Raw genomic sequence first — 115,343 nt, forward strand, 5'->3', positions numbered from 1 at the left:
CATCGCAACCATGACAGGGATCGAACTTACCCCTTGTATTAGAAGTATGTGGAATTTATATTTAGATGGCTTTTTGCTCTTCAGAAGGTAAAAAACAAGCAGTATATGCCTATAGTCACTACGTGGTTATTCCCAGCCTAAATAGAATCATTCGTAACGTATATGACATGGCATAACGACGCAATATTTTCAACTAAAGAGTAACGATAGCTCAATAAAAGCAAGAAGCAGCCGATTAACTTGGATCGGCTGCTCTTGTTCAACTAATGGGCAGTTATGCGTAACAAACTTTAACTCATCTGCACCTGTACTGGAACTTGTAACTGGTAAACTCGTATTCAGAAATATGTAATTTCAGTTTGCCGACTGATGCATAAGCAAGGAGGTACTTGAAAGTGAAAATAGGCGAGTTATCCCGATTGACCAACGTTAGCATTCGTTCCATCCGGCAATACGAAGAAAATGGTCTGCTCAAGCAGATAGACTGGAGAACGATTATCGGAGTTTCGCCGAGTCCGCAGTCGATCGAGTCGTGGCGATCCAGTTATATTTAAGCTAGGGATGACGGCAGATGAAATTGGTGAGCTGTTCAAGAGTAAAATCGCAAATCCTGACGATTACAAGTATTGCGAAGCGATGCATGTACGAAGAGAAGCTGGCCCAAGTTGATCGTCAAATCGCGGCGCTTCAACAATTGAAGAGATTATTGAAACGTCAAATTTCTCTGAGGTTGTCAAAAAAACAACACTTATTTGCGCCTAGGCCATGGAGCATCGTCATTTGCTCTGTGGTCATTTTGTTATTCCTGTGGCACTTCTTGACCTTAACACTAGTGTAATACTTTAGAATGGGTTTCGAACACGCAGAGAAGAGCGTTTTGCGGTTCAAATTAACTAATTATTGAGGGAGGTTTTTCAATTGGAGAGGAAAGATCCAAGTAAGATAGGGGAAAATTTGAATAACAACTCTGCCGTTACTGGAGATAGGATGATGGGAAGGGATCGCTTATCAGTATCAGTCATCGGCTTGGGGAATATGGGGTCGGCGCTGGCAGAGGCATTCGTCAAGTCGGGACATAAGACAACCGTTTGGAACCGCAGTGCCGCGAAAGCTTCTCCTCTCGTTGCCAAGGGTGCGGTACACGTGAATACGATCGATGACGCAATCTCGGCAAGCTCATTAATTATTACTTGCCTTACCACTTATGATGCAACGATTCAGGTAATGGAACCTGCTGGAGTTAGATTGACTGGCCGAACCCTAGTCTCTTTGAACTCCGGTACACCTGCAGGTGCTCGTAAGATGGCCGCTTGGGCAACTGGATACGGTGCGAGGTTCCTCGACGGAGCTGTCAAAAATGTACCTTCAGCCGTAGGGAAACCAGACACCCTTCTGTACTACAGCGGTGACAAGGCTGCTTTCGACGAGCACGAGACGACGCTGAAGGTGCTAGGCGGCGATACCGACTACCTTGGCGGAGAACCGGACCTCGCTAAACTTTATGAATTTGCTGTCGGAGGCACGCTGCTGCCGGCCCTTCTTGGTTTCTTCCAGGGTGCCGCCCTTGTCACGGCACGCGGTCTGCAGGCAAGTTCGCTGGTACCCTATTCCATTAAATGGCTAGAGATGATCGGATCGGTCCTGCCTATTTTTGCGAAGGAGATCGATGCAGGTGACTATAGCAAGCCAGCCTCCTCTGTCGGCATTTTCCATGAGACGATCGCATACGACCTTGAAATCGGTGAGGAGGCAAACATGGATGTCACTTGGCACGCCCCTATGCATGATCTCCTTCGACGGGCGGTAGCGACAGGTCACCGGGACCATAGCATCTCATCGCTGGTTGAGCTGCTCAGGAAATCGGAACATGTGGAATAAAGAATTATTATATGCTATTTGACGCCATACCGAATTTTGATACTGAAAGGAGTTACTCCATTGAATAGTAGTAACTCAAGTGAGAAAATAAACAACGATTCAATTGATGATATTGGAAACCGCTCGTCGGTCACGATCATTGGGTTGGGTCCCATGGGCAAGGCGATGGTTAGCGCTTTCTTGAATCGCGGCTACGAGGTTACCGTGTGGAACCGAACTTCAAGCAAAGCAATCGAGCTTGTGACAAAGGGGGCCATAAGGGCATCTAGTGTCAACGAGGCGCTTGCCTCTAACGAATTGGTCATCCTCAGCCTAACGGACTATGATGCAATGTACGCCATATTCGAATCGGTCTCGGATGAACTATCCGGCAAAGTTATTGTCAACCTGAGTTCGGATACCCCGGAAAAAGTTCGCGAAGCAGCGAAGTGGTTAAGCGAACGCGGAGCCTGGCAGCTCACCGGTGGCGTGTTGGCCTCACCTTCAGAAATCGGCAATAGGGAGTCTATTACACTCTACAGTGGTCCAAGTGACATCTTCGATGCTCATAGGAAGACACTTGAGGTGCTAACAGGCACTGATTATAAAGGCAAAGACCCGGGACTTGCCATGTTGTATTACCAGATTCAGATGGATGTCTTCTGGACCGCAATGCTCAGCTACCTTCACGCCGTTTCGGTGGCGCAAGCGAATGGCATCACAGCTAAACAGTTCCTGCCATACGTCTCGGAAATCCTATACACTATGCCTAAGTTACTTGAGTTCTACTCCCCCCGTATCGACACAGGAACATACCATGGTGACGTTGAAAAACTTGCTATGGGCTTGGCGAGCATCGAGCATGTAGTTCATACCTCCAAAGAAGCTGGTGTCGATAGTTCTCTACCCGCCGCCGTTCAAGATGTCTTCAAGCGTGGTATTGCGCTTGGTCGTGCCGATGAAAGCTTCATTAGCCTTATTGAAATCTTCAAGCAGTCCGGTGCTCAACCATAAAAAATAGTTGTGGGATGGCCTAAACATTTCCCAATACAGACTTCGTAGAGAAACGTAGCATTAGTAATAGTGTTGATCATTACGCTAACGGGAAAAGATAGTTGAATAAAGCCAAGAAGGTAGCCGGTCAGATTGATCAGCTGCCTTCCTTAAGGGATAATGGGCAGGATAGCGTGGTGCAATGGTTCATTTGTTTAGATAATGTGCAAAGTCAAGAAAACGGGCCCAAAGGCTACCTTTTTGCTCCCTACAGAAAAGCCCGACCGCTGGGATTGAAATGCGTCATCAAAATTTGTATGTTGGATTCATACCATTTTTTAAGCAAAAGGAGCCATGGCCGGTGAGATTGGCAGAGGATTATCTTAGGCTGCGAAGCGCTTATTCCGACGAAAAAGAAGGGGAGCCGTTCCGGGTGACGATCGACGGGCTGGCCGAGGCCCTGTACTGCACGCCCCGTAACGCCAGGCTGATCCTGCGCAAAATGACGGACGCCGGCCTGGTCCGGTATGCGGCCGGGCAGGGCAGGGGCCATCGGTCGGAGCTGACGTTTCTGGCGGACAAGCGGGAGCTCGTGATCCTGGAAGCACAGCAATACGTGATGCAAGAGGACGTGCAAGGCGCGCTGCTCTGGGTAAAGGAGCAGGCGGGCGAACCTGAAGTGAAGCAGCGGTTCATGGACTGGCTGACCGGGTATTTCGGATACCGCATGGAAACGATTGGGGAGGGCCGTATTGTGGAGACGCTTCGCCTGCCGATATACCGGCCGATCGTGACGCTGGACCCGGCGGACGCGATGTATGCTTTCGACACCCATATGATCCGCCAGATCCATGCGACCCTGGTCGAGCTGGATAGGGCGACCGGCAAGGTTATTCCGGGCGTCGCACTTCATTGGGAGCCCAGTACGGATGCCTGCTGTTGGACATTCTATTTGCGGAAAGGCGTGACGTTTCACGACGGCACGGAGCTTACGGCCGATGACGTCAAATACAGCCTGTTCCGCGTTCAGCAGGAATCCAAAAATCATTCCTGGCTGTGCAGGGACATCGTTGAGATCTACGCTGAATCGCGCTATATAGTCCGCATGGAGCTGCGTCAGCCCAATGTTCTGTTCGCGGTGTTTATGTCTCACACGGCGGCAGCGGTCCTTTCCCGCGACACCGGGGAGTCCGTGGCAGGAAGTGTTCCCGGCAGCCTGCCCGTCGGGGCCGGGCCTTACCGGATCGCTAAGTTTACGCCGGGGATATGCGTTCTCGAGGTATTCCCAAATTATTATGCGGCCCGTGGCCAGATCGATCGTATCGAAGTGATGATCATCCCGGACACCGGTGGAGAATGGACGGTAGAGACCAACAAGGGGGTACTGGTCGTAGAGACGGGAGAAGCCCGCCGTCAGGAGCTGAAGACATGGCGGTGCAGCCGTCTTATTACCGGATGCAGCATGCTGACCATAAACCTCGCAAAGCCGGGAATCCTGCAAACTGCTTCCTTCCGCAATGCACTTGGACTTGCGGTTGACCGGAGCCGCATGGTTCGGGAGCTGGGGTACCCGTACTCCTTTCCATGCCCCGGTTTTCATCTTGAGCCGAAGCCGGCTTCCGCTGATCCAATGTATAATCTGGAAGAGGCAACCAGGGAATTGACACGGTCCGGATACGGCGGAGAGGGGCTGAAGCTGTACGCTTACCGGCGTCATGAGCAAGCGGCTTACTGGCTTCAGCAGCAATATGGTCAGGCCGGGGTCCGGCTGGACGTGCATATTGTACCCTGGGAGGACATGATGAAGGAAGAGCGGATCCGGGAGGCGGACCTGATCCTGTTTGAGGCGTTGCTGAGCGAGGGGCTGCTTCGGCAGATCGAATATTTGCTGTCCCGGTACAGCTTCATTCGCAGCATGCTGGATCCCGGAGCGCAGGCGGAGGTAGATGGGCTTGTGGGGCAGCTGCTTCAGAAGGCGGAACCGGAAGGCCGGGACGAGGCGTTTCAGCGATTGGAGACCTGGCTGATGGAACGCGGCACGGCCGTCTATTTGACCTACAATGAAGCCCGGGTGCTGTCCCATCCGGCGCAGCAGGGTGTAAGGCTGAATGCTGCCGGTTGGGTAGATTTTAAGGACATCTGGTTTAAAGGGGAAGGGTAATGGCGGGAGAGCTATAGCGGATACGGTACGGGATAACATGACACGTGACGAAAGGGGAAATGTTTCCCGGAAAGATTGCCTTTTTCTTAAACCTGTACGGCAGTACAATGATCACAGCAGATGAGATGAAAATTTACCAACGAAGCGAAGGTGAACGGTATGGAAATTATGCTGGATGATTTAAGAGGGCCGGAAATTGCCGCGTTGATCTGCGAGCATCTTCAAGGCATGGCGGAGGAGTCGCCTCCGGAGAGCGTGCACGCCCTTGATCTGGACGGGCTCCGCCGGCCGGACGTGACGTTCTGGAGCGCATGGGAGCAGGGTGAGCTGCTTGGCTGCGGGGCACTCAAGGAGCTCGATCCTGGCCACGGCGAGATCAAATCGATGCGGACCGCATCCGCCCACCTGCGTAAAGGCGTGGCCCGATCCATTTTGGCCCACATGATAGAGGAGGCCCGGCGGCGGGGATACCGGCGGCTGAGCCTGGAGACAGGCTCGATGGCGTCGTTCGAGCCGGCCAGACGGCTGTACGCGGCCTTCGGGTTTGAGGAGTGTGGGCCATTTGCGGACTATACGCTCGATCCTTACAGTACCTTTATGACCCGAGAGCTGTAATCTAAACTTGCGGAGCTAGATGTAAAAAAAAAGGACATGCTTCTTGCCATCGACAGGGAGCTATTTCATTAAGCTAACGGACAGAATAGGGCCCTTTTTATTCCATCAAAATTAAATTTGTCAGGAATCTGTGTCAGAAATCATGGGTATCGTGAATGAGGTAGACATGGCCAAAGAGTAGGAGACTTGGTTGTTAAAGCACAAAGTCAAAAGGATATCCAATTGGGATATCCTTTTATGCCACTTGTTAAATTAAAACTACTAGTTGGCCTAATAAGATTGTATTTCAGACATTACTGCTTTTAATCTGCCTAGACTATCAATTTTAAATAGTTTTTCTCTAAAAGAAATAAACTCATTAGCCGCCTTAAGAATTTCAGATAAAAATTCTTCTTCAACAACAATGTTTTTCGTCTCTTTGTATGCTTCGTAAAGGTTTGTACCTTCAAAAATCAACGGATTTCTTTTTACTCTAAATAATATCTTGTTCTCTGGTTTTGTAATGATTCTTTTGACACTCCACTCATGGCTATTCATGGCCATAATGTGCTCTCCAAAACCTGTTTTTTTATATTCCAAAGTCATTTCTAAAACACCGATCCACATCAAGTCAATATCATCCCAATCCATAAAGTTGGTGATTGTAGTATCAGACGTTTTAATATTTACTACACCATCTAACTTATGGCCTTTATGCTTGTTTAATTGTCTGTTAGCCACCTGGATTGATAAACTATCTTTCAATGAAATAAAATAGTCCTCAATATTATCTTGACTAAAGTAAAAAGAATCTATAGTCTTCTTTTCAATGTATGTGGTTATATTTAGCATAAACTACTCCAATAACTAAAGGTATGTTGTAAATTAATCAATAAGGGTAAAATGTATTTATTCTATAATTACTTACAACCAACCTGTACATTTGTCCATCTATACTAACATTTATTGTAGCATAACCGTTACCGCTAATAATTGTACTTCTATTCGCATTAACAATTGAAATAATTCTTGCTCCCGACATCATTTATAGCATGGATCAAGCGGATAAAACCTTTGTGAACTTGATAAAATAGTAGGAGGACAAGTATTACATGATTGATTAACGACAACAAAGGTGTCGGGGGACAAGAACATATTCCCATTGAAAGTCGCTATTTTAGCGGCTTTTTTATTTTATCGGTACAAGTTCTTGTCCCAAGCCAAGGACAAGAACTTGTACCGATTGCCGAAAAGGACAAGAACATGGTCCGATTACCGATTAGATGAATATCTAAATATGAAGCACATGTAGTTTAATCCACGATAAATACAATGATAGCGTTAAGTTATCCGGCAGCTTAGTTAACAAAAAAATAAAACCGGCACAATTATATGCCGATTAGCCAATTGCCAATATGAAATAAGGGTATCCCTAAAAAGTCATGGATACAAAATAGTATATAAAAAAAATTCAACATAAGTCTATTAATTTTTTGGTGAAAACTGTATGTTACTTATGCGACCGCGACGCAAAACGAAAGGCATAAAGTGAGAAGACCTGCATGATTACACTCAGAAAAATTATGTTGGAAATCTACGCTCCATATTTAACAAAAAAACAACGGCGCCTCGTTGCATCCCAGAAGGGTAACGATGATTATGACACAAAAAGAAATGCTGTTCATTGTGCAATCACAACTTGCTATTGACCTGAATTGCACTATCGATGACCTGAACGGCGAAAAGGATAGCATTATATTTGTTGAAGCTAAAGAAAATCCTGGATGCAGACCGTTTCCAAGGAAGGCACGTTATTTCGAGATCCTTTCTATGGGAAATTCAATTGTAGTGTCGGCTACACCTGAACGGTTGTTAATTGCCAAAACACAGATGCAGGGCAAAACCAGGGATACCGTATTCTCCTTACCATTTATCAGAGGTCTTTACTTGCATTTTCTGCCTGATGTAAAAAGAATCAAGCCAGTGTCACAGCCAAATTTTTTTCATTTGAACTGATTAAGTGAGAAGAAGTGGTCAGCTTATTTGATGTTACAAGATTCAATGAAGCTATTATATATGATACGAATCTTCCCTGGCAGACTGATCTAGCAGTTCTTGCAAAGCAAGATGGGGAAATTGTTGGTGTGGCAGGAGCAAGCAAAACCTGTACAAAACTGTGGCAAATTGGCACAGAAGTATTACCCAAATATCGTAATTTGGGATTGGCTAGTTATCTTGTAAACAGGTTAACTTTTAAATATTGGAACGTGGAGTAATACCGAGTTATGACGTAATTGCAAGTAACATTGCTTCACAGAGAGTAGCTCACCGATTAGATTATTTTCCCGCATGGGTGTCTGATTGGCGATGCAATTTTGAAGGACTTGAACAATAATCGTATCACAAGAAATGTCCCCTATAGCATATCATGGAGCCACCATTCAAGCTCGTCGTTTCAAACAGCTCCCGGTCCGATCATGGAACATTATGATATGCGTCGTGCTACCCATCTCGGCATACCACCTGAAAAGCACGAAATGGATATTTACATCCCTATCGAACCCGTCAAAAACAGAAATAAAAGAAATTATTGAACTTCAACCTTACCGAGCAGCATATTACAAGGCTGTCGGCATGAAGGGAAGGAAATGCTACCTGTCGAGGGACAAGAACATGGTCCCATAGAAAGTCGCTTTTTTAGCGGCTTTTTTGATTTAACGGTACAAGTTCTGTCCCGAGCCGAGGAAAAGAACTTGTACCGTTTGCCGTAAAGGACAAGAACATGAGCCGATTCCCGATTAGATAAGTATCTAACTGAAGTTTAAAGTTTAATAAATGTCTAAGGACCACAACATGTCCTTCTCGATATTTTTGATAATGTTCACCCTGTTTCCCATAACAAACAGCGCCGAGGAGCGCATCACACCACCAACTCGGTATCCCCAGAAGCATCGATCCCATGTGCTAACAGATCGAGACCAGCCGTGATCATAGCGGAGAGACCAGCATGAATCTCCTCGGAAGATTCGCCTTTTAATCGCCGCCTCGCGTATTCCGCAAAGATTTTCGAATAAAGGGTCAGAATCAGATGCGCAACGAGGCGAGGCACGATATCATCCGATTCTGTACCCATGTCTTCGGCAAGGGCATGGGCCAGATCCTCTTCAATAGACGCAGTCATTTGCAGACTCCTAGCTTGCAGGGCAGGGCTTTCCCGAATCACCCGAAAGACCTGCTGCCGCGTAGAATCCTGCTCTGGGGACGGCATCGCTTTTATAGGTTCGAGACTGCCGAGCAGCAATTGGCGTAGAAAGGTGAGCAATGATTCGCCTTTCTCACGCTGCCGAACGATTCCGGCCAGGGAAGCCTCCATAGGTTGATTGAGTCCAAAAAAGAGGTCCTCTTTAGTTGGGAAATAATTATAGACGGTATTTACCGAAACATCAGCCGCTTCAGCCACTTCAGTCACTGTCACCTGCTCAAAGCCACGCTCAATAAAGAGTTCTAAAGCCACTCTTGCGATCTTTTCCCGTGTCTGCTGCTTTTTTCGTTCACGTCGTCCTAATGTATTTGTCATAAACACAGTGTAGCTCTTTTTGCAGTGGATCGCAAGATTGGTGTTGACTTTATTTATGCATCACGTTTATATTTGGTGCAACTTAAAAATTAAAGTTAATCCAAAAATGTGAAGTGCAGAAAGGAAGAACATTAATGGCAGATGTTTCTGTTCCGGTTTTGATTGTTGGTGCCGGACCAACCGGCCTCTCGACCGCGCTCTTTCTGGCGCAGCACCAGATCCCGTATATTCTCATTGAGCGACATCCAGGCACAGCGATCCATCCCCGACCGATTGGCCTGGGAGCGCGGACGATGGAGATATTTCGGGCGCTAGGGCTGGAAGAGAGAGTCAGGAAAGCCGCCGAGCCGCTCAGCAGGAGCCGGGGGGAAATTTTTGTCGAGACCCTTGCCTCCGCCAACATGGTACAGGTCAAACGCCTGAACCTGGATGGGAAAGATCTTGAGACGTTCGACCAGATGAAAGAAGCAGAGAGGGCTATCAGTCCTGCCACAGGCTGTCTGATTAATCAAGCTGCTCTGGAGCCCGTGTTGTTTGAAGCGGCGAGGGAACGAGGCGGGGATCTGCGCCTTCAGACTGAATTGGTGTCTTTTGAGCAAGATGAGACGGGTGTGACTGCTCTCGTTGTGGATCGCAAGACGGGAGTGCAACAGCGTATCCGTGCTGACTATCTGGTTGCCGCGGATGGGGCTAATAGCCTTGCACTACGCACTCTTGCAATCCCGACGAAAAGCTTTACGTTGTCCGATATGCATACACTTGCAATTGACTTTCGTGCAGACATGAGCGAGCTGGTACGAGGCCACGAATTTATACTCTGTACGATAGAGACCCCTGAAGCTCAGGGCCTGCTCATGGCAGTCAATAATAGTGATCGCTGGCTTTTTCAGATGCCCGGGAATCTCGAAAATGGAGAGTTGAAGGCCCCATCTGTAAAACGCTGCCAGGATCTGGTGCGCAAGGCTATCGGGATACCTGACCTCGCGGTAGAAATCATGGATATTCGCCACTGGAAGCCGCAGGAGAGGCTGGCTGAGCGCTACCAGGTTGGGCGAGTTTTCCTGGCTGGCGACGCGGCTCATGTTATCCTGCCCACAGGCGGCGTGGGTGCGAATCTGGGCATCCAGGATGGACAGAACCTTGCCTGGAAGCTGGGCGCCGTCCTCCAGGGTTACGCTGATTCCACCTTGCTCTCGACCTACGAGACGGAAAGGCGTCACGTGGCCGGCTTTGCTGCAGAGCAGGAAGAGGCCACCGACCGAGAAAAAACGACGGATAACGAACTACAGGCCCTCTTTGGATTCTACGCCTCGTCAGCTGTGCTCTCAAATGAAGAAGGAAACACACCAGACTATACGGAGCTGAAAGGGCAGTCCGGCTCACGTGTACCTCACCTGTGGGTAGAGTATCAGGGCCAATGCATCTCAACTCTTGATATTACCAGTCGTCATTTCGTCCTACTGACAGGTCCAGAAGGGAGAAGATGGCAACAGGCTGCACGGGAATGTGCTGCTCACTTTGGCATCGAACTGCCCGTCTATAGTGTTGGTTCTGAAGGAGAGCTTTTAGCAAGCAAGGCGAGCTGGCAACGGGCGACCGGCCTGCCTGATTCTGGCATGCTCCTGGTTCGGCCTGACGGCTTTGTGGCGGCTCGTGTGAGCGCCCCTGATGAGGATAGGGGTCGGCAGCTTATGGGGATACTCTCGGCGTTGCATTTGTGTTCGAAGGCTCACACTTAAAGAGGGATTGGAGAGCAACAAGGGAAGATGGAAGTCCACCTTAATATTTTGGTTTTTTAATCAGTTCTTTCACATGTTGATATCCTGGAAAGCAATTCGTGAGCTTCAGCGGAACAGTTTAAAATTATCGCCGCTGTCGATTCGACACCGACTTAATGAAAATGCTTATCAAAAGGCCGCTGATCTGAATGGGGTTGGCGGCCGATATAACCAAAACCTAAACTTTTTATTTTACAGTGAAAAAAAGGGTGCATATAATGGGGGGACAAGAACATAGTCTCATTGAAAGTCGCTAAAATAGCGGCTTTTTTGTTTTATCGGTACAAGTTCGTGTCCCGAGTCGAGGACAAGAACTTGTACCGATTACCGATTAGATAAGCATCTAACTATATTTCCATGCCGTTTCATTCAGCTAACGTGCAGGATAAGGTGAATTAATTATGTTCCTTTAAGTTTAAATCAAATTACTTATTCAAATAACAATCCTGTAATGTATACTGATCCAAGTGGATCTTCTGTAAGTGGTGTATTTGGGACAGCTGGTGTAGCTGCGGCCGCAGACGGACCTTTGCCAATTGGAGATATAGTAGCTTGTAGAATTCTACTTGGATATGGGATATATAAGGGATTCCAGTGGGCCACTAAACCCAGAGCATCTTTAAGTGATGGGATCCCAAAAAAACTATTAAAAGATAAAGATCATGTAGATCTAGGCCAGTTTACTGAGCCTGCAAAAGGAAAGAAAAAGTATACAAACAAGAAAACCGGTTGATCCATTGAAAAAGATACGGCCGGACACACAGGTAAAAAATTGAAATATGCGAAGGATAAACGACAAAGATCATTAGATGGGAATGGGAAAATGATAGGCAAATAACTTATATAAGAAAGCCATGGTTGGTATAAAACAAAACTTACCATGCCTAGGTATAAAAAAAGAATTAACTATTAGGAGGAATATATGTCTACTCAGAACTATTTAAATGAAAGGTTTCCTGGACTAAGCCTTCGCACAGGTTTATTTAACTCCTGGTCGTACGGAATTCGTTTTGAATTAGGTGACCCAACTATGAATGATGTAGAATTTCTAAAAAATTGTCGGGGGACAAGAACATGGCCCATCAGAGTAAACCAGCTATTCATCAGTACGTAATCTGCACGGAAACCAGCCTTCAGCGCGCGTCCAATCAAGCCAAGGGCAGCATCTGGCTTACGTGTAAGCGCCTCGACACGGCGCTTGTACCCATGACAACGTTTCGTAATCGTTGTCGTCATCTCCGTTAGATGATTCATAAGTTTGGCAGACGAGAGCATGACAAAGTCAATCGGGGTGAAGCTGAAACCGTCGGACCAGTTAAGCGTTAGCAAGGTGTATCCTTTAGTAAACCGGCCTGTTGTATGATCGAACACTCGAGCAAGCAGTTCCGCCTTCTTGTTGCGATTGCGCTGAAGAGTGGAATCGTCCCAAATGAACACTTTTACACGCTTGGCTGACGTAAGCGAGGCAAACTGCCGAACCACCGTCAAACTGAGTGAATGAAGAAAAGCTCGCCACGCAAAGCCTGGATGATTCAAGGAACGGTAGACCACATCTTTGCCTGGCAACGAAGCGCCGCGGTTGCTCTCTAGCAGTCGAAACCAATTCTTCCCCTCAAAAACAAGCGAGAAGAGCAGTTGAAAGACAGCGAGTGCAGAAAGACCAAAAGACTTGCGAATTTCCGCCTGACGAAGCAGATTACCGATTTTCAGTGCATGAAAAACAGAATAAAAACGAGACTGGTCAGACAGGGAACGATGGTGTACCATAGATTTACACACCTTTCTTTGTTTGCATGGTTGCTAGTCACTTCCATGATACCAAACTAAGAAGGTGTTTTTTTGTCAAGTCAAGAAAAAAAGAGGCTCGACGCTTACAGCCGCAAGGTATTCAAGCTAATTTGTTGCTGCGAAAGTTGAATTAGTAAAATCGACTTCGAAAACGAAAAAAATAATTATTATAAAATTACCAAGAGCACGTTGCACCGCCTCTTATAAGATGCCGTTCGCGAACTCAGCACGAATGGGGCAAAGCGTAAAGAGCAAAATCTTTTAACTATTAAGCAATATCCGCTAGAGTTTCTCAATTGTGAAGTCCGTATAATATGAGAAGAATAGAGCGCTTACAAGAAAAGATCTTCAAATTTTTGTCTGTGACGACAAACGACTTCTAGAGGGGGGATAAAGGAGGGCCAATCCTTGTTGATGAGGACTACGCCGGGACCGTAAGAGGTTCGTGGATGCTAGAGGACAAAAGCTTGGTAATCGGAATGAGGAATGAATGAATATAGTCTCTCGGAATTAAAGGACATCATTGGAGGTGAAATTGGAGGAAGAAGACAGTTGGAGCTGGAAAGTATGGAAATTGAAAACCAGTTTCAAGAATGGGCAGACTTCGACAATTTAGGAGAAACGCTTTTTGAAAAACTTAAGCGACAGTAGGGCAAATGGTAGCTTTCAGCTTGTCCCATTCATCTTTCTGGCTTACATACCAGGCATCCATGTGCTGGCAGGTCATAATGCCGTAGATGCGAATGTACCACATCATCGTCGAGCGGTGCCTACCGGATTCGAACTTGTAATCGATCTTCTCCTGCTTGTTGGAACGCTCAATGGACGTGCGGCGTTTGTAAATCAACTTCCACTTCTCCGACCCGCGAGCGGTTCTGGGAAACAGGCGAAGATTATCGCTGCTGTGTGTATGGTATGTCCGCCCGTATTTGGCATCGGAGCACCCGCAGGTCAAAGAGCATCTCCACTTGCGGCGATCCTGTGATATGTCAAACCCGTTTGGCTTCATTTCGTTGCCTTTCGGACAGATCGGAATACCCGTTGGAGAAATGTAAATGTCACTTTCCGTCGTCGTATTCTTCTTGCTGCGGTTGTAAAGATCGATGAAGGGCTCGATGTTCTGATGATCCAGAAGCATGTAAATCGCCTCAGCATCATGAGCGGCATCGAGCAACATCTTATCGATGACGCCAAGGTTGAAACGTTGCTTGCATTCCATCATACTCATAACTAGACTGACAGCGTCATGCCTGGAAGCAGGCTGCAGTCTAAGGTACAAAGGCAAGTCGTATTTACTATCAGCCGCAGAAATCATGTAGAGATGGTATCCGTTATAACACTTCTCTCTAGAGCTATCCCAGCCCGATTTGCAATCGGGCTGGGAGTAAATACGAGGATGGTTGCACCCCGTCATACCTTCGGCATGACAATCAGCCTAAATTCGCCAACACGGCGAGGATTTGTGACTGGAAGAAATCGAACAAGGGATCCGTTGGCAAAGCTGTTTTCTTATTCGCGTGACGCATCATCCATGTGACAAGACGGTTCACTCTGCCCGGTGTAGCCGTAGGCGCTTTCTCTCCTTTCTTCGCTTTCTTCGGTTTGCTCTTGCGTTTGGGTTGCTTCATCGGTTTAAGGTTTTTGTCTACCGCAGGCCAAAAGCGTCTGAAGAATTCATAGAAGGTCCCGACGACAGGAAGATCGTCATAGTCGAAGCCGTAAAGAATGGCATAGATAGGTGTCCGCTTCAAGACATTCACACATTCGGTTAATCCCTTTTCAGGGTTGGTCAAAAGGAACAAGAGAAAGGATCGAAACATAGATGCTGGATCTCGAGGTTCAGGGCCCCGATCCGAGTAAGTGTCTCGAAGAAACGTTGTGAGGGGAGAAAGGTCAGTCATCCATAATTTTGCTAGAAGCGGCCAGTCTTTATTGATGATGACGATACCGGGCCCAATCTGAGTAAGAAGTTGCTTAAGAACAAAGCCTTGGTAGTCTGCATGCGGAACAAAAATAGGTTTCAAGAGAAGCACTCTAATCGCGATTTATGGGTTGAAAAAGGAACCCTTACAACGCATTTTTGGAAAAATGGAGGATTTGTCAAGGCTTTTTCGAAGAAAATGACCAAATATTCTAGAATATTTCCCATAATGAAAAAAGGAAATTAATGAAAAAATCCCCCTACGAAGTAGGAGGAGAGTAAGTTTGGTGGTACAAGAAACCCCTTGTCCCATCTGCCTCGGCGAATGCCGAGAGGCTATGAATGAATGAGGAGGGATTGTTCATGAAGGCATCAAAAAAAGTTTCGGTTCTGATACTGGCACTCTTACTTCCATTGATTGTGATTTTCTCTACGGCAGTTCCGGCTGCGGAATCCTACGAAATCGTCCCGCTCACAGATCCGGTTACGAATCCGGATACAACCGATGAGGTCAAAATCGACTTCCAGACCAAAGGCTCTCAAACGGCGGAAGGTTATCTGCCCGACAACGGGGATGCGTACGGCGAACGCGGGAATGGCTTTACGTATGGATGGACCCCTGGCATTGTTGGTGCCGCCAGAGATTACAGCTTGATTGAACCGGATCTTAAGCTAGCAACCTTGAACCAATTTGGTCAAGGCATTATTTGGGAAATCGCCGTTCCGAACGGCAAGTATGAAGTGACGGTCAGCATAGGCGATATTCGATATCCGGACCAAATCAAAGGAAAATTGTTGCTCTTGGCTGAAGAGACCGTCATCTTCGAGAACCAACAAGTTGACGGCAAATGGGTACACGTCAAACCGATTGGACAAACTTACGTTTCCAAAACGGTACAAGCGGATGTGACCGACGGCAAACTGACTCTCGATCCGAAAGATAGCGCCACGGAAAACATTAAGATCAATTACATTGAAATCAAGTCGCTTGACGTTCCGATTCCTATTGATCCCGTAGACCCTGTAATTGAAGAACCACGAGACATTGATAGGACTCCCGTAACCATTGTTGTCAATGGAGAAGAGGCGGAGTCGGATGTTCCGCCGGTTAGAGCGAACGGCCAAGTCATGGTACCTGTAGATATGATAGCTGAAGAATTTGGCGCTGATGTTGGTTGGAATGAGGAAAAGAATGCTGTTCTGATTAATTCAATGCCGAGTCAAGCAAGGCTCAAACAGCAGTCGACTCAGCTGATCGTGAACGGTTTGGAAATCGAAGCGGAGGTTACTCCATTTGTTCTGGATGGCAATTGGATGCTTCCTATTCGGGAAATATCCGAAGCCATGGCCTTGGACGTCTCCTGGGATGAGGCAACCCTGACGCTTCAAAGTAGTTTAAGGCCGCATACGGAACCTGCCATGGAGCTTCATGGGTGGGCCTCCGTGGAGGCTGATGGACAGGGCGGGACGACAGGCGGCGGCGATGCCGAACCTCGGACGGTGACAACGCTGGAAGAACTGGAACAACTGGCTGGAGACGACGAACCAAGAGTCATCGTCATTTCCGGAACGATCACATCCGGGGTTCAGCCTATCAGCGTAGGCAGCAACAAGACGATATTGGGGGAGGACCAGTACGCGACCATCCGCGGCGGCATCACCATAGACGATAGCAGCAACATCATCATTCGCAACTTGAACTTCCAAGGTATTTGGCCCATTTTCGGCCCTGCCGACGCGATCGCCGTGAGAAATTCGCATCATCTTTGGTTCGATCACTTGAACATCTGGGATGCCAGTGACGGCTTATTGGACCTCACCCAAGGCACTAACTACGTCACCGTTTCATGGAACAAGTTCTTTTACACCGATCCGGATAATCCTCACCGACTGGTCAGCTTGAATGGCGGAGGCGCGGAACATGATGCTACCGACTTAGGTAAGAACAAGGTAACCTATCATCACAACTGGTTCGCCAACAATACCGATCAGCGGATGCCTCGCGTCTTGTTCGGACAAGCGCATGCCTACAACAACTACTACACGGCCAGTAACAACAACTACGCCATTGGCGTAGGCGTCTTCGCGTCGATGCTGGTGGAAAACAACTACTTCAAGAACGTGAAAAATCCGCACCAATTTATGTACCCCGACCGTCGTCCGGCGTACATCACGGCTACGGGCAATATTTATGACAACACAAGCGGATTAATGGATACGGGTGCCGTTACACCAGAGGGCTACGACAGCGTGGCGCCTTTTACCAATCCGCCCTACGCCTACGATCTGGATGATGCCGAGGATATTCCTTTTCTTGTTACTCGATATGCGGGTCTAATGGTCAACGAGGACATTACAGCGCCAGAAGCACCTGTTATTATAGCTCCGGCAGAGTCGGCGGTAATTCGGATGCGTACTCCGAGCATAAGCGGAACGGCAGAACCGAGCAGCATCGTGACGATAACAATAACAGGCACTTCACCAGGATCGACAAAAAACACAACGTTGACGACAACGGCTGACTCGAACAGTTCATTTAGTGTCGATTCAACAAGACTGAACAACGGAACGTATACCGTCACCGCAACGGCAGCCGATGCTGCAGGCAATGTAAGCCACGCTTCGATCAGCCGCTCAATTAGAATAACAGGACAGGCTGACAAGAAGTAAATCAATAGAGGGTTTGAACGAGCAACTCCGCTTCCGACCTGTTCCGAATTTTATCAGCGCTTAAGAAGACTATAGCTCAATAAACCATGCGGCAGCCGGTCTCGCGACCGGCTGTCTTTTTTAGTTGAAAAAGGGGAAGGGGGAGAAAAGTTGGTAAATAAGGTTTTTGAAATTGAATGTCGTACATTACCATTGTTGGAGGGAGAAGCCGTTTTTAAAAGAGTGAGAGATAAATATGCAGGAAAATGTTTACGGCTTGATCATCCACTAGTAGAAGATCTCAATGGACCAACGACTACGGTACATCTCACTAATTACATCGCAGGTTAAATCAAAGCAGTTGGTCACAAGGGGGAGCAGATTGCCCTCTATCGCCATAGTTGTATGGATGGCGATAGGAAACCCCCGACCAATATTTGAGGTGCACCCCTTAGAATAGACATTGGAAAAACCCCTGGTTATTCCGATGAATTCTAGGGGGTGCATTTTTTATGGCAATGAAGGGACAGAAGTTTAAATCATATACAGAAGAAGACAAGAAGGAGGCGATCCGTCTACATATTGAGGAAAAGTGGACATACAGACAAATAACCGAACACTTGGGGATTCAGGATAAGGATCGAGTCAAAAAGTGGATGCGTAAGTACAGGGAGCTTGGCGAGTTTGGGCTCCTGGATCAAAGAGGACGTCGCGAGCAGTACTTAGACCAAGACCGACATGTAAAGCAGCTCAAACGGGAGAACGAAGCCCTAAAAAAGTGTTTGAAAATCTGGAGACAGGAGGTGCTGGGGGAAAGTATCGCATCATTCAAGTAGCTGCAGAACTGTATGCTGTAACGGAACTTTGCAAGCTCTTAGGCGTGCCTAGAAGCGGATATTACCGCTATCTAAGTAGGTTAGAACATGACAAGGACTACGAGACGAAAGAGCGAATCAAGGCTATATATGAGCAGAGAAACGGGACATATGGATACCGGAGAATTGAGGACGAGCTTGAACGACAATATGATGAAAAGGTGAACCATAAGAGGGTACTGCGTCTTATGCAAGAGCTCGGGTTGAAGGCCGTTATCCGGAGGAAACGCAACTATCGCTACTCACATCAAGTAGCAGTAGCGGACGGCCGCGTTGCAGATAATTTGCTGAAGCGTGACTTTACTGCGGATAAACCGAATCAAAAGTGGGTTACCGATGTTACGCAGTATCGTGTAGGGGATGAGCGGCTGTACCTGTCGGCTATTAAGGATCTGTGCAACTCAGAGATCGTCGCGTACCACATTAGTAATCGCAATGACAACGAATTGGTTCTAGAGACGTTTAAAGGCGCATTTGAAGCGCAAAAGGACGCGACTGGGCAAATAGCCGGATTGATCGTTCACAGCGATCAAGGCTTCCAGTACACGTCCCATGCATACCACGACATGCTGCCTACGGTTGGCGCCCAAATCAGCATGTCCAGACGCGGCAATTGTTTAGACAATGCCGCAATGGAGAGCTTCTTCTCGCATCTCAAAGCGGAAGCGCTCTACCCATATCATATCCCCTCGTTGGACGAGGCACAACGGAGAATAGAGGGATTTATACATTTTTATAACCATGAACGGATTCAAAGAAAATTAAATAAGCTGACGCCGGTAGAGTACCGACGCCAGCTTTCAGCCTAGGGCTTTTTTCAATGTCTACAAAAATGGGGCTTGACCAATTGGAGTCGGGGGTTTTCCCGTTACTTCAATTTTTCCATTTCCTGATCAACCGTTTGTTGCCCCAGTTCTTGTACCTCCCTTAGGATTGTATTGACATCTTTTTGCCCTGTTACAAGTTCAGTTACTTTATCATTCATTAAGTCAACGATGTGATCTTCTAATGGATGTAATTGACGCATTGGAGCATTTCCGTTCACATACACTGCGTCGAAGTTTTTATCTTGGTCTGGATGGTTTTCAAATGCAAGATCTTTAACCTGCTGTGATTTCAATGGAGAAATCTTTCCTTTTTTTGACACTTCCATTTGGAACTCTTCAGACGTTAAATATTTTAAAATTTGCATTGCCGCATCTTTATTTTCGGAAATGGAAGTAATACCTGCATAGTTGGCGTAAGGTTGAGTGCCATTATCCGGAAGATCTTTGAAGACCGGCATCGAAACCATGTCCCAGTTCAGCGGAAGTTGATCTTGCGAAACCGCGATCCATTCGGTTAAAAAAACATACATGGCGGAAACGCCTGCTGCTCCTCTAAAGTGATCATGACTTGGGAAATTTGCTTTAGCCATATTCTGCACGCCAGGATTTCTGCTCAATTCAGTGAAGAGGTTGAGAATCCTCTTCCAATTATCGTTGTCTACCGTCACCTTGTTCGTTTCCGGATCAATGAAACCTTGCGATAAGGAATTCATGCGGAAGTAGTGCTTCGGAGACATCCAAAGTCCCATATACTGCGTTCCGTTTTCATTCCGATCGAATTGATGGGCGAGTGCAAACGTCTCCTCCCACGTCATGCCATCTTTCGGATATGGGATCCCGAATTTGTCGAATAAATCTCGGTTATAGAATAAAACAAGAGAATCGTTAAAAATAGGAAGGCCGTAAAGTTGGTTATCAAACGTGGCAGATTCAATAAACCCAGGGGCAAACGAAGCTAAGTCAACTCCATGTTTTTTAGCTAGCTCCGTCATATCGTAAGTCAACTTCATCGGTTCGTATGCATTCAAAAATCCACCGGCTCTTGTGAAGTAAATATCAAACTTCGTTTGAGCGGCTACTAGTTGTTCCAATGAAAGTCCTCTATTCGAAATATGGTTAATCGTGTATGTAGGGAACTTATTCTTCACGTAACTCCCTACATTTGCTTCAAATTCTTCATCGGAAAATATTGTGGAAAATGTGACTTCGGCATTTTCCGGCGCCGGAGGTTCTGCTGTCGGATCATTACCGCCCGACGGCGTAACAGTACCCTCAGTATTAACAGTACCCCCAGTATTAACAGTACCTTCAGTATTACCGTTAGTACAAGCTGCAATTATACTTAAAATCAAAATAATAACCAACAGCAGTCCCATTCTTCTTTTCAACATTTCGTTTTCCCTCCCTTAGTTTGAAACGGATAATCCTAAAACCCGAATCCAGACCACCCCCTCTCAAAGTCTGTGCCGTTGCCTGTAAGCGCATACAAGTTTTGCGTTCGCGTTTGCAAGTATTTGACACTATTGTATAGGAGTGTTTCCATCAAAAATATACGGCTATAATCGTAAATATAGGGCGATCGAATCTATTGTAGATTCTCGGAACCGGGTATTGGACGGTGCTGCTCTTGATCGACAGCCCATCAAGAGGGACGATACGAGGGGTTCACTCAGGGCAAGATGACGGAGAACCGGATGCTCCGCGAGCAGCCGACTTGCTTAATCCGGATGCGGCGGGTTGGAAAATGTGAATGATATCATCCCTTCCGGCGCAATTCTGAAGTTCGGAGAACGCTGTGGATTATGATATCAAAAGGAAATGCAAAAAAAAAACAGGACCGCTTCCCTGAAACTGGAACGCGTTCCGAGTCTTTACTTGCTATCCACGTTGGACAATGCCGTTAAGCTAGGCAAGTTTCGGATTGATTAAGTCGGCCAGTTTTGGAGCAATTCCTCTAAGAAAGGGTAAGAAGGTTTTCTTCCTTATGTTGAAGTGAAGTAAGAACAGAATATTAATCTGCTCGGAATGGCTTGTTTTAAAGACGCAAAGATGGTAGAGACAACAAAGCCGTTTGAAATTGCAGGGTATATGGGAATTAAAGGGCTGCGAGTTTCTTGAGGGGATAAGGAGATCGGGTCTAAGGAGCGCTGACAAGAGGCTTGCAAAAATTTGGAGTGAGCGTATATACAAAGGTCCGGCGAGTCGGCCGAGATCGTCTTCGAGCTGGATCGGCGGGCGTTCTCCATCTGGAGCACACCCGCCAATCGATGTGCGGTTTATTAGAGTCCCCGCGCATACCGCTTCCGGCATTGCGAAGGGGAATGCCTCTTGTACTGCCTGAACATTTGACTGAAATAATTAACGCTGCCGAAGCCGACTTTAAACGCGATTTCCGTGATCGGATCGGAGGAATGGATTAATAATTGCTCGGCGGCGTTGATGCGGAGCAAATTGACGTACTCCACGAACGTCTTGCCGGTTACCTTCTTAAAGGTTCTGCAAAAGTGGTATTCGCTCAAATTGACGATGCCGGCTGCTTGCTGTACGGTGAGCTTCTCCGGATAATGCCGCTCCACAAACGCGATAAGCTCTTTGAATCTATCGGTTAATTCCGCGCCTACCGTATCTGCGGAACCGGTTGGTCCATGCAGATGGTGATGGCGGGATAAATGTACGAGCAGCAGATGCAGCATGGACTGGATCGCAACCTGATAGCCTATAGCCTGCTGCTCGTATTCGGCGATCATCTGCTTGACAATACCGGCGATGAGCGAATTATACGTATCTGTTACCGGCAGAAGGATGGGAAAAAAACGTTTTCCGGAAGCATAAGGATTTGTGATTTGCACATGACTGGAGCTCGCCACCCGGCTTTCGGCTAGCACAGGATGAAAGACCAACGCGTAATATTCCACCTGATGCTCGTCATCCGCAAACCCCGTATGGATCATGCCCTTGTTCACGAACATCAAATCGCCAGGTTCCGGCTTAACCGTCTCGGAGCCGATATAGAAGGTCGCGTTTCCCCTGATAAAATAGATGAGTTCCAAGTCATCATGCCAATGCAGGTGCAGCACTTCCTTGCCGGGCGGAATGATGTGGAAGACGTCAAACGGAAAGTCCAGATCGCGATGCGGGACGTCTTGCTTGATTTGATAAGGATTTGTCATGCCGCAGTCCCTCCGAAAAGCAATATCCCTTAACTTTACAGCAATATCAGCTAGAGAACTCTTAATAGGAAGCAGCTATAATTATAGACTATCAACCGCTGGAATGAAAGTAATGAAAGCGATATCCAAAACAAGAACAGCCAATCAACGGTTACGGGAGGATTATCGAATGGGATTTGAAATTGAGCAGACAACAGGGGATTCAAGCTGGTATACGCATGATCGTTTCGGCATGTTCATTCATTGGGGCTTGTACTCGCTGGGCGCCAGGCACGAGTGGATGAAGGGCCGGGAATTTATGACGAATGAGCAGTACAACAAATATTTCAAGCGCTTTGACCCGGATTTGTACGATCCCGAGCTATGGGCTACTCTTGCCTCGGACGCCGGCATGAAATATTTCGTAGTCACCACGAAGCATCATGAAGGCTTTTGCTTATGGGATTCGGCTCTGACTGATTACAAAGCGACCAACACGCCGGCAGGCCGAGACCTGCTGACGCCGATGATAGAAGCATTCAAGTCAAAGAACATCAGGCCGGGACTGTATTACTCCCTGTTGGATTGGCATCATCGGCATTATACACTCGATGTCAAACATCCGCTTCGATATAATAAGGAGTTTCTGGAAGACCAGAAGCACCGCGAATGGCAGAAGTATGTCGACTACATGCATGAGCAGACGAGGGAGCTGCTGACTAAATTCGGCAAGATCGATTTGATGTTTTTCGATTTCTCTATCCCGTCGGAACAAGGCTTCCCTGGCAAAGGCAAGGAAGAGTGGCAAAGTGAGAAGCTGGTGAAGCTTATTCGCGAGCTGCAGCCGCATATTTTGCTGAATGATCGCCTGCAGGTGAAAGGGGACATCACGACGCCGGAGCAATATCAACCGCGCGAGTGGATTCAAACGAACGGCAAGCGCGTTGTCTGGGAGGCGTGTCATACCTTCAGCGGCTCATGGGGGTATTACCGCGACGAAGAAACGTGGAAGAGCGTCGACACCCTTGTGAAAATGTTAATAGACACGGTAAGCAAGGGAGGCAATCTGCTTCTTAACGTCGGACCGACAGGTCGAGGTGAATTCGATGAACGTGCCATCGATCGTTTGAAGGGCATTGGCGAATGGATGAAACGCCACAGCAAGTCGATTTATGGCTGTACGGCCGCGCCGGAGGAGCTTCAATGTCCGGAAGATTGCCGTTTTACCTACAATCCGGAGAACAACCGTCTTTATCTGCACGTTTACAGCTGGCCTTTCAAGCATATTCATCTGCGCGGTTTGACGGGCATGGTGGAATATGCGCAACTGCTGAACGATGCTTCGGAAATTAAAATGAAGCAAGGCGAAGAGGAAATGACGATGGAAGCGGGCGCTTTCAACGAGGGAAGGCCGCGCGATATCCTGACGCTGCTGCTGCCGGTCAAGAAGCCGAACGTAACCGTCCCTGTCATCGAGCTTTTCTTGAAAAGCCGATGAGTAGACCGAAGCTTGGGTTGCAGGGGCCGGTCATCGCCTGGCAGGACTCATGAGCCGGGGGAGCGTCCGATTGAAATCATGCGTACGGGTCTATGCCGGCATTCAGGTGTCGGTTCAGGAATGGTTGGAGCCATCGCTAGCGGAAGAGTCGAGACATTATTTTAGAACTAGCTGGTAGACGAATATGGCAATCTGTTATAGCAATTTTGTTACTGCAACCTGTCTAAGCAACCTACCAAAGTAACCTACCAAAGTAACCTATCAAAGTGACCAGTCCTAGCAAACCTGTCTTAGCAACCTACCCTCAACAGAGCGGAGGTTGCTTTTGTTTTTTTAAAATATATGGCTCATGGAGGCTTTCAGACTCTAACGGTCACCACGGAGCCTAATCGCCTTTAAATGGCCTCCTTCCGGATGTCACGTTTGCAGTGGAGCTTATTCGCCTGAAAGAAGGGCATTTCTGCGGATTTTGGTCATATAGCGTTCCTCATACAGGATGAAAAGCGCTCATACAGGCCATTTAAGCGCTGTGGTAACCGTTGCATGCTGGAGAATCACTCCAACATTGGTCTGCACATCGAGTGGGGCATTGTAGTCGAAATTAATGCTACATTCGGTGGTCTGGACGTCCAGCGGGGGCATTGTGGTCGAAATTTATGCTGCATTCAGTGGTTTGCACGTCCAGTGGGCGCATTATGATCAAAGATTTCGGCGGTCTAGTCGCTGCGTAGACGTGGATAGCATCGGCCGTTTCACCTTCGTGAAAACCCCCTATAAACACGGTTGAATTAGCCTATAAACGAAGTCTTGAAACCGTGTAAAGTGGTCTTCAAACAACAGAAGCATTTTACCCGTAAAAGGCTGTCATAAAGAAGGCATACAATGCCCGCTTGGCCTCGACGTCCGCAGACCGGCGCAAAGCTGGTCGTTCGGCAGGCCGAGCGGACCCGGCGGCGCACACGCCTCCGTCCCCTACTCGGGAGCGGCGCTGCTGTCGAGGCGGCGGTATTACAGGAACGTGACGGCTTGGGACGAACAAGGACAGCCCGCCAGCAAGAAGAGCACGGATCCGGGCGCCTATCTCTTTCACGCAGCGATAGATGCCACGAAATTAGAAGTCAAGGAGCTGTAGAGACATGAGATTGCGATTCAATCAGGAGTCGCCGGATTATGAGAACCCGGACGTTTTGCAGATCCATGCCGAGCCGGCGGATGCGCGGGGCATTCCTTATCAAGACAGGGAGACGGCGCTGGCGGCAGCCGCAACCTGTGACAAGAACGCCTCCTCGTACGTCCAAATGCTTAACGGCGAATGGAAGTTCCATTACGCGGCATGTCCCCTGGATGCGCCGGAGCGGTTCTATGACGAATCGTTCAAGGGTGAGGATTGGGACGCCATTCCGGTGCCGTCGAACTGGCAGCTTCTCGGCTATGGAACGCCGTTGTACAGCAGCAGCAAATATCCGTTTCCGGTCGATCCGCCATTCATACCGAAGCAGAACCCGACAGGCTCTTACCTGCGAACGTTCGAGCTGCCGGAGCAAAGGGCGGGCGGCGACGTTTTTCTTGTATTTGAAGGCGTAGACTCCTCCTTTCACGTGTGGGTCAACGGCGAGGAAGCGGGCTTTGGTCAAGGCAGCCATAACCGGATGACGTTCAAGGTGACGGACTTGATCCGCCCAGGCGTCAACAAGCTGGCCGTTCGCGTCTACCAATGGTCGACCGGCAGTTACTTGGAGGATCAGGACAAATGGCGGCTAAGCGGCATATTCCGCGAAGTTTACTTGCTGAGCGCGCCGTCGGCGGTCCGTCTGCGCGACGCCCGTATCCGGACCCGGCTGTCCGCGTCGTACGACAGCGGCGTGCTCGAGCTTGGCTTAAGACTTGCGGCGTCTTCCGGCAGCAATGGGGAGGGCTATCAGATCCGGTCCGAGCTGCTGGATGCCCACGAATCGACGGTCGCGGCCAGCGTTGCCGGCGTTCCCTGCCAGATCGGGAGCTCACCCGAAGCAGACATCGCCGTAGAGCTTCCTGTTAGCGCTCCCAAGCTGTGGTCGGCGGAAGAGCCGAATCTGTATACGCTGCTCGTCACCTTATCCGGCGCGGACGGACAAGCGGAGGAGGTATACCGGTACGCGGTCGGCTTCCGGGATATCCGGGTGCGGGACGGACGGCTCCTGGTCAATGGCAGGCCGGTCATCATCCGCGGGGTGAACCGGAACGAATTCGATCCCGAGCTCGGCCGCGTCATGACGATGGAAGCGATGATCGAGGACATCGAGCTGATGAAGCGCCACAACATCAATACGGTGCGATGCTCGCATTATCCGAACGACGAGCGCTGGCTCGACCTGTGCGACCGCTACGGCCTGTTCGTCGTCGACGAAGCGGACCTGGAGACGCACGGCTGCGTCTTTCTCGGCGAAATCAGCCGCTGGATCGACAATCCCGACGAGAAAACGGCCTACGAAAGCCGCCTGGCGAACGACCCGGCATGGAAAGAGGCGTTCATGGACCGGATCGTCCGGCTTGTCGAGAGGAACAAGAACCACCCGTCTGTCATCATCTGGTCGCTCGGCAACGAATCGGGCTACGGAGCGAATCACGATGCGATGGCGGCTTGGGTACGGGAGAACGATCCAACGCGGCCGGTCCATTACGAGCGGGCTTACGATGCGCCCGTCGTAGACATTGTGAGCAGCATGTACCCTTCCGTGGATATGCTGATTGCGGAAGGCGAGAAATCGGACGAGACCCGGCCCTATCTGATGGTTGAATTCGGGCATGCGATGGGCAACGCGCTCGGCAACCAGAAGGAGTATTGGGATGCTGTTTTCCGTTATCCGCGTCTGTGCGGAGGCTTGATCTGGGAATGGGCGGATCTGTCCTTGCTCCGGTGGAAGCCGGGCGGCGGCTTCGAATACGCCTACGGAGGCGACTTTGGCGACAGCCCGAACAGCGGCCACTTCTGCGTCGACGGCTTGTTGTTTCCAGACCGTACCGTCAAGCCGGCGCTTCTGGAGTTCAAGAAGGCCATCGAGCCGGTCAATGTGCTGCCGACCGATACGGATCGTCTGCTTCGGATCCGCAACCGGTACGATGTTGTCACGCTGGAGCATTTGGCGGTCAAATGGATCGTTTACCGGGAGGGAGTGGCGGTAGAGGAAGGAGAGCTGCAGCCGCTTGCGATTGCCGCGGGAGAAGAAGCGTTCGTCGCCGTTCCTTACCGGACGAATCCGGAGCTGAATCAGGAGCAGGAGCGAAGCGGCGGCGGAGAATATTGGCTTCATCTGAGCTTCACGCTCCGCGAGGAGACATGCTGGGCGCCTGCCGGGCATGAAGTGGCGTGGGCGGATATTCCTTTGACTTCATCGGCGGCAACAGGAGCTTCCTTGCAGCCTGTATCGCAATCGGCGATGAGCGCCGTCGCCTTAGAGGATGGAAGCCGGTACGTCAAGGCAAGCGGAGCAGGGTTTTCGTTAACGTTCGACAAAGTAACCGGCGCACTGGACCGTTGGGAGCATGACGGCATGCCCCTGCTGGAGTCGGGGCCCCGCATCCAGCTGTGGAGGGCGCCGGTCGACAACGATGTTCATCTGGCGAAAAAGTGGCGGGAGGCCGGCTATCATGAGCTGGAGACCCACGTCAGAATGATGGAAGCCCGCCATGCCGTGGGCGGGCGGGCCGTCCAGGTGCGGACGGAGACGGTCCTTGGCGTGAACGGCTTGCGGCCGACGTTCGCGGCCGTTCAGCTCTACACCGTCTTCGGCAGCGGCGACGTGACGATCGAAACGAAGCTCGAGCCGCTGAAGGAAGGGCTTCCGCCGCTGCCCAGAATCGGACTCCGGTTCGCGATGCCTTCACGGTTCGGGCATATGTCCTGGCTTGGCCTCGGTCCACACGAATGTTATGCGGACCGCAAGGAAAGCGGCAAGCTGGGCTTGTACGAAGGTACCGTCGGCGAACAGGTTGTTCCGTACATTAAACCCCAGGAGAACGGCAGCAAGGCCGAAGTCCGCTGGGCGAGCCTGACCGATGCCGGCGGAGCCGGGCTATTGATCACGGGAACCGATGCCCCGCTCGGCCAGTTCGGCGCACGGCCGTATTCGACCGAGGCTTTGGGCGCCGCCCGGCATCATTCGGATTTGAAGCTTCTCGGCGCGACGGAAGTAAGCGTCGACTGGCGCCAGTCCGGGCTCGGCAATCACAGCTGCGGCTATGCGCCGACCCTGCCGGATTATTTGATCCCGGCAGAGCCGGTCTCGTTCACGATTCGATTGAAGCCGCTCGTTGCGGCTCCGGGGCGAGACGGCAGCGCTAGGCTGCCATTGCCGGATCGGATCGAGTGGGAAACAAAGGAGAAGGAGCGGGTGTAATGAACGGTTTGCCTAATAAGATTCTGTACGGCGGAGACTACAATCCGGAGCAATGGCCTCGCGGCGTGTGGGAAGAGGATATGCGGCTGTTCAAGCTCGCCGGAATCGATATCGCCACGGTCAACGTCTTCTCCTGGGCGCGCAATCAGCCGGACGAGGAGACGTACCGCTTCGAGTGGCTGGACGACGTCCTCGATATGCTGCACGCGAACGGGGTTCGCGCTTGTCTCGGGACCGGCACCGCGGCCCATCCCGCCTGGATGGCGCGCGCGTATCCGGACGTGCTGACCGTAGACTCGCAGGGCCGCAAAAAAAAGTACGGCCGGCGTCATAATTCCTGCCCGAACAGCCCGACCTTCCGCCTTTATTCGGAGCGGATGGCGCGGAAGCTGGCGGAACGGTACAAGGATCACCCTGCTTTGCTGCTGTGGCATGTCAACAACGAGATGGGCTGGCGGTGCTATTGCGACAACTGCGAGCAGGCGTTCCGCGTCTGGCTGCAGGAGCGCTACGGAACGCTGGATGCCTTAAACGCCGCTTGGTACACCTCGTTCTGGGGCCATACGTTTTACGACTGGGAGGAGATTGTGCTGCCGAGTCAGCAGAGCGAGCATTTCAGCGCGTTCGGCCATGAAGCGACGGCTTTCCCGGCGATGTCGATCGATTACGACCGATTCAACTCCGACAGCTTTCTGGCCTGCTACCAATTGGAGCGCGACGCGATTAAAGCCGTCATGCCGGATGCGGTCGTGACGACCAATTTCCAGAGCAACGGCACCTATAAGCCGCTAGATTATTTCAAGTGGGCCAAGGAGCTGGACGTCGTCGCGCTGGACAGCTATCCGGAGAGCGGCACGCCGATGAGCCAAATCGCGATGCGGCACGATCTGATGCGGGGGCTCAAACAGGGCAAGCCGTTCCTGCTGATGGAACAGAGCCCCAGCCAATTGAACTGGAGGGAAGTCAATCCGCTTAAGCGGCCCGGCGTCATGCGGCTGTGGAGCTACCAGGCGGTCGCGCGCGGCGCGGAAGCGGTCATGTTTTTCCAGCTTAGACGATCCGCGGGCGCCTTCGAGAAGTTTCACGGGGCAGTCATCGACCATGCCGGCCATGAGCATACGCGCGTCTACCAAGAATGCGCCGAGCTCGGACTGGAGCTGCAGCGATTGGGCGATGCGCTGATCGGAGCGAGAACGTCTTCGAAGGTTGCCATCGTGTTCGATTGGGACAATTGGTGGGCGCTCGAACATTCCAGCGGGCCAACGACGCGGCTCAAATATTTGCAGCAAATTCAGCGCTATTACGATGCCTTCTACAGTCTTAACGTGCAAGTCGATATGATCGGAACGGAGACTAGGCTTGACGAATACGCGCTGGTCGTTGCGCCCGTGCTGTACATGGTCAAACCGGACTTCGCCGAGAAGCTGGAGACGTACGCGGCAAGCGGCGGCACGTTCGTGACGACGTTCTTCAGCGGCATCGTTCAGGAAACCGATCTGGTGACGCTCGGCGGTTATCCCGGCGAGCTTCGGAAGCTGCTCGGCATCTGGGTGGAAGAAATCGATCCGCTGTTTCCGGGCCAGTCGAACTTTCTCGTCATGCAAGGAAAGGCAAGTCTGCCGGATGCCACGTATAGCTGCTCATTAATGTGCGAGCGGCTGCATACGGAGGGGGCGGAAACGGTCGCCGTCTATGGCGCGGACTTCTATGCAGGCATGCCAGCGATTACGCGCAATACATTCGGCAAGGGCGAAGCCTGGTATATTTCGTCGGATCCGGAGGAACGGTTTTTGAGGGATTTATTCTCCAAGCTGACGGACTTGAACAACATCGTTCCGGTTGCCGAGACGCCTCCCGGCGTGGAAGCGAGCGCCAGGGCGAAGGACGGCAAGCGGTACGTGTTTCTGCTAAACCACAACGACCAGCCGGCGAAGGTCAATGTTGGCCCGGTGCCGCTGCGCGAGCTGCTTGGTGGCTCGGACGTAAGCGGGGAAGCCTCGCTCCCCGCCCACGGCGTCTGGATTCTGGAAGAGCGAACGGAGTGATGGGAATGAAGGCGGTTGACGGTTCGAGAACAAACGAAGGAATGCTGTGGTACCGACATCCCGCGGCGGAATGGGTGGACGCGCTCGCCGTAGGAAACGGCCGGCTGGGCGGCATGGTGTACGGCGGGATTTTTCAGGAACGCATCTCGCTGAACGAGGATACGTTATGGTCGGGACATCCGTACGATCCGAATAACCGGGAGGCGGCAGCCTATCTGGAGACGGCGCGGAAGCTCGTATTCGAAGGGAAATACCCGGAAGCCCAACAGACGATCGAAGAGCATATGCTGGGGCCGTGGTCCGAGTCCTATCAGCCGCTAGGCGACTTGTATCTCGAGCTGGAGGAGACCGGCAATGCGGAGAATTACAGGCGCGAGCTTGACCTGAACGATGCGGTCTGCCGGACGCGTTTTACGCTGAACGGGGTTCAATATGCGCGCGAAACGTTCGTTTCCGCGGTCGATCAGGTCATGGTCGTGCGTTTTACCGCCGATCAGCCCGGCCGGATAGCCGTTCGTGCATCGCTTGACAGCCAGCTGCGGCATCAGGCGCTCCGGGTCTCCGCCGATAAGCTTGCGATGAAGGGACGAAGCCCGTCGCATGTGGAGCCGCTTCATGCCCGGAGCGACGATCCGGTCATCTATGAGGAAGGACGGGGCATCCGCTTCGAGGCGCAGCTGCTCGCCCTGCCGGAAGGCGGAGCGACGACGGAGGACGGGGAAGGACGGATCCGGATCAAAGGCGCGGACGCCGTAACCTTCCTCCTGACGGCGTCGACCAGCTTCAACGGGTTCGACAAGAATCCCGTCCTGGAGGGCCGTAACCCCGCCGAGCTATGCCGCTCCTGTCTAGACGCGGCTGCCAAGCTTTCCTACGGCGAGCTGCTGGACCGGCACGTCCAGGATTACAGGGCGCTGTACGGACGGGTGGAGCTTGAGCTTGATGCGCCCGGTCTGCAGCATCTGCCGACTGACGAACGAATTCGGGCGCTTCGCGAAGACAAGACAGACGAGCAGCTAGCCGTTCTATTTTTTCAATTCGGAAGGTATTTGCTTCTATCGTCGTCCCGGCCGGGAACGCAAGCGGCGAACTTGCAAGGGATCTGGAATCAGTCGATGAGACCGCCGTGGTCGTGCAACTATACGGTCAACATTAATACGCAAATGAATTATTGGCCAGCCGAGGTATGCAATCTTGCGGAATGTCACGAGCCGCTCTTCCGTCTATTGGAGGACTTGCGGATTGCCGGCAGGGAAACGGCGTTTGCCCATTATAAGGCAAGAGGCTGGGTCAGCCATCATGCCGTTGACCTTTGGCGAATCACGACGCCGTCCGGCGGCCCGTCGGGCGGCCCCGCAAGCTGGGCGTACTGGCCGATGGGGGGAGCTTGGCTCAGCCAGCATGTATGGGAGCATTACCGGTTCGGGGGAGACCGGACGTTTCTGAGCCAGGTCGGCTATCCGATCATGAAAGAAGCCGCGTTGTTTTTCCTGGACTACCTCGTCGAGGATGCGGACGGCTACTTGGTTTCCAATCCGTCCACCTCGCCGGAGAATACATTCACCTTGCCGGACGGACGTAAAGCGGCCGTCAGCATGGACGCCACGATGGATATTGCCTTGCTCCGCGAGCTCTTTGGAAACTGCATGGAAGCGTCCGACCACCTGGGGATCGATCGGGAGCTGCGCCTTGAACTGGCCGCTGCAAGGGCGCGCCTTCGCCCATTCCAGATCGGCCGCCGCGGACAACTGCAAGAGTGGTTCTCGGATTTCGAAGAAGCGGAGCCCGGGCACCGGCATATGGCCCATCTCTATCCGCTGCATCCGGGCGGCGAGCTCGACCATCGCCGCACCCCCGAGCTTGCTAACGCTTGCCGGGTATCGATCGACCTTCGGCTGCAGCACGAAGGGGAAGACGCGGTGGGCTGGTGCTTCGCCTGGTTGATCAGCCTGTTCGCGAGGCTGGATGACGGAGAGATGGCGCATCGTTATTTGACCAAATTGCTTAAAAATCCGTTTGACAATTTGTTCAACGCCCACCGGCATCCGAAGCTGACCTTTTATCCGCTTACGATCGAAGCCAATCTCGGGGCGACGGCGGGGATTGCCGAGATGCTGCTGCAGAGCCATGCCGGCGAGCTCAACCTACTGCCCGCGCTGCCGGAGGCGTGGAAGGGAGGCCGCGTATCCGGATTGCGGGCGCGCGGCGGCTTTACGGTATCGCTGGCATGGACGGATCGCGCCCTTATCGAAGCCGTCATTGCATCGGCAAATGGCGAGCATTGCCGAATTCGAACCGATGGCAATGTGCAGGTAACCGCCGGAACGGAAGCGGTCGCGGTTCGCGAGATCGCTCCTTGCGTCGTGGAGTTTCGAACGGAGCCGGGCGTGACCTATACGATTACGCGGTGCTAGACAGGCGCCAGAGACTATCATTCTTTCATGGAGAAGGAGGCATTTCATTGAAATCAACGCAGGAGAATCGTTCACAGACGGTGGATCCTTTCGCGGAAATCGCGCTTCGCGAGCATCCGCTTGCAAAGGAAGGCATGACCGAAATTCGGCCGCGCGAATGGACGAAGAGGTTGTTCGGGAGGGGGGAGACTACTGCCGAGCGTATGATCGAGCCGAGCTTCGAGGAACGGCTGAGCCGATTCGGGCAGGAATTGGCCGAGCTTCGCGAGCGATATCGCCCCTATCTAAGGCAGCTATCGCCGCCACCAGGCTATTCCCGTCCCAGCGGGAAGCTGACCAGCTTCGATTTCCGTTACGAGGAGGGAGGAAGCGGGGAATTCGCTCGCGTGCTGCGGGGCGAAGGCGAGTGGGAACAGGTTTCGATCCCCGACTTCCGCGGGCCGACGAAGGAGAAGGGACGCTGGACCGGCTATTATCGGACGACATTCGGCTATCCGAAGCCGCAAGCAGGAAGGAGAACGTTTCTTGTCTTTAAGGCTGTCGATTATGAAGCGGCCGTTTACGTGAACGGCAAATGCGTTGGTCAGCATGAAGGATTGTTTGCTCCCTTCGAGTTCGACATCACTTCTTTGCTTGAGGAGACCAACGTGCTCGTTGTCGAAGTGAAAAACGATTATCCGATGATGGGCGTCGGCGGCACGCGGCTCGATGGAGACAAGATGTACGCCGCCACGGGTCCGGGCTGGGACGAGCCGGTGTACGGCTGGCATCATTGCCCGCCCGGCGCGGGCATTTATAACCATGTGATTCTGGAGGAACGGGCGGAGCTGTTCGTAGACGACATCTTTATTAGACCCAATCCCGAGGACGGATCGTTTGAGGCGTGGATCGACGTCATGAACATGACGGCGGGTCTCATCGAAGGAGCCGAGCTGACGGTCGACGTTTTTGCGGACAATTTCGAGGGAGAAGGGCTCTCCGGCATTCGCTTCCCGATTGCTTACGCGGGTCCGGGCATGAACAATTACCGTTATAAAATCGCCTTCCCGGCATTCCGCAGTTGGGAACCGGACGCGCCGCGATTATACCGGCTTAGGGCGAGTCTGGACCTCGAAGGGGAGCTGCAGGATGCCCAAGACCGTTGCTTCGGCATGAGATCCTTCAAGATGGACGAAGCGGCGACGCCGAAAGGAACGCTGTATTTGAACGGCCGGCCGATATTGCTGCGGGGCGCGAACGAGATGGGGCATCTCCAGCAATGCGTCATGCAAGGCGACGAAGAGCAGCTCATTGACGATATTTTGATCGCGAAGCTGGCCAATCTGAACTTTTACCGAATTACGCAGCGCCCGGTGCAAGAAGAAATTTACGATTACATGGACCGTCTCGGCATGATGAACCAATGCGATTTGCCGGCGTTCGGCTATATCCGTCGAAACAAGTTCTGCGAGGCAGTGAGGCAATCTGCAGAGATGGAGCGGCTCGTACGCAGCCATCCGAGCGTCATTATGGTATCTCTGATCAACGAGCCCTCCCGTCCCGCAAAGCGGGGCAAAGGACATCGGCATCTGTATCGGGACGAAATGGAAGCGTTCTTCGCATCGGCAAGGCATGCCATTTATATCGAGAATCCGGACCGCGTCGTGAAAAACGCCGACGGCGATTATGATCCGCCGACGGAAACGGGGCTGTCCGATTATCACTGCTATACGATGTGGTATACGAATCATATGATCTCGTTCGGTGAGCTCTATAAGGGCGGGCTTCCACCGCTCAAGAAGGACTGGAAGACCGGATGCGGGGAATACGGCTCGGAGGCGCTCGATCATCTTGCCTTAATGCAGAAACGCTATCCGCTTGAATGGCTGCCGAACAATCCGGACGACCCTTGGATGCCGGATGCGATCGTCGACAGTCAGACGTATTCGCATCATGGCGATTGGTATCCGGAAGCCGACCGCATCGGAGACTGGATCGAGCGGAGCCAGCGATACCAGGCATCCGTCACAAGGCTGATGACCGACGCGATCCGCCGGCGCTCCGATCTGATCGTGCAGTCCGCCATCCATCTGCTCATCGACGCTTGGCCGTCGGGGTGGATGAAATCGCTTGTCGGAGCAGACCGGGTGCCGAAACCGGCCTATTTTGCCTACAAAGACGCTCTGGAGCCGCTGCGGGTACATTGGCGGAGCGACCGATGGCGCGCTTATGCAGGCGAACTTCTCGAGCTGGAAGCCTGGCTGCTTAATGATACGCCCGATGATTATCAAGGCATGAAGCTAGTCGCGACGCTTCGGAACGAGACCGAGGATTATGCTTCCTTCGAGCTTGAAGCAGACATCGGCGGCGCCGATTCCGCTTATGTCGGCTCCGTGCCGTTTGTCATGCCGGCGGTGGATAGACGCCGCACGCTTCAAGCGGACATATCCGCATATAATCGTGCCGGAGAACTGGTCAACAGCGAGCGGTTCGATATCGAGGTATTCCCGAACAACGTTACGCTCGTAGATGGCGAACCTACAGCCGCGGTAAATGCGGCAGCGATCGGAACCGCAGCGGAAGCGCTGCTCGCCGCGATGGGCTTGCCTTGCCGGACTTATGAAGCCGGCCTCCCTTTCGACGTGATCTTCTTATCTTCTGCGGAGGCATTCCGTCTCCACGAAACCGAGATCGCGGGAAGGATCGAAGCTGGGGCAAAGGCGATCATCGTCCCGGACGAGGGAGGCGAAGCCGAATGGCGAATCGGAGATATCGCCGTGCGGCAGGAGAAAACGGGCAGCCTGTATACGCTGGCCTTCGACGAAGCCGATAAGCGGCTCGAGCGATTCGAGGCTTCCGATTTCCAATTCTTCTATAACCAAACCTTGGACCGAATAGACGCTCTGACCGGATGCGGTTGGTACGCGGAGTCTATGTCGCCGCTGCTTTATGCGTACGCGAAGCCGAAGGGCGGGACCCCATCGGGCGGAGCGCGCAAACGCAGAGTGCCTGTCGTCGGCTCGGTCCGGCACGGGCGCGGCGAGTTGATCTTTGTGGGACTTCGCCTCGAAGGACGGCTGGGCTGCAACCCGGCGCTTGACCAGCTCTTGCAAGAGTTGGTTGTCGGCTGCAGGCAAGGAAGAGGAGAGTTAACGATTCGAGAAGGAGGCGGAGGATTATGAAAGCCATTGAGATAAGTCCGTCCTATGATGTGCCGTGGACGCTGGACACCGGTTATTGTCATGACGGGATTCCGTTGTCGAACGGCGTGTTCGGCGCGCTGATCTGGTTCCAGGACCAGACCGTTATGCTGACGATTAATCGTGCCGATTATTGGGATCATCGCGGCGGAACGATCTGGCGGGACGATTGTACGTACGGCCAACTGAAATCGCTGCTGGAGAGCGGCGATTTCCAAGGCGCACGGGAGCTCTTCCCGACTAGGCTGATGAACGGCAAGGAGAAACGGCCGACGCGGCTGGCGATGGGACGGATCGAAGCGAGGCTGAAGCCGGATGTGCAATTGGTTTCTGCTAACCTGCATATGAACGAAGGCGAGGTCCGGCTGGTGTGCCGTCTTGGCGAACGCGAGCATGTTATCGATCTTGCCGTTGTGATCGATAAGCCGATGCTGCTGCTCTCGGGCGGCGAAGAGCTGTTCGAGAGCATAACGCCCGTACCGTCATATTCCTTCGAGAAGACGAAGGCGTACTTCGACGACTTCGGGATTCCGGCCCCTGAAGCAATAGAAGACGGCTGGGTGCAGGAGCTGCCAGAGGATCCGGCATGCGCCGTAAGGATGAGGCAGCGCGGGGGAACGCTCGCGATCGCCGCGGAATACGGCGCTGATCCGGAGCAGGCAATACAAGCGGCAAACGCGCTGCTGGATTCGGTTTCTCCCTCTAACGGAGGGTATGCCGCCGCAACAAGTGAAACAAGAGAGCGTTGGCTGGCATTATGGCGGCAGGCGGCGGATATCTCCTTGCCCGACGCCGAGATTGAACGCATGTATTACTTGGGCATCTACCGGATGTTAGGCAATTCCATGCCGGGCAGCATCGCGCCGACGCTGCAAGGCCCTTGGGCGGAGGAATACCGGAATCCGCCATGGAGCTGCGATTATCACTTCAATATTAATGTTCAACAATGCTTATGGCCGGCATACGGCTCCAATTTGCTGGACAGCCTGAAGCCGCTGTTCTCCATGATCGATGGTTGGAAGCCGACGCTGGCGCTGAACGCCAAACGTTTTGTCGGCATCGATGACGGATATATGCTTGGCCATTCGGTAGACGACCGCGGCCGTCCGGTCGGCGGCATGTGGACAGGGACGATCGATCAGGCGAACACCTCGTGGGTCGCCCAGATGATGTGGCAGTATGCCCGGTATGCCGGAGACGAGACATACTTGCTGGATGAAGTGATTCCATTCATGAGCAAGGCTCTTCGCGTATTCAGGGAAATGATGGAGACCGAAGGGGATCGCTATTCGCTTCCGGTAACCGTTTCGCCGGAATTCGGCGGCTCGTCGCAAGCCGGACTCGGCCGGAATTCGACCTTCTTTCTTGTCAATGTCCATTTCTTATGCGAAAAGCTGTTGGAGCTCGACGAAAAGTACGGAATCGATCCGGATGCCGCGGCCATGGCAGCCGACATCCGCGAGAAGCTGCCGCCCTACACGGCCGGACCGCGGCAATTCCAAGAGTTCGGCACGAAGCCCGGGCTCGAGCTGTATCTGTGGGAAGGACAGCCGCTCTCCGAATCGCATCGCCATCATTCTCATTTGGCCGGCATCTTTCCCTTCGACACCATCCAAATGGACGATCCCGCACAGAAAGAAGCCGTCTCGAACGCTTATAAGTCATGGATCGACAAAGGCATGGGGCGATGGGCCGGTTGGTCGATGCCATGGGCTTCGATCTTGCACAACCGGCTCGGCCGTGCGGATATGGCGCTGCTTTCTCTACACCTGCTGAGGGAGGTGTTCATGATGCCGAGCTACGCGACCAGGCATAACGCCAACTATGAAGGCTTCTGCCAGTTTACAGGAGGCGATACCATGCAGGCAGAAGCATCGATCGCCGCGGCGGCGGCTGTACTGGAAATGTACGTGCAATGCGTAAGAGGAACCGTCCGGGTGTTCACGGGGCTGTCCCGGCGTTTCAAAGACGCCTCGTTCGCGGGCATTCGGGCTGAGGGAGCGTTCCTGCTGTCGGGAAGCAAAGCGGGCGGGAAGGTGCAGCGCGTGACCGTGTACAGCGAACGCGATGAAACGATCCGTCTCGTCAATCCATTCGAAGGAAGGGCGTTGATCCGGAAGGACGGGGCGGTGGTCGGGACGGAAGAGGCGATCATTAGCCTTAAGCTTCGCTCGGGCGAATGCGTCATGCTCGAGTCGGGAGTCCATTTGGTCACTCAATCTTCATAACGAAGCGCGCAAGATAAACATAGCGGGAGGAACTGGATTTGAGCAACCAGGTATCGATTACAAATCTAAGAGTGGAACATAGGAGCAATCCAATCGGCATTGATGTAGAGGCGCCGCGTTTTAGTTGGATGATGAATTCCGCCGAACGGGGACAGAAGCAGACTGCTTATCAGATTCTAGCAGCAACCATGCCGGAGAAATTGGCGGAAGACACTGCCGATTTGTGGAATAGCGGTAAAGTCGAGTCCAATGAATCGGTAGCGATCGCCTATATGGGCAAAACCTTGCAGCCAACGACTCGCTATTACTGGACGATCATCGTTTGGGATAAGAATGGTCACATGGTTAAAGCAAAAGAGGAGGCGTATTTTGAAACCGGATTACGGTCAACAGACGGAATAACGGGTTGGGATGGAGCCAAGTGGATCGCGATGGATGGCAAGCAGCCTAAAAGCTCCGGGGCGCCGATGTTTAGAAAAGAAACGAAGTTGAACGGGGCGATCAAGCAAGCCAGACTGTATATTTCGGCATTGGGCGTATACGATGCCTATATCAATGGGCATAAGTTAGGGATTGTCAAAGAGGATGGCAGTTGCGTCTACGAGCTCATGCCTCCGGGCTGGACGAACTTCGATCAGACCATTAACTACATGACGTATGATGTTACCCCTTTTATAAAAGATGATGTGGCAACGCTAGCATTCACGCTAGGAAATGGGTGGTGGAATGGCCGAATTTCCAAGGCGCCGTCCCCTGAGAAACAAACGGTGTATTATAACGATGAACGGAATGATCTGGGGTTATTATGCAAGCTATTCATCACTTATGAAGATCAAACGACTCAAGCGATTGTGACGGATATCGATTCCGGCTGGAAGGCGACCGATACGGGTCCAGTGAGAGCCGACGATATTTATGACGGCGAATCGTATGATGCCACGATGGAACATGAAGGCTGGACGGAAGCCGGTTTTGACGATTCACAGTGGCGCGAGGTCAAGCAGCATGATTATCGAAGCACCTTCCCGAATGTAAACGTGACATCGTATCATGGTCACACCGTGCAGATTATCGATGGTTTAGACCGTGTCCCTCAAGGAATTACCGTATATACCGACGTTGTCAATAAAGCTAGCGCAACCAGCCGAGGAGAAATCAAAGTCGACCATGCAAGAAGCGTTACTGACTTAGAGGTTGCCTGGCGAAGTGCCGTAACGATTGCTTCAGGCGATGTTGCGATCTATGATTTGGGACAAAACATGGTCGGCATTCCGAGGATTACGGTCCAGGGTCGGAAAGGGACTCAAATCAGCATTCGTTATGCGGAAATACTGAATGATCACAGCAATGGCGCAGACGGTCCGGCTGGCTCGATATATACCGCGAATTTACGGAATGCGAAAGCATCGGATTACTACACGTTAAAAGGATCCGCGATGGAGGAAACCTATCAACCAACCTTAACCTATCATGGGTTTAGATATGTTGAAGTCACTATTGTCGAGGGCGAATCCGTGCTGATTAAGCGTTTGACGGGGAAGGTAGCCATGTCGGCCCTTTCGGAAACAGGAAGTATTGAAACGTCGCATCCGGATATCAATCAGCTTTATAGCAATATTATGTGGGGGCATCGCGGTAATTATTTGTGGATTCCAAGCGATTGTCCGCAAAGAAACGAACGCGTAGGCTGGTCGGGCGATACGCAGTTATTTGCCAATACCGCTCTATATAATATGGATGCGGCCCTCTTTCTCGAGAATTGGATGGATATGCTCGTAGAAAATCAAGATACGTATGGCAACGGCGCGTTTACATCGACGGCTCCGAGCGGAAGGTATGCGAACTTCAGAGGTTTTGCCGGCAACGGCGGTTGGGCTGACGCGGGCATTGTCGTGCCGTGGACAGTATGGCAAATGACAGGGGATATAACCATCGTTAGCAAGCATTATGCGGCAATGAACCGTCATATGGATTGGATTTATGAACAGACAGGCGAAACGTATAGAGGGACGGGAAGCATCGGGGACTGGTTGAACTTCCAGGGAACGGATCGGCAGCTCATGAGCGATGCTTATTACGCATATGATGCCAAGCTGATGGCGAGCATGGCTGAAGGAATCGGGAACAAGGATGACGTGGAGAAATACGAAACATTGTTCGAACATATTAAACAAGTCTTTATTCAAAACTATCTTCGTATCGATAAAGATGGAGCGTTAATGGTCCTGTCTTCAGGCGGTTATGCGTCATTGGAATATGATGTCGACCCGGATCAAGTAGGCGTCGAGAACATTATTTTGGAAGACAATAGCCAAGCTGCGCTGCTATGGTGTTTGAAGTTAGGCTTCTATGAAAACGAAGTCCAAAAGCAGCAAATGATCGACTTGCTTGCCGACAACATCAAAAATAGCGAGGCGTACAAAGCAGCGCATCCAACCAGCTCGCGGGTCCTTTATGCCGAGAACACCCTATCTGTCGGCTTCCTTGGCGTAAATGTGATCGCACCTGTTTTGTCCGATGTGGGTCAGACGGAGCTTGCCTATAAATTGTTGCTGCAAGATGCCATGCCATCATGGTTATATTCGGTGAAAAATGGGGCAACCACGGTTTGGGAACGTTGGAATTCCTATTCGGCGGAAGACGGATTTGGCGATATACGCATGAATTCATATAACCATTACTCTTATGGCGCGATTGGGGAATGGATGTATAAATATATGGTCGGCATTGCCGCGGATTCAACGCAACCTGGCTTCAAGAACATTATTCTGCAGCCTCATATCGATCTTGATAAACAGATCACTTGGGTAAAAGGGTCGTATGACTCCGTTCGCGGGGTGATTCGAAGCGAGTGGGAGCTAAACTGGGATAGATTCACATACTCCGTAACGATTCCAGCCAATACGACGGCCAAGCTTTATCTGCCGGCGGATCGCGAACAGCCTGTCTTGGAGGGCGGACGGACGATTCAAGAGGCAGAAGGGATCAAGTTTGCCGATTATACGAACGGCAGAGCGATCTATGAGCTAGAGGCCGGGAGCTATACATTTACTTCTGTTCTATCTCAGGAAGTTCAGCGGGTTTCCTCTCGTTCGACCAGGTCACTTAACTTGAACTGAAGGAGGACAAAATGAACCGACCCCATGCTTGGTCTGTAAGAACGGTTGACTACATTTTGCAAAACGCCTCTCCGGAAGGATACCACCCTAGCTTTGAAAAAAGGTGGGCTTATGTCACTGGCATGACATTGAAAGCATTCGAACGAGTATGGGAGCTGAACGGTGATTCGAAATACTTCGACTTTATTAAGCTGAATATGAGTCGGCACATTCACGCGGATGGCACGATTGAACGATACGTTCTGGAGGATTATAACCTCGATAATATTAACCAAGGCAAGCTGCTCTATCTGATGCTTCGGCAAACCGGCGATCCGTGCTTCGAGAAAGCGATCAACCTGCTGGCCGATCAATTAAAAGGGCAACCTCGGACGAGCGACGGAGGTTTCTGGCATAAGAAAAGATATCCGTTCCAGATGTGGCTGGACGGTCTGTATATGGCCTCGCTGTTTATGGCGGAATATGCGCTTGTCTTCGATCGGCCGGAGTGGTTCGATGTGACGGCACATCAGCTGCTTACCGTAGAGAGGCATACCCGCGACCGGAATTCTGGCCTGTTGTATCACGGCTGGGACGAAACCTGCGAGCAAGCGTGGGCTAACCCGTCGACAGGCAAGTCTCCTCACTTCTGGAGCAGGGCAATGGGCTGGTACGCAATGGCGCTTGCCGATACGCTGGAATATTTCCCTCGCGATCATGCGATGCGCGGACAGCTCTGCGGCATTTTCGAACGAATGGCTGGCGCGCTTGTGAAGGTGCAGGATAAGGAAAGCGGTCTGTGGTATCAAGTGCTTGACCAAGGCGGACGGAAAGGCAATTATCTTGAAGCATCCAGTTCGGGGATGTTTATATATGCGCTCGCCAAAGGAGTGCGACTTAATTACTTGACAAAAGGCTTTGCCTCGGCAGCTAAACGGGGATATGAGGGAATGTTGGACCGCCTGATCGAGCTCGATGACGAAGGCGGCGTTCACTTGACGCAAATTTGCGCAGGCGCAGGACTTGGAGGCGATCCGTACAGAGACGGTTCCTATGAATATTACCTCAGCGAACCGGTTGTACAGGATGCGATGATGGGCGTTGCTCCGTTTATTCTCGCCAGCACGGAAATCGAACGGATGGACAATCAATCATAACAGCATGAACAGGTAAGCCGGGCCTTATCATTACGGGCCCGGCTTTTTCAGACTTCAAATTCCTGTTATCTAAGTTCAAGGGTCATTGCTAAAGTTCACAGTTAGCGGATCACCTTGTACGGCTATTTCTCCAACTCATAGCGGGCCGCGATAATGCCCAACTTAAACGTTCGGCTGGACAGCAGCTTCAGCCTGATTTTCTCGCCGCTGCCGTCGAATACCGATTTTCCTCCGCCCAGGACGACCGGACAAATGTAAGCAGGAATTCGTCGATCAGGCCAATCTCAAGCAGCGTCTTTGCAGCTCCCTAGCTGCCGAAGATAACGAGATTCTTGCCCGGTTGCTCCTTGAGTACCTTGATTTACTCTGCGATATTGTCCGAAATCAGCATCGTATTGTGCCATTCCACCTGTCTATCATCCGGAAATGACGATCTTCTTAACATACTGCAGCCACTTGGCATGCTCTCCATTCCGTGCCTCGACGCATTCGGATCATCCAGCACCGTGGGGCAGTAGCTCTCCATCATACGATACGTCGTGCGTCCATAAACGGGAGCTCCGACTTCGGCTACGATCTCCACGGCGTATTGCTCTAAATCCTCATTGTACGGAATCCAATCGAGTCCTCCGTTCGAATCCGACGCATACCCGTCCAGCGACACATGCATAACAATTCGAGTTTTCTCATGTCCATTTTTTCTCCGATTTTGAATTTACTTTGTTCGTTTTTTTTGGCTGTTGGCCAGCGTTACACCCTATTGTTGCATTCATCATAAATCGTTACGTTACGTAAGGTTCAAGAGGAAATCTAAAATTTCTTAAAGACAATAATGTTGCGAAAAACTGTCTGTTAGTTGAGAAAACGGCAGTCGGTCTCTGGCCGGCATTACACGATCTTCTTCCGACACCTGCACCGCCGTTTTTCTAAATTCTTTTTACCCTATAAACACGGTTCGATTAGCCTATAAATATAGTTCCAAAACCGTGTAAAGTGTAGTTAACCTAACTAAAATGGAGGGCCTAATGGATCAACCGGAGAACCAAATTCGATATGTCGGCGGCGAGACCGTCAACCTGGACTATCATCACGGACAGCTGCGCCCCGCGATTGGTGTCCGGAGCAAGCAAGTGTTCCGGGCAAACCGTTCGCATCCGGAGTTGTCGGACGGCAGCGGTTGGACCTACAACCATGCTCCGATGCTGGCCTACTGGAAAGGCTGCTTTTATTTGGAGTATCTTAGCTGCCCCGTTCACGAGCATGTGCCGCCAGGCCAGACGCTGCTGACGACATCGAAGGACGGCTGGCATTGGTCGACGCCCGTCGTCTTGTTTCCTCCATACCAGCTGGATCAAGAGCATCATTATCCGGACGGCGAGATTCTTCCGGAGGGGACGTATAGCGTCATGCATCAACGGATGGGCTTTTTCGCCGCTTCGAACGGCAGATTGTTGGCGTCGGCGTTTTACGGATTTTGCCCGCTGCCAAGCGTGAGTCCGAACAACGGAAAAGGCATTGGCCGCGTCGTGCGAGAGATCGGAGAGGACGGCAGATTCGGGCCGATCCATTTCGTCCGGCTGAACCGTCATTCCGGCTGGTCCGAGGAGAACATAAAGTATCCCCTGTATACGGAGTCCGGAGACGAAGGCTTTCGCGAAGCCTGCGAGGAGCTGCTGGCGGACCGCGTGACCACGCTTCAATGGTGGGAAGAGGATCGCAGCCAGGACGGCTTCTACGCGATGGAAGGGGGAACGGCCTTCAACTCTTACCGGCTGCCTGACGGACGGATCGCAGGGCTATGGAAGCATTCGGTTCATGCGGTAACGGAGGACGAAGGGAGTACATGGTCCAAGCAGACGCGCTCTCCATCCCTTATTATGGCAGGCGGAAAAGTGTGGGGAGAACGCACCTCGGATTCCAAATATGCGCTTCTATACAATCCTTCGCCGATCGGCAACCACAGATGGCCGCTTACGGTCGTGACGGGCGATGACGGGTTAACGTTTGACGATTTGCTCGTCGTAAACGGGGAAGTTCCGCCGAGGCGCTATTTCGGGTTTCATAAAAATTACGGCAACAGCTATGTCCGCGGCATCGAAGCGGCAGACGGTTCTCCGCCGGGCGGCAGCATGTGGGTGACCTACAGCGCGAACAAGGAGGATATCTGGGTCAGCGAAATTCCGGTGCCGATTGAGTACCGGGTCAGCGGGCCGGTCAACGATACGTTCGACAACCTGTCGCCAGAAGATCGGGTGCAGGACTGGAACGTGTACAGCCCGCAATGGGCGAGCGTCTCCGTCGCGGCGTTTCCATCCGAGCGCGACAGGAGCCTGGAGCTGAACGACGCGGATCCCTACGATTACGCGAAGGCGGAGCGCGTGTTCGAGGAATGCGCCGCGGGCGAGCTTCGAATCCGGATATTGGCGAAGCAGGCGAATGACGGCCAGCTGTATATCGAGCTATGCGATGCCAAGAGCGCGGCGCCTATACGGATTCGGTTTCATTCGGACGGAACGCTGCAAGTACTGCAAGCCGGCACCTGGAAGGAGCTGCAGCGCTACGAGCCGGACCGGTGGTACGAGCTGACCGTCCGCTTCGATACGGATAGGCAGCGGTTTGAATTCGAAGTAGACGGCGAGCCGGCTCCAAAGGCTTTCCAGTTCTCCATGCCGGCTTACACGCTCGAAAAGCTCGTGCTTCGCACTGGACCGATGCGCCGGGAGCCGCATGCGGAAACGCCGCTTGTGACCGCGGATTTGCCGGAAGCGGACGAACCCGCGAAGGCCGTTTCTTACTATATAAGCAACGTTAACATCCATACGATTGAAGGAGGCACGAACAAGTGACGATGACCAAACAAGCAGGCAACGAAGCATTGCCGTTCGACATGCCTGAAGTGGAATTGCCGGTATTTCCGGCCGGGACGTTTAACATTGCCGATTTCGGCGCGATCGGAGACGGACTAAGCGACAATACGGAGGCGTTCGCGGCAGCGATAGAAGCATGCGCCTCGCAGGGCGGAGGCACGGTCCTTATTCCTGCAGGTCTATGGCTGACCGGCCCGATTCGGCTGCAAAGCGGCATTCGGCTGCATGCCGACGCGGGGGCCCTCGTCAATTTCAGCGCGAACCGCGACGATTATCCGTTGATCCGCACTAGCTACGAAGGATTGCGCACCGTTAGATGCATGCCGGCCATTTATGGAGAGGATTTGGAAAATGTCGCCATAACGGGAACGGGTATTTTCGACGGCTCGGGAGAGGCTTGGCGGCCGGTGAAACGAATGAAGCTGACGGAGGGGCAGTGGAAGCGATTGATCCAGTCCGGCGGTTATGAGGAAGGCGGAGTCTGGTGGCCAACGGAGCAGTCGCTTAAGAGCGTGGCGCTCGTGAAGAGCTTAATTGCGCAGAACGTGCAGGATCCGTCCGCGTTCGAGCCGGCCCGCGACCATTTAAGGCCGACGCTGGTGCAATTGGACCGGTGCCGCAAAGTGCTGTTTGATGGCCCTACCTTCCGCAATTCGCCGGCTTGGAATGTGCATCCTTGGCTGTGCGAGCATGTGACCATCCGCAATGTCTCGATCCGGAATCAGTGGCATTCGCAGAACGGCGACGGTCTAGATCTCGACTCCTGCCGGTATGCGAACATATACGATTCCGTATTCGACGTGGGCGATGACGCCATCTGCATCAAGTCCGGCAAAGATGCCGACGGCAGGGCGCTGGGAGTTCCCACTGAATATGTCACGATACGGAACTGCCAAGTATTCCACGGCCATGGCGGCTTCGTCATCGGCAGCGAAATGTCCGGCGATGTCCGGAATATTGCCGTAACGGATTGCGTGTTTATCGGAACGGACGCAGGTCTGCGTTTCAAGAGCACGAGAGGCCGCGGCGGAACGGTCGAACGCATCTATATCCGAGGCGTCCTCATGAAGGATATCGCCAAGGAAGCCATCATATTCAGCTCTTATTACTCAGGCAAAAACAATACGGACGATCCGGTGGCCGTTACGGAGGAAACGCCGGTATTCCGCGATTTCCATATCAGCAACACAACGTGCATCGGAGCGCATACGGCGCTGCACATCAAAGGGCTTCCGGAAATGCCGATTGAAAATATCGTCTTCGACCGGGTGCAGCTAACCGCCCGCAACGGCGCGACCTGTACGAATGCCCGGAACATTACGTTCCGGCAGACGAAAGTGCTTCCGGAGAACGGCGAGCCTTATACGTTGGTCAATACCGAGGCGGTTACCATAACCGATTAACAGACCTGATGAAGGGGAGGAAGCCGCATGCTGGAAATGATTGCGATTGGCTACGATTTGGACGCTTCTCCCCGTATGCTGCATGGCGTGCGGCTGCTGAGAGAAGCGCTCGAGGCTTGCGATTACATGGTGGAGGAAAAGGCGGGCGGTTGGGCATGGAACCGTTATCGCGATACGGGCAACCGCAAAATTTACGTAGGGCGCCGCAATGGCTCCGAGCTGCTCGCGGAGCTCGAGGCGCGCGATGTGCTGCTCTATCATACGGATGAGCCTGCCGGCGAAGGCTTCTATCTGGCATCATGTCCGGGCCGGCTAGTCGTGGTCTCCGGCGGGAACGATAGCGGCGCGCTGTACGGATGCCAGGAGCTGGCGGTCCGAATCCGCGAGGAAGGAGGACTGCCGCGCGAGCTGTCGTTCGGGGACACGCCACGCCTGGACTGGCGCGGACCCGCCATCGGCATTCAGAAGCAGCACGTGGAACCCGGGCGGCAGCCCTTCGAATATCCTCTGACGCCAGACCGCTTTCCTTGGTTTTACGACAGAGTCATGTGGCTCGACTACCTGGACATGCTGCTCGAGCACCGGGGCAACTCCCTTTACCTATGGAACGCGAATCCGTTCGCCTCGCTGATCGATCTGCCGGGCGAGCCGGAGGCGCGGGAGGTGACGAAGGATCAACTGGAGGAGAATGCAAGCTTGCTGCATTGGCTGACGGAAGAGGCGGACAGGCGCGGGATACAGTGCTTTTTGGCCTTCTACAGCATTCATATTCCGCAAGGTTTTGCCGACAAGCACGGTTTGTCTTATAAACAGTTAAAGCCTTTGCCAGAGACTAGCGATTATTTCCGCCGCTTGCTGACCGCGTTTGTACGCGCTTTCCCTTCGGTCGGCCTGATGGTCTGTCTGGGCGAAAAGCTGAAGGGGCAAATGTACGGGGCGGAATGGCTGTGCGAAACGATTCTGCCCGGCATCATGGAAGGCTTCGGCCAGTCGGCTGCCGCGGAGCCGCCGCCCGTCGTCGTGCGCTCGCACGCCATCGACATCGAGAAGGTGATGCAAGAGGCTGACGGGCTTTATCCCAATCTTCACAGCGAAATGAAATTCAACGGGGAATCCCTCACCACCTGGACGCCAAGGGGGGGAGCGCAAGGGCTGCATCGGCGGCTGGCAGAGCGCGATGGCAAACATCTCGTCACCGTGCATATGAATGCCAATCTGGAACCGTTCCGCTGGGGAGCTCCATCCTTTATTCAACGCTGCGTTCAGGCGGCGAGGTACCGCTTAAAAGCATCGGCGCTGCAAATTTTCCCGCTGTCCTACTGGAGCTGGCCTTATTCGCCGGACAGGTCGGAGCACCCGATCAAGCAGGTGGACCGCGACTGGATCTGGTTTGAAGCGTGGCTCCGTTACGCATGGAATTCGGACCGGGACGGGAAGGCGGAGAAAAGCCACTGGATAGCCCGGCTGGAGGAAAAGTACGGAAGCAGGCAGTCGGCCGAGCATTTGTTGCACGCCTATGAAACGATCGGGACTTGCGCGCCCAAGCTGCTGCGTCGTTTTGGCATAACGCAAGGCAACCGCCAGACGATGAGCCTCGGCATGACGATGAGTCAGCTGACGAATCCGGAACGGCACGTCCCATGGTCCGAGCTGTGGGAATCGCATGCTCCGCAAGGAGAGAGGCTGGAGGAGTTCGTGCTGAAGCAACTGGCGGGCATGCCTCATCTGGGCGAGACGCCGCTCGATATCGTGGAGGAAGTGGAGCGTGCTTCCGAAGAAGCTTCGAAAGCGGCAAAGCAGGCTAGGATGACCGTGCAAAAAAATAAAGCCGAGTTCGAACGTATCGCTGCCGATATTGACGCGATCAAAGCGATGACGAATACGTATACGTACAAGGTAAGAGCCGCGCTGCTCGTGTTCATGTATAAGCATACCGCCTTCGGAAAATACGCCGAAAGGGTGTCGCTGCTGGAGGAGGCGGCGGAATGGTTGGACAAAAGCGTAGCCGCATACCGCAAGCTGACGGAAACGACGGAGAAGCATTACGGATTCGCAAACGGCATGCAGACGGCGCATCGCAAAATCCCGTTCCGCGAGGGGGAATTCATCAACCATTGGAGGGACTGTCTGCCCCTGTTCGAACGGGAGCTTGCCGTTTTCCGACAGCGTATCGGAGAGCTGCGGGCTGGCAAAATGCCGGCGTCCCTGAATCAGGCGCCGTCCGTTTCCTATCGGCGATATCGTCAGGCAAGCTTTACGCTGCTGAGCGAGGATGCCGAGCTGTACCGGATCGAGAAAGGCGCCCGCGTCTTCACCGACGGCGACATTCCGATTATAAGCTGCGCGGAGGAATTGTACGGCTTGACGGGAATAAGGTACAGCCAGCTGCGGGCGGCGCACGAAGAAATTCGGCTCGACGTGGAGCTGAAGGAGCCTTCCCTGATTCTGGTAGGATGCTTCAATTCCAGAGACGACCAATGGATGAAGCCTGGGGGAGTCGCTGCCGTCGACCAGTATACGTTCGGATTGGATCCGGTGATCCGCAGAGGCATACGGCTGTTCGTCTATCCTTCGGTCCATGTCCATGCTTTGCCTTACAAGGCCGGCCGGCATACGCTTCGTTTCGGCAAAGGGGCGTTTCTGATTCTTGGCGTCATTGAGCTGCATCAGAACCTGTCCGACCGGGAATTCGATCCGCAAAACGAAGAGCGTACGCTACTCGATTGGCTGTACGAAATGAAGGAGGTGGAGATGGTCCAGTGAAAACCGACTCGGAAGCGGCGGCCGGGCTGATCGGGCTAGTAGCAAAGCACGCCGGCCTGCTGCTGAGGCACGCATTGGACAAAGCCGGAGAAACCCCCTTGTTTGTCAACGCGTTAGATTCGCGCACGCTATCGCCGGTCGCATACGATCCGGATCATGTGAACCGCGAAGCGTTGCTCGCGAGTCCCGCAAGCCAGCAGCGCTGGCAAAAGCTGCTATGCGGCCTTACCCGGCTGACGGGCGATCCGGCGTACGAAGAACGCGCGCTCGCGGTCAACCGCTTTCTGCTGGATAGCCAGACAGATGACGGCGGCCTGCTCTTGTGGGGAGGCCATACCGCCTACAACGTAGAGAACAGATCGATCGAATACGCCGGAGACAAATCGAAGGTGCACGAGCTGAAATTTCATTACCCGGATTACGAGCTGATGTGGCGGGCGGATCCGGAAGGAACAAGACGGTATATCGAAGCGATGTGGAATGCGCATATCCTGGACTGGTCGCGCCTGGATTTCAACCGACACGGACCTTACGGAACGCCGCCTGGACGGTTATGGGAGCATGAATACAAGGGCGGTGACGTGTTCTTCTGGGGACGCGGATTGACGTTCGTAAACGCCGGCAGCGATCTGTATTACGCGGCCGCGATGCTGGCGAAGCTGTCGGGCGAGAAAGCGCCGCTGGCGTGGTCGAAACGGCTGGCGCGCCGTTACGTGGAAACGAGACAGCCCGGCATCGGGATCAGCGGCTACCAATTCAGCCAATCCGCAAACTCCTGGTGCAACGGCCCGGCGGTAAAGGGCGACCGGGCGCAGTATCAGCTGGCGCCGCTTATTCCGGAAGGCCATGCCGTCTATGAAGGGACGCTCTTCAAGCCGCGGCCCGTCGTCCAGCGCTGCATGCTGGCGATCGGCGAACAAGCGGGGGAAGTGGCGGAATGCTTCATCCGGTGGGCCTGCGAGGAAATAGCGGCTTGGGGGAAAATCGCATACCGCCGATCCGACAACAGCTTTGTCCCGATGCTGACCGACGGATACCCGATCGAAGGGCTGTCGCTGGATCGCGACGGCTACTTCGGGCCGAAAGGGAGGGTGTTTGGCGCAATCCCCGCTGGTCCGGATTTTTTCTGGATGTACGCGGCCGGCTACCGGCATTCGCGCGATCCGTTTCTGTGGGAGATGGCGAAATCCATCGCCGATGGGATGGGCGCGGGAGATATCGGCCAACCAAGCGGGGGCGGAGTCCGCACTTGGGAGCAGAGGGAGGACAACGCCGATTACCGTCTGCTGTACGGCTTGTTGGAGCTGTATAAGGCGACGGACGACCGCAGATTTTTATCCTATGCCCGGCAGACGGGAGAGCAATTGCTTACGAAAGTTGCCGATAACGGCGCGTTTGTTTCGGAGGAACGGATTTTGACCGACGATCCGCTGCCGCTGGCGCTGCTTCATCTAGCGGAAGCGCTGCAGGACAGACCGGGAAACGTTCCCTTGACGTGGAAGTAGCGGAGGATCAACCCATACGAGCTGACGCTGCCTTAGGCGGCGTCGGCCGTTTGCGTTTGCGGGCAATTATGGCTTCAAAGGAGCGATGACCGATGAAACGGAAACGGGTGTTCGAATTTAACGGCAAGCGAAAGCTGTTCGGCAAATTTTTATTGTCCTACGTGCTCATCCTGTTGATTCCGCTGCTGGTAGGCGCCTATGCCTATTACCAGACGGTTCAGGTCGTGCGCGAGGACGCGGCGGAGCTGAACCTGGCGGTGCTGGAGCAGAGCGAGGAGGCGCTGCGCTGAACCGGCTGTTGACGGAAATCCGCGATATCGTGTCCCAGCTGTCGCTCGATTCGGAGCTGCTGAATGCGATGATTACCGCCGACGCTTCATGGCCGCCGCAGGCGGTGTACAAGTTCTCCTAGCTGCAGAAGAACGAATTGAACATGCTGTCGACGAACCAGCTCTTCTCCGATCTGTTTGTCTACCTGGAGAAAAGCGAAGCCGTCATTTCCGCGAACCAGCTCGACAAGCTGGACGCTCAGCCGCTGTGGATCGGCGACGTCCCGTTCGGCCGGTGGCTGAAGGAGACCATCGCCGGCGAGCGGATGAACCGGTATTTGCCGCTTGCGGGCGTGAATGACGGAAGGACGACGGAGGATTACGTGGTGTATGTCAGCCCATTGCCCGCGGGCACCAACATGCGGACCGACGGTGCCGTCGTCATCCTGATCAAGGAAAGCGCGATCGCAAGGATGTTTCACAGACTGTTGGCGGAGGAAGGCGCGTTCGCGTATATTCTGAACGAAAAAGCGGAGATGATTGTATCCGCGTCGGCTGGCGGGGAGCGGATCGTGCCCGTGGGCGCCGATGCCGGGAGGGATTCGCTGGTCCGCATGAACGGGACGGACATGTTCATCACTTCCGTGCAATCCCCGGGCAGCGGGTGGACGTATGTGGCCGGCCTTCCGGCGAACGGCGTGTTTGCCAAAGCCGAGTACATCAAGCGGATCAATTGGACCATCGCCCTGGCGGTCATGGCCTTCGGGTGCGTGGCCGCCCTGTTGCTCGCTTACCGAAACAGCAAACCGATCGCGGAGCTGCTCGATTCGATCAAAGGGGACATGCGCCCATCAGACGCAGGCGGAAGTAGCCATCATTTGGGACAACGTCGCGGTTGCCGTCATCCGGATTCAGCATGCCGGGTACATGCCGGAGGAGGAGATAATGGCGGGCAAAGCGCGGATGAAGCGCCTGCTGCTGCATGAGCTTGGAGAGGGGACGTTCGTCCATGACCTGAAAGGCGAGAAGCTCGCCGTCGTGTTCTCCTTCCGCGGACTGGACGGGAAGGTGTTCGAGCGGAGGATCGGGCGGCTTCGGCAACTGCAGGAAATCTTCTTGGACGAGCTTTCCCTCATGACCTCCATCGGTGTCGGACAGGCGTACCATCGCGTCATGGAAGCATGGAGCTCGTACAACGAGGCATGTCAGGCGCTGGAGCACGGGGATCCGGACGCCGCCCAGAAGCTGGCGTGCTACGATTGCATCAGCCGGCATACCGGCCATTATTATTATCCGCCGGATCTGGAGCTGAAGCTTATAAATGCGGTCAGAGCGGGAGACGACGTGGTGCTGGGACGGCTGCTGGAGCATATCGAAACGCAAAATATCGGGGTCCGGCAGCTAAGCCCGCGGCGCAAAAAGCAGCTGATCGCGGAAATGCAGGGCACGATTCAAAAGCTAAGCGGGCAGCTCGTCTATTTGTCCGGCGACGACGAGCCTAAGCTGGACGGGCAGGGCGGGCCGGAGGCCGACGCGGCTGAGGAGTACAGCTTTGCGCGGGTCTCGCAGCAGCTGCTCGCCGTCTGCGAGCGGATCAAGCGGCAGAAGACCTCGAAATATGAGGACATGCTCGAAGGCATGAAGGTTTACATCGGCGAGAACTACAAAGACAGCAATCTCAGCCTCAGCATGCTGGCCGGCGAATTCAAGCAATCCGAAAGCTATGTGTCTATCTTCCTGAAGGAGCAACTAGGCGTAACCTTCTCCGAATATTTGGAGCGGCTGCGGCTGGACGAAGCTTGTCTGCTGCTGAAGGAGCAGAAGCTGCCAATCGGAGACATTGCGATCCGGGTCGGCTATAACAGCGACAAATCGTTCCGCAGGGCGTTCAAGCGCGTGCTCGGCATACAGCCGACTTCTTACCGCAACGAAACGATGGCGTGCTCCGAAAAATAGGTGTGTTCCTCTCTGAATAAGCGCATAAATCCGGCGTTTCCTCCCCTCCGAAAGCAAGGTGTGCCGCGAATGAAGTGTTCCTTTACCGCTTAGAGCTGGGCGATGTATTGTTTTCTTGTGAGAGCGGCCTGGACAACATCACCTACGTGAACGAAGGCGGGACGATGAAATACAAGGAAGGGCTCGATCGTCAGAAGGTGGCGGAGCAGCACGGCTTCGATTGGTGGCTAAGCCAAAGCGCGGAATTCATGAAATCCGATGCCGGGTATTTGAAAAAGCGATGAAGGAGTTTGCCCAGAACTATAACGTGACGCCGAAGAACGCTCCGCTTACCGAGGAGGAACAAGAGACGGTGGGCACGACGGTCAGCGCCCTCGAGGATGTGGCTTACCAGTTCGCTACGAAAGCGATTATAGGGATGATCGATATCGGCAGCGACGAAGCATGGAACGGCTACTTGAGCGATCTGGAGAAGGTAGGGCTCGACGAAACGTGGACGATTTACGAGAAATACTTAAATTAACGTCCTGCGCCCGTGCCGGCGCAATGCAGCACAATTTTAGGCTACATTCGAGGCTGCACGCGGCGCGGAAAATACGGAGAAGGGCTCGCCGGACATGCGACTGCATGGCGGCGAGCCCTTGTTCAAATGCATCGTATTCCCCTATAGAAAAGCAGTTTCCCCCTAAGATTGGCAGCGGATTTGTCTATATAATAAATGTTGTCAATAGCAGGAATCACATAACGCCGTTTATTTGAAAGGAGGATAACGGGGGGGTTATTATAGCAAATTAGACAGCGCTTACAATGTAAGGGATTCAAAACAATGGTTGAATATAAAGGGAGGTATTGATAATTATGGTGCGGAAAATGGTTTCGATGATGGTATCCTTGGTTATGCTTCTAACTGTCCTGTCGGCTTGCGCGAGCAATTCCGGAAACAATGCGGAGCCCTCGCAGAGCGCGAGCAACACGCCTTCCGAGTCGGCAGCGCCTGAAGGCACCGACGCCGGCACCGGCAATCCGGCGGATCTGAAAGCCGATCTGACTTGGTTCGGCTTGATGGGTCCCGAACAATTCGAAGAGCGTTACAACCAATATATCAAGCAAAAATTTCCGAATATCAACATTACCTATATCAACCAGACGGACGAGCAGAAATTGGAGCAGGTTATCGCATCCGGCACGGAAATCGACATGTTTCTGTCGTCGGCCGGCGAGTTAAGGGAAGACTACGTGCCGGCCAACATGGCGCTTAATCTCACCCCGTTGCTCGAGAAGCATGCCGTCGATATCAGCACGATCGAGCCGGCCTATCTGGAGCCGGTCAAAATCGACGGAAATGTAAATTTGCTGCCGATCACCGACAACAAATTCGTCATGTATTACAACAAAGGCATCTTCGACCGGTTCGGCGTGAAGTATCCTTGGGATGGCATGACTTGGGATGAAGCACTGGAGCTGTCCAAACAAATTACCCGCAATGAAGGCGGCAAGCAGTATATCGGTTTGTGGATGTCGCCGAAGCACTATCTCCGCGTCGCTCAAAATTCGGCCGGCTTTATCGATCCGGAGACAAATAAGGCGACCGTCAACAACGACCAATGGAAATTCATCTTCGAAAATATTTTCTACAACTTCACTCGGGATCCTGGCTTGCAAAAACGAGCGAGCGAAGAGTGGCTCGCGCACAAGGATTTCAACAAGGAATTCTTAATCGGCATGTATGTCTACACATCCGGCTGGATGTCGTCTGCCGATACTTCGCTCGCCATGGACTGGGACATTGCAGCCGTTCCGACCTTCAAGGATATGCCTGAGGTGAACACGCAGCCATATGCTACATACGTAGGTATCTCGGCTCTTTCGAAAAACCAGGATGTTGCCATGCAAGTGCTCAAATATTTGATCTCGGAAGAATATCAGACGATTATATCCAAGAAAGGCATGATTACTCCGCTTACGACGCAATCGGTTCGCGATGCGGCTTTCGCCGACTATCCGTTCGCAAGCGAAAAGAACATCGAAGCGCTATTCTACGGAAAGCCGGCTCCTTCCCGCGTGCTTACGCAATTCGACGAGCTTGTTATCGAGGATGCTTTGGACCAGGATGCCGTCCGGCAAATCGCGATGGGCAAACTCGATGTCAATACGGCGCTCCGCAATGCGGAAGAGCTAGCGAATAAGCTGATTCAGGAGCAATTGGCGCAAAATTGACAAACAGAAAAGATCGACGCTGCCTCTCAAGGGCAGCCGCACGTAAAGGGAGATGGGGCGACCATCTCCCTTTTTACCACAATAGACGAAGACTTCCGTTTCACCTTGCGTCTCAGCGGGTTTGTCGGTGTGGCCGACAAAGTAACCGTAGGTCAGTACGAAAGTTCACCGGTTCACCCAAAAATCGGCAGGCTTTGTCGATCCGGAGACGAATAAGGCGACCGTCAATAACGATCAATGGAAATTCATATTCGAAAACGTGTTCTACGACTTCACCCGGGATCCAGGCGTGCAAAAACGCGCGACCGAGGATTGGCTCGCGCACGTCGACTTCAACAGAGATTTCATAATTGGCATGTATATCTATACGTCGGGTTGGATGCAGGATGCCGAGAGCTCGCTCGCCATGGACTGGGATATTGCGGCCGTTCCGACCTTCAAGGATATGCCCGAGGTGAATACGCAGCCAAATGCTACTTATGCAGGCATTTCGGCTCTTTCGAAAAACCAGGATGCCGCCATGGAAGTGCTCAAATATTTGATCTCGGAAGAGTATCAGACGATCATGTCCAAGAAAGGCATGATAACGCCGCTTACGACGCAATCGGTTCGCGATGTGGCGTTCTCCGACTATCCGTTCGCAAGCGAAAAGAACATTGACGCGCTCTACTATGGCAAGCCGGCGCCATCCCGCGTCCTTACGCAATTCGATGAAATTGTCATCGAGGATGCCTTCGACAAGGATGCCGTCCGGCAAATCGCGATGGGCAACCTCGATGTCAATACGGCGCTTCGCAGAGCGGAAGAGAATGCGAACAAGCTGATCCAGGAGCAATTGTCGCAAAATTAACAATCGTGAAAGGTTGACGCCGCCCTCAGGGGCAGCTGCGCCAAGAGGGGGGATGGGCGACCATCCCCTTTTGCGCGCTATGTGGTTTAGCAGGTAATTCTCGTATCGGTGGAAACATCGTGGGTCAAGCATAGCTTTGCGCGTGGTGGTTACTCAAACATAGGGGATTTCGATTTGGAAAAAAGAAGGGGATTTGTCAAGGGGGTTGGATTGCCCTATAAATTTGCCGATAACCCCGCAGAACAAAAAAAGTCTAGCAGATATACTGGTAAATAAGGTGAAACGGCCTACATCGTCTTAGGCGGCTTGACGGTTTCAATCTGTACGACAGGGGGGCAATAGCATGATCGACGAGGAGTTAAGGGCCGGAAGAAAGGCGCTGCGCACCGTCCCGGGAGGGCTGCTGCTCGGTCCTACGGGAGCGCGATTATGGGCCGATTACGTGGAAGCCGCACCGGGCTTTATCGGCCGATTCGACTTCATTCACAAAGTAAATATTCCGCTCCTGTTCACCATAACGGTTAACGGCCATGCCTGCAAAATGGAAACGGCTTCAGCCGATTGGTATCCCAGCCAGCTCCGTCTCGCCTATTCGGACGACCGGATCGGCTATGCGGAGACGAAATTTATTACTTGGGAGGACTGCGCCGTTTCCTGCCAGACCTGGACGAACCGGTCCGATGGCGAGCTGTTGCTGCAAGCGACTGCCCCGCCGGATTTTCGAGCCTGCGGCGATGCAGGTTTGCAGGGCGGTTTCGATATCCCTTTTTTCAGCTTTGACATCGACGCTTGCCTCGTTGCGAGCGAGCCGAAACTGCTTAGCGACGGAGTAAGCCTGCAGCCCGGCGAGACAAAAACGTTTATTGTAGCCGCGGCGCTCGGCATCCGGTCGCTCGACGGCATCGAAGCTTTAATGAGCCGCGCAAATTGTTTCATCCAAAAGCCCGCAAGCCTTGAGGAGACAGCATCCGTGCAGCAGAAGGAGTACCAGCGCTGGTTCGACGCCGCGCCGCGCTTCAAGAGCAGCGACCCGGTACTGGACAAGACGTGGACGTACAGGTGGTTCCTGCTCCGGCACAACATGGCCGATCCGCGTTACGGATTGCTGCAGCATCCGCTGTTCTATGAAGGACGTTCCCATAAGAAGGGCAAGCGGCCGTTCTCCAAGGGAGGATGGGAGTTCAGCAAGCTGATCAATTTATCGGTGCCGCTTCATTTGACGGACGCCAGGTGGCATCATGATCCCGCGCCCAGCTTGGGAGCGCTGCGGAACATGCAGGAAACGCCGGCGGAAAACGGCATGTACTGCTGCTTGATGGCGGACGAGAGGATGCACTCTTTCGCCAACTATATCGGTTGGGCGGCTTACCGCTTGTTTCTCGTCCATCGCGATGAGAACGCTATATTGAAGGCGCTTCCTGGACTTAAAGACCAAATCTCGAGCTGGCAGGAAGTGTACGGCAACGAACGGGACGGATTAATGACGGAATACCGGCATACCCGGACAGGGAAGGAATATCAGCCAAGCTATTGGTATTTCCACGATTATCCCCGCAATCCGAAGGATCCGGAAACGTACACGCATGTGAAGCGGGTGGATCGAACCGTCTATCATTATCTGAACACGCTCGGCGTAGCCCGGTTGTGCGAAGCGGCGGGCGATCCGGAATCGGTTAAATACCTGCAGCTTGCGGAGCGGATCAAACATGACGTGCTGGAGAAGATGTGGGACGAAGCGTCGGCGTTTTTCTACGATCTGCATGACCAGACGGACGAGAAGGCGCTTGTCAAAAATATAGTCGGCTTCTATCCGGCGTGGGCGGAGATGCTCGACGAGAGGCATGACGGCCTGGTTGCCCATTTGCTCGATCCGAAACAATTCGCGACCGCTTGCCCTTATCCGACGGTGTCGGCCGACAGCGTCGCCTACTCGAAGGAAGGCGGATGGTTCGGCTTTTTTCTTAAAGGCCGTAACGGCTGCATGTGGAACGGGCCGACTTGGCCGTACACGAACGCGATTACGCTGGACGCGCTCGCCCGCGAGAGCAAGCGCCGCGGCAACGCTTATAATGAAGCGTTCGCGCGCGGCCTGAAGGAATATTCGTTCCTCCATTTCCAGCACCGCGATCTGAACAGGCCGGGACTGGTTGAGCATTACAACAGCGACACCGGAGAACCGTTAAGCGATGAACAGGAATACAACCACTCGTATTATATCGATCTGATCGTCAGCCATGTGGCGGGTCTCTCCGTCGAAGATGGCGGCCTCCGTCTCGAACCGCTCGATATCGGTCTCGATTATTTCGAGCTTGACCATGTGAAGGCGGCGGGACAAGACATTCGGATCACTTACGGAAAGCCGGGCCTCGGCAGGTATCCGGACGGAATCGAAGCAGGCTACAAGCTGTATTTGAACGGACAACCGGTCTTTGCCTCGGATAGCTTGGCGGCGGCGACGTTGCCGAAGAATAAATGACGAAAGAGGGATAACTCATGCAATTAACGGAACGGTACAACGGGATATTAAGTCAATCGGAGCAGGATCCGCAGCTGACGGAGGCCTTGCTGCCTATCCGTTACGAGCCCGATAGCCATTCGGCGAATTTGCTGGCGCTGGACAACGGAGATTTGCTTTGCGTCTGGTTCTCCGGAAGCGGCGAGGGCAATCCGGATACGAACGTGCTGCTGTCGAGGCTTCCCGCAGGCGGCGAACGGTGGGAGGAGCCGATCGAGGTAGCGGCCGATCCGGAGCGCTCGGAGCAAAATCCGCTCGTCTTCCAGGCGCCGGACAACAAGGTGTGGCTTCTGCATACATCGAATGAGCCGCACAACCAGCAGACCTCCAAAATCGTCGGCCGCATCTCGGATGATCGAGGATATACATGGGGGGAGCCGTTTGTCCTGCATGAGGGCCCCGGCATGTTCCTCCGTCAGCCGATTCTCGCGATGAGCAACGGAGAATGGCTGCTGCCTTGTTATTACTGCAAGCCCGGCGGACATTACAGCGTGGTGCTTATATCGGCCGACCAAGGAGAGACATGGTCGGAATACGAGGTGCAAGGCAGCCTTCATCGTGTTCAAATGAGCGTTGTGGAGCTCGACGGCGGCACGTTGTTCGCCGTCTTCCGCAGCCGCCATGCCGACCGCATCTACGGCAGCGTCTCCAAGGATTTCGGCAAAACGTGGAGCGAGCCGGCAAAAACATCTTTGCCGAACAACAATTCCTCCATTCAATTGGCGAAGCTTGCGAACGGGCATTTGGCGATTATCTATAACGATTCTACGATGGAGAGAGATCAATACCGCTGGATCGAGAGGAATGGCGAATGGCGCAAGAAGACGCTGCGGACGCCGCTGACCGTCGCGATCTCGGAGGATGGCGGTAAGACTTGGCCCCATGTCAAAAACGTCCAGATGTCGGATCTCGAGCATAAGGAGAAGCAAACCGGGTATTCTTATCCGAGCATTATGGGAACAAAGGACGGCAGCATCCACGCCGCTTATTCGTACCTGAGGAAAGCGATCAAATATGTGCGCTTTACCGAGGAATGGGTGAAGGAGAACGGGAGGACGCCCGTTTAACGAACGTTCATGAAAATTTAGAGCGGAATAGACATTTTTTGCAATCGCTTTAATTGAGAAATTTTGCTACTATAAAACGGTAATGAAGTGTTTACGAAGCGTATAAACACCAACACACTCGACCGGGGTGATCGTATGAATTGGCGCATCATCGAATTGAGCGGGGATATTTTTTTTAATCCTGATTTTGACATATTCATTAATCGCGAAGTCGAAGGGTTTTGTCTATCGCAACATACCCATGATTTTATAGAAATCAGCTATGTGGAGGAAGGCAGCGGATATCATTATGTCGAGGATCAGATGATCCCGATCAAACGCGGCGATCTGTTCGTCATACCGATCGGCACGTCGCATGTGTTCCGGCCTTCTTCCCAGGACAATCAACTTGTCATCTACAACTGCATCTTCCGGACTTGCCTGCTGGAGCAATTGAAGTCCGTCATCTGCGAATCGACCAAGCTGCACAGTCTGTTGTACGGCTCGTCGCCGTCGGCCAAGTGGCTTCAATACCAGGACAAGTTCGACAAGTTTTTGTCCATCATGCACGGGATGTTCAGAGAATATTTGAAGAAGGGACCTCGTTACGAATTTCTGATGATGGGGCAGCTCATCCAGGTCCTGGCCATGCTCCAGCGCTATGAGTGCGACGGGAGCATGGTATCCACGCCGACGAACAACATGGATGACGCCATCCAATACATTAACGATCGCTTTGCCACGAACCTCACGGTTCAGCAGGTAGCGGAGAGGTCGTTCATGAGCCCAAGCCACTTTCAACGGTTGTTCAAGAAAACGACAGGCGTCACGTTCATGCAATATTTGCAAAATATCCGGGTTCAGCGCTGCTGCGAGCTGCTGAAATCGACCGAAATATCGATTCAGGAGGCCGCCAATCAGGTTGGCTATCAGGATATGAAGTTTTTCCACTCGCTGTTTCGCAAGAAGACGGGCGTTACGCCCAGAGAGTACCGGAGAAGCACGCCGGATCCGGAATTTAGAATGGCCTCAATGTAAGAATGAAAGCGCATTCCCTAGCGGGATTGCGCTTTTTTTGCCATGCTGCAGCTCCGCGCAGCATGATTCGAGCGCTTCTGCATGGCTAATGGGTCAATCCGATTTCCGGAATGCCGGAGAACCGCTTGCCCGGATTGCATCCCCCTATAGAAACGGCCTGAATCGCCTATAAAAGGGGGGGATTGGCATTGTATAATGAGTAAAATTCGCTTCCGGCGGGCCTGTTTGGGGGCTTGGCCATGCGGAAGGAGAGACAACGCGTGATTTATAACAAAACAGTTGGAAGATGGGCTGTGTTTGAAACCGCTATCAATGTCGATGAAACGCTTGAAAACCCGTTCAGCGGCGTCCAGCTGGAGGCTGCATTCCGGAGCGGCGAGCGGACGGTGAAGGCAAATGGGTTCTACGACGGGGACGGCGTCTACAAAATCAGATTTATGCCGGATGCTGTCGGACCTTGGACATTCTCGACAAGCAGCAACGTTCCGGCGCTGGATGCCTTAACCGGCGAGTTCGAATGCACGGACGCCGGAGCCGGCAATCACGGACCCGTTCGCGTCGCATCGCGGGATTCATTCGAATATGCGGACGGATCGCCCTACATTCCGTTCGGAACGACTTGCTACGCTTGGGTACACCAGAACGAGCCGCTGCAGGCGGAGACGCTCGAAGCGCTGCGGAATTCTCCCTTCAATAAAATACGCATGTGCGTCTTTCCCAAAAGGTATACCTTCAACGTCACCGAACCGGCGCTCTTTGCTTTTCCGGGCTCGAAGGAAGACGGTTTCGACCTTGAACGGTTCGAACCGCGGTTCTTCCAGGGGCTGGAACGGCGAATCGAGCAATTGGCGGAGCTGGGGATTGAAGCGGATGTCATCTTGTTTCACCCTTACGACAAGGGACATTGGGGATTCGACAGGATGAGCCCGGATCGAGATGAATTTTATTTGCGATATGTCATCGCGCGCCTGGCCGCTTATCGCAACGTATGGTGGTCGCTGGCCAATGAGTACGATTTCATGAGGGAAAAGCGGAAAGAAGACTGGGACCGGTTATTCCAAATCGTGCAGGAAAACGATCCTTACGGGCATCTCCGTTCGATCCACAACGGAACGAAAATGTACGATCCCACGTCGCTTGATCTCTACGACCACTCGAAACCATGGGTCGATCACGTCAGCCTGCAGCACTGGGATCTTACCGCTGTAGACTCGATCCGACGCGCATACGGGAAGCCGGTCGTCGTGGACGAGTGCTGCTACGAAGGCGATATCCCTCGCCGATGGGGCAACATCACAGGTGAAGAGATGACGCACCGGTTCTGGGAAGGAACCGTTCGCGGCGCTTACGTCGGTCACGGAGAGACGTACATGCATCCCGAGAACATCATCTGGTGGTCGCACGGAGGAGAACTGCACGGCACGAGTCCCGATCGAATCGGATTTCTTAGGAAGGTGCTGGAGGATGCGCCGCGGCATTTAACAGTCATCGACACGATTAAGGATGTGCCGGCTCTCGGCAAACAGGAAGACTATTACTTGTTGTACTTCGGCATTCACCGGCCGATCGTCCGTCCGGTCCAGCTTCCGGAGGACGCTGCGTATACCGCGGAAGTTATCGATACCTGGAACATGACGATCGAGCTGATCGAGGGGACCTTCTCCGGCGATTGCGCGATCAGCCTGCCGGGCAGGCCGTATTTGGCGCTGCGAATTCGGCGGAGCATGCAATAAAGGTTGAACATTGCCAGGACAAAGACAGCGGACTATTCCATACCCAATTGTTCGGAGGTGCCGCCATGGGGCGCATTGTACTAAAGCATGTAGAGAAACGATATGGCAAGGACAAACAATATGCCGTAAAGGATTTTAACCTAGAGATCGAGGATGGCGAGTTTCTTGTCATGGTCGGCGGGTCTGGCTGCGGCAAATCGACGACGCTCCGCATGATCGCCGGGCTGGAGGATATTACTTCCGGCGAGCTGTACATCGGGGATAAGCTGGTGAATCATCTGCCGCCTAAGGATCGCGATATTGCGATGGTCTTCCAGAACTACGCGTTGTACCCGAATATGAATATTTACGAAAATATCGCGTTCGGCCTGCGTCTACGCAAGGAGCCGAAGCACGAGATCGATCTGTCGGTCAAATCGACGTCGCGCACGCTGGAGATCGAGCAGTTTCTGGATCGCAAGCCGAGACAGTTGTCGGGCGGTCAGCGCCAGCGCGTCGCGCTCGGCCGGGCGATCGTCCGAAAGCCTAGCGTGTTCTTGATGGACGAGCCGCTGTCGAACCTTGATGCCAAGCTAAGAGTTCAGATGCGTACGGAGATTATCCGGCTTCATAAACAACTCGGCGTGACGACGGTTTATGTAACGCATGATCAGGTGGAAGCGATGACGATGGGCAACCGGATCGTCGTCATGAAGGACGGCGTGATTCAGCAGGTCGACAGTCCGCGCCTGATCTACGGCAATCCGAGAAATATGTTCGTCGCGAGCTTTATCGGGACGCCGCCGATCAACTTCATCGAAGGGAAGGTCGTGGAAACGGACGGAGGCAAGCTGGATCTGCAGACGCAGCGGAGCTACCTGGCCATTCCGGACGAGCACGCGCAGCTGCTGCGGAAGCACGGCAAAGTGAACCGGAGAGTTGTGCTCGGCATTCGATGCGAGTATGCGCATGCAGAGCCGGAAATGGCCGATCGTCATCCGCGCAGCCAGATAACGGGCACGCTCAAGGTGGCGGAGCTAATGGGAGCGGATATGTATCTGTATGTGGATATCGGAACGGACACGCCCTTTGCCGTCCGTACGACTTCTGGCTTTGATTACAAGGAGGACCAAAAAATCACCGTTACGCTGAACATGTCGAAAGCGCTTTACTTCGATAAGGATACATCGGAAAGCTTGATGTACGAATGATGGGTGCAAAGGGGGAGAGATGAATGTTAAGGGCGCTTACGAGATGGCGTTCAATCATCGTGCCGGCATTGGCATTCGCTATGCTGCTGCCTTGGACAATCGGAGCAGCGGGGAACGCCGGGGAAACGCAGTCGGCGAATTCCGCGGAGGAAGCATCAGCCGTGTCGGCGGAGGAGCCGCAGAAGGAATCGCCGGAGGAATCGCAGACGGCAGCAGCGAACGAAACGGGCGAGCCCTACTTTCTGGATAAGCTGGCGGAATGGAAGCAAGCGGGAGCGCCTTCCGAACATGACGGAAAGGTCAGCTTGTCCGGCGCCGGCTTTGCGCGTACATCGGAAGGCGCCAGCGTTCGAGTCGGCACCGTGGACGGCCGGGCGGAGGCGCTCGATTGGGGCCTTACGAACGAGGAATGGGTTGAATACGATGTATCCATCGAGCAAGCCGGGCTGTACCAGATCGATTTGACGTACCGTCCCGTTACGGACGGCAACCGCAGAAGGCCGATCCTGCTGAACGTCTCGTTCGACGGAAACAATGCGTTTCTTGAAGCGAGATCCATCACGCTGGACCGCCGCTGGAAGGATCCTTTCCCGGCTGCCGTCGACTCGAACGGCGATCAGATCCGTCCGATGGCCGAGGATATCAGCGGCTGGATTACGACATCGCTGCGAGATTCGGGAGGGGCTTACGTCGAACCGCTGCAGTGGTACTTGACGCCCGGGAAGCATACGCTCCGCTTTACCAGCAACGAGCCGTTCGCGCTCGGCTCCATCGAGCTGTCGGATCCGGAGCAGGTTCCGGACTACGAGACGGCAAAGCAGGAGAATGCCGGCAAAAGCGGAGCCGGAACGAGCGGGGAGCCGATCGTTATCGAAGCCGAGCAGGGCGATTGGAAAAGCGTCTCCTCGATCTCGCTTCGCTATGACAACGAGATCAACAGCACGCCGTATAAACGCGGGAAAATCACGTTCAACACGATCGACGGCTCGCGCTGGTCAACCGGAAACGGCGAAATCAGCTGGACCTTCGACGTTCCCGAAAGCGGATATTACAAAATCGGAATGCGAACCAAACAAAATTACTCCTCCAACCGTTCGTCCTTCCGGACGATTATGGTCAACGGCGAAATTCCGTTCGCCGAAATGAAGGCGTACCGGTTCCCGTACGAGTCCGGCTGGCAGGGCGTCCGGCTCGAGGACGAGCAGGAGGAGCCATACCTGTTCTATATGGAAAAAGGAAGCAATACGATCTCGATGCGCGCGACCGGTGCTCCCGTCAAACCGATGATCTCCGAGCTGGAGAAAACCGTAACCGAGCTGATGGAGCTTGCGACCGATCTGAAAGCGCTGACCGGAGGTTCCAACGACACGAACAGAACTTGGAAAATCAATACCGAGCTGCCCGGTTTTACGGATAAGCTCGGTACAATCGGAGACTCGCTGGACGCCGTTCAGAAAAAGCTGATCGAGGTCAACGGCAAGAAGGATGCCGTCACGCAAGGATTGTTCACGACGATCAAGGATATCCGTTCCATGCTTGCGGATCCGAATCAGATTCCGTACAAAACCGACCGTTTCGTCACAATGCAGGGCAAGGTCGCCGAGATGCTGCAGCAGCTGAAGACCCAGCCGCTTGGGCTTGACCGCATTTATATCGTGCCGGAGAACGAGAAGTTTCCAAAGATGGAAGCGGGTTTCTTCAAAAAGCTGGAAGGGACATTCGTTAATTTCTTTTCTTCGTTCCAGTCGAAGGAGCAGCTGAGCAGCATGGATGACGATGTGCTGAACGTATGGGTGCTCCGCGGACGCGATTACGTCAATCTTCTGCAACAGCTGGCCGAAGAGCAGTTTACGCCGAAGACGGGTATCAAGGTAAAGGTCAACCTGCTTCCGGATACGAATTTGCTCGTGCTGATGAACGCGGCCGATATCGCGCCGGACGTCGCGCTCGGGTTGCCGGAGACGCTGCCGTTCGATTACGCGATCCGCAACGGGCTGTACGATCTGACGCGGTTCCAGGATTTCGATGCGGTATACAAGCGTTTCGCGCCGGGCTCTTGGACGCCTTTCTACTACGACAAAGGCTATTACGCGGTACCGGAGACGCAGAGCTTCTCCATGCTCTATTACCGCAAAGATATATTGAAGGAGCTTGGACTCGAGGTGCCCGACACCTGGGAAGAGGTCTATGATATGCTCCCTACCTTGCAGCAGAACAATCTCAATATGGCGCCGACTCAGCATATGCCGTTTTTCTTCCAGAACGGGGCCGATTATTTCAACAAGAACGGCCTGCAGACGGCTCTGGGAACGGAAGCGGGATACAAAGCCTTCAAGGAATGGACCGACCTGTATAACGTATACGCCGTAGACCAACAGCTGGCCAGCTTTTACCAGTCGTTCAGAAGCGGCACCGTCCCGATCGGCATCTCGGACTTCAGCATGTACATCCAGCTGATGGTAGCTGCTCCCGAGCTGAACGGGTATTGGGGCATCGCGCCGATTCCGGGCGTCAAGCAGAGCGGCGGAGAAGTGGCCAGGTGGATGGGCGGCAACCTGCAATCGTCCGTCATCTTCAAGAAGACCAAAAAAGCCGAGCAAAGCTGGGAGTTTCTCAAGTGGTGGACCTCCGCCGAGGTACAGGAGAGGTACGGCTCCGATCTGGAGACGATTAACGGCCTATCCTTCCGTTGGAACACCTCGAATATCGAAGCGTTCGTCCACCTTCCGTGGAAGCAGGAAGATTTGAACGGCATTCTCGAGCAATGGCGCTGGTTCAAGGAAATTCCGAACGTGCCGGGCAGCTACTTCCTGGAAAGGGAGCTGCAGAACGCCTGGAACCGGAGCGTCGTCGACGGCATCAATTACCGGAGTTCGCTCGAGACGTCGACTTTGGAGATCGAACGGGAAATGCGAAGAAAACTGCAGGAATTCGGCATTATCGACAGCGTGGGCGAGGTGCTTCGGCCGCTTGATTTGCCCGAGGTCAACCAGCCATGGGAAGGGGTGAATCCATATGTCAGAGATTAACGCGCAGGCTTTGAAAAAACCTTCCGCATCCGGCGGAACATCGCTCCGCGCGAAAGGAAAGGCGTCCGAGCTGCTGAGGGAAATTTGGCGCTTCCGGTTGTCGTACCTGTTCATTGCGCCGTTTATGATCTGTTTTGTCCTATTTATATTAATTCCGGTCGTAAGCGCGTTTCTGCTCAGCTTTATGACCTATAACTCACTCGAGCCGCCTCGCTTTGTCGGCTGGGCGAATTTCCGTTATATGATTTCGGAGGATCTGTTGTTTCTGAAATACGCGTTGCCGAATACGTTCAAATTCGCGATCATCGCAGGACCGTGCGGCTACATTGCCGCCTTCCTGCTGGCCTGGTTAATCACGATTCTTCCCGTACGCTTGCGCAAATGGTTTGCCCTCGCGATGTATTCCCCGTCGCTGATGGGGGGAATCGCAATGACCATCGTCTGGCTGCCGATGCTGAGCGGCGACCGGATCGGTTACTTGAACAGCTTTCTGCTCGAATGGGGATTCATAAGCGACCCCGTGTTATGGGTGACGAGCAAGGAGCATCTGATGTCGTCCATGATCGTCGTTACGCTGTGGTCCAGCATGGGGATCGGATTTCTGGCGATGATGGCGGGCATCTTGAACGTCAATCCCGACCTGTACGAAGCGGGGAGACTCGACGGCATCAAATCCAGGCTGGAGGAAATCTGGTACATTACGATTCCGTCCATGAAGCCTCAGATGCTGTTCGGAGCGGTTATGGCCATCGTCGGAACCTTCAAGGCGGGCAGCATCGGCACGGAGCTGTCGGGGATGAACCCTACGCCGCAATATTCCGGCCATCTCATTATGAACCAGATCGACGATTACGGATTTATTCGTTTCGAGCTGGGCTATGCATCCGCTTTGTCCGTATTCTTGCTGCTGCTTATGTATTTATCCAATAAGTTTTGCTGGGGTCTGTTCGGTTCGAAGGGAGATGAATAAGATGGCAATGCCGCTGCTGCGCAAGCCATTCCGTTTCAAGAGACAATCCAGGCTGCATCGGATGAGCCGCTTCGAGAAGGCTGTCGTATTTCTGCTCGTCCTATTCAGCGCGTTTATGCTCCTGCCGCTGGTTTATATTTTCAATCACGCGTTAAAGCCGTACGAAGAACTGTTCATTTATCCGCCGACGATTTGGGCTCGCACCCCATCCTTGCAAAATTTCGTCGAGCTGTTCCATATTACGTCGGATTCCGTTATTCCGGTCACGCGCTACATTTTCAACAGCTTGACCGTAGCGGTGCTGAGCGTCATCACGGTGACGGGGGTAAGCGCGTTATGCGCCTACCCGCTTTCGAAGCATAAGTTTCCCGGTTATAAGCTTGTGTTCGCAACGATTATGCTGACGCTGCTGTTCGCGCCGGAGACGGTTACGATCCCTCGTTATCTCGTCGTCAGCAACTTGGGGATCATGAACACGTACTGGGGCCACATCTTGCCCATGGTAGCCGTACCTGTCGGCGTCTTCTTAATGAAGCAGTTCATCGATCAAATTCCGAACGAGCTGCTGGAATCGGCTCGCCTGGACGGCGCCAGAGAATTTACGGTGTTCCTGCGGATCGTAGTTCCCGTCATCCTTCCAGCGGTCGCAACCATTGGCATCATCTCGTTCCAGACCGCGTGGGGCAACGTCGAGACATCGAATTTGTTCATGCAGGACGAGCAGATGAAGACGTTCCCGTTCTTTATCTCATCGCTGACTTCGAACATGGCGAACAACGTGGCAAGGCAGGGTGCGGCCGCAGCCGCGGCGCTGTTTATGTTCATTCCGAACCTTATTATTTTTCTTGCATTCCAGAGCAAGGTCATTGCGACAATGGCCCATTCCGGCATTAAATGAAACCGCGGGAGGAGAAATTATGAAGCCGGCACAATCCAAAATGATCCGTCTCCTGCGGGGCTTGCTGGCCGTGTGCCTCGTATGGGTCGTCTTTCCGGCGGCAGTATCCGCCGATTATCCTTATTCAACGAATTACAGATCGGCCGCTACCGGATCGCTTGTCTGGACGCAAGCCGCTTTTGCGCCGGAGCAGGTGCTTGGCAGAGACATATTCGTCCCCGATCCCAATGATCCCGCCAAACAAGCGCAGTCGCCGCTTATGCAGCCTCGAGATCTGTTCATCGACGCCCAGGACCGGATCTATGTAGCCGATTCGGGGAACAATCGGGTCGTCGTGTTTCATCCGAACGGCGAATTCGACCGCGTGCTGCCAGCGCTTGAAGGTACGCCGTTGTCCAATCCGCAGGGGCTGCACGTCGATGAGAAGGGCCAAATATACGTCGCGGATACGGGAAACGCCAGGATCGTGATGCTCGACCAGCAGGGGAAGCTGCTGAAGGAATATAAGCTTCCGGAATCAAGGTTTATTCCGGCGGATTACCGCTTCGAGCCGATCAAGGTCGCGGTCGATAAACGCGGATTCCTGTATATCGTATCGCTCGGCAGCTATAACGGGCTGCTTCAGCTCGATCCCGAGGGCGGCTTTGTCCGCTTCTTCGCGGCCAATAAGGTGCCTTTCACCGTCCTGGACTCGATCAAACGAATGATCTATTCGAAAGAGATGTACGAGAAGCAGCTCAGCAAGCTGCCTCCGGCCATCAACAACGTAAACATCGACGAGCGAGGGTTTACGTACACGGTTTCATTCGGAGAGAGTTTGACCGAAGACCAAGTGAAGAAGCTGAACAATGCCGGGAAGTATTTTCTCGGTTCCAGCAGCACCTTGGGGGACAGCAATAAAAAGTTCGGCGAATACCGGTTTCGCCAGATCGGACAGATGGTGAATCTGAAGGACATCGCCATCGACGCTAGCGGCAACTTCTCCGTTGTCGACGGAGATTCGAAGATGATCAGCCAATACGACGCGTTCGGCAACCTGCTGTTCTTCTGGTCCGGGGACGCAAGTCCGAACACGACGCAGCTCGGCATCGTCAAGAGCCCGTCGGCCATCGACATCAACTCGAAGAACGAACTGTTCATCCTGGACGACAATGCGAATTTGATCCAGACGTACCGCCAAACCGAGTTCGGAGCGCTCGTCTACAAGGCGAACAACCTAACCGTCGACGGCAGGTACAAGGAAGCCGAGCCGCTTTGGCGCGAGGTGCTCCATCTTAACGCGTACTATACGCCCGCGATGATCGGGCTGGCTCAGTCCGCCTACGCCCGCGGGGATTACGCGGAATCGCAAAAGCTGTTCCGCGACGCCGGCGTTCAAGAGGGTTACTCGAACGCGTTCTGGCAAATCCGCTTGCAGTGGTTCCAGGACAAATTCGGTTTGTTCATGAACTTGATCATGGTTGCGGTCGCCTTGTACGTCGTTTATAGAATGGCGGCGAAACGTTATCCCGTTCTGCTGAATTCGCCGATCCGGTTCCGGCCGCGCTCGCGCTTCCTGGGGCAGATGAAACATTCGTTTTACGTGCTGAGGCATCCGATCGACGGCTTCTCCGCGCTCCGCTACGAGAATAAGGGAAGCTATGCGAGCGCGTTCGTTATCCTGGCGCTGGCGTATATCTCCTATGCGGTGTCTCGAACGCATACAAGCTTCACCTTTAATATGGAAGCGATCATGCCGCTCAGCGGACTTACTGTATTCCTCCAATTTTTCCTGGTATGGATCGGCTGGGTCGTATCCAATTATTTGGTCAGCAGCATCATGCGGGGCGAGGGACGTTTCAAGGACGTGTTCGTCGGCAGCGCCTATGCGCTTACGCCGTTTATGGTCATTGGACTGCCGCTTACGCTGATCTCTAATGGCATGTCGCTTAGCGAAGAATCGATTTACAATTTTCTTCACACAGGCATGATGGTATGGATTTTCCTTCTGCTCGTGTGGAAGGTGCAATCGCTTCAAAATTACACGGTAGGCGAGACCGTGGTCAATTTACTGTATACGGCCGTAACGATGATTATTATCGGCGTGCTGTGCTTTATTCTGTTCGGTCTAAGCACCGAGCTGCGCAGCTTTATCTATTCGATCATACAGGAGGTGTCGGCGCGTTGACGGAAGCAAGCAAATCCTACATCAAGCTGCGCAAGCTGCTTCCTGCGGCGGCGTTGGCGGCGGCGGTAGCGTCGGTCGGCATATACTTGTGGACCCATTCCGCAAGCTCGGACGTGGTACGGACGGAGCAGGTTCAGGAGGCGGTCATTCCCGAAGGCATCAAGCCGGCCGTCAGCACGAATGGGGAGCTGCCGAACGAAGCCGATTTCGTGCAAGTAGCCGAAAGCGAGACGCTTGTGTTATTGGCGGATAAGAACACCGGTCATTTCAAAGTTCGCGACAAACGGGACGGGCACGAGCTGCGCTCTTATCCGAATCCGGAGGACTGGCCACGGGAGACGATTTCCGGTACTTGGCGGAGCCATCTCTTGTCGCCGATCATGCTGGAGACGGCCACGAGCGTGCGCAAGACGGAAGTGAAGGTGAGCAGTCTTCTGTCGCTAAACGGCGGCATCATGAGCTGGAAGCAGCTAGAGGACGGCTTCGCCGTCACCTATGCGATGCCATCCATTCAGATGGCGATTCCGGTCGAGGTCCGTATTAAGAACGATTATGTGGAAACAAAGGTCATCGACTCGGAGATCGTCGAAGGCAAAGACGCGTTGATCAATTTGAAGGTATATCCGTTTCTGGGCGCCAAGCAGCCCGGCGGGCAAGAAGAGGAGTATATGCTCCTGCCGGACGGCTCGGGCGCCATCTATCGGATCAAGGAAAATATTTCGAACGACCGCAGCGTATACCGCGAACCGATCTACGGCACGGACTACGCGTTCAACTCGGTCTACACGAACCGGAGGCCGATTACGATGCCGATCTATGGCATTAAATCGGGAAGCGGCGGCTTTCTGGCCGTTGCGGACGAAGGCGAGGAATACGGATATATGTTCGCGGCGCCCGCAGGGGTGTACAGCCAGTATGCCTGGGCTACCGTAGAACATAATTACCGGCTTCAATACTTCCAGCCAACGACGTACGACAAGACAGCAGGCTTCTTTACGTTCAGCAAAGTCAAATTCGGCGGAGACCGCAAAATCCGTTACTACGTCCTTCCCGAATCGAAAAGCGACTATTCCGGCATGGCCGCGAAATACCGCGAGCATTTGATGAAGGAAAACGGTCTGAAGCAGTTGGAAGCAAGCGAGTCCGAGCTGCCGCTTTACCTTGATCTTATCGGCGGAGATTCGGAGAAGGGGTTTCTTAGCAACCGGTTCATTCCCGGCACGACGACGGACGAAGCGAAGTCGATCGTCGATCGGCTGCATGCGCAGGGCATTCCCCGGCTGATCGTCACCTATCAAGGCTGGCAAACCGGAGGCGCGAGCCGACTCGGCTTCGGCGTGAAGGTCGACAAGCGGCTTGGCGGCAACGACGGCATGCGAAGCTTCGCCGAATACGCGAAGTCAAAGGGCGATACGGTCATTCTGGAGACGGATTTCACGCTGAACACCGACGGCGACGACTTTGATCCGAAGAGGCAAGCGACGCAGGACCAAGCGGGTTCCATCATGAAGTTCCCTCGCCTGCAATCGAACGACGAGGTTGCGATCGTGAGTCCGAAGGTAACGTTAGACAAGATGGAAGACGCCTTGAAGAGATTCGCGTCGCTGGGCATAGACGGACTTCATCTCACGGGAACCGGCTACATGCTGTACAGCGATTACAATCGCAGATCCCTCACCAGCCGGGAAGAGGCTGCATCGCTGCAAAGCGAGCTGCTGAACGCCGTGCAATCGAAGCTTCCTTCGGTAACGGTCGCGGGCGGCAATGCTTACTCGCTGCAGAGCACGGATGCCGTTAGGCAGCTGGCTGGCGATTATTCGTACGACCTGTTCTTCGACGAAGCGGTTCCTTTCGCCCAAATGTCGCTGCACGGCCTAGTGCCGTATACGATGAACTGGGGCAATGCGAGGGACGAATACCGCAAGGATTTCCTGCGGAGCATCGAATACGGAGCGGCGCCGACATTCGGCGTCATGAAAGCAGAGACGGAGAAGATGAAGAGGGCGTACACGATCTGGTATTACAGCTTGAATTACGACGATTGGGAAGCCGCGATCATCGAGGAGTACAAGCGCTTTAACGAAGCGCTCGGAGATGTTCAGGGCCAATTCATGACGCATAACCGCACGCTCGCTCCTAAGGTGAAGGAGTCCGTTTACTCCGGCGGGAAGAAAATTATCGTGAACTACAACGATACCGAGGTAACCGTCTTGGGAATAAAGATTCCAGCGCAAGATTTTGTCGTGGTGAAAGGGGGAGAGGCGAAGTGAACGGATTGTTACGATTAAAAAACCGATTGTCGCAACGATACGAAGGCATCTTCCTTATTTTGCCCTGGATTATCGGGTTTCTCTTGTTCGTATCGTTCCCTCTCTTCTATTCGCTCTATATGAGCTTTCATAACGTTCGCATTACCGGGACGGGCATCCTGCATGAATATGTGGGCATCAAATATTACTATAATCTTTTGTTCGAGGACGGCGGCGTCTTCTACGACCAGCTGCTGCCGTTTCTGAGGCAGATTCTGTTCATGATTCCGATCATCGTCATCTTCTCCTTTATGATTTCGATCATGCTGAACCAGAAGTTTCTGGGAAGGGGCTTGTTCAGGGCGGTGTTCTTCCTGCCGGTTATTTTCTCCTCCGGCAATATCATTGAACGCTTCTTGAGTCAAGGGAGGGGGCAGCTCGGATTCCTGGAGCAGTTCTCCATTTCGACGACGCTCACGCAATATTTGCCGGGCTCCTGGGCGACGCCGATCGTAAGCGTCTTGAACTCGTTCGTCCTTATCTTGTGGTATTCCGGCGTGCAGATTCTACTGTTCCTTGCGGGCCGCCAGACGATTTCGGCGTCCGTTTACGAGGCGGCGCGCATCGACGGCGCGAATCCGTGGGAGATGTTCTGGAAAATCACCCTCCCGGGCATGATGCCGTTCGTCCTGCTGAATACGATTTATACCATTGTGGATTTGTTTACTTTCCCCGGCAATCCCGTCATTGCGAGCGTCAATCCGACGCAATACGGTCCGACCAGCGCATTGATCTGGGTCTATTTCATCATCATCCTGCTGTTCTTGGGACTGGTGGTGCTGCTGCTCGGAAGAGCGGTCCGCAACACGACGCAAACGAGGTAGGAGGAGAGAAGGATGGAGAAAGTTTGGAATGTCCTAAGGCAGCGGCAGCAGCGGTTCAGCCAGGTTGGATTGCTCGAGCGTCTTCGATTGCTGCTGCTCGGGCGGGAAGCCGATAAGGGATTGCTGTTTCGCGTATTTATTTACATCGTGCTGATTGAAACGGCTTATCTGTATCTCAATCCTATTTTATATATGGTATCCACCATGGTGAAAGGCCTCGGCGATTTGTTGGATCCGACCGTGAACTGGATACCGAAGGAGATTTTTTGGGGGCATCTGAAAGAGGCGTGGAGGCTGCTGAACTACCCGACTTCGTTTGGCATCAGCTTTGGACTGTCGATCGGGGCGACGCTCTTTCAGCTCGTCGCCTGCGCGATGGCCGGATACGCGTTCGCCAGGGTAAAGTTTCCGTTCAAGCGCTTCTGGTTCGTGTGCTTGATCTTCGCCTTCGTCATCCCGCCGCAGGTCACGGTGCTGCCGCTGATTATTATGTACCGGGAAGTCGGCTGGATCGATACGTACTTCCCGATGCTGATCCCGGCTTTGTTCGGGCACGGCCTGAAGGGCGCGCTATACGTCATCATTTACCGCCAATTTTTCTCCATTCTGCCGAAGGAGCTGGAGGAAGCGGCGAAGATCGACGGCGCAAGTCTGTACAGAGTCTTCTTCAAGGTTATGCTGCCGATCGCAACGCCGGCGATTGTCGTCGTATTCCTGTTCTCTTTCGTCTGGAGCTGGAACGACAGTTATTTTCCGATGATGTTCCTGTTCAAGATGCAGGACGTTCCGCTCTCCATCGCGCTGGTGAAGGCGACGGGAGACATTTCGACGGAGGAAGGGCAGTTGTTCGCCCAGTCGCTCGACATGGCGAAGTCGTTTCTCGCGGTCATGCCGCCGCTATTGCTGTACCTCTTTACGCAGCGCTGGTTCACCGAAGGCGTCGAGCGGACCGGCCTTGTGGAATAACAACGAATGGAAGGGAGTGCTAGTACGCTAATGGGAATGCAGGAAGTGGAACGCTGGGGAATATTCGAGGTTGCTTTATCCGGTCCTTCGGCAGGCAATCCGTTCGAGGAGGTCGCCGTGTCGGCGACCTTCGAATACCGCAACGATCGGGTCGAGGTGGAAGGATTCTATGACGGGGACGGGATCTATCGGGTCCGGTTCATGCCGGATCGGGAAGGGACGTGGCGATACGTCACAAAGAGCGGCACGTCTGAGCTGGACGGCGCGACGGGAAGCTTCCTCTGCACATCGCCGTCGGAAGGAAATCACGGGCCGGTAAGAGTCAAGGACGGTTATTTGTTTGCATTCGAGGACGGCACGCCATATATGCCGTTCGGCACGACCTGTTATCACTGGACGCATACGGGGAGCAAAGAGCATGAGCTGCAAACGCTGGGAGAGCTCGGGCAGTCCCCGTTCAATAAAGTCAGGATGTGCCTGCTCCCTACGCGGGATATGCGTCCGGAGATGGTCGCCTTCGCGGGGACATGCCCGGAGGATGCGGATACGACCCGGTTCAATCCGGCGTTCTTCGCCCATCTGGAGGAGCGGATCGGCGACTTGATGAAGCTCGGAGTGGAAGCCGACCTGATTCTGTTCCATCCCTACGACAAGCAAGGCGGCTGGGGCTTCAACAGCATGTCGCGCGAACAGGATTTCTACTATCTGCGATACGTCATCGCCCGTCTTGGCGCGTACCGCAATGTCTGGTGGTCGCTGTCGAACGAATACGATTTCAACAAGATGAAGACGATCGAGGATTGGGACCGGCTGCTGCAATACGTGCAGCGGAAGGATCCGTACCAGCGGCTGCGGTCGATTCATAACGGCACCAAAATGTACGAACAATCGTCCTTGTACGATTTCTCCAAGTCGTGGCTCACGCACCAGAGCATCCAGCATTGGGATACTAGTCCGACCACCGAATGGCGGGAAGCCGTTCGCAAGCCGATCGTCGTCGACGAAATTTCCTACGAGGGCAACGTCGCCAAGCGATGGGGGAACATTACGGGGCTCGAGTTGATCCACCGCTATTGGGAGGGGCTGACCAAAGGCGGCTTCGTCGCCCATGGCGAATGCTTCGAGAACAAGCCGACAAGAGCCTGGATATCGAGCGGCGGCAAGATGTACGGTGAAAGTCCGGAGCGGATCCGATTCCTGCGCCAAGTGATGGAGGAAGGTCCGGAGGATTGGATGCAGGCTCGCGAGGAAGGCGGCTATGCGCTTCTGTACTTGGGCAAATACCGGCTTTCGTCCTATAAGCTCCCGCTGTCCCAAGACCGGGAATACCGGATCGAGCTCATCGATATTTGGGAGATGACGATAACGCCGCTTGATGGCACTTTCACGGGGCAGAGCGACTTGGCATTGCCGGCTAGACCTTATACCGCCTTGCGCGCGCAAGCAGTTTGAGGGGAGGGAACGGCGTGATTCAATATAAAAAAGAAGTAGAGCGATTTGGCATATTCGAGCTGCAACTGAAGGGGCGCGAGGACGACGGGCTGTTCGCGGACTCCGGCCTGTGGGCTGAATTCAGCAAAGAGGATCGTCATTTCGTGGCAGAAGGTTTCTACGACGGCGAAGGCAGACTATTGATCCGGTTCATGCCGGACGAGGAGGGGGAATGGTCGTTTCGCATCGAAGGCGCGTCCGCCCCAGCCGGAGGATACGCCGGACAATTCCATTGCCTGCCGGCGGGGGCCGATAATCACGGACCGGTGAGCGTATCGAACGCGACGCTGTTCGCTTATGCGGACGGCAAGCCGTATACGCCGTTCGGAACGCTGCTTGAGGCCTGGCATGTGCAGGACGAATCGAGCCGCGACCGGACGATCCGGACGCTGATAGCATCGCCCTTCAACAAAGCGCGGATGAGCGTTGTCCCGCAGGCGGGTCATGCGGGGAACGGCGAGACGGTTATATCTCCGTTTGCCATTCGCCAGGACGGCCAGCCGGACGGCGATTGCTTCGAGCCGGCTTATTTCGCGAAGCTGGAAGCCTGCGTGGAGAGTTTGTCCCGCATTGGCGTGGAAGCGGAACTGATCCTATTCCCGGCCTCCATGGACCTTGAAGGCTCCATTCGGTTGACCCCGGAGCAGGAAGAGCGTTATATCCGTTATGCGGTTTCCCGGTTGGCCGCTTATCGCAACGTATGGTGGACGATGGCAGACCTGGGCGACGGAACGCGGAGGCGGGAAGTCGATTGGCGCGCTTATTTCCAGACGCTTCGCGAATGCGATTACGGTCATCATCTGTGCTCGATCCATGGCACGCCTTCCGCTTTCGATTGGGGCGTTCCCTGGCTGACGCATGTCAGCCTCCGTCAGGAGGACGTGATGCTTGCCTCCGACTTCACGCTGCAATACGAGAAGCCGATCGTCATTGACGATTGCGGCCGCGAAGGTATTGGTGCGGAGCCTAGGGAAGCGCTGACCTCGGAAGACATGGTGTACCGAATTTGGGAAGGCCTGTCCCGCGGCGGCTTCGCGGCGCATGGGGAATCGCTTCGCAGGCCGGACGGAACAAGCTGGTCGGTTCACGGCGGCGAGCTGCTCGGCGAGAGCGTGGAGCGGATCGCCTTCCTGCGCGGTCTGCTGGAGGATGCGCCAGGCTATCTGACATACAGCAGGCAGCGACACGATGCCTCGACCCTCGAGAAGCGGGGCGAATATTATTTGCAATATTTCGGACCGCACCGGTTCTCGTCGCGCGACTTCGGGATGCAGACAGGCGAATTCGCGGTGGATATTATCGATACATGGAATATGACGATCGAACGGCTGGACCAAACGTATCAGCAACGGTTCCAGATCAAGCTGCCCGGAGAGCTCTACTACGCGCTCCGTTTGCGCAAAATCGGCGAAGGCGCGGAGCAGGACGAACCGGAGAAGGAGCAAGCGTCGGCGTAGAATGGCGAAGACTTCACCGTCCAACCGGGCGGCAGAACGGAAATCGGAAGGAGAGCGCTGGAAATGAACGCTTATCGTATAACGAGTCCGGCCGAGCGCCGAAGCGTGGATGTATGGCAGTCGGACAACGATGTTTATATCCAATTGTCCCGCGAAGGCGACTCCGAGCCTTATTTCAGCAATAAGCTGGGACTTATGGCGGTTTACTCGGAGGGACGTCCATGGCGTGAAGAGCGGCTTCGGCTACATGCCGCGCGAATCGAGCAGCATGGCGGCACGCTGCGGATCGAGGCGGACGGCGGGGAGCTGATCCTCGCATTGGAACTGAAGTTCGATGCGGAAGGGCTGCTTCGGGTATGCGCCATATGGGAGAATCGTTCCGATCGCACGCTATGCGACGCCGCGGTCGGGCTCGAATGGGAGCTCGCCTCCCGCGGCAAGGAAAACGTGACGATCCCCCATATGATCTACAACAACAACCCGTCGGCGGATCCCTCCAGGCTTGTGCCGCATCTCGGCATCGGCGAGGGCAAGGGCTTTATTTGCGAGGAGCATCGGCTCCCGATCCCATGCGTGAACGTCGAGTGGAACGAGGAAAACTCCGGCGAGCGATATTTTTCGATGTTCTCGCTTCCGTCCTATATCGAGGATTCGGAAGGCGTCGTCCATTATGGCTCGCTTGGCGCTTATCAGCGTGATGGAAGCATAGCCGTTGCGGCGATGAGCGGCGTTCTGATGTTCAATGGCAAGAAGGACATCGTGTATGTGAGCAAGAGCCAAATCGAGCCGTACTCCGGCGGCTATACCGATTTTGCCCCGGGCTTTGCGCTCGAGAAGAGCTATGCTTTGGAATGGGGTCCGCAAGAGAAGCCCGGCCAGGCTTTCTCGAAGGCCGTTCACCGCGCCGTTCGGCTGTACGATCCGCAGGGCGCCGATCCGCTATCGCTGGATGAACTGATTCGGCTCAAGACGGCGGCCATGGATGACCGGTGGCGGGAGACGGACCGGTCAGCCGGCTACGTGAAGTTCAACGACCGGAATTCGTTCGGGCTCGTGTCGAAGAAGCACGGGCTTCACTACATGTACGGCTGGACCGGACAATGCTTGAAGCTGGCTTGGTGCGACGCGTCTTTGGGCTTCGACGGTCAATCGCCCGAGCGTATCGAGCGATGCAGGAAAGCCGTCGACTTTTATCTCCGCGAGAGCGGCACTTCGGTGCCCGGACTCAGGAACGCCGCGTATCATTTGTCGGATGGCCGGTGGGAAAATTTCCGCTGGCAGCAGGAGCCCGTCATCTCGAGCCGCGCCTTCGGCGAAACCGTCAGCGACCTCGCCGATATCATCATGCTGTTCCGCAGCCGGGGGGAGCGGGTTCCTTCCGCTTGGACGGCCGCGCTCGAACAATCCGCGGATTTTATATTGGGGGCCATATTGCCTTCAGGCATATTCCCTTCCGCCTTTAAGCCGGACGGCAGCGCCGCGGACACGGAGATTACGGCCGCCGGCATTCCATGCCTGATCGCGTTAATCAAAGCCTGGCAGGTGACGGGCGCGCGGACGTATCTTGACGCCGCCAGCGCCAGCATGGAGCGCTATTACGCGCTGCATGCCGAAACCTTTGAACGGCCGTTCGCCAGATCTACGCTTGACGCAAGATGCGAGGACAAGGAAGCGGGCATGTTTTTCTTCATCGCGGCCTTCGAGCTCTTCCGTCTGACCGGGGAATCTCATTTCCGCAATTGGGCGGAGATCGCCGCGGATTGGCAGCTTACCTACGTGTATATGTGGAACCCGGCTTACGATCGCGGCACGGCGTTCAGGGAAAGCGGCTTCCAGGCTGTCGGCTGGCCCGGGGTGAGTGTGCAGAACCATCATCTCGACGTCTTTTTCCCTACCTTCGAGCTGTGGCAGTTCGGCCTCATGACCGACAACGAGACGTACGTGCGCTTGGCGCGCACGATCTTTGGCGCACTCGGCCAAGGCATTTGCACCAAGCCGGGCGAGTGGGGCTTCACCGTCGTCGGGGAACAAGCGGAAGGGTTCTTCCAGTCCAACTTCCAAGGAAGAGGCAGATCCAACACCTGGAATCCCTCTTGGGTTATTTCGGAAGTGCTGCATCATGCGCTTCGCTTCCGCGAAGCGGCCACTAGTGGCGAAAACCAAAAACAGGGCAAAGGAGTTCATCGTATATGATTAGACCGCACGGCATTATACCCGCAATGGTGACGCCATTCGACCAGGAGGGGCGCCTTAACGAGCCCGTCGTCCGCTCGATGATTCGGCGTCTGCTTCAAGCGGGGGCGCACGGCATATTCGTGCTCGGGACGAACGGCGAATTTTTTGCGCTAACGGAAGACGAGAAGATTGAGCTTGTCCGAATCGCGGCCGACGAGATCGGCGGAGCCGTTCCGCTCTATGCGGGATCCGGCGCGATTACGACAGCAGAGACGCTTCGTTTGTCGCGCAAATTGGAGGAAGCGGGCGCCGATATTTTATCCGTTATTACGCCTCACTTCGTTCCATTGAACCAATCGGAGCTTCGCAGCCACTTCGAAGCGGCGGCAGGCTCGACGAATTTGCCGATCGTTCTCTATAACATACCTGCGCGCACGGGCATTATGCTGGAAGCGGCAACCGTGGCATCGTTATCCGGCATTGCCAATATCGTCGGCGTAAAGGATTCAAGCGGCAATTACGAGCATGTGCTTCAGCTGATTCAACAATCGGGTCCCGACTTTGCGGTTCTGGCCGGTACGGATTCGTTCATTTTGTCGACCTTGCTTGCAGGGGGCGCCGGGGCTATTGCAGCCTCCGCCAACGTCGCTCCCGAAACGGTCGTCTCGATTTATAAACACTGGCAGGAAGGGCGGCTGGAGGAAGCCGCGAAATCGCAAGCCGACATCGCGGTCGTCCGCAAGCTGATGCAGTTCGGAACGGTGCCGTCAGGGCTTAAGGAGATTCTGAGCCAGCTGGGAATCGAAGTCGGCTCGCCTCGTTTGCCGGTCCGGCCTGTAGGCGAAGAGGCGAGGAACATCATTGCGGAAGGCTTGCGCACAGCCGGTATCTTGAAGGAGGGGGCCCCACATGCGAAAGTACGTAGTTGATCAATCCGGAAACGGAGATTTCCGTACGGTTGCGGAAGCGATCGCGGCAGCGCCGGATCATGCCGTCGAACGCACGTTGATTGTCGTGAAAAACGGGCATTACAAGGAGAAAATAACGGTTCCATCAAGCAAAACCAAGTTGAGCTTGTTGGGAGAAAGCCGGGACGGAGCCGTCATCGTCTATGACGATTCCGTGTCGACCCTGAAGCCGGACGGCACGAAAATGACGACGTTCGATACGCCAAGCTTCACGATATTGGCAGAAGATTTTTATGCTGAAAATATAACCTTCGCTAATTCAGCCAGCAGGCTGGAGAAGCGGGGGCAGGCGCTTGCGCTGCATGTGGAGGGAGATCGCGCGGTCTTCCGGAACGTAGCGATGCTAGGCCATCAGGATACGCTGTATACGCCGGGCAACGGCAGACAATTTTACGACAGCTGCTATATCGAGGGACACGTCGACTTCATATTCGGTTCTGCGACAGCCGTGTTCAAGGATTGCGAGCTTCATAGTCTCGATCGTCATAACGGCTATGTGACGGCGGCTTCTACGGATGAATCGCAGCCTTACGGCTACGTCTTTCTGAACTGCAGGCTAACCGGAGCCGCGCCTCCCGCGACCGTCAGTCTCGGCCGGCCTTGGAGGCCGCACGGAAGCGCGATTTTCGTTAATACGTGGATGGGAAGCCATATCCGTCCGGAAGGCTGGGACAACTGGCGCGATCCAGCGAAGGAAAAGACGGCGCGGTATGCGGAATACGGAAGCGTGGGACCGGGAGCGGAGTCGGCGGCACGCGTAGATTGGGCCAGATATTTGACGGAAGAAGAGGCGTCGGCATTGACGGTACGAAGCGTACTGGAAGGCCGCGACGGCTGGAATCCCGAAGAGGTGCGCGCGGCCGTTATATAAGGGGTTGATTTCGGGAGCAATCGTTGGCTATTCTTTCACGACGATATGGTAGAAAGCGATTCGCTCCCTTCTCCATGTGTAGCTAATATAAATGTTGTTGCCATGGGCGACGACCGCGGGGTACGAATATTGACTGATGCCCGAATCGAGTGGAAGCTCTTCGCCCCATGTCGCGCCGTCGTCGCGGGATAACCGAAGCACGAGCGGAGTGCGGGGACCTTTTCCCTTCGGATCGTCCTCGCGCGGTACGGTCGGGTTGTAGGCCATGGCAAGCGTTCCGTCCGATAACCGCGCAAGATCGAAGCCGCTGTTGTTGTTCGGCATATCGGTCGGATAAGCCTCGCACCAAGTGAGGCCGCCGTCCTGCGAATCGCTGCGGTACATAGCGCCTTCGGTGCTCCGTGCCAGCAGGTGGACGGAGCCGTCCTCCGACTCCCACAGCGTCGGTTGGATGATGCCTTTCAGCCTCAGCTTCCCGTGATCGAGGGGAACGATCGCCGTTTGCGTCCACGTATCGCCCTGATCGTGGGAAATATCGATAAAAGCGTCCCATGCGGGCTCAAGCGAATTCGGAGCGAGCAGTGCGCCGTTCCGAAGCGCGATCGGCTTGTTCTTGACAGGTCCCCGTCCGCCGATGTCGCCGGGCACGAGCTCCTTGGGCTCGGACCAGGAATGGCCGTTATCGTCCGAACGGGTGATGCGGGTGTGCCATTCGGCAACGCGGGCGCCAACCTTGTAGAAGAGCAGCAGCTTGCCGTCAGGTCTGAGATAGAGAACGGGATTCCAATGCGGATGGCCTTCTTCGTCCGCGACTTTGACCGGAGCGGACCACCCGCCGGACGTTCTGCGCGCCGTCCAGATTGCCACGTCGGGAGCGCTCTCGCGGGAGCCGCCGAACCAGGCGGCCAGCACGTCGCCATCCGGCAGGACAACCAGCGTGGATGCGTGACAGCTCGCGAAGGGGCGATCGTCTTCAAATATAAACTCTTTTGCTTCAACAGAATACGTCATAAAAAAAGACACCTCCAACTATAATTAACAGCTGCTTTGAACTTACCCTATGGGTGAAGCTGTTACGTTACAAGCGTATGACGGTGCTTGACTCGATTCAATAGGGCATTACGTTCGTACGTCCTGCGATAGCGCCTATTTGGGAAAGGAGTTTACGGCATGTGGAATCCCGACAAATTTATGGAAGCTTTATATGAACGGTCCGCAGCGGCAAGAAAGAAGCAATCCGAGCTTGGCCGCGAAGAGCGGAAAGCGCTTCAGAAGGAACATCTGCGAGCAGCGCTTGTTCCGTTCGAGGAAATGCGAGCGCCGCTCGATCCAATTCTCCTGGAACGAACGGAGTATGACGATTATGTCCGGGAGCGCGTCGAGATCGGAACGGTGACCGGTCTTCGCATGCCGGTCTACGTTCTCATTCCAAAAGAAAGCAGTCTGACTTGGGAGCTGCCCGGGAATTCTTCTGGCAAGCTTCCCGGCATGCTTGCGCTGCATGGACACGGCTACGGAAGCCGGGAGGTTGCGGGGTTTGCGCCTGACGGGACGATGAGCGTGACGAAAGGCGGACATAACCGATTCGCCTTGGAGCTTGCGCGGCAGGGCCATATCGTCGCTGCGCCGGAAATGATCGGCTTTGGCGACCGCAGGCTGCTCCGCGATACCGTTCCCGGCAAAGAACGCAGCTCTTGCAATTCCTTAACGGGACAACTGCTCATGCACGGCATGTCCCTTGCGGGCTTGCGCGTCTATGAAGCGATCAGGACGCTCGATTACCTTGCGATGCGGGCGGAGGCCGATCCTCGGGCAATCGGCTGCATGGGTTTCTCGGGTGGAGGGTTGCTCGCGGCTTACGCGGCCGCAATCGACGAGCGGATCAACGCCGCTGTCCTTTGTGGATTCACCAGCACCTATAAAGGAAGCATTTTGTCGATTAACCACTGCATCGATAATTACATTCCAGGCGTGCTTGAATATGCCGAGCTGCCCGATTGGGTCGGGCTCATTGCGCCGCGTCCGCTGTTCGTCGAATCCGGCGAGAACGACCCGATCTTCCCTGCCGGCTCCGTTCGCGAAGCCGTCGAGATTCTGCGGAACATCTACCGGGACGAAGGGGCGGAGCATAGACTGCAATCCGATATTTTCCCCGGCGCCCACGAGGTTAGCGGACGGAATATCTATCCTTGGCTACAATCGACGTGGCTATCGTTAGAGAATAAATAGAAAACGGAGGATCGACATGAATAAAATCAGATTAGGGATTCAGGATCAAGCATCGCCTCGGATGGTTTACGGCTTGAAGCTCCTTAGGGATGCCTTGGAAGCATGCGGTTATGAGACGGAGACAGCGGACGGGGAGTGGAGCTCCTTGACCTACCGGAAATCGCCGGAGCTCAAAATTTTCGTCGGCAACCGGGAAGAGTCGGAATTTATCCATTCGCTGGAGCATCAGGAAGTTCTTCTCTATCATTCGGAGGAGCCGGGCAAGGAAGGCTTCTACATCGCCACGCTGCCGGGAAATCTGATCGTCGTTTCGGGCGGCAACGATACCGGCGCCTTGTACGGAGCCCAGGAGCTGGCCGAACGGGTTCGCCGCGCGGGACGGGTTCCTGATTTGCTTGCGCATGGCGAAACGCCGAAGTTTGTCATCCGCGGCCCGGTGCTCGGTCTGCAAAAGACGGAAATCGAGCCTCCGCGCCGCACCTACGAGTACCCGATTACGCCGGATCGCTTCCCTTGGTTCTACGACAAGGCGTTGTGGACGGAATACCTGGACATGCTCTGCGCGCAGCGGAGCAATATCGTATACATCTGGTCGGCCCATCCGTTCTCCTCCTTGGTGAAGCTTAAGGATTATCCGGAGGCGCTGGAAGTGACGGAAGAGGAGTACAGCCTCAACGTCGAGACGTTCGGCTGGCTGACGGAAGAAGCGGACAAACGAGGCATCTGGGTCGTGCTGAATTTCTACAACATCCATATCCCGCTGCCGTTCGCGGAAAAACACGGCTTGGAGCTTCATCAGCCGAAACCGCTTCCGATCACCGCCGATTACACCCGCAAATCGATCGCGGAATTCGTCAGGTCCTACCCGAGCGTCGGGCTCATGCTGTGCCTGGGCGAGGCGATGCAGGGAGACGTGTACGGCGCCGAATGGTTCACGGACACGATTCTGGCAGGCGTTAACGAAGGCCTCCGGGATCTGAAGGTGAAGGAACGTCCGCCGATCATCCTCCGCGCGCACGCGGTTAAGGCGGAGCCGATTATCGAGAAGGCGATTTCGCATTACCCGAATTTATTCACCGAAGCCAAGTATAACGGCGAGTCGCTCACGACCTGGACGCCGCGAGGCGGCTGGAAGCATACCCATAACAATCTGAGCGGGATGCAGTCGGTTCATATCGTCAACGTCCACGTGCTCGCGAATCTGGAGCCATTCCGCTACGGCTCGCCCGCCTTCATTCAGAAAAGCATGCAAGCGGCAAAGGATCGGCAGAAGGCGAACGGGCTGCACCTTTACCCGCTCTTCTTCTGGGATTGGCCATATAGCGGCGACAAGACGACGCCAAGGCTGAAGCAGGCGGAGCGGGATTGGATGTGGTATGCCGCATGGGCGCGTTATGCATGGAACCCTGACCGCGATCCGGAGACGGAACGCCACTATTGGATAGAGGAGTTGGCTTCGCTGTTCGGGTCAAGGGAAGCGGGCGCTGCGCTGTTGGAAGCCTATGACGCTTTTGGCGAGTGTGCGCCGAGGCTCCTTCGCCGCTTCGGCATTACTGAGGGCAACCGGCAGACACTGTCGCTTGGGATGACGATGAGCCAATTGACCAATCCCGACCGTTATTCCCCGTATCGAGCGCTGTGGGAGGATCACGCGCCGCAAGGCGAGCGGCTCGAATTGTATGTCCAGCGAGAGCTGGCGGATGAACCGCACATCGGGGAGACGCCGATCGACGTTATCGAATCGGCCGAGCGGTTTGCGGAGCAAGCCTGGACGGCGATTCAGCGCGCAAGCTCTCATGTTACAGACAATAGGGAAGAATTCGACCGAATCGCGAGCGACGTGGAAGCGATTCTGTACATGGTGCGCTTCTACGGCGCCAAGGTGCGAGCCGCCGTCCAAGTGCTGGCGTACAAACACACGGTGAACGGCAACTACCTGGAACATACGAATCTGTTGGAGGAAGCCGTTCCTTATTTGCAGGAGAGCGTGGATTGGTACCGCAAGCTGACGGAGCTGACTAAGAACACGTACCTGTACGCGAACAGCATGCTGACGGCGCACCGTAAAATTCCGGTGCCCGACGGCCGGAAATTTAAGCATTGGACGGACTGCCTCCCGATTTACGAGGAAGAGCTCGCAGGCTTTAGAGCCAGCGTGAATGACTTGAAGGCCGGAAAGCTGCCATCGCGGGTAAGCGGAGAAGTGAAGATCGAGCCGTACCGGGAAGCCGACTTCAGGCTGAAATCCACCGGCATGGAGACGTATACGCTGTCGAAGGACAGCTTGCTCTTCACCGACGGCGAGGTATACGTGCAGAACTGCGCCGAGGAGCTCGAAGGCTTGACCGGCGTCCGGTTCAGCCGCGCGGAAGCGGCGAAGGGCGGAATGGCCGTCGAGTTCGAGACGGAGACGCCGGTTCGCGTGCTAGTCGGCTATTTCAATTCCTCCGACCCGCAATGGCTTCAGGTGCCGACCCTGGACGAGAATACGCATGCGGATGAACGGGGAGGCTTATCTCCCGTATTGCGCAAAGGAATCAAGACCTCCTTCTACCCGAGCGTTAACGTTCACGCTTTTCTGTACGAGGCCGGAAGCCATATGCTGAACCTGGGCATAGGAGCCTATGCGGTGCTCGGCGTCATCGCCGCCGATCAGGAGCTGAAGGAGCGGGACGTATCGCCGTTCAGCGAAAGCTCCCGAACGCTGGATTGGCTATATGACGGCGCCAACAAGAAGGGAGCGCTGTCGCGCTGATGGAGGCGGTTCAGGAACAAGCGCTATTGAAGCCTAATTAATTCAGGGTCCTACTCACCTTGCAACAAACACAGCAGCTAGGCCGCAAGGCTCTGGCTGCTGATTTTTGTTCACGCGCACAAATCAACAAGAATGCTCGAAGTGATGAACCTATTAAGCTGATTAAGGAGGCGGATGAATCGATGAGGAAGCTTGTACAACCGGACACACTGAAAACAGATAAGGAAGTCCCGTTCAGCGGCGGCGCGGGCAACGACGTTTGGCGCATGCTTACAGCCTTTGTCGGGGGGAATGCGGAGGCCGTTCCCGAGCTGCTTCGAAGCAATCCTACGTTGCTTGATGGGGAGGAGTTGGCAAGATGAGCGACTTGGCTATGCTGCGCAAGCAGTTTGCGGAACCGCCTGTAGAAGCGAGGTCCGCGCCCTTCTGGGCATGGAACGACAAGCTGGATGTTGATGAATTGATGCGGCAAATCGAAGGGATGAAGGAGCAAGGAATCGGCGGCTTCTTTATGCATGCGAGGGACGGACTGGAAACCGAGTATCTGGGAGAGGAATGGATGGAAGCGGTCGAAGCTTCGGTTATGAAGGCAGAGCAGCTCGGCATGGAGGCATGGCTGTACGACGAGGATCGTTGGCCTTCCGGCACGGCGGGCGGCAAAGTGCCGGCGATCGGCGACGAGTATCGCTCCAAGGGACTGACGGTAGAGGTGCTTCAAGACGGCAGATGCGGAACGGCCTCTGCTCCATACCTAGCCGATGATCGGACAGTGGCGCTCTTCAAGGCGCGTATCGACCAGATGAAGTTGTACCGCTGTGAGCGCCTGCCGCTTGCGGAGCCGGTTAAGACGCTTGAAGCGGCCGAGGCGCTTCTCGTGTTTCGTGTCGAGGTGTCAGCACCTTCCGAATGGTTTAATGACCAGGCGCCGCCGGACAGCATGAATCCAGAGGCCGTTCGCCGGTTCATCGACGAGACGTACGAGGTATACAAGGCTAAGGTCGGCGACCGGTTCGGCCAAACGATCAAAGGCGTGTTCACCGACGAACCAAGCGTCAATGACCGGCATTGCAGGTTTACGGAAGGACGCGGCTGGGTGCCGTGGACGTATTCATTCCCCGATTACTTCAAGAGCCGGCGCGGTTACGATCTGTTGGAGGAAGTCCCTCATCTGTTCTTTGACAGCGACCGCTCTTCCTGGGCTCGCCATGATTATTGGCGCACCGTATCGGAGAAATTCACCGACGCGTTCTCGAAGCAGATTTACGATTGGTGCGACAATAACGGCCTGTCGTTTACAGGGCATTATTTGCAGGAGGATAAGCTCGGTCTGGGCACCCGGGTCGGCGGCGCCATCATGCCGCATTACCGGTATCAACATATACCCGGCATCGACATGTTGACGGAATCGACCGATGAGCATATGACGGTGAAGCAGTGCACGAGCGTAGCAAATCAATACGGCCGTAAGCGCGTGATGACGGAAACGTATGGCTGCGCCGGATGGGAGTTTACGTTCGAGGGTCAGAAGTGGATCGGCGACTGGCAATATGCGCTCGGGGTCAACTTCCGTTCGCAACATTTGGCGCTATATTCCATTAAAGGTTGCCGTAAGCGGGATTATCCGCCGGTGTTTAATTACAATACAAGCTGGTGGAAATACAATCACGTTGTCGAGGATTATTTTGCACGGCTCGGCGCGGTGTTGACCGAAGGGCGCGCGGTTAGGGACATCCTCGTGCTGCATCCGGCTTCGACGGCTTGGTCGCTGCTTGGCTCCAATCCATACGGCATGCCGAACCGGGGCAGGGATCGCGATATCCCCGGCATTAATCGGTACGGAGACGAGTTCAATCGTTTGCTCAGGGCGTTGCTCGGCGCGCATCACGATTGCGACCTTGGAGACGAGACGATTATGAGCGAGATCGGCGAAGTGAAGCCCGGCAAGCTGATTATCGGACAGGCGGCCTACAAGGCGGTGGTCATGCCAAGCATCTCCACCATGCTGCGAACCACCTATGAGCTGCTGCTGCTTTTTCTGGAGGCGGGAGGCCGCGTCGTTGCCATGCAGCCATTGCCAATGATGTTGGAAGGCCGAACGTCGGAAGATCTCTCGAAGCTGACGAATCATCCGCACTTCACGGCGGTCGCGGATACGGCTGGGGTTATGGATTGGCTCGATCATGGCTCGGGCCTATCGCGCCAAGTATCCATTCGCGGGCAGCAAGAGACCGAAGAAGACGGCTTGTTGTATATGCTTAGGAAGTCTGAAGGCTGCAGCTCGCTGTTCATCGTTAACAATGACCGCAATCGCGGCCATGACGCGCGGATCGAAACGGCCGTTATCGGTACCGTAGAGGAATGGGATGCGCTGACTGGCGAGGTTCATCAAGTTGAGTCGTGGCTCTGCGAAGGCAAGCTGCGGTTTCGGGCGTCATTCGAACCGGCCGGCTCGAAGCTGTACATGATTAATGAAACAGCGGCTCCTGCCGCACAAGCACCGGCCCCGGTGCCGGTAGCGTTTAACGACAACGACTTGTATGCGGCGTTCGGGCCGAGATTCCGGTTCACCCGGTCGATACCCAACGTGCTGACGCTCGATCAATGCCGGTACCGGATGCAGGGCGGAAGCTGGTCCGAGCGGATGGAGGTGTGGCAAGCGCAGCGCCATATTCGCGATACGCTCGGGATGAGGCAAGTATTTTACAATGGCATCACGCAGCGGTACAAATGGATCGGGGAAGAGCATCCGAACGATGGGACGGAGGTTCTATTCCGGTTCGAGTTACATGTCGATGAGGTGCCAGAGAGCGAAGTTTCCCTCGCGCTCGAGGGGGCGGAACGATTCCGCATCCGCTGCAACGGCGAAGAGCTTGCTTCAAAGGCGGAAGGCTGGTATATGGATCGTTCGATCTCATGCGTGAAACTAAGCGGCTTACGCAAGGGAATCAATGAGCTGATTCTCGACTGCGAATACACGAACGATATGGAAATGGAAGACATCTATGTGATCGGCAATTTCGGGATTAGCCCGGAACGCAGCATCATTGCTGAGCCGGCCCTGCTGCACGCGGGCGATTGGTGCCTGCAAGGTTATTATCATTATTGCGGCAGCATAATCTATCATTTGGATTATAAGCATCGTCATGAACCCGATTATCGTGCGCTTCTGAAGCTCGGCGAGGTATCGGCGGTCGTTGCGGAAGTGAGGGTGAACGGCGTAACGGCCGGCTACATCCCGTGGAGGGCGGCGGACGGTCTCGATATAACCGGCTTTTTGGCGGAAGGCGACAATCGGCTGGAGATCGAAGTGATGGGCAGTCCGCGCAATGTGTTCGGACCGTTTCACGTGGCGAGAGGCAAATCGCGAGTGACGAGCTGGGGCTCGTTTCGGACCGAAGGCAAGGAGCATACGCCGGATTATATCACGTTTCCCTATGGCATTATGGGTCAAATCAAGTTGATGCGCTCAAAGCCCGGGAGGAGTCTATGACCATTCAAGCTACACATAAGGCGCTTCAGAAGATCAGGTGATGTGCTGAAACGATTTCAAGACTTGGATGCTTGGATCCGAAGGCGACTCCGTTCGATACAATTGCGGAGCTGGCGAAAAGTGAGAAAGCTCCACCGGGAAATGCGAAGAAATGCCACTGATGCGTATGACAGCATGCATGGAGGAGCCGGATGCGTTGACCCGCACGTCCGGATCTGTGAGAGGCCTATGCGCATGCGCATAGGCCTACTCGATTTCCGCGGCTATGTGAGTTGCTGGCTTCAGCTCTCGCCGATTGCAATTCGGGAAGATGCCGATGACTTCCTTTGTACGAGCGTCGTATCGATCATGACTTTGGAAGCGGCGGTCTCGCCCGATGTCGCCGACTGTATGACGAGATCAACAGCCAGATGGGCCATTCGTTCCTTGGCTACTTGAACCGTGGTCAGTTCGGGAGTGACGATTCTAGCTTCCGAAATATCGTCAAAGCCGACGACAGATATATCCTCCGGCACGCGAAGACCAAGCTCTTGCAGCGTTCTGACAGCGCTGATCGCGATATAATCGCACTCGCAGAAAAAAGCCGTAGGCATCGGCTTCTTGTCGGCCAAATAATCCGTAAGCTGCCGCGACAGGTTTTCCTGAGAGGAAAGGATCGTCGGCGCGACCGAGAAGACGCACACATCGCCTGGATCGAGCCCTCGCTCCCGAAGCGCTGACTCGAAGCCTATCCGGCGATCGTCGAAGTTTTTAATTCTTACATGAGATGCCAGATATCCGATGGATGAATGCCCGCTGTCGCAAATGTGTATCCCTGCCTGATAGGCTCCCAGCACATTATTGATGGATACAAAATGAACGGGGAGCGTTTCAAAGCAGTTGTCCAATACGACAAGAGGCATCGTAATCGCTCCCGCGATGTCGGAAATTTGCTCGCGGCCAAGGTTGGTGCCTAACAAAATGACGCCATCGCTTCTCTTTTCCTCCGAAATCAGCTTAAGCTGCTCCGCAAACTGATCTGGCGATACCGAAGTGAACATAAGCGAATAGCCGTAGAAACGGCATCTCTCCTCGATATGATGGATCAGTTCGCGAAAGAACGGCTGCTGGTAGTATTGCTCCAGAACAATGCCGGAATTGGCAATCGCGAGAAACGTCAGCGATTTGATAGACGGCTCGTCCGATGACGATCTCGATTTGTGGGTATAGCCGTTTTTCTCCGCAATTTGAATAATTTTTTCGCGCGTTTCAACGCTGATTCCTTGCTTTCCGTTTAATGCAAGCGAGACGGCGGCTTTGGACACGCCCGCCAGCTTCGCGATATCCTCCATTTTCAATCCACTTCAGCCTCATTTCATTTCTTTCAAATATCGAAGTTTAGTATGTTTAGTTTACTATTCCAATGAATAATAAGCAACATCACGCTGCGAGTTTATATTAACGTTTATGACTATTAACTAAACTATTTGCTTTTGTTTATATAAACTGATTGACCAAACAAAAATACAGTGTTAATTTAAAGGTGTCATAAGTTTTATTGACTTAGTTTTTGTAAACTGTTTATTAGTAACTGCGAATGTTTAGTTAAGTTTGTTTAGTTAAAACAAGGAGGAGCGCAGCTTGAAAAAAATTAAATTGGGATATGCACCAACAAGACGGTTTGTTTTCAGCGCGGAGGACGCATTCAAGTACAAGGTGCTGATCAAGGAGAAAATCGAAAGCTTCGGTATGGATATCGACATCGTCGATTTGGAAGGCATTAACGAAGAAGGGCTGCTCTATGACGACAATATCAATGCGGATTCAATAGCGGATCGATTCAAGAAGGAGGGAGTGGATGCCGTCTTCTTCCCCCATTGCAACTTCGGGACGGAGGATACGGTGGCGCGTGTGGGCAAGGCGCTTGGCAAGCCGGTGCTGCTATGGGGGCCACGCGACGAATCTCCGCTGGAGGACGGCATGCGGCTGCGCGATACGCAATGCGGCCTGTTTGCGACAGGCAAGGTGCTGAGACGTTTTAATGTTCCTTTCACTTATGTGACCAATAGCCGTATTGACGATCCGGTGTTTGAGCGGGGTTTTACCAATTTCGTCGCGGCAGCCAATGTGGTCAGAAGCTTCCGCAGCTTGCGCATTCTGCAAATCGGGCCGCGTCCTTCGTCGTTCTGGACGATGATGTGCAACGAAGGCGAATTGCTGGAGCGGTTCGGCATTGAGATCCATCCCATTACGCTTGTCGATATTCAAAGGGAAACAAAGCGCATCGAGAAAAACGGAAGCCCGGAGCTAGCCGAAGCCGTCGATTATATTAAACGCAAGCTGGACTGGTCGGAGGTGGCCGAAGCGGACGTCATCCGCATCGCGGCTCTGAAGGCGGCCATGAAATCGTTCGCCGTCCGGACGGGAAGCTCCGCGATCGCGATTCAATGCTGGTCTTCGCTGCAGGATGCGATGGGCATCATGCCTTGTCTGGCGAACGCGATATTGACCGATGAGCAAATTCCGGTTACCTGCGAAACGGATATTCACGGCGCGATTACATCCATCATGGTTCAGGCGGCAACGATGAACCAGCATCCGACCTTCTTCGCCGATCTGACGGTCCGACATCCCGAGAACGCGAACGGCGAGCTGCTGTTCCATTGCGGCAACTTCCCGGTATCCATGTCGGTGGAGGATACGCCGAGGCTCCGCAAGCACTTTCTGTTCGACGATCATTCGCCGGGCACGCATGAAGGCGAAGTGAAAGGCGGCGATATGACTTTGGCGCGCTTCGACGGCGATCATGGCGATTACCAGCTGTTCCTTGGCAAAGCGCGCGGTATCAAAGGCCCCTATACCCGCGGTTCTTATGTGTGGGTGGAGGTCAACGACTGGCCGCTATGGGAAGAGAAGCTCGTTAAGGGGCCTTATGTGCATCATTCCGTCGGCATTCATGCCAATGTTATCCCGGCGTTATATGAGGCTTGCAGCTATATTCCGGGATTGACGCCGGACCCGGTCGATCCGACAGAACGCGAAATTCAAGCATGGCTTCGCGGCAGCGGCTTATAGAAGCAGACGGAGGAGGACGGGCAAATGGAAGTACGGGAATTGAAAGCGAAAGCAGCGCAAATTCGAATCGATCTGCTGAGCATGATTCACGCTGCCAAGACCGGACATACAGGTGGATCATTAAGTAATACGGACATCCTTACCGCACTTTATTATCGTGTCATGAGAGTAGATCCCAAACAGCCGAAATGGGAGCAGCGGGACCGCTTTATTGCCAGCAAAGGCCATTCGGTGGAATCATTATGGTGCATTCTCGCCGATCTTGGCTTCTTCCCGAAGGAGGAGCTGAAGACGTTCAGCGCTTTCGGAACAAGGCTGATCGGCCATCCAAACAACAAGGTGGCCGGCATCGAGATGAATACGGGGGCGCTCGGCCACGGTCTTGCCATCTCGGTCGGCATGGCGCTTGCCGCGAAGCGGGACGGCGGCGATTATCGCGTGTTCTGCCTGATGGGCGACGGCGAGCAGGCGGAAGGCTCCGTCTGGGAAGCGGCGATGGCTGGCCCGCATTACAAGCTCGACAATCTCATTGGCATTATCGATCGCAACCGGCTGCAAATTAGCGGATCGACGGAGGAAGTCATGGGGCTGGAGCCGCTGGAGGATAAGTGGCGGGCATTCGGTTGGCATGTCGTAACCGTTGACGGCAACGACATGGACTCCCTTGTTGAAGCATTCGAGGCAGCCCCGGCACAACCTGGCAAACCTACCCTGGTGATGGCCAATACCGTAAAGGGAAAAGGAGTGTCTTTTGCGGAAAACATTCCTCATTGGCACCATCACGTGCCGAGCGACGACGAACTAAAGCGGGCGATCGCGGAGCTGGAAGCTGTATTGGATACGTATCAAAGGGAAGGGGCCGTGTAAGGAATGGCGAACAAAATAGCCAACAGACAAGTGATTTGCGACACGCTGCTGGAGTTGGCTCAAGAGGATGGCAGCATTATGGTCCTCGCGAGCGATTCGCGCGGCTCGGCGGCGATGGCGCCCTTCGCGAGCGCGTATCCTGACCAGTTTGTGGAAGTGGGCATCGCGGAGCAAAACATTGTCGGCATATCCGCCGGTCTCGCCCACAGCGGCAAAAAACCGTTCGTCACTTCGCCGGCTTGCTTCTTGAGCATGCGCAGCATCGAGCAGATCAAAGTCGACGTAGCCTATTCCGCAACCAATGTGAAGCTGGTCGGCATAAGCGGCGGCGTCAGCTACGGAGCGCTTGGCATGTCCCATCATTCCGTACAGGATTTGGCGGTCATGCGCGCGATTCCGGGCATAGCCGTACTTCTGCCTGCCGACCGGCATGAGACGAAAAAGATGACGGAAGCTTTGGTTGCTTATGATGGCGGAGCCTATGTGCGAATCGGACGCAATCCGGTTGAAGACGTCTATGAATCGGATGATTACGAATTCCAGATCGGCAAGGCCGTCACGCTAAGAGACGGAGGAGATCTTACTCTCATTGCGGCAGGAGAGACCGTGAAGGTTGCGGTAGACGCGGCAGCCGCCCTTGCGGAAGCCGGCATTTCCGCGCGCGTCATCAATATGCATACGATCAAACCGCTGGACGAGGAAGCCATTCTGAAGGCGGCGCTCGAAACCGGACGAATCATTACGATTGAAGAGCACAGCATACACGGCGGTTTGGGCGCGGCCGTTGCCGAGGTCGTGGTGCAGCATCATCCCGTGCCTATGCGGATTGTTGGCATTCCGGATGAACCTGCTATCGCGGGCAAGACGGCGGAAGTGTTCCGGCATTATGGCATCAGCGTCGAACATATCAGTAGTCTCGCGCAGGAACTGTTAGGGCTATAGGGAGGTCTGTTATGTCTGCAAGTGATAAATTTATATTGGCTATTGATCAAAGCACCTCAGGTACGAAAGCGCTTATCGTGAACGCCAGCGGGACGGTGAGGAGCCGAAGCAGCCGCGATCATCGCCAGTATTACCCAAACTCCGGCTGGGTGGAGCACGACGCGCAAGAAATTTATGACAATGTCAAGCTTGCGGCGCTTAATGCCTTGCGCGAGGCTCAAGTATCTCCCGCGGAGCTAGCGGCGGTTACGATTACGAATCAGCGGGAAACGGCCGTCCTATGGGACCGGATGACGGGGGAGCCGGTTGGCCGCGCAGTCGTGTGGCAATGCCAGCGTACGGCGGAAGCATGCGCTGGATTGAAGGAGCAGGGACATGAGGGGACGGTCACCGCGAAGACGGGCTTGACGCTAGACCCGTACTTCTCCGCAACGAAGTGGCGCTGGATTCTGGACAACGTGGAGGGGGCGCGCGAGAAGCTCGATGAGGGAAGGCTGCTTGCGGGAACGATCGACAGTTGGCTGGTCTGGAAGCTGACGGGCGGCAAGACGCATGCAACCGACTACACGAATGCGAGCCGCACCTCTCTGTTTAATATCTATACGCTTGCTTGGGATGAGGAGCTGTGCGAATTGTTCGGTATTCCGCGCGGCATTCTGCCGGAAGTAAGGAATTCCGACGAAGTATTCGGCTATACGGAAAGCGAAGGCTGGCTCGGGGCTTCCGTCCCGGTGACCGGCATAATCGGCGATTCGCAGGCGGCGCTGTTCGGAAACCTGTGCCTGAAGGAAGGAATGGCAAAGGCGACCTACGGCACAGGAACTTCGGTGCTGATGAACGTCGGAGCCGCTGCTCCCCATGCCGGCGGAGGACTCGTTTCGACCGTCGCCTGGGGCTGCGGCGGAAGGGTAACGTATGCGCTTGAAGCTGTCATTCGCTCTAGCGGAGACAGCCTGAATTGGCTGCGCGACAACTTGGGACTGTTCGCGACCTATCAGGAAATGGAGCAATTGCTTGAGCGCGCACCGGATCATGGAGGCGTCTACCTCGTACCTGCTTTTGTCGGTCTAGGCGCGCCCTACTGGCGGCCGGACGCAAGAGCGGCCATTATGGGAATGAGCCGCGCGACAGACAAATCGCATATTGTCCGTGCCGCGATCGAAAGTATCGCCTATCAGGTGCACGACGCGGTGGAGCTTCTGCAAAGCGAATCCTGCGTCATTCTGGAGGAGCTGCGCGCCGACGGAGGGGCCACGGTTAATGAGATCTTGATGCAATTCCAGGCGGACCTGCTGCGGAAGCCGGTCACTCGCACAGGCATAGCCGAACGATCAGCGATGGGTTCCGTCTATATGGGTGGTCTTGCCATTGGCCTTTGGAACTCGCCGGATAGCCTGCCAAATTGCACGCATGAAGGAGCACGATATGAACCGTTGATGGAGTCGTCTGAACGGAACAGACGCTTGTCAGGCTGGCAAACGGCTGTTGCTTCATTGCTTGCCGGGACGTCCAAGAGGCAGCATGAGTGGGAAGAGGCCCAGAATCATCATGAAAGGAATCATCGCTGACCCTTGCCATTGCCATTTAGTCCCCCGAAGAGCAAGATCCTTAAACTTTCGAGCAATATCAGATAGAGAACTCTGGTTATTCTGCACCTATAATTATAGTCACAGAATGAGAGAACGAGAGATTCGGAAAGGGGAACGAAAAAATGGCCAGACCAAAGCTGGGCATGCAGGGGCCCGTTATCGCCTGGCAGGATTCATGGGCGGGGGCAGCGTCCGACGAAATCATGCGAACGGGCACGGGCAGCGTCTATCCTTCCCAGGAGGCGCTCCCGGCTCCCGATTTGTTCCTTCAGGCGCTGAAGGAGCTTGGCTGCGATTTCTACGTGCACCACATGTTCCCGAACGGGGCCGGGCAATCGGCCATGGTGCGCGATATGGCCGAGCACGGCATGGACCTGTGCTTGGGCAACGAATACGGAAATATTAACGGACCTTACGTGGAAGGGACGAACCGGTACGACGTGCCCGACGAGGCGCTGCTGGAAGCCGCTGCAAGCGGCAAGCTGATCGGCCTGCTATACGACGAGCCCGAGCATCTCCAAATCAACGCCTCGCAATATCGCAAGGATGCCTTCCTTCCGCATTGGGGGACCACGGAAGAAAACACGCTGCGGCAATCGCAAGATTCGGTTGTTCGCGCGGTGGCGGAGAGGACGGCGCACGTGCGCGGCGTGTTGGCGAATGCCGGAGTCGATCCGGAGGGCGTGCCCTTGGTAGGCGAGTTTGTGTTCCCCACCCTCTTCCACACGAAAGCCAGGGGCGGAATGATCGTTTGTCCCAAAATCATGAAAGAGTCGTTCCAGTCGCTTCAGCTTTCCACGGCGCTTGGCGCGGCGAAGCAATACGGCCGAGGGCTGTGGATTTGCGCGGATTTGTGGGGACCGGACGTCGGGCCCTGGTTCATCCGGACACCGGGATTCCCCGGGCACTCGCCGGAGGAATACGCTTCGGCGCTCAAGATGGGCTACTTTATGGGACCGACCCATCTGTTCACGGAAAATATCGACGCTTTGCTGCAGTACGGGAACGGCAGCTTCCGCCGCACGGAGTTCGGAGAGGTGTGGGAGGAGTTCGTGCGGGCCTTTATTCCGGCGCATCCCTTGACCTGGTCGCACGCGGAAGCCGACCCCGACATCGCGTTCATCCATTCGGACGACAGCAATTACGGGCAGAACGCAAGGTTGTTCGGCAACCGGGGGCTTGCCGTCCCCGACGCTGCGCAAAGCGTGTTCCGCGCGTGGCATCTGCTCAGCCACGGCACCATTCCCGCGCATGGCAGCTGCATGCATATTCCCGGCTTCGACTTTCCGCGTCATCGCTTGAAAGCGGAGGTTCCGAGGGACGAATTTCCATTGCTGCAGGGCAGGCCTCATGCCATAGAGGAGCGGGTTCATCCGCTCTATTATCCGACGAACAACGTTCTCGTCTTCGACGAAACGGTGCGTGAAGAGCAGCTCGGAAATCCGAAAATGATTCTGGTTGCCGGCACTCGCCTTTCCGCGGAGACACTGAAGGCGGTCCGTCGAAGAGCGGAAGCGGGAGCGACGGTCATAATCGCGGACTGGCTCGTCCCCGAGCCGTGGAAGGCCAGCGGCCGAACGGGCGAAGGCAAATGGCTGGTAACCGGCGATTTCCTGTCGGATGATCGGGTGAAGGAAGAAGCCGGGCCGCATCTCGGAGGTTCCGACTGTTGGATGCAGCGGTTCGCGGACGCGGAGGTAAGGATGTACAAGGCGGACGAGCGCGGGTTCATGCTGGATTTCGAAATTAGGAAAAGGTGAGGAGGAAGCCGATACATGAACACCTACAAGCTTGGCGTCGTTGGACTGGGGGAAGGCCGGAGCATTATGTCCGCGGCGTTAAGCAGCACGAGATGGGAGCTTGTCCAAGTATGCGATATTAATCCGTCGGTATGCAAGCTTCGGGCCGAGGAGTTCGGCTTCGATCAGTGGACGACGGATTACGGGGAGCTGTTAAGCAATCCGGCCATCGACGTCGTCGCCATTTATTCGCCCGACCCGCTGCACCTCCCCCACATGATTCAGGCGCTGCAGGCAGGCAAGCACGTCATCTGCACGAAACCGATGTTGACCTCGCTTGAGGGGGCGAACGAGCTGCTGGAGCTGGCGGGGAGATCCGGCAAGCATGTATTCGTCGGGCAAAGCTCCCGTTTCTTCGAACCGATGATCCGCCAGCGCGCAGATTACGAGCGGGGTCGCCACGGAAGCATCCAGACGGTTGAAGCTCATTATATCGCGGACAGCCGCTGGTTCTTGAACAAGCCGTGGAGCCGGCAGAAGGGCTTCAGCTGGATGTACAATTTCATGATACACGCCGTCGATCTGGTCCGCTGGTATTTGCCGGGCGCCTTGGAGGTGACCGGATACGGCAACGTCAGCGGGAACAGCCGCCAATACGGCCTCGAGACGTGGGATTCCATGCGGCTCCTCGTTCGGGACGAAGAAGGCAGGATCGGCCAAATATCGGGCAGCTATACCTTGCCGGCGTTAGGCTCGGAGGTCGAGCCGGGAATCGGCTGCGTCATTCGGGGGACGAAGGGCTCCTCGCGGGCGGAGTACTCCAATCTGCTGTATCATACGCGATTCGAGGGCGAAGGCCGCAAGACGTATTCCTTCGAGAATAAGCGCGATTATTACTTCCGATTCGAGGGCAACAGCCATCACGCGGGGGAATATCAGAACTACATCGACTATTTCGCGGAATGTCTGGACAATGGCGCGAAGCCGCTGCCGGACGCGGAGGAAGCGGTGGTGACGCTCGCCTTGATGGCGGCGATGGAGCGAACCATGCGGGAAGGCGGCAGGCCGGTCCGCGTGGATGAGCTGCTCCGCGAGAACGGGCTGGCGCATCTGCGGAAGCTCTTGCGGGACGAGACCATGAGCCGCGGGGAGATGCGTCTGCCATGAACGAGCTTGCGATTATCGCGGACGACTTGACGGGAGCCACCGACTCGGGCGTGCAGTTCGCGAGGAGAGGCTTCGATACGCAGGTCGTCTTGCATGCGGAAGAGGTTTCGGCGATCGGAAGGAATTCCGAAATTATCTGCTGGATACGGACAGCAGGGCGGTTGCCGCAGGCGAGGCCTACGAGCGGACCAGGCTCGCCGCGCTCCAAGTCGCGCGGATAGGCTTCAAGCACGTGTACAAAAAGCTGGATTCCACGCTGAGGGGCAATCTCGGCGCGGAAATCGACGCCGTCGCGGATGCCATTCCCGTGGATTGCATCATCGTTGCACCCGCCTATCCGAAGATCGGAAGGACGACCCGAAACGGCATTCATTATGTGAAGGATGTACGGATCGATCGGACGGAAACCGCTAAGGATCCCAAATCTCCCGTCGCCGAAGCCGATCTCGTCAAGCTGCTGGCCTCCCAATCGCAACGGCAAGCGGGACTGCTGCCGCTTGAAGCACTGCGAGCGGGCGCGGAAGCCGCTAGCTTGCGAATCGGGAAGCTGCTTCGGAGAGGCATCGAAATCATCGTATGCGACGCCGTCTTAGACGAGGATTTGCGGCGAATCGCCGACGTCGCGGCGGCAGGCGTGGGACGAATGCTATGGGCAGGCTCGGCCGGTCTCGCGGAATGCCTGCCGGATTCGCTCGCGCTCGCGAGAGGCCGCGGAGCGCACGAGCACCTGTCGCGCGTCGTCCCCGAAAGGGGGAAACCCGTGCTATTGGTTGCGGGCAGCATCTCCAATATTACCCGGAGCCAGGTTGCCGCGTTCAATCAATGCCCGCGGACAAAGGCCGTGGAGCTCGACGCCATCGCGGCCATGACTTCCGACGAAGGCTGCGACCGGGAGCTCGAGCGGTGCAGCTCGGCCGTCCGGACGGCGCTTGCGGCAGGCTTTGACGTTTCCTTGTAGGCCGGCTGCTCGCCCGGACAAGTCCGGTCGGCCCAAGTGGCGGGCGCCGCGAGAGGATTGCAGGCGGCGGAAGTGTCGAACCGGATCGCGTCGCTGCTCGGTTTGGCGGCTTCCGAATGCATGGATACGACGGAGCTGCAAGGCGTCATTCTGACCGGGGGAGACACGGCGAAGGCCGTATGCAGGCATCTGACTGGAAGCCGGAGTCAACATTACCGTCGGTCTGCCGATTATCCGGACGAGCGTCGACCACGGAACGGCGTTCGATATCGCCGGCAAAGGCATTTGCCGACGAGCAAAGCATGAAGGAAGCGATCCGCCAAGCGATCGAGCTGACGCCCGGCGGACGGCGATCCGAATAACGAGAGGGGGAATTCGCATGGCAACGCGTCAAATTCCGGACACGTTGATGCTGGAAGAACGGGCGGCCCATGCATTGAACGCCATGGTGGGCATGGCGGACGAGGATTTTGGCCATATCCCGTTTTTCGCGGCTAATTTAATGGCAAAGCCCGCGTTCGTGACGCACGGGGATTGGGATTACGGCTCCTCACACGGACGCATGATCGACGGCATGATCCTTGCCCGCCATATGTCCGGCGCCACGTTCGGACGCGAGGTGGAGGAGCGCTACCGCGCCAACTTGCTCTCCTTCTTCAAGGAAGACGGCATGAGCTATCGCCAATTGAATCCGGTATACCGCTGGGAGACGAACGCCAATCTGATCGATCAGCGCGCGGTCATCTTGTCGCTGACGACATGGTACATGGAAACGGGGGACGAGAAGGCGAAGGAAGCGGCAGATCGTCACGTGGCCGCGTTGAAGCGGATCGCGGTCAAGGAGCGCGACATTTGGTATTACCCGGCATCCGAATACAAGGAATCCGGCTGGCCATCCGCGAACGCCGTGCAGCTCCGGCTTGCCCCGGATCCGGCTTCCTTCTGCGGCAGGCTGATCATGCCGCTCCTGAAGTACCACGAATTAACGGGAAATCCGGACGCCTTCGAGCTCTGCCAATATTTCACTGCGCTTATTACGGAACGAAGCCGTGTCTTCCTGGAGGACGGAAGCTTCAACGACGCGCCTGCCTACCGGAGCGGACATTTCCATACCCGCCTCGGCACGCTCGACGCGATCGCCCGTTTCGGCGAATTCACGGGCAACGCCGCATTGATTGCCTGGGTGAAGAAGAGCTACGATTGGGCGCTGACGAAGTGCACGTCGTTCGGCTGGACCCCAGGCGATCTGCACGAGCAGGCATATGAGCACGAAACCTGTTCGCTCGTGGACTTGATCGCGACCGGGATCACGCTCGCCAGGAACGGCTACGTGGAGTATTGGGGAACCGTGGAGCGGTTCATCCGGAACCATCTTGCGGAATCACAATTGCTGGACTTGAATTGGGTCGAGCAGTTGGACGACAAGTCCCGCGACATTCGCGCGGACCGCTCCTATTACAAGGTCGCGGACCGTTCGCGCGGCGCTTTCGCCGGCTATTCCGCTCCCAACGATTTCTGCTGCGACGTGAACGAGGGTCGCGGCCATACGAACGATTTGCAGCTTTGCTGCTTAGGCTCCGGAACCCGGGGGTTGTTCATGGGCTGGAGCAACGCCATTACCGAGCGGGACGGCATGATCTGCGTCAACTTCCTGCTGAACCGAGGCTCGAAATGGCTGGACGTCGACAGTTATTTGCCGCATGAAGGCAAAGTCGTACTTCACGTTCGCCGGGATTTGCCGCGGCTGGCCGTTCGCATTCCGGAATGGGCGGGCTTTACCAAAATAAACGTGCTCCGCGAGCTCGGCGGCGAGACGGCGGAAAGCAACGGAAAAGCTCCGAGCAGCTGGATCAATAAATGCTTCCTGCTGCTCGGGTCGGCCCGCGAGGGCGAGACGATCACGATCACGTTTCCGTTAAGCTATCGAACCACGCAGGAGAATGCGGTCGGCCAATCGTTCGCGGCGCAGTGGCGAGGCGACGACGTCGTCGAGATCAGTCCGAAGGGACGGCAAAAGCCGCTCTACAGCGGACGCGCCGTCTACGACCGCGCGCCCATGCGGGAGGGCGATTATCGCAGACCGGATCGCGAATTCGTCTGGTAGCGCCATGAAGCGCAATGATGAAAGACGGAGGGGAATCCATGAAATGGACGGTTGCCGCGGTATATACGGGCCAAGGGCTCGCGGATCCGCTGAAGAAAATATTCGATGAGCTGCTGCCGGACTGCCGGCTCGTCAATCTGATCGACGACGGTTTGATCCATGACGTCGTTCGCGCGGGAGAGATTACGCCGCTAGTGTCGAAGCGGCTGCTGACTTACTATCGGAACGCAGAGGAGCTTGGAGCCGACGTCATTCTGAATACCTGCTCCTCGGTCAGCGAAGCGGTCGACCGGGCGAGACCGTTCGTATCCGTGCCCATCGTGAAGATCGATCAGGAGATGGCCCTGGAAGCGGTAAGCCGCTATGCCCGCATCGGCGTCATCGCGACTTTGCCGACGACGCTGCAGCCGACCAAGGCCTTGCTGCTCTCCCAAGCGGAGGCGATCGGCCAAAAAGTCGCGTTGGCGGACGGACTGGCGGCGGGAGCGTATGATGCCCTGGTTGCCGGCAAGCCGGAAGAGCATGACGCGCTGATCGCGAACGCGGCGGCCGGCCTTGCCGGCTCGGTGGACGCGATCGTGCTCGCGCAAGGCTCGATGGCAAGGATGGAAGCCGCGCTCCGGGAGAAAACCGGCAAGCCGGTATTGTCGAGTCCGCGTTCGGGCGTCATGGCCGTGAAGCGGGCATTGGAATCTTTGAGTTAATCTATATGCCACGGCGAGGTGTTGGGAATTGGAAACGAATCGGGTAACGGCTACTTATTTGGTGGAAACCCCGTTGACGCTGGAGCAGGCGGCCGCGTCCATCGCGGGGGAGCAATCGACGGGCACGTTCACGGCGGTGCCCGGCGAGACGGAGTCGCTCAAGGAGCGGCACGGCGCCAGAATCGAACGAATCACGCCATTGGAGCAGGTTGCGCAGCCGTCGCTTCCCGGAGCGCTCGCTCCGCCGGCCACTCAAGGATGCTATTCGCGCGGAGAGATTGTCGTGTCGTTCCCGCTTCATAATTTCGGGCCGTCGATTCCGAATCTGATGGCCTGCGTGGCCGGCAATCTGTACGAGCTCCGCGAGCTGTCGGGGTTGCGTCTAGTCGATCTGGAGCTGCCGGAGGACTTCAAGACCCGTTATCCGGGTCCGCGCTTCGGCATCGAAGGGACCCGGCGAATAACCGGCGTCCGCGGCCGGCCGATCATCGGCACAATCATTAAGCCGAGCGTGGGTCTCGGGTGTGCGGAATTGGAGGCGCTCGTATACGACCTGGCCGTATCGGGGGTTGATTTCATCAAGGACGACGAGCTGAACGCGAATCCGCCTTATTTGCCCCTGCGAGAAAAAGCGGAGACGGTGATGCGGGCCATCGGGAGAGCGGCGGACAAGACGGGGCGCAAGGCGATGTACGCCTGTAATATTACGGGCGACATCGAAGAGCTGCAACGAAACCACGAGCATGTGGTCAAGGCGGGCGGCAATTGCGTAATGGTCAGCATCAACAGCATCGGTTTCGCGGGACTCGCCTATTTGAACGGCTTCAGCGAGGTTCCCGTCCACGGTCACCGGAATCAGTGGGGGATGCTGACGCGGCACGGACAGCTCGGGATGGATTTCCGGGTCTATCAGAAGCTGTGCAGGCTTGCGGGGGCCGACCATCTGCACGTGAACGGTCTGGGCAGCAAGTTCTACGAAAGCGACGAATCCGTCGCGAGGTCCGTGGAAGCCTGTCTGCAGCCCATGTGGGACGGCTATTCGGCGATGCCGGTACTCTCGTCGGGGCAATGGGCGGGGACGGCGGAGACGACGTTCGAACGGACGCGATCGGTAGATGTCATGCATCTCGCCGGCGGAGGCATTCTTGCCCATCCGGACGGGCCGGCTGCCGGCGTCGAAAGCATGAAGCAAGGCTGGGAGGCCGCGATGCGCGGCATTCCCGCCGAAGAATACGCGAAGGAGCGGGTCGAGCTGCGGCGCGCGTTCGACAAGTTTAAGCGCAAGGAACGAGCGCTATGAGCGTACCGGGAGCTATGCCGAAGCATAACGACCGGCTGCTATGCTTCTACGGCGACGACTTTACCGGCTCTACCGACGCGATGGAGGCTCTCGCCAAGAGCGGCGCGGACACGGTGCTGTTTCTTGATCCCCCGCCGCCGGAGCTGCTCGCCGAACGGTTCCCGAACGTGCGGTGCTTCGGCGTCGCGGGCGTAAGCCGGTCGATGACGCCGGACGAGATGGAGCGCGAGCTTCGGCCGGCGCTCGAACGGCTCCATGCTTACGGAACAGCCGTCGTGCATTATAAAGTATGCTCCACCTTCGATTCTTCGCCCCGCGCGGGAAGCATCGGCAAGGTGCTGGAGCTGGGCAGGTCCGTCTATCCGCGTCAAAGGTACGTGCCGATCCTGGCCGGCGTGCCGGCCCTGAAGCGCTATACGCTGTTCGGCCACCACTTCGCCGAGGCGGGCGTCGACGGCGGTACGTACCGGCTGGACCGTCATCCCACGATGTCCCGCCATCCCATTACGCCCATGCGGGAATCCGATCTTCGCTTGCATCTTCGGGAGCAAACGGATTTGCCCGTTTCGTTAATGGAATGGACGGCCTTGGACGGCGTGCCCGAGGAGGTGTCGGCCAGGCTCGAGCATCGGCTGGAGGTCGGGGAGCCGGCCGCTCTCCTGTTCGACGTCATCGACGACCCGCGGCTGGAGGCGGCGGGCAGATTAATGTGGCGGGAAGCCGAGGAACGGGGGACGGGCCTATTTGTCATCGGCTCGTCGGGCGTGGAATACGCGCTGGCCGCCCATTGGGCGAAAGAGGGGCTCGTCGACCCGGGAGGGGCGCGGCTGCAAGCGGCGGAACAAGCGGATCAATTGTTGGTCGTCTCGGGAAGCTGTTCGCCGGTCACGCAATCGCAGATCGCGTGGGCGCTTAAGCGAGGTTACGCCGGCATACGGGTGCGGGCGCGGGATTGGCTCGAACCGGGGCGGGCGGACGAGGCGAGACGGTCGCTGCTGAAGCAGGCGCTGCCGCTCGTCGAGCAAGGCAAGAATATCATCGTCTATTCCGCGGACGGACCCGAGGATCCAGCCATCGCAGCGCTTCGGGAAGCCTTGACCGCCAGAGGCATGGAGCCGGCGGATTCCGGACGTTTGATCGGCACGCAGCTTGGCAGGCTGACCTCGGACCTCTTGCGGGCGACGGGCTTGCGCCGCATTCTGATTGCCGGAGGCGATACCTCCGGTTACGTGACGCGCGAGCTGGGCATTTACGCCCTGTCATGCTTGAGCGCCATCGTCCCGGGGGGGCCATTATGCCGTTGCTACTCCGAGGATCCGCGGCTGGACGGGCTTCAGCTGGCGCTGAAAGGCGGTCAGGTCGGGGGGGCCGATTATTTCGAACGCGTAAGACTCGGAGGATGAGAGCGATAGCGTGGCAGCCTGCGGCGTACACGAACAATCGAAGCAAACAATCGAAGCAAGCAATCGCTTCCCGGCACGGGAGTGACGGCTTGCTTTTTTTTCCTCGAAATCAAGAAACGAAACGAATCGCACATCACTCAGAAATGACCTATAAAGTCGATGGAAGCAACCTATAAACAAAGCCTTTAAACCGTGTAGAGTGGTGTTCAAACGAACAGATCCCGGCTAGGCGGGGGAATCGCGCGCTCGCGCGAAGGCCTGTATCGGAGAGGAGAGGGAATGGGCATGGTTTCGGAATGGACTCAAATGCACGATCGGTTCAAGGAGCCGGATCCGCGATACGGACCGGTGCCGTTCTGGTGGTGGAGCGGCGAAGAGGTGACGGAAGAGCGAATCCGGTGGCAGCTGCGGAAATTCCGGGAGGGAGGGCTGCGCAATATCGGCATTATCCATCTGGCGCCGACGGGACCGCAATACGGCTCCTGCGGCGATCGCCCGGCTTATATGAGCGAGGAATGGTGGACGCTGTTCGAGGCCGCGCTGCGGGAAGCGGAGCGGCTGGGGATGAGACTGTGGTTCTATGATCAAATCGGGTTCTCCGGCGCGAACGAACTTGCGCGCCTCGTCGCGGAGGTGCCGGCATACGCGGGCTATCAGCTGCGCAGGTATCCGAAGACGGAGGAACCGCCTTCTGGCTCCCAGCTCTTGCTGGAGACGGACGATTACCGGTACGTCGCCGAGCGTCAGGGCTTCAACTGGCTGGATCCGAAGGCGTCGGCCGCCTTGCTCGACCGGGTGCACGGCGAATTCGAGAGACGCTTTCCGGACGATCTCGGCCGAACGATCGCGGGCAGCTTTCAAGATGAGCTGCCGCCGCTGCCGCTATGGTCGCCGGAAGTGCCGATCCTCTATCGCGAGCATCACCGGCACGATTTGTTGGAGGCGCTTCCAGCGTTGTTCGACGAAGGGCCGGGCGCGGCAGACGTTCGCCGACGCGTCTACGCGATCGCGGCGGAGCTCGCGGAACGGGCGTTCTTCGAGCCGCTCGGCGAGTGGCACCGCAAATACGGCATGCTGATCGGCTGCGACCAGGCCGGCCCGGCGCGCAGAGTCGACGTTCACGGCGCGCAGCGTCTGTACCTCGATTACTTCCGGACGCATCGGTGGTACAATTCGCCCGGAGCGGACATGGAAGGGGACTTGAAGGCCCACTCCTCCCTCGTCCATTTGAACGGCGGATCCCGCGTCTGGTTGGAGGGCTTTCACTCCAGCGGCTGGGGCGGCACGCTCGAGGAAACGATGCATTGGCTGGTGCCTTGGCTGCAGACGGGCGTGACGCTGTTCAGTCCCCATGCCGTCTATTACTCCACCCGCGGCGGATGGTGGGAATGGGCGCCGCCGGATACGGGGTGGCGCCAGCCCTACTTCGAGCACTACGGGGTGTTCGCGGACACCGTCAGCCGGGTATGCCGCTTGTTGAGCGAGGGAAACCATGTCGCCGACGTTGCCGTTCATTATCCGTCTTATGCGGCGGTAGGGTATCTGTCCCTGGACGACGTGAAGCCGAACGAGCATCCGATGGGCGCTTCCAACCGGGACCCCCGCGAGAGGATTACGCAGCTGAGACGGGCGTACTGGAGCGTGGCGGGCACGACCCACCGCAAGGATACCGAGACTTATGCGGGTTCGCTTCGCAACCTTGGACTCGACTTCGACGTCGTGGACGATTCCGCGCTGGAGAGAAGCCTCGTCAGGGACGGTAAGCTGGAGATCGCCGGCGAGCGATTCGGCGTGCTCGTGTTATGCGGGACGACCGTCATGGACACGCCGGCGCTTGCGATGGCTCAGGCCATGGCGCGGCAAGGCGGGATGGTCGTCGGAATAGACGTCCCGGAGGAGGAGCGTGAAGCGATTCCGGGCGCCGTCTTCGTCGACACGGCGGAGGAGGCGGCCGCGCTCGCCGAGCGGAAGGCGGAGAAGCGAGCGGAAGGACCGGGACTGTCGCTGCATCGGCGAACGGACGACGCGGATATCTTTCTCCTGCTGCCGGAGAACGGTGCGCTGCTGAAGATGCACGAACCGGCGGTCGAGTCCGCGCGGCCGCTTCCGCCAGCCGTCTACCGGCTGCGAACGGCCGGCGTTCCGGAGCTATGGGACCCGGTAACCGGCCGAACCGGTCCCGTCGCGTATGTGCGCGAGGGCGATTGGATCCGCGTAGAGGCCTCCTTCGACCATTGGCCTGCCGCCTTGATCGTGTGCGGCGCGACGTCCGTCCGGGATGCGGGAAGCCGAGCGGCAGACGAGTCGGCGGCGGCACGGACCTCGGCCTTGGTCTCGCATCGGGAACGCTTTCCCGCGGAGATCGGATCAGGTCCGGCAGGCGGCGGAGAGGAACGAACGCTGGAGGAGTGGCGCGTCCGGATCGAGCCGACACTGGACAATCGGTACGGGGACTTCGACCTGCATGCTGAACGACGGGGGCTGATGCCTCCCGAGCGGCGCATGATGCGGGTCCGCACGGAGGAACGCGGCGAGGACGGAACGGCGGCAGGCTGGCAGATGCCGGAGTATTCCGACGCGGGTTGGGACGAACGGCTATGGAGCGAAGCCGCTTACTGGCACGTTCATAAAGGCGAGTCCTACGATCCGAAAGAAGCGGAGCCGCTTGTCTACAGCACGGTATTCGGCGATCTGAAATTCCGGTCCTGGGCCGGACGGATGGGCCGCGTGCCGCGAAGATATTTGCATCTTGGCGAAGCGTCGAAGGGCGAAACCGTCTGGGCCGCCACGAACGCCATGGCTCGCGAGGAAGGACGCTTCTGGATCCGAACGGAAAGCAATGCCGATCTGCAGGGATGGGTGAACGGCGAGGCCATCGAATGGAGCGGCGGACCGGAGGAGAGGACGGCTTGGGTTCGGCTGAAGGAAGGGCCGAACGCGGTCTTGCTGCGAGCGGAAGCAAGATTGAAGGGCATGCAGCGCGCGGCGGTCGAAATCAACGAATCGGCCGCGATGCCCTTGCCCAAATGGATATACGCGGGACGGCCGGCTGCCAGCTCCCGCCTTCGGATCGGGCTGGCGGCGCCGCCGAACCGGCCGGCAAGCCGCGTGCGCCTTGTGTTCGCCGCGCGGGGAAGGGCGGTCCTTGCGGTGAACGGGATTGCCGTAACCGAGCATGGGGACTTCAATCCGTACATTCGGCAGGGCCAGGAGGAAGTCGATATTACTGCTTATTGGCGGGAAGGCGCGAACGACATCGCGCTGCTGCTGCCCGAAGGCAAAGGCGACGTGTTCGTCGACGGGAGAATCGAGCTGGCGGACGGCGGCGCGATTCCCTTCTGCACCGGTCCAGATTGGCTGGACGAACGGGGAGAACCCGCGCTAGTCCATCATGGCGGCGTGCTGCAGTTCGCCGAGACGGAGTCGCTCTGGATCAACGATCGTCCCCATCCGCTGCCCGGCGTGGGCTGGCTGATGCCGGGCTCGGCGCCTTCGACGGCGCCCGTCCCGTTCGTGGCGGACGCGAGCCGGATTGGCCGGCCGATTTGGCTCCGATTCCCTCTGCCCGTCGGTACGCATCGCATGCACCTGGAGGTCGAGGGCAAGGTGCGTCTTTGGATCGGCGGGCAAGAGACGGCGTTCGCGAGCGGTTGCTGTTCCTTCGCCCCGCAGGCGGCGGGAACGATGGCCGCCGTCCGAATCGAACCGGAAGGCGCGTTGACGGAAGCCGCCGTGATGAACGCGCCGATCCGGTTCGAAACCTTACCTCGCCTAGGGGAGCTTGGCGACTGGCGGACCGCGCTGCATCTGCCGCATCACAGCGGTGCCGTTGAATACGAGACGCGGCTGGAGATCGCGGCGGAAAGCACGGTATTGCTCGATTTGGGCCACGTGAGGGGGACCGCCGAGGTGTGGGCGGACGGTGCTCCCGCCGGCGTCCGTGTATGGCGCCCGTATCGGTTCGCGTTAGGCAAGCTGGCCGCGGGCTCGCATAAGCTGCGCGTACGCGTCACGAATACGCTAGGCACATTCTATGAGCACGGCCGCCCGACCAGTCTCGTCGGCGCGAACCCGGCCGTCACCTACTGGGACAAGACGCCGAGGCCGGAATGGCAGGCTTCGTTCCCTGCCGGAGGGCTGTACGGTCCCGTTCGAGCATGGTTCACGCAATCAGAGGAGGATGAAAGATGACGATCGATGCTTGGCTGACGCCTTACAAACGGAGTGAACCGGTTCTGGTCGGCTCCGGGGAGGAAGGCGCTTTCGATTACCACGCGGTGGACTGCCCGTTCGTGTTCCGCCACAACGGCCGGTTCTACATGATGTACGTCGGCTACGACGGCATCGGCTATCAGACGGCGCTTGCGGTCGGCGACGATCTGCTGCGGTTCGAACCTTTATCGACGATATTGCGCCGCGACGAAGGCTCGGCCTGGGATTCGAGAAACGTGGCGGGAACCTGGATGCTGCGCGACAACGATTTGCACGGGCCGGGCACGCTCAAAAAGTGGAACGGCAAATATTGGCTTGCCTATCACTCCTATCCGGGCGACGGCTACGAGGCAGGCTCGGCCCGAATCGGCTTGGCCTGGACGGAGGACGAGGAGCTGCTCGAGTGGCATCGGCTTCCGGAGCCGATCTTGACGCCGGAGGAAGGAGAGCCGTGGGAGAGCGGCGGGCTCTACAAGGAGTGCCTGCTCGAGCATGAAGGAACCTTTTATTTGTTCTACAACGCCAAAAACCAAACGCACGGCCGATGGATCGAGCAGACGGGTCTCGCGACCTCGACGGATCTCGTCCGGTGGACCCGGCATCCGGACAATCCCGTCCTTCGCGTTACGCCGGGAGCATGGGACGGCGGATTCGTTAGCGATCCTTGCGTGCTAAGGGACGGAGACCGCTGGGCCATGTTCTTCTTCGGCTTCGACTACAAGAAGGCGCAGGAAGGCGTCGCCTACTCCGCCGACCTTCTGAATTGGACCAAACATCCCGATCCGATCATCGAGACCGGCCAGCCGGGAGAGCTGGACGCATCCTACGCCCACAAGCCTTCCGTCATCGCGCACGAAGGCGTGTTGTACCACTTCTATACGGCATGCCGCAAGCCTCAGGAAGGCGACAGGACCTGCAACTTCTTCCCCGAATACCGAACGATCGCCGTGGCGACTTCGCGCGAGTTAAAGGAGGAGCAGCGTGGCGGTGATTAAAGCGACCGACTTGCGGACGGAGGGTATCCTTAACCCGCTCGGGCTGGACGCGGAGCGTCCCCGGTTAAGCTGGTCGTTCGGGCAGCCGGCCGGAGCCGGAAGCGGCCAAAGCGCTTACCGAATCGCCGTCGCGTCCAGCGAGGAGCGTCTGAAGCTCGGCGAACCGGATGTATGGGACAGCGGCATCGTGAGAAGCTGCGAGCATGTTTCCATCCCGTACGAAGGGGCGGCGCTGATGCCGAGGCGGAGGTACTACTGGCACGTAACGGCGTGGGACGGCCAAGGCCAACCGGCCGTCAGTAAGGCGGCATGGTGGGAGACGGGCCTATTGGCCGAAGCGAAATGGTCGGGGCGCTGGATCGGCGATGCCGCAGACGCGGCGGACCGCGGGCCGATGATCCAGCTCCGGAAGTCTTTCGAGGTGAAGAAGCCGGTTGCCCGCGCGCGCGCCTACGTAACCGGACTCGGACATTACGAGCTGCGCCTGAACGGGGCGAAGGTCGGCGACCGGCAGCTTGAGCCGGGGTGGACGAATTACGACAAGACGGTGCTGTACTCGGTTTACGACGTGACGCCCGGGCTCAGGCAGAGGGAGAACGCGGTGGGCGTTCTCCTCGGCAACGGCTTCTATCGCGTGGCCGGCGGACGCTACGCCAAGTTCAAGGGCAGCTTCGGCAACCCGAAATGTTTGGCGGAGCTGGTCATCGAATATGCCGACGGGACCGCGGAGACGATCGTCACCGACGGAACTTGGTCGCTAAGCGACAGCCCTCTTACCTTCTCTTGTATTTACGGCGGCGAGGATTACGATGCCGGATTGGAGCGGACGGGCTGGGACGGTCCGGGCTTCGCGGAAGACGGGGATTGGAGACGCGCCTGCGAGCTGGAGCCCCCGCCCGGCAAACTGACGGCGCAATCGTCTCCCCCGCTCGCGATTACCAAGCGCTTGCCCGCACGCAGCGTCTCGGAGCCGCGGAGGGACGTGTACGTCTACGACTTGGGGCAAAATTTCTCGGGCTGGCCGTGCATTCGCGTCAGCGGCCCGAACGGAACGCGGGTCAAGCTGAAGCCCGCGGAGCTCTTGACGGAAGAGGGGTTGGCCAATCAGAAATATTCGGGATCGCCATACGAGCTGAATTACGTCTTGAAGGGGGAAGGCATCGAAGAATGGCATCCCCGGTTCACGTATTACGGCTTCCGGTACGTGCAAGTGGAGGGCGCGGCGCCCGCCAGCGAAGGCGTCGAGGAATCGGACCTTCCCGTGCTGCACGGTTTCGAAGGCCACATGATCGGTCCGGACGTCGCGGACGCCGGGGGCTTTCGGTGCTCGGATCCGCTGCTCAACCGGATTCACGAGATCATCAACTGGGCGATCCTCAGCAACATGAAGAGCGTCTTCACGGACTGTCCGCATCGCGAGAAGCTGGGCTGGTTGGAGCAGCTACATCTCATGGGGCCTTCCGTCATGTTCAACTACGAATGCGAAGCGCTGCTCGAGAAGATCATGCGCGACATGTCGGATGCCCAGCTTCCAAACGGCATGGTGCCGACGACGGCGCCGGAGTACCTCGTATTCGAGGAGCCTTGGCACATGTTTCGCGACGCGGCCGCTTGGGGGGGCTCCTATATTCTGCTCGCGTGGGAGATGCTTCGGCGTTACGGCAGCGTCGGAACGCTCGAGCGGCACTACGAGGGGATGGGCCGTTATGTCCGTTATTTGACCGAGGCATCGGACGGCTTCATTCTGCGCGGCGGGCTCGGCGACTGGTACGACATCGGACCGAAAGGCCCCGGCTTCGCTCAGAATACGTCCGTCGCGCTGGTCGAGACGGCCATCTTCTTCGGGCTGGCGAGAGCGCTCGGCGAAATCGCGCTGGTGCTCGGCAAAGCCGAGGACGCTTCCGCCCATTCGCGGCTATCCGAATCCATTCGAACGGCGTTTCATTCAGCGTTCTACGATCCGGCTAACGCCATGTACGCCGAAGGGAGCGACACGGCCGTCGCCATGCCGCTCGCGATCGGCCTTGCCCCCGAGGAACTGCGCGGCGTCCTCTTGGACCGCCTCGTCCGCAATATCGGGGAGCGGGGCTGGCAGACGACCGCCGGCGACGTCGGCCACCGCTACGTGCTGTCGGCGCTTGCCCGCGGAGGCCGGTCGGATGTCGTCGGCAAGATGGCGAGAAACCCGCATGCGCCCGGCTACGCTTATCAGGTCGCTCACGGCGCGACGTCGCTGACCGAAGCCTGGGACGGACCGACCGTCGGGAAATCGCAAAACCATTTCATGCTGGGCCACTTGGAGGAGTGGCTGTACGCCAGCCTTGCCGGCCTGGATTATCGTTATCGCCCGGAAGTCGGACGCTACCTCGTCAAGGCGAAGCCGACGGTCGTCCAAGGCGTCGAATGGGCGGAAGCGTGGCAGCAGCTTCGCTCCGGCAGGGCGAGCGTCCGCTGGGAGCTCGGCCCGTCTAACCAAATGACCGTCCGGGTCGATATTCCGGCGAACAGCGAAGGTCTGATCCGGATTCCCGCCTCTCCGGACACGCCGGTGCTCGCGAGCGGGCCGGACGTCGCATACGAGGGACGCGAAGACGGTCACGCGGTCTATCGTTCGGGCCCGGGCTCTTATTGCTTTATCTTTGCCGCGAATCATCGAACGACCGAGATACAAGGAGCACGAATGTGATGAAATCGCGATTCGATCAAGGATTGCCGGATTACGAGAATCGCGATACACAAGCAAGGCGGCGACAGCCCGCACGAATAACGAGGGGCAAACCCGGGAGGGAACTCGAATGAATGAGCCTACAAGAATCTATCAATTTCAAACCTCCGGCAAAATCATCGCCGGACTTCACGCGATGCAAAATCTAGGGCCGGAACTTCGCGGCTTGGGCCGGATCAATAAGGCGCTGATCGTCGCATCGGACGCGATGCGAAGGCAAGGCGCAACGGACGAGCTGGCCGCGCGGCTGGCCGGAAGCGGCATCGCCTCCGAAACGATCGGCGGCGTCATGCGGGAGCCGACCGCGGACCACATCGAAGCGCTGGCCGACCGAATCGGGCAAGAGCCCTTCGACGTCTACATCGGAATCGGCGGCGGCAGCGTCCTGGACGCGACGAAGCTCCTGTCCGTCTTGCGTACGAACCGGCTGCGCGTGAGAGAGATGATCGGCACGGAGCGGATTCCCCATGCGGGAGTACCGACGGTGCTTATCCCGACGACGTCCGGCACGGGATCGGAAGTCACGCCGAACGCCATCGTGACGCTGGAGGAGGAAGCGTTGAAGCTGGGCATCGTCAGCAGCCGCTTATACGCGAGCTTGGTCGTGCTGGATCCCGCCTTGACGCTGTCGCTTCCGCGGTCGATCACGGCGGAGACCGGCATGGACGCGTTCACGCACGCGTTGGAATCCTTTCTGTCCAACAAAGCGAACCCGATCAGCGACATGCTGGCCTTGGAGTCGATTCGTCTGCTCTCGGGAAGCATCGTGTCCGCGTTCCATGACGGACACGCCGTCGAAGACCGAAGCGCGATGCTTCTTGGTTCGATGTTCGGCGGAATGGCGCTCGCGGGCTCCGGCACGGCGGCCGTTCACGCGATGGCGTATCCGCTCGGCGGCAGGTTCCATATCCCTCACGGGGCGGCGAACGCGATGCTCCTTCCGCATGTCATGGCGTTCAATATGGACGGCGTTCGGGATAAGCTGAGGCGCGTCGCTTCCGCCATGGGCATCGTGACCGAAGCGGGCGATTCCGCCGATGCGGCGGAGCTTGTCGTCGAACGGATCGCGGAGTGGACGAAAGAGCTGCAAATTCCGCAGAATCTAGCCGTCTACGGCGTGCGGTTCTCGGATGTTCCCGTACTCGCCGAAGCCGCTTTCCAAGTCAAGCGATTGATGGACAACAACCCGAAGCCGATGTCGACCCTTGACATCGAGGACGTTTACCGCAAACTGCTCCCTCGGATTGAATATGCTTGCAAGGAAGGTAATGCAAGCCTGTAACGGAGCAATTCGATTGGTTAACAACATTGAGGGAGTGTGAATCATGAAGCGAATTAACGGGTTAATGGCAATGGCTCTCTTGTTTTACGCGATCTGCTTCCCTTCCGTGCTGGCAGCCGAAGCCGGTCCGGCCGTTACGGAAGGCCAAGCGGCCGAGTAACCGGAAGCCGGCGCGGAGCAAGAAGAG

General features: G+C 55.4%; 77 protein-coding genes and 5 pseudogenes. 72 read left to right on the top strand and 10 right to left on the bottom strand.

The genetic code is table 11. The annotated features are described in order from the left end of the window. Positions 1–395 precede the first annotated feature (395 nt). From ACQKPA_RS28760 to ACQKPA_RS28780, 5 genes and pseudogenes are all read left to right on the top strand, one after another. Positions 396–838 (top strand): annotated as a pseudogene (locus tag ACQKPA_RS28760) (MerR family transcriptional regulator). 80 nt (positions 839–918) lie between these two features. Beyond that, the gene (locus ACQKPA_RS28765; protein ID WP_427495821.1) at positions 919–1,878 is read left to right on the top strand and encodes an NAD(P)-dependent oxidoreductase; all 960 of its coding nucleotides are present in this window, start codon (positions 919–921) and stop codon (positions 1,876–1,878) included. Between the two features lie 60 nt (positions 1,879–1,938). Next, complete coding sequence (locus ACQKPA_RS28770) at positions 1,939–2,871, top strand: NAD(P)-dependent oxidoreductase (protein WP_427495822.1); 933 nt, start codon at positions 1,939–1,941, stop codon at positions 2,869–2,871. A 340-nt stretch (positions 2,872–3,211) separates the two neighbouring features. Next, positions 3,212–5,011, top strand: coding sequence for an ABC transporter substrate-binding protein (locus tag ACQKPA_RS28775; protein WP_427495823.1), 1,800 nt, complete (start codon positions 3,212–3,214; stop codon positions 5,009–5,011). A 159-nt stretch (positions 5,012–5,170) separates the two neighbouring features. Further along, complete coding sequence (locus tag ACQKPA_RS28780; protein ID WP_427495919.1) at positions 5,171–5,626, top strand: GNAT family N-acetyltransferase; 456 nt, start codon at positions 5,171–5,173, stop codon at positions 5,624–5,626. 270 nt (positions 5,627–5,896) lie between these two features. On the opposite strand, the gene ACQKPA_RS28785 is transcribed toward ACQKPA_RS28780, so the two are convergent. Beyond that, positions 5,897–6,457 carry a hypothetical protein gene (locus tag ACQKPA_RS28785; RefSeq protein WP_071221803.1) on the bottom strand — a complete coding sequence of 187 codons (561 nt, stop codon included), beginning with the start codon at positions 6,455–6,457 and terminating at the stop codon, positions 5,897–5,899. Positions 6,458–7,258: 801 nt separating this feature from the next. Between ACQKPA_RS28785 and ACQKPA_RS28790 the strand changes: the two genes are divergently transcribed. Together ACQKPA_RS28790 and ACQKPA_RS28795 are read left to right on the top strand one after the other, a co-directional pair. Next, positions 7,259–7,621 carry a hypothetical protein gene (locus ACQKPA_RS28790; RefSeq protein ID WP_427495824.1) on the top strand — a complete coding sequence of 121 codons (363 nt, stop codon included), beginning with the start codon at positions 7,259–7,261 and terminating at the stop codon, positions 7,619–7,621. A gap of 128 nt (positions 7,622–7,749) precedes the next feature. Then, entirely contained in the window at positions 7,750–7,881 is a 132-nt protein-coding gene (locus ACQKPA_RS28795; RefSeq protein ID WP_427495920.1) for a hypothetical protein, read from the top strand. Between the two features lie 644 nt (positions 7,882–8,525). On the opposite strand, the gene ACQKPA_RS28800 is transcribed toward ACQKPA_RS28795, so the two are convergent. Then, positions 8,526–9,119 carry a TetR family transcriptional regulator gene (locus tag ACQKPA_RS28800; protein WP_427495825.1) on the bottom strand — a complete coding sequence of 198 codons (594 nt, stop codon included), beginning with the start codon at positions 9,117–9,119 and terminating at the stop codon, positions 8,526–8,528. A gap of 197 nt (positions 9,120–9,316) precedes the next feature. Between ACQKPA_RS28800 and ACQKPA_RS28805 the strand changes: the two genes are divergently transcribed. After that, entirely contained in the window at positions 9,317–10,921 is a 1,605-nt protein-coding gene (locus ACQKPA_RS28805) for an FAD-dependent oxidoreductase (protein ID WP_427495826.1), read from the top strand. Between the two features lie 961 nt (positions 10,922–11,882). Continuing rightward, the gene (locus ACQKPA_RS28810) at positions 11,883–12,074 is read left to right on the top strand and encodes a DUF3885 domain-containing protein (RefSeq protein WP_427495827.1); all 192 of its coding nucleotides are present in this window, start codon (positions 11,883–11,885) and stop codon (positions 12,072–12,074) included. On the opposite strand, the pseudogene ACQKPA_RS28815 reads toward ACQKPA_RS28810, so the two are convergent. The 3 genes and pseudogenes from ACQKPA_RS28815 to ACQKPA_RS28825 all read right to left on the bottom strand — a co-directional run. Next, positions 12,047–12,727: pseudogene (locus ACQKPA_RS28815) on the bottom strand (IS4 family transposase); the annotation flags it as partial. The gene ACQKPA_RS28810 and the pseudogene ACQKPA_RS28815 overlap by 28 nt on opposite strands. Positions 12,728–13,385: 658 nt before the next feature. Next, positions 13,386–14,063, bottom strand: coding sequence for a transposase (locus ACQKPA_RS28820; RefSeq protein ID WP_427495828.1), 678 nt, complete (start codon positions 14,061–14,063; stop codon positions 13,386–13,388). A gap of 115 nt (positions 14,064–14,178) precedes the next feature. Beyond that, positions 14,179–14,508, bottom strand: coding sequence for a hypothetical protein (locus tag ACQKPA_RS28825; RefSeq protein WP_427495829.1), 330 nt, complete (start codon positions 14,506–14,508; stop codon positions 14,179–14,181). 524 nt (positions 14,509–15,032) lie between these two features. On the opposite strand from ACQKPA_RS28825, the gene ACQKPA_RS28830 reads away from it, so the two are divergent. The 4 genes from ACQKPA_RS28830 (at position 15,033) to ACQKPA_RS28845 (ending at position 19,002) form a co-directional block, all read left to right on the top strand. Further along, positions 15,033–17,339: a stalk domain-containing protein gene (locus tag ACQKPA_RS28830; protein WP_427495830.1), complete on the top strand. Its 2,307-nt coding sequence runs from the start codon at positions 15,033–15,035 to the stop codon at positions 17,337–17,339. Positions 17,340–17,489: 150 nt separating this feature from the next. Next, a complete protein-coding gene (locus tag ACQKPA_RS28835; RefSeq protein ID WP_427495831.1) occupies positions 17,490–17,669 on the top strand; it encodes a hypothetical protein in 180 nt (59 codons plus the stop codon). 161 nt (positions 17,670–17,830) lie between these two features. Continuing rightward, entirely contained in the window at positions 17,831–18,154 is a 324-nt protein-coding gene (locus ACQKPA_RS28840) for a transposase (protein WP_427495832.1), read from the top strand. Next, a complete protein-coding gene (locus ACQKPA_RS28845; RefSeq protein WP_427495833.1) occupies positions 18,097–19,002 on the top strand; it encodes an IS3 family transposase in 906 nt (301 codons plus the stop codon). The genes ACQKPA_RS28840 and ACQKPA_RS28845 overlap by 58 nt, the downstream gene beginning before the upstream one ends. A 59-nt stretch (positions 19,003–19,061) precedes the next feature. On the opposite strand, the gene ACQKPA_RS28850 is transcribed toward ACQKPA_RS28845, so the two are convergent. Further along, complete coding sequence (locus ACQKPA_RS28850; RefSeq protein ID WP_427495834.1) at positions 19,062–20,411, bottom strand: extracellular solute-binding protein; 1,350 nt, start codon at positions 20,409–20,411, stop codon at positions 19,062–19,064. A gap of 888 nt (positions 20,412–21,299) precedes the next feature. After that, positions 21,300–22,190: a helix-turn-helix domain-containing protein gene (locus ACQKPA_RS28855; protein ID WP_427495835.1), complete on the bottom strand. Its 891-nt coding sequence runs from the start codon at positions 22,188–22,190 to the stop codon at positions 21,300–21,302. 169 nt (positions 22,191–22,359) lie between these two features. Here ACQKPA_RS28855 and ACQKPA_RS28860 point away from each other — a divergent pair, with 169 nt between their 5' ends. From ACQKPA_RS28860 to ACQKPA_RS28900, 9 genes are all read left to right on the top strand, one after another. Continuing rightward, entirely contained in the window at positions 22,360–23,667 is a 1,308-nt protein-coding gene (locus ACQKPA_RS28860) for an alpha-L-fucosidase (protein WP_127594521.1), read from the top strand. An 882-nt stretch (positions 23,668–24,549) separates the two neighbouring features. Beyond that, on the top strand, positions 24,550–24,807 hold the full coding sequence (locus ACQKPA_RS28865; protein WP_427495836.1) for a hypothetical protein: 258 nt from the start codon (positions 24,550–24,552) through the stop codon (positions 24,805–24,807). Continuing rightward, positions 24,804–28,043, top strand: a complete 3,240-nt coding sequence (locus tag ACQKPA_RS28870) for a glycoside hydrolase family 2 TIM barrel-domain containing protein (protein WP_427495837.1) — start codon at positions 24,804–24,806, stop codon at positions 28,041–28,043. The genes ACQKPA_RS28865 and ACQKPA_RS28870 overlap by 4 nt, the downstream gene beginning before the upstream one ends. Continuing rightward, positions 28,043–30,088 (top strand): beta-galactosidase, encoded by a 2,046-nt coding sequence (locus tag ACQKPA_RS28875; RefSeq protein WP_427495838.1) that lies wholly within the window; start codon positions 28,043–28,045, stop codon positions 30,086–30,088. The genes ACQKPA_RS28870 and ACQKPA_RS28875 overlap by 1 nt, the downstream gene beginning before the upstream one ends. After that, the gene (locus tag ACQKPA_RS28880) at positions 30,088–32,502 is read left to right on the top strand and encodes a glycoside hydrolase family 95 protein (protein WP_427495921.1); all 2,415 of its coding nucleotides are present in this window, start codon (positions 30,088–30,090) and stop codon (positions 32,500–32,502) included. Before ACQKPA_RS28875 ends, ACQKPA_RS28880 begins: the two co-directional genes overlap by 1 nt. A 47-nt stretch (positions 32,503–32,549) precedes the next feature. Then, the gene (locus ACQKPA_RS28885; protein WP_427495839.1) at positions 32,550–35,663 is read left to right on the top strand and encodes a glycosyl hydrolase 2 galactose-binding domain-containing protein; all 3,114 of its coding nucleotides are present in this window, start codon (positions 32,550–32,552) and stop codon (positions 35,661–35,663) included. Further along, the gene (locus ACQKPA_RS28890) at positions 35,660–37,909 is read left to right on the top strand and encodes a glycosyl hydrolase family 95 catalytic domain-containing protein (protein WP_427495840.1); all 2,250 of its coding nucleotides are present in this window, start codon (positions 35,660–35,662) and stop codon (positions 37,907–37,909) included. Before ACQKPA_RS28885 ends, ACQKPA_RS28890 begins: the two co-directional genes overlap by 4 nt. Positions 37,910–37,947: 38 nt before the next feature. Beyond that, on the top strand, positions 37,948–41,028 hold the full coding sequence (locus ACQKPA_RS28895; RefSeq protein WP_427495841.1) for a family 78 glycoside hydrolase catalytic domain: 3,081 nt from the start codon (positions 37,948–37,950) through the stop codon (positions 41,026–41,028). An 11-nt stretch (positions 41,029–41,039) separates the two neighbouring features. Beyond that, the gene (locus ACQKPA_RS28900; RefSeq protein ID WP_427495842.1) at positions 41,040–42,164 is read left to right on the top strand and encodes a glycoside hydrolase family 88/105 protein; all 1,125 of its coding nucleotides are present in this window, start codon (positions 41,040–41,042) and stop codon (positions 42,162–42,164) included. Between the two features lie 361 nt (positions 42,165–42,525). Here ACQKPA_RS28900 and ACQKPA_RS28905 read toward each other — a convergent pair whose 3' ends face one another. Beyond that, on the bottom strand, positions 42,526–42,834 hold the full coding sequence (locus ACQKPA_RS28905; protein ID WP_427495843.1) for a dihydrofolate reductase family protein: 309 nt from the start codon (positions 42,832–42,834) through the stop codon (positions 42,526–42,528). A gap of 355 nt (positions 42,835–43,189) precedes the next feature. On the opposite strand from ACQKPA_RS28905, the gene ACQKPA_RS28910 reads away from it, so the two are divergent. The 28 genes from ACQKPA_RS28910 to ACQKPA_RS29045 all read left to right on the top strand — a co-directional run bounded on the left by ACQKPA_RS28910 (position 43,190) and on the right by ACQKPA_RS29045 (position 81,641). After that, positions 43,190–45,010 carry a sialidase family protein gene (locus ACQKPA_RS28910; RefSeq protein WP_427495844.1) on the top strand — a complete coding sequence of 607 codons (1,821 nt, stop codon included), beginning with the start codon at positions 43,190–43,192 and terminating at the stop codon, positions 45,008–45,010. A 2-nt stretch (positions 45,011–45,012) separates the two neighbouring features. After that, complete coding sequence (locus tag ACQKPA_RS28915; protein ID WP_427495922.1) at positions 45,013–46,434, top strand: glycoside hydrolase family 28 protein; 1,422 nt, start codon at positions 45,013–45,015, stop codon at positions 46,432–46,434. Between the two features lie 27 nt (positions 46,435–46,461). Beyond that, positions 46,462–49,197, top strand: a complete 2,736-nt coding sequence (locus tag ACQKPA_RS28920) for a hypothetical protein (protein WP_427495845.1) — start codon at positions 46,462–46,464, stop codon at positions 49,195–49,197. Beyond that, on the top strand, positions 49,194–50,702 hold the full coding sequence (locus ACQKPA_RS28925; protein WP_427495846.1) for a hypothetical protein: 1,509 nt from the start codon (positions 49,194–49,196) through the stop codon (positions 50,700–50,702). The genes ACQKPA_RS28920 and ACQKPA_RS28925 overlap by 4 nt, the downstream gene beginning before the upstream one ends. A 92-nt stretch (positions 50,703–50,794) precedes the next feature. Continuing rightward, positions 50,795–50,992: a hypothetical protein gene (locus tag ACQKPA_RS28930; RefSeq protein ID WP_427495847.1), complete on the top strand. Its 198-nt coding sequence runs from the start codon at positions 50,795–50,797 to the stop codon at positions 50,990–50,992. Positions 50,993–51,135: 143 nt separating this feature from the next. Further along, positions 51,136–51,957 (top strand): cache domain-containing protein, encoded by an 822-nt coding sequence (locus ACQKPA_RS28935; RefSeq protein ID WP_427495848.1) that lies wholly within the window; start codon positions 51,136–51,138, stop codon positions 51,955–51,957. Then, positions 51,917–52,927: a helix-turn-helix domain-containing protein gene (locus ACQKPA_RS28940; protein WP_427495849.1), complete on the top strand. Its 1,011-nt coding sequence runs from the start codon at positions 51,917–51,919 to the stop codon at positions 52,925–52,927. The genes ACQKPA_RS28935 and ACQKPA_RS28940 overlap by 41 nt, the downstream gene beginning before the upstream one ends. 74 nt (positions 52,928–53,001) lie before the next feature. Beyond that, positions 53,002–53,211, top strand: coding sequence for a hypothetical protein (locus ACQKPA_RS28945; RefSeq protein ID WP_427495850.1), 210 nt, complete (start codon positions 53,002–53,004; stop codon positions 53,209–53,211). After that, entirely contained in the window at positions 53,208–53,450 is a 243-nt protein-coding gene (locus ACQKPA_RS28950) for a hypothetical protein (RefSeq protein ID WP_427495851.1), read from the top strand. Before ACQKPA_RS28945 ends, ACQKPA_RS28950 begins: the two co-directional genes overlap by 4 nt. Positions 53,451–53,785: 335 nt before the next feature. Beyond that, complete coding sequence (locus ACQKPA_RS28955) at positions 53,786–55,144, top strand: extracellular solute-binding protein (protein WP_427495852.1); 1,359 nt, start codon at positions 53,786–53,788, stop codon at positions 55,142–55,144. A 289-nt stretch (positions 55,145–55,433) separates the two neighbouring features. Beyond that, positions 55,434–55,994 carry a hypothetical protein gene (locus ACQKPA_RS28960; protein WP_427495853.1) on the top strand — a complete coding sequence of 187 codons (561 nt, stop codon included), beginning with the start codon at positions 55,434–55,436 and terminating at the stop codon, positions 55,992–55,994. Positions 55,995–56,337: 343 nt separating this feature from the next. Further along, complete coding sequence (locus tag ACQKPA_RS28965; RefSeq protein WP_427495855.1) at positions 56,338–58,470, top strand: MGH1-like glycoside hydrolase domain-containing protein; 2,133 nt, start codon at positions 56,338–56,340, stop codon at positions 58,468–58,470. Positions 58,471–58,487: 17 nt separating this feature from the next. Further along, the gene (locus ACQKPA_RS28970) at positions 58,488–59,576 is read left to right on the top strand and encodes a sialidase family protein (protein WP_427495856.1); all 1,089 of its coding nucleotides are present in this window, start codon (positions 58,488–58,490) and stop codon (positions 59,574–59,576) included. Positions 59,577–59,711: 135 nt separating this feature from the next. Further along, positions 59,712–60,593, top strand: coding sequence for a helix-turn-helix domain-containing protein (locus ACQKPA_RS28975; protein ID WP_427495857.1), 882 nt, complete (start codon positions 59,712–59,714; stop codon positions 60,591–60,593). Between the two features lie 260 nt (positions 60,594–60,853). Next, entirely contained in the window at positions 60,854–62,326 is a 1,473-nt protein-coding gene (locus ACQKPA_RS28980) for a DUF5605 domain-containing protein (protein ID WP_427495859.1), read from the top strand. 65 nt (positions 62,327–62,391) lie between these two features. Then, entirely contained in the window at positions 62,392–63,516 is a 1,125-nt protein-coding gene (locus tag ACQKPA_RS28985; RefSeq protein ID WP_127594581.1) for an ABC transporter ATP-binding protein, read from the top strand. Positions 63,517–63,539: 23 nt separating this feature from the next. Continuing rightward, positions 63,540–66,545: an extracellular solute-binding protein gene (locus ACQKPA_RS28990; RefSeq protein ID WP_427495860.1), complete on the top strand. Its 3,006-nt coding sequence runs from the start codon at positions 63,540–63,542 to the stop codon at positions 66,543–66,545. Then, entirely contained in the window at positions 66,532–67,515 is a 984-nt protein-coding gene (locus ACQKPA_RS28995; RefSeq protein ID WP_015735276.1) for a carbohydrate ABC transporter permease, read from the top strand. The genes ACQKPA_RS28990 and ACQKPA_RS28995 overlap by 14 nt, the downstream gene beginning before the upstream one ends. Before the next feature lies 1 nt (position 67,516). After that, the gene (locus tag ACQKPA_RS29000; protein ID WP_127594542.1) at positions 67,517–68,413 is read left to right on the top strand and encodes a carbohydrate ABC transporter permease; all 897 of its coding nucleotides are present in this window, start codon (positions 67,517–67,519) and stop codon (positions 68,411–68,413) included. A 19-nt stretch (positions 68,414–68,432) separates the two neighbouring features. Next, the gene (locus tag ACQKPA_RS29005; RefSeq protein ID WP_427495862.1) at positions 68,433–70,580 is read left to right on the top strand and encodes a YIP1 family protein; all 2,148 of its coding nucleotides are present in this window, start codon (positions 68,433–68,435) and stop codon (positions 70,578–70,580) included. Further along, positions 70,577–72,850 carry a DUF5696 domain-containing protein gene (locus ACQKPA_RS29010; RefSeq protein ID WP_427495863.1) on the top strand — a complete coding sequence of 758 codons (2,274 nt, stop codon included), beginning with the start codon at positions 70,577–70,579 and terminating at the stop codon, positions 72,848–72,850. Before ACQKPA_RS29005 ends, ACQKPA_RS29010 begins: the two co-directional genes overlap by 4 nt. Next, on the top strand, positions 72,847–73,713 hold the full coding sequence (locus ACQKPA_RS29015) for a carbohydrate ABC transporter permease (RefSeq protein ID WP_427495864.1): 867 nt from the start codon (positions 72,847–72,849) through the stop codon (positions 73,711–73,713). Before ACQKPA_RS29010 ends, ACQKPA_RS29015 begins: the two co-directional genes overlap by 4 nt. Before the next feature lie 12 nt (positions 73,714–73,725). Beyond that, a complete protein-coding gene (locus ACQKPA_RS29020) occupies positions 73,726–74,679 on the top strand; it encodes a carbohydrate ABC transporter permease (RefSeq protein WP_015735271.1) in 954 nt (317 codons plus the stop codon). A 30-nt stretch (positions 74,680–74,709) separates the two neighbouring features. After that, positions 74,710–76,131: a DUF5060 domain-containing protein gene (locus ACQKPA_RS29025; protein WP_427495865.1), complete on the top strand. Its 1,422-nt coding sequence runs from the start codon at positions 74,710–74,712 to the stop codon at positions 76,129–76,131. A 14-nt stretch (positions 76,132–76,145) separates the two neighbouring features. Continuing rightward, complete coding sequence (locus tag ACQKPA_RS29030; protein WP_427495866.1) at positions 76,146–77,627, top strand: DUF5605 domain-containing protein; 1,482 nt, start codon at positions 76,146–76,148, stop codon at positions 77,625–77,627. Between the two features lie 63 nt (positions 77,628–77,690). Continuing rightward, the gene (locus ACQKPA_RS29035; protein ID WP_427495867.1) at positions 77,691–79,820 is read left to right on the top strand and encodes a hypothetical protein; all 2,130 of its coding nucleotides are present in this window, start codon (positions 77,691–77,693) and stop codon (positions 79,818–79,820) included. After that, positions 79,817–80,731: a 4-hydroxy-tetrahydrodipicolinate synthase gene (gene dapA, locus ACQKPA_RS29040; RefSeq protein ID WP_427495868.1), complete on the top strand. Its 915-nt coding sequence runs from the start codon at positions 79,817–79,819 to the stop codon at positions 80,729–80,731. The genes ACQKPA_RS29035 and dapA overlap by 4 nt, the downstream gene beginning before the upstream one ends. Further along, positions 80,712–81,641, top strand: a complete 930-nt coding sequence (locus tag ACQKPA_RS29045) for a pectinesterase family protein (RefSeq protein ID WP_427495869.1) — start codon at positions 80,712–80,714, stop codon at positions 81,639–81,641. Before dapA ends, ACQKPA_RS29045 begins: the two co-directional genes overlap by 20 nt. 27 nt (positions 81,642–81,668) lie before the next feature. Here ACQKPA_RS29045 and ACQKPA_RS29050 read toward each other — a convergent pair whose 3' ends face one another. Beyond that, on the bottom strand, positions 81,669–82,652 hold the full coding sequence (locus ACQKPA_RS29050; RefSeq protein WP_427495870.1) for a sialidase family protein: 984 nt from the start codon (positions 82,650–82,652) through the stop codon (positions 81,669–81,671). A 159-nt stretch (positions 82,653–82,811) separates the two neighbouring features. On the opposite strand from ACQKPA_RS29050, the gene ACQKPA_RS29055 reads away from it, so the two are divergent. The 4 genes from ACQKPA_RS29055 to ACQKPA_RS29070 all read left to right on the top strand — a co-directional run bounded on the left by ACQKPA_RS29055 (position 82,812) and on the right by ACQKPA_RS29070 (position 90,115). Next, positions 82,812–83,870, top strand: coding sequence for a dienelactone hydrolase family protein (locus ACQKPA_RS29055; RefSeq protein ID WP_427495871.1), 1,059 nt, complete (start codon positions 82,812–82,814; stop codon positions 83,868–83,870). A 16-nt stretch (positions 83,871–83,886) separates the two neighbouring features. Next, positions 83,887–86,625, top strand: coding sequence for a hypothetical protein (locus ACQKPA_RS29060; RefSeq protein WP_427495872.1), 2,739 nt, complete (start codon positions 83,887–83,889; stop codon positions 86,623–86,625). Positions 86,626–86,807: 182 nt separating this feature from the next. Next, on the top strand, positions 86,808–86,987 hold the full coding sequence (locus tag ACQKPA_RS29065) for a hypothetical protein (RefSeq protein ID WP_427495873.1): 180 nt from the start codon (positions 86,808–86,810) through the stop codon (positions 86,985–86,987). After that, positions 86,984–90,115, top strand: coding sequence for a glycosyl hydrolase (locus ACQKPA_RS29070; RefSeq protein ID WP_427495874.1), 3,132 nt, complete (start codon positions 86,984–86,986; stop codon positions 90,113–90,115). Before ACQKPA_RS29065 ends, ACQKPA_RS29070 begins: the two co-directional genes overlap by 4 nt. A 281-nt stretch (positions 90,116–90,396) precedes the next feature. Here the strand turns inward: ACQKPA_RS29070 and ACQKPA_RS29075 are convergent, their stop codons facing one another. Continuing rightward, on the bottom strand, positions 90,397–91,452 hold the full coding sequence (locus ACQKPA_RS29075) for a LacI family DNA-binding transcriptional regulator (protein ID WP_427495875.1): 1,056 nt from the start codon (positions 91,450–91,452) through the stop codon (positions 90,397–90,399). Between the two features lie 283 nt (positions 91,453–91,735). Here ACQKPA_RS29075 and ACQKPA_RS29080 point away from each other — a divergent pair, with 283 nt between their 5' ends. The 18 genes and pseudogenes from ACQKPA_RS29080 to ACQKPA_RS29165 all read left to right on the top strand — a co-directional run bounded on the left by ACQKPA_RS29080 (position 91,736) and on the right by ACQKPA_RS29165 (position 115,156). Continuing rightward, positions 91,736–93,169, top strand: coding sequence for an L-fucose/L-arabinose isomerase family protein (locus ACQKPA_RS29080; RefSeq protein WP_427495876.1), 1,434 nt, complete (start codon positions 91,736–91,738; stop codon positions 93,167–93,169). Positions 93,170–93,193: 24 nt separating this feature from the next. Beyond that, positions 93,194–94,036, top strand: coding sequence for a transketolase (locus ACQKPA_RS29085; protein ID WP_015735258.1), 843 nt, complete (start codon positions 93,194–93,196; stop codon positions 94,034–94,036). Positions 94,037–94,039: 3 nt separating this feature from the next. Then, entirely contained in the window at positions 94,040–94,978 is a 939-nt protein-coding gene (locus ACQKPA_RS29090; protein WP_427495877.1) for a transketolase family protein, read from the top strand. 11 nt (positions 94,979–94,989) lie between these two features. Then, positions 94,990–96,546, top strand: a complete 1,557-nt coding sequence (glpK, locus tag ACQKPA_RS29095) for a glycerol kinase GlpK (RefSeq protein ID WP_427495878.1) — start codon at positions 94,990–94,992, stop codon at positions 96,544–96,546. A 143-nt stretch (positions 96,547–96,689) separates the two neighbouring features. Continuing rightward, positions 96,690–98,327: a hypothetical protein gene (locus ACQKPA_RS29100; RefSeq protein WP_427495879.1), complete on the top strand. Its 1,638-nt coding sequence runs from the start codon at positions 96,690–96,692 to the stop codon at positions 98,325–98,327. Positions 98,328–98,342: 15 nt separating this feature from the next. After that, complete coding sequence (locus ACQKPA_RS29105; RefSeq protein WP_427495880.1) at positions 98,343–99,473, top strand: Gfo/Idh/MocA family protein; 1,131 nt, start codon at positions 98,343–98,345, stop codon at positions 99,471–99,473. Beyond that, positions 99,470–99,694, top strand: a complete 225-nt coding sequence (locus tag ACQKPA_RS29110) for a four-carbon acid sugar kinase family protein (protein ID WP_427495881.1) — start codon at positions 99,470–99,472, stop codon at positions 99,692–99,694. Before ACQKPA_RS29105 ends, ACQKPA_RS29110 begins: the two co-directional genes overlap by 4 nt. Next, positions 99,604–100,431 (top strand): annotated as a pseudogene (locus ACQKPA_RS29115) (four-carbon acid sugar kinase family protein); the annotation flags it as partial. The gene ACQKPA_RS29110 and the pseudogene ACQKPA_RS29115, both read left to right, overlap by 91 nt. 72 nt (positions 100,432–100,503) lie before the next feature. Further along, positions 100,504–100,566: pseudogene (locus ACQKPA_RS29120) on the top strand (hypothetical protein); the annotation flags it as partial. A gap of 58 nt (positions 100,567–100,624) precedes the next feature. After that, positions 100,625–100,793, top strand: a pseudogene (locus ACQKPA_RS29125) (4-hydroxythreonine-4-phosphate dehydrogenase PdxA); the annotation flags it as partial. A gap of 17 nt (positions 100,794–100,810) precedes the next feature. Further along, a complete protein-coding gene (locus ACQKPA_RS29130) occupies positions 100,811–102,535 on the top strand; it encodes a hypothetical protein (RefSeq protein ID WP_427495923.1) in 1,725 nt (574 codons plus the stop codon). Positions 102,536–102,549: 14 nt separating this feature from the next. After that, entirely contained in the window at positions 102,550–103,239 is a 690-nt protein-coding gene (locus ACQKPA_RS29135) for an aspartate/glutamate racemase family protein (protein WP_427495882.1), read from the top strand. Between the two features lie 73 nt (positions 103,240–103,312). Further along, on the top strand, positions 103,313–104,539 hold the full coding sequence (locus ACQKPA_RS29140; RefSeq protein ID WP_427495883.1) for a ribulose-bisphosphate carboxylase large subunit family protein: 1,227 nt from the start codon (positions 103,313–103,315) through the stop codon (positions 104,537–104,539). After that, positions 104,536–105,942, top strand: coding sequence for a four-carbon acid sugar kinase family protein (locus ACQKPA_RS29145; protein WP_427495884.1), 1,407 nt, complete (start codon positions 104,536–104,538; stop codon positions 105,940–105,942). The genes ACQKPA_RS29140 and ACQKPA_RS29145 overlap by 4 nt, the downstream gene beginning before the upstream one ends. 285 nt (positions 105,943–106,227) lie before the next feature. Then, positions 106,228–110,133, top strand: coding sequence for a hypothetical protein (locus tag ACQKPA_RS29150; RefSeq protein ID WP_427495885.1), 3,906 nt, complete (start codon positions 106,228–106,230; stop codon positions 110,131–110,133). Between the two features lie 257 nt (positions 110,134–110,390). Further along, the gene (locus ACQKPA_RS29155; protein ID WP_427495886.1) at positions 110,391–111,149 is read left to right on the top strand and encodes a hypothetical protein; all 759 of its coding nucleotides are present in this window, start codon (positions 110,391–110,393) and stop codon (positions 111,147–111,149) included. After that, positions 111,136–113,835, top strand: coding sequence for a family 78 glycoside hydrolase catalytic domain (locus ACQKPA_RS29160; RefSeq protein ID WP_427495887.1), 2,700 nt, complete (start codon positions 111,136–111,138; stop codon positions 113,833–113,835). Before ACQKPA_RS29155 ends, ACQKPA_RS29160 begins: the two co-directional genes overlap by 14 nt. 109 nt (positions 113,836–113,944) lie before the next feature. Continuing rightward, positions 113,945–115,156, top strand: a complete 1,212-nt coding sequence (locus ACQKPA_RS29165; RefSeq protein ID WP_427495888.1) for an iron-containing alcohol dehydrogenase — start codon at positions 113,945–113,947, stop codon at positions 115,154–115,156. Positions 115,157–115,343: the final 187 nt, after the last annotated feature.

Origin of the sequence: Paenibacillus sp. NPDC093718 (genome assembly GCF_050279985.1) — a bacterium.
Taxonomy (GTDB): Bacteria; Bacillota; Bacilli; order Paenibacillales; family Paenibacillaceae; genus Paenibacillus_AQ.

Excerpts from the sequence above, each read along its gene's own strand:
- ACQKPA_RS28780 (WP_427495919.1), top strand. The coding sequence starts at position 5,171 with ATGGAAATTATGCTGGATGATTTAAGAGGGCCGGAAATTGCCGCGTTG.
- ACQKPA_RS28785 (WP_071221803.1), bottom strand. The coding sequence starts at position 6,457 with ATGCTAAATATAACCACATACATTGAAAAGAAGACTATAGATTCTTTT.
- ACQKPA_RS28790 (WP_427495824.1), top strand. The coding sequence starts at position 7,259 with ATGATTATGACACAAAAAGAAATGCTGTTCATTGTGCAATCACAACTT.
- ACQKPA_RS28805 (WP_427495826.1), top strand. The coding sequence starts at position 9,317 with ATGGCAGATGTTTCTGTTCCGGTTTTGATTGTTGGTGCCGGACCAACC.
- ACQKPA_RS28810 (WP_427495827.1), top strand. The coding sequence starts at position 11,883 with ATGTCTACTCAGAACTATTTAAATGAAAGGTTTCCTGGACTAAGCCTT.
- ACQKPA_RS28820 (WP_427495828.1), bottom strand. The coding sequence starts at position 14,063 with ATGATTTCTGCGGCTGATAGTAAATACGACTTGCCTTTGTACCTTAGA.
- ACQKPA_RS28830 (WP_427495830.1), top strand. The coding sequence starts at position 15,033 with ATGAAGGCATCAAAAAAAGTTTCGGTTCTGATACTGGCACTCTTACTT.
- ACQKPA_RS28840 (WP_427495832.1), top strand. The coding sequence starts at position 17,831 with ATGGCAATGAAGGGACAGAAGTTTAAATCATATACAGAAGAAGACAAG.
- ACQKPA_RS28850 (WP_427495834.1), bottom strand. The coding sequence starts at position 20,411 with ATGTTGAAAAGAAGAATGGGACTGCTGTTGGTTATTATTTTGATTTTA.
- ACQKPA_RS28855 (WP_427495835.1), bottom strand. The coding sequence starts at position 22,190 with ATGACAAATCCTTATCAAATCAAGCAAGACGTCCCGCATCGCGATCTG.
- ACQKPA_RS28860 (WP_127594521.1), top strand. The coding sequence starts at position 22,360 with ATGGGATTTGAAATTGAGCAGACAACAGGGGATTCAAGCTGGTATACG.
- ACQKPA_RS28865 (WP_427495836.1), top strand. The coding sequence starts at position 24,550 with ATGCCCGCTTGGCCTCGACGTCCGCAGACCGGCGCAAAGCTGGTCGTT.
- ACQKPA_RS28870 (WP_427495837.1), top strand. The coding sequence starts at position 24,804 with ATGAGATTGCGATTCAATCAGGAGTCGCCGGATTATGAGAACCCGGAC.
- ACQKPA_RS28875 (WP_427495838.1), top strand. The coding sequence starts at position 28,043 with ATGAACGGTTTGCCTAATAAGATTCTGTACGGCGGAGACTACAATCCG.
- ACQKPA_RS28880 (WP_427495921.1), top strand. The coding sequence starts at position 30,088 with ATGGGAATGAAGGCGGTTGACGGTTCGAGAACAAACGAAGGAATGCTG.
- ACQKPA_RS28890 (WP_427495840.1), top strand. The coding sequence starts at position 35,660 with ATGAAAGCCATTGAGATAAGTCCGTCCTATGATGTGCCGTGGACGCTG.
- ACQKPA_RS28900 (WP_427495842.1), top strand. The coding sequence starts at position 41,040 with ATGAACCGACCCCATGCTTGGTCTGTAAGAACGGTTGACTACATTTTG.
- ACQKPA_RS28905 (WP_427495843.1), bottom strand. The coding sequence starts at position 42,834 with ATGCATGTGTCGCTGGACGGGTATGCGTCGGATTCGAACGGAGGACTC.
- ACQKPA_RS28910 (WP_427495844.1), top strand. The coding sequence starts at position 43,190 with ATGGATCAACCGGAGAACCAAATTCGATATGTCGGCGGCGAGACCGTC.
- ACQKPA_RS28915 (WP_427495922.1), top strand. The coding sequence starts at position 45,013 with ATGACCAAACAAGCAGGCAACGAAGCATTGCCGTTCGACATGCCTGAA.
- ACQKPA_RS28920 (WP_427495845.1), top strand. The coding sequence starts at position 46,462 with ATGCTGGAAATGATTGCGATTGGCTACGATTTGGACGCTTCTCCCCGT.
- ACQKPA_RS28930 (WP_427495847.1), top strand. The coding sequence starts at position 50,795 with ATGAAACGGAAACGGGTGTTCGAATTTAACGGCAAGCGAAAGCTGTTC.
- ACQKPA_RS28935 (WP_427495848.1), top strand. The coding sequence starts at position 51,136 with ATGCTGTCGACGAACCAGCTCTTCTCCGATCTGTTTGTCTACCTGGAG.
- ACQKPA_RS28940 (WP_427495849.1), top strand. The coding sequence starts at position 51,917 with ATGGCGGGCAAAGCGCGGATGAAGCGCCTGCTGCTGCATGAGCTTGGA.
- ACQKPA_RS28950 (WP_427495851.1), top strand. The coding sequence starts at position 53,208 with ATGAAGGAGTTTGCCCAGAACTATAACGTGACGCCGAAGAACGCTCCG.
- ACQKPA_RS28955 (WP_427495852.1), top strand. The coding sequence starts at position 53,786 with ATGGTGCGGAAAATGGTTTCGATGATGGTATCCTTGGTTATGCTTCTA.
- ACQKPA_RS28965 (WP_427495855.1), top strand. The coding sequence starts at position 56,338 with ATGATCGACGAGGAGTTAAGGGCCGGAAGAAAGGCGCTGCGCACCGTC.
- ACQKPA_RS28970 (WP_427495856.1), top strand. The coding sequence starts at position 58,488 with ATGCAATTAACGGAACGGTACAACGGGATATTAAGTCAATCGGAGCAG.
- ACQKPA_RS28975 (WP_427495857.1), top strand. The coding sequence starts at position 59,712 with ATGAATTGGCGCATCATCGAATTGAGCGGGGATATTTTTTTTAATCCT.
- ACQKPA_RS28985 (WP_127594581.1), top strand. The coding sequence starts at position 62,392 with ATGGGGCGCATTGTACTAAAGCATGTAGAGAAACGATATGGCAAGGAC.
- ACQKPA_RS28990 (WP_427495860.1), top strand. The coding sequence starts at position 63,540 with ATGTTAAGGGCGCTTACGAGATGGCGTTCAATCATCGTGCCGGCATTG.
- ACQKPA_RS28995 (WP_015735276.1), top strand. The coding sequence starts at position 66,532 with ATGTCAGAGATTAACGCGCAGGCTTTGAAAAAACCTTCCGCATCCGGC.
- ACQKPA_RS29000 (WP_127594542.1), top strand. The coding sequence starts at position 67,517 with ATGGCAATGCCGCTGCTGCGCAAGCCATTCCGTTTCAAGAGACAATCC.
- ACQKPA_RS29005 (WP_427495862.1), top strand. The coding sequence starts at position 68,433 with ATGAAGCCGGCACAATCCAAAATGATCCGTCTCCTGCGGGGCTTGCTG.
- ACQKPA_RS29020 (WP_015735271.1), top strand. The coding sequence starts at position 73,726 with ATGGAGAAAGTTTGGAATGTCCTAAGGCAGCGGCAGCAGCGGTTCAGC.
- ACQKPA_RS29025 (WP_427495865.1), top strand. The coding sequence starts at position 74,710 with ATGGGAATGCAGGAAGTGGAACGCTGGGGAATATTCGAGGTTGCTTTA.
- ACQKPA_RS29035 (WP_427495867.1), top strand. The coding sequence starts at position 77,691 with ATGAACGCTTATCGTATAACGAGTCCGGCCGAGCGCCGAAGCGTGGAT.
- dapA (WP_427495868.1), top strand. The coding sequence starts at position 79,817 with ATGATTAGACCGCACGGCATTATACCCGCAATGGTGACGCCATTCGAC.
- ACQKPA_RS29045 (WP_427495869.1), top strand. The coding sequence starts at position 80,712 with ATGCGAAAGTACGTAGTTGATCAATCCGGAAACGGAGATTTCCGTACG.
- ACQKPA_RS29050 (WP_427495870.1), bottom strand. The coding sequence starts at position 82,652 with ATGACGTATTCTGTTGAAGCAAAAGAGTTTATATTTGAAGACGATCGC.
- ACQKPA_RS29055 (WP_427495871.1), top strand. The coding sequence starts at position 82,812 with ATGTGGAATCCCGACAAATTTATGGAAGCTTTATATGAACGGTCCGCA.
- ACQKPA_RS29060 (WP_427495872.1), top strand. The coding sequence starts at position 83,887 with ATGAATAAAATCAGATTAGGGATTCAGGATCAAGCATCGCCTCGGATG.
- ACQKPA_RS29065 (WP_427495873.1), top strand. The coding sequence starts at position 86,808 with ATGAGGAAGCTTGTACAACCGGACACACTGAAAACAGATAAGGAAGTC.
- ACQKPA_RS29070 (WP_427495874.1), top strand. The coding sequence starts at position 86,984 with ATGAGCGACTTGGCTATGCTGCGCAAGCAGTTTGCGGAACCGCCTGTA.
- ACQKPA_RS29085 (WP_015735258.1), top strand. The coding sequence starts at position 93,194 with ATGGAAGTACGGGAATTGAAAGCGAAAGCAGCGCAAATTCGAATCGAT.
- ACQKPA_RS29090 (WP_427495877.1), top strand. The coding sequence starts at position 94,040 with ATGGCGAACAAAATAGCCAACAGACAAGTGATTTGCGACACGCTGCTG.
- glpK (WP_427495878.1), top strand. The coding sequence starts at position 94,990 with ATGTCTGCAAGTGATAAATTTATATTGGCTATTGATCAAAGCACCTCA.
- ACQKPA_RS29100 (WP_427495879.1), top strand. The coding sequence starts at position 96,690 with ATGGCCAGACCAAAGCTGGGCATGCAGGGGCCCGTTATCGCCTGGCAG.
- ACQKPA_RS29105 (WP_427495880.1), top strand. The coding sequence starts at position 98,343 with ATGAACACCTACAAGCTTGGCGTCGTTGGACTGGGGGAAGGCCGGAGC.
- ACQKPA_RS29110 (WP_427495881.1), top strand. The coding sequence starts at position 99,470 with ATGAACGAGCTTGCGATTATCGCGGACGACTTGACGGGAGCCACCGAC.
- ACQKPA_RS29130 (WP_427495923.1), top strand. The coding sequence starts at position 100,811 with ATGGCAACGCGTCAAATTCCGGACACGTTGATGCTGGAAGAACGGGCG.
- ACQKPA_RS29135 (WP_427495882.1), top strand. The coding sequence starts at position 102,550 with ATGATGAAAGACGGAGGGGAATCCATGAAATGGACGGTTGCCGCGGTA.
- ACQKPA_RS29145 (WP_427495884.1), top strand. The coding sequence starts at position 104,536 with ATGAGCGTACCGGGAGCTATGCCGAAGCATAACGACCGGCTGCTATGC.
- ACQKPA_RS29150 (WP_427495885.1), top strand. The coding sequence starts at position 106,228 with ATGGTTTCGGAATGGACTCAAATGCACGATCGGTTCAAGGAGCCGGAT.
- ACQKPA_RS29165 (WP_427495888.1), top strand. The coding sequence starts at position 113,945 with ATGAATGAGCCTACAAGAATCTATCAATTTCAAACCTCCGGCAAAATC.